This window comes from Amycolatopsis sp. NPDC104587 (genome assembly GCF_055583645.1).
In genome coordinates, this window is the sequence record NZ_JBVJNO010000004.1 from 197,555 (window position 1) to 301,652 (window position 104,098).

The 104,098-nt window shown below is 72.1% G+C and carries 98 protein-coding genes and 1 pseudogene (1 of these 99 only partly in view); 44 read left to right on the forward strand and 55 right to left on the reverse strand.

What is annotated here, in order from left to right:
* Positions 1–609, reverse strand: the 5' portion of a protein-coding gene (locus tag ACZ61C_RS12810) for an ABC transporter permease (RefSeq protein ID WP_465306031.1). The gene continues 315 nt to the left of window position 1, outside the view; 609 of the gene's 924 nt are visible here — the first part of the coding sequence; its start codon is at positions 607–609; its stop codon lies beyond the left edge, outside the window.
* A 269-nt stretch (positions 610–878) separates the two neighbouring features.
* Between ACZ61C_RS12810 and ACZ61C_RS12815 the strand changes: the two genes are divergently transcribed.
* The 3 genes from ACZ61C_RS12815 to ACZ61C_RS12825 are packed head-to-tail and all read left to right on the forward strand — an operon-like array spanning position 879 to position 4,185.
* Positions 879–2,084 carry an LLM class flavin-dependent oxidoreductase gene (locus tag ACZ61C_RS12815; RefSeq protein ID WP_465306033.1) on the forward strand — a complete coding sequence of 402 codons (1,206 nt, stop codon included), beginning with the start codon at positions 879–881 and terminating at the stop codon, positions 2,082–2,084.
* An 11-nt stretch (positions 2,085–2,095) separates the two neighbouring features.
* Entirely contained in the window at positions 2,096–3,442 is a 1,347-nt protein-coding gene (locus ACZ61C_RS12820; protein ID WP_465306035.1) for an NtaA/DmoA family FMN-dependent monooxygenase, read from the forward strand.
* Between the two features lie 26 nt (positions 3,443–3,468).
* Complete coding sequence (locus ACZ61C_RS12825; RefSeq protein ID WP_465306037.1) at positions 3,469–4,185, forward strand: DUF2238 domain-containing protein; 717 nt, start codon at positions 3,469–3,471, stop codon at positions 4,183–4,185.
* Here ACZ61C_RS12825 and ACZ61C_RS12830 read toward each other — a convergent pair whose 3' ends face one another.
* Positions 4,186–7,497 carry a glycosylhydrolase-like jelly roll fold domain-containing protein gene (locus ACZ61C_RS12830; protein ID WP_465306039.1) on the reverse strand — a complete coding sequence of 1,104 codons (3,312 nt, stop codon included), beginning with the start codon at positions 7,495–7,497 and terminating at the stop codon, positions 4,186–4,188. It lies immediately after the preceding gene.
* Between the two features lie 154 nt (positions 7,498–7,651).
* Here ACZ61C_RS12830 and ACZ61C_RS12835 point away from each other — a divergent pair, with 154 nt between their 5' ends.
* From ACZ61C_RS12835 to ACZ61C_RS12855, 5 genes are all read left to right on the forward strand, one after another.
* Positions 7,652–8,134, forward strand: coding sequence for a sigma factor-like helix-turn-helix DNA-binding protein (locus ACZ61C_RS12835; RefSeq protein WP_465306041.1), 483 nt, complete (start codon positions 7,652–7,654; stop codon positions 8,132–8,134).
* Between the two features lie 5 nt (positions 8,135–8,139).
* On the forward strand, positions 8,140–8,793 hold the full coding sequence (locus ACZ61C_RS12840; protein WP_465306043.1) for a zf-HC2 domain-containing protein: 654 nt from the start codon (positions 8,140–8,142) through the stop codon (positions 8,791–8,793).
* Between the two features lie 10 nt (positions 8,794–8,803).
* A complete protein-coding gene (locus ACZ61C_RS12845; RefSeq protein WP_465306045.1) occupies positions 8,804–9,238 on the forward strand; it encodes a VOC family protein in 435 nt (144 codons plus the stop codon).
* Positions 9,239–9,289: 51 nt separating this feature from the next.
* On the forward strand, positions 9,290–9,679 hold the full coding sequence (locus tag ACZ61C_RS12850; RefSeq protein WP_465306047.1) for a hypothetical protein: 390 nt from the start codon (positions 9,290–9,292) through the stop codon (positions 9,677–9,679).
* An 82-nt stretch (positions 9,680–9,761) separates the two neighbouring features.
* Positions 9,762–11,114: an alginate lyase family protein gene (locus ACZ61C_RS12855; RefSeq protein WP_465306049.1), complete on the forward strand. Its 1,353-nt coding sequence runs from the start codon at positions 9,762–9,764 to the stop codon at positions 11,112–11,114.
* A gap of 46 nt (positions 11,115–11,160) precedes the next feature.
* On the opposite strand, the gene ACZ61C_RS12860 is transcribed toward ACZ61C_RS12855, so the two are convergent.
* The 9 genes from ACZ61C_RS12860 to ACZ61C_RS12900 all read right to left on the reverse strand — a co-directional run bounded on the left by ACZ61C_RS12860 (position 11,161) and on the right by ACZ61C_RS12900 (position 19,641).
* Positions 11,161–12,003 carry a hypothetical protein gene (locus tag ACZ61C_RS12860; RefSeq protein ID WP_465306051.1) on the reverse strand — a complete coding sequence of 281 codons (843 nt, stop codon included), beginning with the start codon at positions 12,001–12,003 and terminating at the stop codon, positions 11,161–11,163.
* Between the two features lie 59 nt (positions 12,004–12,062).
* Entirely contained in the window at positions 12,063–12,452 is a 390-nt protein-coding gene (locus ACZ61C_RS12865) for a hypothetical protein (RefSeq protein ID WP_465306053.1), read from the reverse strand.
* Positions 12,453–12,524: 72 nt separating this feature from the next.
* Positions 12,525–13,130 carry a TetR/AcrR family transcriptional regulator gene (locus tag ACZ61C_RS12870; protein WP_465306055.1) on the reverse strand — a complete coding sequence of 202 codons (606 nt, stop codon included), beginning with the start codon at positions 13,128–13,130 and terminating at the stop codon, positions 12,525–12,527.
* Between the two features lie 25 nt (positions 13,131–13,155).
* Complete coding sequence (locus tag ACZ61C_RS12875; RefSeq protein ID WP_465306057.1) at positions 13,156–14,244, reverse strand: hypothetical protein; 1,089 nt, start codon at positions 14,242–14,244, stop codon at positions 13,156–13,158.
* A complete protein-coding gene (locus ACZ61C_RS12880) occupies positions 14,241–15,683 on the reverse strand; it encodes an NAD(P)/FAD-dependent oxidoreductase (protein ID WP_465307000.1) in 1,443 nt (480 codons plus the stop codon). The genes ACZ61C_RS12875 and ACZ61C_RS12880 overlap by 4 nt, the downstream gene beginning before the upstream one ends.
* A 62-nt stretch (positions 15,684–15,745) precedes the next feature.
* Entirely contained in the window at positions 15,746–16,057 is a 312-nt protein-coding gene (locus ACZ61C_RS12885) for a DUF4387 domain-containing protein (RefSeq protein WP_465306059.1), read from the reverse strand.
* A complete protein-coding gene (locus ACZ61C_RS12890) occupies positions 16,050–17,423 on the reverse strand; it encodes an acyclic terpene utilization AtuA family protein (protein ID WP_465306061.1) in 1,374 nt (457 codons plus the stop codon). The genes ACZ61C_RS12885 and ACZ61C_RS12890 overlap by 8 nt, the downstream gene beginning before the upstream one ends.
* Entirely contained in the window at positions 17,420–18,373 is a 954-nt protein-coding gene (locus tag ACZ61C_RS12895; protein WP_465306063.1) for a phosphoglycerate dehydrogenase, read from the reverse strand. Before ACZ61C_RS12895 ends, ACZ61C_RS12890 begins: the two co-directional genes overlap by 4 nt.
* Entirely contained in the window at positions 18,370–19,641 is a 1,272-nt protein-coding gene (locus ACZ61C_RS12900; RefSeq protein WP_465306065.1) for an MFS transporter, read from the reverse strand. The genes ACZ61C_RS12895 and ACZ61C_RS12900 overlap by 4 nt, the downstream gene beginning before the upstream one ends.
* Positions 19,642–19,757: 116 nt before the next feature.
* Between ACZ61C_RS12900 and ACZ61C_RS12905 the strand changes: the two genes are divergently transcribed.
* A complete protein-coding gene (locus tag ACZ61C_RS12905; RefSeq protein WP_465306067.1) occupies positions 19,758–20,471 on the forward strand; it encodes a GntR family transcriptional regulator in 714 nt (237 codons plus the stop codon).
* On the opposite strand, the gene ACZ61C_RS12910 is transcribed toward ACZ61C_RS12905, so the two are convergent.
* Positions 20,468–21,397, reverse strand: coding sequence for a hypothetical protein (locus ACZ61C_RS12910; protein WP_465306069.1), 930 nt, complete (start codon positions 21,395–21,397; stop codon positions 20,468–20,470). The genes ACZ61C_RS12905 and ACZ61C_RS12910 overlap by 4 nt on opposite strands.
* 258 nt (positions 21,398–21,655) lie before the next feature.
* Between ACZ61C_RS12910 and ACZ61C_RS12915 the strand changes: the two genes are divergently transcribed.
* Entirely contained in the window at positions 21,656–22,423 is a 768-nt protein-coding gene (locus ACZ61C_RS12915) for a S1 family peptidase (RefSeq protein ID WP_465306071.1), read from the forward strand.
* A 38-nt stretch (positions 22,424–22,461) separates the two neighbouring features.
* Here the strand turns inward: ACZ61C_RS12915 and ACZ61C_RS12920 are convergent, their stop codons facing one another.
* Both ACZ61C_RS12920 and ACZ61C_RS12925 read right to left on the reverse strand, forming a co-directional pair.
* Entirely contained in the window at positions 22,462–23,637 is a 1,176-nt protein-coding gene (locus ACZ61C_RS12920) for a CaiB/BaiF CoA transferase family protein (protein ID WP_465306073.1), read from the reverse strand.
* Positions 23,634–24,812, reverse strand: a complete 1,179-nt coding sequence (locus tag ACZ61C_RS12925; RefSeq protein WP_465306075.1) for an acyl-CoA dehydrogenase family protein — start codon at positions 24,810–24,812, stop codon at positions 23,634–23,636. Before ACZ61C_RS12925 ends, ACZ61C_RS12920 begins: the two co-directional genes overlap by 4 nt.
* 560 nt (positions 24,813–25,372) lie before the next feature.
* Between ACZ61C_RS12925 and ACZ61C_RS12930 the strand changes: the two genes are divergently transcribed.
* A complete protein-coding gene (locus ACZ61C_RS12930; RefSeq protein ID WP_465307002.1) occupies positions 25,373–25,642 on the forward strand; it encodes a DddA-like double-stranded DNA deaminase toxin in 270 nt (89 codons plus the stop codon).
* Positions 25,630–26,034, forward strand: a complete 405-nt coding sequence (locus ACZ61C_RS12935; protein ID WP_465306077.1) for an Imm1 family immunity protein — start codon at positions 25,630–25,632, stop codon at positions 26,032–26,034. Before ACZ61C_RS12930 ends, ACZ61C_RS12935 begins: the two co-directional genes overlap by 13 nt.
* A 91-nt stretch (positions 26,035–26,125) precedes the next feature.
* Here the strand turns inward: ACZ61C_RS12935 and ACZ61C_RS12940 are convergent, their stop codons facing one another.
* A complete protein-coding gene (locus ACZ61C_RS12940) occupies positions 26,126–27,043 on the reverse strand; it encodes a cupin domain-containing protein (protein WP_465306079.1) in 918 nt (305 codons plus the stop codon).
* A 70-nt stretch (positions 27,044–27,113) separates the two neighbouring features.
* Between ACZ61C_RS12940 and ACZ61C_RS12945 the strand changes: the two genes are divergently transcribed.
* Positions 27,114–28,496 (forward strand): FAD-dependent oxidoreductase, encoded by a 1,383-nt coding sequence (locus ACZ61C_RS12945; RefSeq protein WP_465306081.1) that lies wholly within the window; start codon positions 27,114–27,116, stop codon positions 28,494–28,496.
* Between the two features lie 14 nt (positions 28,497–28,510).
* On the opposite strand, the gene ACZ61C_RS12950 is transcribed toward ACZ61C_RS12945, so the two are convergent.
* The gene (locus ACZ61C_RS12950) at positions 28,511–28,705 is read right to left on the reverse strand and encodes a hypothetical protein (protein WP_465306083.1); all 195 of its coding nucleotides are present in this window, start codon (positions 28,703–28,705) and stop codon (positions 28,511–28,513) included.
* A gap of 355 nt (positions 28,706–29,060) precedes the next feature.
* Here ACZ61C_RS12950 and ACZ61C_RS12955 point away from each other — a divergent pair, with 355 nt between their 5' ends.
* Positions 29,061–29,954, forward strand: a complete 894-nt coding sequence (locus ACZ61C_RS12955) for a TIGR03619 family F420-dependent LLM class oxidoreductase (RefSeq protein ID WP_465306085.1) — start codon at positions 29,061–29,063, stop codon at positions 29,952–29,954.
* 36 nt (positions 29,955–29,990) lie between these two features.
* Here the strand turns inward: ACZ61C_RS12955 and ACZ61C_RS12960 are convergent, their stop codons facing one another.
* Entirely contained in the window at positions 29,991–30,314 is a 324-nt protein-coding gene (locus ACZ61C_RS12960) for a DUF3253 domain-containing protein (protein ID WP_465306087.1), read from the reverse strand.
* Positions 30,223–31,443, reverse strand: a complete 1,221-nt coding sequence (locus tag ACZ61C_RS12965) for an MFS transporter (RefSeq protein ID WP_465306089.1) — start codon at positions 31,441–31,443, stop codon at positions 30,223–30,225. Before ACZ61C_RS12965 ends, ACZ61C_RS12960 begins: the two co-directional genes overlap by 92 nt.
* Before the next feature lie 81 nt (positions 31,444–31,524).
* On the opposite strand from ACZ61C_RS12965, the gene ACZ61C_RS12970 reads away from it, so the two are divergent.
* The 3 genes from ACZ61C_RS12970 to ACZ61C_RS12980 all read left to right on the forward strand — a co-directional run bounded on the left by ACZ61C_RS12970 (position 31,525) and on the right by ACZ61C_RS12980 (position 33,619).
* Positions 31,525–31,953: a winged helix-turn-helix transcriptional regulator gene (locus ACZ61C_RS12970; RefSeq protein ID WP_465306091.1), complete on the forward strand. Its 429-nt coding sequence runs from the start codon at positions 31,525–31,527 to the stop codon at positions 31,951–31,953.
* A 47-nt stretch (positions 31,954–32,000) separates the two neighbouring features.
* A complete protein-coding gene (locus ACZ61C_RS12975; RefSeq protein ID WP_465306093.1) occupies positions 32,001–32,765 on the forward strand; it encodes a DUF1206 domain-containing protein in 765 nt (254 codons plus the stop codon).
* Between the two features lie 65 nt (positions 32,766–32,830).
* Positions 32,831–33,619 (forward strand): adenylate/guanylate cyclase domain-containing protein, encoded by a 789-nt coding sequence (locus ACZ61C_RS12980; protein ID WP_465306095.1) that lies wholly within the window; start codon positions 32,831–32,833, stop codon positions 33,617–33,619.
* Here ACZ61C_RS12980 and ACZ61C_RS12985 read toward each other — a convergent pair.
* Entirely contained in the window at positions 33,534–34,448 is a 915-nt protein-coding gene (locus tag ACZ61C_RS12985; RefSeq protein WP_465306097.1) for a helix-turn-helix domain-containing protein, read from the reverse strand. The genes ACZ61C_RS12980 and ACZ61C_RS12985 overlap by 86 nt on opposite strands.
* 128 nt (positions 34,449–34,576) lie before the next feature.
* Here ACZ61C_RS12985 and ACZ61C_RS12990 point away from each other — a divergent pair, with 128 nt between their 5' ends.
* Both ACZ61C_RS12990 and ACZ61C_RS12995 read left to right on the forward strand, forming a co-directional pair.
* A complete protein-coding gene (locus ACZ61C_RS12990) occupies positions 34,577–35,476 on the forward strand; it encodes an alpha/beta hydrolase (protein WP_465306099.1) in 900 nt (299 codons plus the stop codon).
* 322 nt (positions 35,477–35,798) lie between these two features.
* Positions 35,799–36,917: an LLM class flavin-dependent oxidoreductase gene (locus ACZ61C_RS12995; protein ID WP_465306101.1), complete on the forward strand. Its 1,119-nt coding sequence runs from the start codon at positions 35,799–35,801 to the stop codon at positions 36,915–36,917.
* 10 nt (positions 36,918–36,927) lie between these two features.
* On the opposite strand, the gene ACZ61C_RS13000 is transcribed toward ACZ61C_RS12995, so the two are convergent.
* Together ACZ61C_RS13000 and ACZ61C_RS13005 are read right to left on the reverse strand one after the other, a co-directional pair.
* Positions 36,928–38,070 (reverse strand): FAD-dependent oxidoreductase, encoded by a 1,143-nt coding sequence (locus ACZ61C_RS13000; protein ID WP_465306103.1) that lies wholly within the window; start codon positions 38,068–38,070, stop codon positions 36,928–36,930.
* 98 nt (positions 38,071–38,168) lie between these two features.
* Complete coding sequence (locus ACZ61C_RS13005; protein ID WP_465306105.1) at positions 38,169–38,723, reverse strand: TetR/AcrR family transcriptional regulator; 555 nt, start codon at positions 38,721–38,723, stop codon at positions 38,169–38,171.
* Between the two features lie 90 nt (positions 38,724–38,813).
* On the opposite strand from ACZ61C_RS13005, the gene ACZ61C_RS13010 reads away from it, so the two are divergent.
* Positions 38,814–39,947, forward strand: coding sequence for an MFS transporter (locus ACZ61C_RS13010; RefSeq protein ID WP_465306107.1), 1,134 nt, complete (start codon positions 38,814–38,816; stop codon positions 39,945–39,947).
* On the opposite strand, the gene ACZ61C_RS13015 is transcribed toward ACZ61C_RS13010, so the two are convergent.
* On the reverse strand, positions 39,944–40,510 hold the full coding sequence (locus ACZ61C_RS13015; RefSeq protein ID WP_465306109.1) for a TetR family transcriptional regulator: 567 nt from the start codon (positions 40,508–40,510) through the stop codon (positions 39,944–39,946). The genes ACZ61C_RS13010 and ACZ61C_RS13015 overlap by 4 nt on opposite strands.
* 110 nt (positions 40,511–40,620) lie before the next feature.
* On the opposite strand from ACZ61C_RS13015, the gene ACZ61C_RS13020 reads away from it, so the two are divergent.
* Complete coding sequence (locus ACZ61C_RS13020; protein WP_465306111.1) at positions 40,621–41,520, forward strand: SDR family oxidoreductase; 900 nt, start codon at positions 40,621–40,623, stop codon at positions 41,518–41,520.
* A gap of 3 nt (positions 41,521–41,523) precedes the next feature.
* Here ACZ61C_RS13020 and ACZ61C_RS13025 read toward each other — a convergent pair whose 3' ends face one another.
* The 5 genes from ACZ61C_RS13025 to ACZ61C_RS13045 form a co-directional block, all read right to left on the reverse strand.
* Positions 41,524–42,717 carry an RNA polymerase sigma factor gene (locus ACZ61C_RS13025; protein ID WP_465306113.1) on the reverse strand — a complete coding sequence of 398 codons (1,194 nt, stop codon included), beginning with the start codon at positions 42,715–42,717 and terminating at the stop codon, positions 41,524–41,526.
* Between the two features lie 4 nt (positions 42,718–42,721).
* Positions 42,722–43,075 (reverse strand): YciI family protein, encoded by a 354-nt coding sequence (locus tag ACZ61C_RS13030; RefSeq protein WP_465306115.1) that lies wholly within the window; start codon positions 43,073–43,075, stop codon positions 42,722–42,724.
* A 19-nt stretch (positions 43,076–43,094) separates the two neighbouring features.
* On the reverse strand, positions 43,095–43,490 hold the full coding sequence (locus ACZ61C_RS13035) for a DUF6069 family protein (protein WP_465306117.1): 396 nt from the start codon (positions 43,488–43,490) through the stop codon (positions 43,095–43,097).
* Between the two features lie 127 nt (positions 43,491–43,617).
* Positions 43,618–44,415, reverse strand: coding sequence for an SGNH/GDSL hydrolase family protein (locus ACZ61C_RS13040; protein WP_465306119.1), 798 nt, complete (start codon positions 44,413–44,415; stop codon positions 43,618–43,620).
* Positions 44,412–45,737 carry an MFS transporter gene (locus ACZ61C_RS13045; protein WP_465306121.1) on the reverse strand — a complete coding sequence of 442 codons (1,326 nt, stop codon included), beginning with the start codon at positions 45,735–45,737 and terminating at the stop codon, positions 44,412–44,414. Before ACZ61C_RS13045 ends, ACZ61C_RS13040 begins: the two co-directional genes overlap by 4 nt.
* Before the next feature lie 137 nt (positions 45,738–45,874).
* On the opposite strand from ACZ61C_RS13045, the gene ACZ61C_RS13050 reads away from it, so the two are divergent.
* From ACZ61C_RS13050 to ACZ61C_RS13060, 3 genes are all read left to right on the forward strand, one after another.
* The gene (locus ACZ61C_RS13050) at positions 45,875–46,504 is read left to right on the forward strand and encodes a TetR family transcriptional regulator (RefSeq protein ID WP_465306123.1); all 630 of its coding nucleotides are present in this window, start codon (positions 45,875–45,877) and stop codon (positions 46,502–46,504) included.
* Between the two features lie 85 nt (positions 46,505–46,589).
* Positions 46,590–47,462 (forward strand): SdrD B-like domain-containing protein, encoded by an 873-nt coding sequence (locus ACZ61C_RS13055; protein WP_465306125.1) that lies wholly within the window; start codon positions 46,590–46,592, stop codon positions 47,460–47,462.
* A 76-nt stretch (positions 47,463–47,538) separates the two neighbouring features.
* Complete coding sequence (locus ACZ61C_RS13060) at positions 47,539–48,108, forward strand: dihydrofolate reductase family protein (protein WP_465306127.1); 570 nt, start codon at positions 47,539–47,541, stop codon at positions 48,106–48,108.
* Here the strand turns inward: ACZ61C_RS13060 and ACZ61C_RS13065 are convergent, their stop codons facing one another.
* Positions 48,109–49,083 carry a glycine betaine ABC transporter substrate-binding protein gene (locus ACZ61C_RS13065; RefSeq protein WP_465306129.1) on the reverse strand — a complete coding sequence of 325 codons (975 nt, stop codon included), beginning with the start codon at positions 49,081–49,083 and terminating at the stop codon, positions 48,109–48,111. It lies immediately after the preceding gene.
* Positions 49,084–49,110: 27 nt separating this feature from the next.
* On the reverse strand, positions 49,111–51,540 hold the full coding sequence (locus tag ACZ61C_RS13070; protein ID WP_465306131.1) for an ABC transporter permease subunit: 2,430 nt from the start codon (positions 51,538–51,540) through the stop codon (positions 49,111–49,113).
* Between the two features lie 129 nt (positions 51,541–51,669).
* Between ACZ61C_RS13070 and ACZ61C_RS13075 the strand changes: the two genes are divergently transcribed.
* The 3 genes and pseudogenes from ACZ61C_RS13075 (at position 51,670) to ACZ61C_RS13085 (ending at position 53,981) form a co-directional block, all read left to right on the forward strand.
* A complete protein-coding gene (locus ACZ61C_RS13075) occupies positions 51,670–52,368 on the forward strand; it encodes a DUF4386 domain-containing protein (protein WP_465306133.1) in 699 nt (232 codons plus the stop codon).
* Between the two features lie 22 nt (positions 52,369–52,390).
* Positions 52,391–52,957, forward strand: a pseudogene (locus tag ACZ61C_RS13080) (AMP-binding protein); the annotation flags it as partial.
* Between the two features lie 79 nt (positions 52,958–53,036).
* Positions 53,037–53,981: an AMP-binding protein gene (locus tag ACZ61C_RS13085; protein ID WP_465306135.1), complete on the forward strand. Its 945-nt coding sequence runs from the start codon at positions 53,037–53,039 to the stop codon at positions 53,979–53,981.
* 1 nt (position 53,982) lies between these two features.
* Here the strand turns inward: ACZ61C_RS13085 and ACZ61C_RS13090 are convergent, their stop codons facing one another.
* Positions 53,983–54,690, reverse strand: a complete 708-nt coding sequence (locus tag ACZ61C_RS13090; RefSeq protein ID WP_465306137.1) for an MBL fold metallo-hydrolase — start codon at positions 54,688–54,690, stop codon at positions 53,983–53,985.
* Between the two features lie 84 nt (positions 54,691–54,774).
* On the opposite strand from ACZ61C_RS13090, the gene ACZ61C_RS13095 reads away from it, so the two are divergent.
* Both ACZ61C_RS13095 and ACZ61C_RS13100 read left to right on the forward strand, forming a co-directional pair.
* Positions 54,775–56,748, forward strand: a complete 1,974-nt coding sequence (locus ACZ61C_RS13095) for a hypothetical protein (RefSeq protein WP_465306139.1) — start codon at positions 54,775–54,777, stop codon at positions 56,746–56,748.
* Positions 56,749–56,750: 2 nt separating this feature from the next.
* Positions 56,751–58,319, forward strand: coding sequence for a hypothetical protein (locus tag ACZ61C_RS13100; protein ID WP_465306141.1), 1,569 nt, complete (start codon positions 56,751–56,753; stop codon positions 58,317–58,319).
* On the opposite strand, the gene ACZ61C_RS13105 is transcribed toward ACZ61C_RS13100, so the two are convergent.
* From ACZ61C_RS13105 to ACZ61C_RS13115, 3 genes are all read right to left on the reverse strand, one after another.
* Entirely contained in the window at positions 58,310–59,416 is a 1,107-nt protein-coding gene (locus tag ACZ61C_RS13105; protein WP_465306143.1) for an FAD-dependent oxidoreductase, read from the reverse strand. The genes ACZ61C_RS13100 and ACZ61C_RS13105 overlap by 10 nt on opposite strands.
* Positions 59,417–59,531: 115 nt before the next feature.
* Positions 59,532–60,188 (reverse strand): FG-GAP repeat domain-containing protein, encoded by a 657-nt coding sequence (locus ACZ61C_RS13110; protein ID WP_465306145.1) that lies wholly within the window; start codon positions 60,186–60,188, stop codon positions 59,532–59,534.
* A gap of 124 nt (positions 60,189–60,312) precedes the next feature.
* A complete protein-coding gene (locus ACZ61C_RS13115) occupies positions 60,313–61,308 on the reverse strand; it encodes a helix-turn-helix transcriptional regulator (RefSeq protein WP_465306147.1) in 996 nt (331 codons plus the stop codon).
* Positions 61,309–61,418: 110 nt separating this feature from the next.
* Here ACZ61C_RS13115 and ACZ61C_RS13120 point away from each other — a divergent pair, with 110 nt between their 5' ends.
* On the forward strand, positions 61,419–61,877 hold the full coding sequence (locus tag ACZ61C_RS13120; protein WP_465306149.1) for a VOC family protein: 459 nt from the start codon (positions 61,419–61,421) through the stop codon (positions 61,875–61,877).
* A 255-nt stretch (positions 61,878–62,132) separates the two neighbouring features.
* Here the strand turns inward: ACZ61C_RS13120 and ACZ61C_RS13125 are convergent, their stop codons facing one another.
* Both ACZ61C_RS13125 and ACZ61C_RS13130 read right to left on the reverse strand, forming a co-directional pair.
* The gene (locus ACZ61C_RS13125; RefSeq protein WP_465306151.1) at positions 62,133–62,951 is read right to left on the reverse strand and encodes a hypothetical protein; all 819 of its coding nucleotides are present in this window, start codon (positions 62,949–62,951) and stop codon (positions 62,133–62,135) included.
* A 41-nt stretch (positions 62,952–62,992) separates the two neighbouring features.
* Positions 62,993–67,021 carry an AAA domain-containing protein gene (locus ACZ61C_RS13130; RefSeq protein WP_465306153.1) on the reverse strand — a complete coding sequence of 1,343 codons (4,029 nt, stop codon included), beginning with the start codon at positions 67,019–67,021 and terminating at the stop codon, positions 62,993–62,995.
* Between the two features lie 256 nt (positions 67,022–67,277).
* Here ACZ61C_RS13130 and ACZ61C_RS13135 point away from each other — a divergent pair, with 256 nt between their 5' ends.
* On the forward strand, positions 67,278–69,557 hold the full coding sequence (locus ACZ61C_RS13135; RefSeq protein WP_465306155.1) for a helicase-associated domain-containing protein: 2,280 nt from the start codon (positions 67,278–67,280) through the stop codon (positions 69,555–69,557).
* Here ACZ61C_RS13135 and ACZ61C_RS13140 read toward each other — a convergent pair.
* On the reverse strand, positions 69,527–70,156 hold the full coding sequence (locus ACZ61C_RS13140) for a class F sortase (RefSeq protein ID WP_465306157.1): 630 nt from the start codon (positions 70,154–70,156) through the stop codon (positions 69,527–69,529). The two genes, ACZ61C_RS13135 and ACZ61C_RS13140, sit on opposite strands and share 31 nt — an antisense overlap.
* Positions 70,153–70,629, reverse strand: a complete 477-nt coding sequence (locus ACZ61C_RS13145) for an excalibur calcium-binding domain-containing protein (RefSeq protein WP_465306159.1) — start codon at positions 70,627–70,629, stop codon at positions 70,153–70,155. Before ACZ61C_RS13145 ends, ACZ61C_RS13140 begins: the two co-directional genes overlap by 4 nt.
* Positions 70,630–70,889: 260 nt before the next feature.
* On the opposite strand from ACZ61C_RS13145, the gene ACZ61C_RS13150 reads away from it, so the two are divergent.
* Positions 70,890–71,516, forward strand: a complete 627-nt coding sequence (locus tag ACZ61C_RS13150) for a response regulator (protein WP_465306161.1) — start codon at positions 70,890–70,892, stop codon at positions 71,514–71,516.
* 199 nt (positions 71,517–71,715) lie between these two features.
* On the opposite strand, the gene ACZ61C_RS13155 is transcribed toward ACZ61C_RS13150, so the two are convergent.
* From ACZ61C_RS13155 to ACZ61C_RS13175, 5 genes are all read right to left on the reverse strand, one after another.
* Positions 71,716–72,954, reverse strand: a complete 1,239-nt coding sequence (locus tag ACZ61C_RS13155) for a GAF domain-containing sensor histidine kinase (RefSeq protein ID WP_465307004.1) — start codon at positions 72,952–72,954, stop codon at positions 71,716–71,718.
* Between the two features lie 311 nt (positions 72,955–73,265).
* Positions 73,266–76,487, reverse strand: a complete 3,222-nt coding sequence (gene cydD, locus ACZ61C_RS13160; RefSeq protein ID WP_465306163.1) for a thiol reductant ABC exporter subunit CydD — start codon at positions 76,485–76,487, stop codon at positions 73,266–73,268.
* The gene (gene cydB, locus ACZ61C_RS13165) at positions 76,484–77,491 is read right to left on the reverse strand and encodes a cytochrome d ubiquinol oxidase subunit II (protein WP_465306165.1); all 1,008 of its coding nucleotides are present in this window, start codon (positions 77,489–77,491) and stop codon (positions 76,484–76,486) included. Before cydB ends, cydD begins: the two co-directional genes overlap by 4 nt.
* Before the next feature lie 201 nt (positions 77,492–77,692).
* On the reverse strand, positions 77,693–79,165 hold the full coding sequence (locus tag ACZ61C_RS13170) for a cytochrome ubiquinol oxidase subunit I (protein WP_465306167.1): 1,473 nt from the start codon (positions 79,163–79,165) through the stop codon (positions 77,693–77,695).
* Between the two features lie 80 nt (positions 79,166–79,245).
* Entirely contained in the window at positions 79,246–80,205 is a 960-nt protein-coding gene (locus ACZ61C_RS13175; RefSeq protein ID WP_465306169.1) for a S41 family peptidase, read from the reverse strand.
* Positions 80,206–80,390: 185 nt separating this feature from the next.
* Here ACZ61C_RS13175 and ACZ61C_RS13180 point away from each other — a divergent pair, with 185 nt between their 5' ends.
* Together ACZ61C_RS13180 and ACZ61C_RS13185 are read left to right on the forward strand one after the other, a co-directional pair.
* Positions 80,391–80,978, forward strand: a complete 588-nt coding sequence (locus ACZ61C_RS13180) for a TMEM165/GDT1 family protein (RefSeq protein ID WP_465307006.1) — start codon at positions 80,391–80,393, stop codon at positions 80,976–80,978.
* Positions 80,979–81,099: 121 nt separating this feature from the next.
* The gene (locus ACZ61C_RS13185) at positions 81,100–81,771 is read left to right on the forward strand and encodes a DUF998 domain-containing protein (protein WP_465306171.1); all 672 of its coding nucleotides are present in this window, start codon (positions 81,100–81,102) and stop codon (positions 81,769–81,771) included.
* Here the strand turns inward: ACZ61C_RS13185 and ACZ61C_RS13190 are convergent.
* Complete coding sequence (locus tag ACZ61C_RS13190) at positions 81,768–82,403, reverse strand: IclR family transcriptional regulator (protein ID WP_465306173.1); 636 nt, start codon at positions 82,401–82,403, stop codon at positions 81,768–81,770. The two genes, ACZ61C_RS13185 and ACZ61C_RS13190, sit on opposite strands and share 4 nt — an antisense overlap.
* Positions 82,400–83,254: a hypothetical protein gene (locus ACZ61C_RS13195; protein WP_465307008.1), complete on the reverse strand. Its 855-nt coding sequence runs from the start codon at positions 83,252–83,254 to the stop codon at positions 82,400–82,402. The genes ACZ61C_RS13190 and ACZ61C_RS13195 overlap by 4 nt, the downstream gene beginning before the upstream one ends.
* A gap of 85 nt (positions 83,255–83,339) precedes the next feature.
* On the opposite strand from ACZ61C_RS13195, the gene ACZ61C_RS13200 reads away from it, so the two are divergent.
* The 3 genes from ACZ61C_RS13200 (at position 83,340) to ACZ61C_RS13210 (ending at position 87,138) form a co-directional block, all read left to right on the forward strand.
* A complete protein-coding gene (locus ACZ61C_RS13200) occupies positions 83,340–84,512 on the forward strand; it encodes a homogentisate 1,2-dioxygenase domain-containing protein (RefSeq protein WP_465306175.1) in 1,173 nt (390 codons plus the stop codon).
* Between the two features lie 78 nt (positions 84,513–84,590).
* Positions 84,591–86,399 carry a substrate-binding and vWA domain-containing protein gene (locus ACZ61C_RS13205; RefSeq protein ID WP_465306177.1) on the forward strand — a complete coding sequence of 603 codons (1,809 nt, stop codon included), beginning with the start codon at positions 84,591–84,593 and terminating at the stop codon, positions 86,397–86,399.
* 1 nt (position 86,400) lies between these two features.
* On the forward strand, positions 86,401–87,138 hold the full coding sequence (locus ACZ61C_RS13210; RefSeq protein ID WP_465306179.1) for a hypothetical protein: 738 nt from the start codon (positions 86,401–86,403) through the stop codon (positions 87,136–87,138).
* On the opposite strand, the gene ACZ61C_RS13215 is transcribed toward ACZ61C_RS13210, so the two are convergent.
* Positions 87,135–88,031 carry a LysR family transcriptional regulator gene (locus ACZ61C_RS13215; protein WP_465306181.1) on the reverse strand — a complete coding sequence of 299 codons (897 nt, stop codon included), beginning with the start codon at positions 88,029–88,031 and terminating at the stop codon, positions 87,135–87,137. The genes ACZ61C_RS13210 and ACZ61C_RS13215 overlap by 4 nt on opposite strands.
* 297 nt (positions 88,032–88,328) lie before the next feature.
* Between ACZ61C_RS13215 and ACZ61C_RS13220 the strand changes: the two genes are divergently transcribed.
* Positions 88,329–89,564: an MFS transporter gene (locus ACZ61C_RS13220; protein ID WP_465306183.1), complete on the forward strand. Its 1,236-nt coding sequence runs from the start codon at positions 88,329–88,331 to the stop codon at positions 89,562–89,564.
* Here the strand turns inward: ACZ61C_RS13220 and ACZ61C_RS13225 are convergent.
* Positions 89,531–90,559, reverse strand: coding sequence for a hypothetical protein (locus tag ACZ61C_RS13225; RefSeq protein WP_465306185.1), 1,029 nt, complete (start codon positions 90,557–90,559; stop codon positions 89,531–89,533). The genes ACZ61C_RS13220 and ACZ61C_RS13225 overlap by 34 nt on opposite strands.
* 167 nt (positions 90,560–90,726) lie before the next feature.
* On the opposite strand from ACZ61C_RS13225, the gene ACZ61C_RS13230 reads away from it, so the two are divergent.
* Positions 90,727–91,521 carry a DUF2470 domain-containing protein gene (locus tag ACZ61C_RS13230; RefSeq protein WP_465306187.1) on the forward strand — a complete coding sequence of 265 codons (795 nt, stop codon included), beginning with the start codon at positions 90,727–90,729 and terminating at the stop codon, positions 91,519–91,521.
* On the opposite strand, the gene ACZ61C_RS13235 is transcribed toward ACZ61C_RS13230, so the two are convergent.
* The gene (locus ACZ61C_RS13235) at positions 91,513–91,974 is read right to left on the reverse strand and encodes a PPOX class F420-dependent oxidoreductase (protein ID WP_465306189.1); all 462 of its coding nucleotides are present in this window, start codon (positions 91,972–91,974) and stop codon (positions 91,513–91,515) included. The genes ACZ61C_RS13230 and ACZ61C_RS13235 overlap by 9 nt on opposite strands.
* Before the next feature lie 22 nt (positions 91,975–91,996).
* On the opposite strand from ACZ61C_RS13235, the gene ACZ61C_RS13240 reads away from it, so the two are divergent.
* From ACZ61C_RS13240 to ACZ61C_RS13250, 3 genes are all read left to right on the forward strand, one after another.
* Complete coding sequence (locus ACZ61C_RS13240) at positions 91,997–92,809, forward strand: CPBP family intramembrane glutamic endopeptidase (protein WP_465306191.1); 813 nt, start codon at positions 91,997–91,999, stop codon at positions 92,807–92,809.
* Positions 92,810–92,849: 40 nt separating this feature from the next.
* Positions 92,850–94,037, forward strand: a complete 1,188-nt coding sequence (locus ACZ61C_RS13245; RefSeq protein WP_465307010.1) for an arginine deiminase — start codon at positions 92,850–92,852, stop codon at positions 94,035–94,037.
* A gap of 148 nt (positions 94,038–94,185) precedes the next feature.
* On the forward strand, positions 94,186–94,740 hold the full coding sequence (locus tag ACZ61C_RS13250; RefSeq protein WP_465306193.1) for a ferritin: 555 nt from the start codon (positions 94,186–94,188) through the stop codon (positions 94,738–94,740).
* A gap of 76 nt (positions 94,741–94,816) precedes the next feature.
* Here ACZ61C_RS13250 and ACZ61C_RS13255 read toward each other — a convergent pair whose 3' ends face one another.
* From ACZ61C_RS13255 to ACZ61C_RS13270, 4 genes are all read right to left on the reverse strand, one after another.
* Positions 94,817–95,641 (reverse strand): hypothetical protein, encoded by an 825-nt coding sequence (locus ACZ61C_RS13255; protein ID WP_465306195.1) that lies wholly within the window; start codon positions 95,639–95,641, stop codon positions 94,817–94,819.
* Positions 95,638–96,150, reverse strand: a complete 513-nt coding sequence (locus tag ACZ61C_RS13260) for a SigE family RNA polymerase sigma factor (protein ID WP_465307012.1) — start codon at positions 96,148–96,150, stop codon at positions 95,638–95,640. Before ACZ61C_RS13260 ends, ACZ61C_RS13255 begins: the two co-directional genes overlap by 4 nt.
* 210 nt (positions 96,151–96,360) lie before the next feature.
* A complete protein-coding gene (locus ACZ61C_RS13265) occupies positions 96,361–96,714 on the reverse strand; it encodes a DUF952 domain-containing protein (protein WP_465306197.1) in 354 nt (117 codons plus the stop codon).
* A 263-nt stretch (positions 96,715–96,977) separates the two neighbouring features.
* Entirely contained in the window at positions 96,978–97,859 is an 882-nt protein-coding gene (locus ACZ61C_RS13270; protein ID WP_465306199.1) for a DUF5926 family protein, read from the reverse strand.
* A gap of 53 nt (positions 97,860–97,912) precedes the next feature.
* On the opposite strand from ACZ61C_RS13270, the gene ACZ61C_RS13275 reads away from it, so the two are divergent.
* Positions 97,913–99,079 (forward strand): cytochrome P450, encoded by a 1,167-nt coding sequence (locus ACZ61C_RS13275; RefSeq protein WP_465306201.1) that lies wholly within the window; start codon positions 97,913–97,915, stop codon positions 99,077–99,079.
* Between the two features lie 515 nt (positions 99,080–99,594).
* Here the strand turns inward: ACZ61C_RS13275 and mca are convergent.
* Positions 99,595–100,440 (reverse strand): mycothiol conjugate amidase Mca, encoded by an 846-nt coding sequence (gene mca, locus ACZ61C_RS13280; RefSeq protein ID WP_465306203.1) that lies wholly within the window; start codon positions 100,438–100,440, stop codon positions 99,595–99,597.
* 21 nt (positions 100,441–100,461) lie between these two features.
* Positions 100,462–101,811 carry a DHA2 family efflux MFS transporter permease subunit gene (locus tag ACZ61C_RS13285; RefSeq protein ID WP_465306205.1) on the reverse strand — a complete coding sequence of 450 codons (1,350 nt, stop codon included), beginning with the start codon at positions 101,809–101,811 and terminating at the stop codon, positions 100,462–100,464.
* Between the two features lie 94 nt (positions 101,812–101,905).
* On the opposite strand from ACZ61C_RS13285, the gene ACZ61C_RS13290 reads away from it, so the two are divergent.
* Complete coding sequence (locus tag ACZ61C_RS13290) at positions 101,906–102,496, forward strand: TetR/AcrR family transcriptional regulator (protein WP_465306206.1); 591 nt, start codon at positions 101,906–101,908, stop codon at positions 102,494–102,496.
* Here the strand turns inward: ACZ61C_RS13290 and ACZ61C_RS13295 are convergent.
* A complete protein-coding gene (locus ACZ61C_RS13295; protein ID WP_465306208.1) occupies positions 102,493–103,521 on the reverse strand; it encodes a DUF4328 domain-containing protein in 1,029 nt (342 codons plus the stop codon). The two genes, ACZ61C_RS13290 and ACZ61C_RS13295, sit on opposite strands and share 4 nt — an antisense overlap.
* A 2-nt stretch (positions 103,522–103,523) precedes the next feature.
* Entirely contained in the window at positions 103,524–103,883 is a 360-nt protein-coding gene (locus ACZ61C_RS13300) for a rhodanese-like domain-containing protein (protein WP_465306210.1), read from the reverse strand.
* Positions 103,884–104,098: the final 215 nt, after the last annotated feature.

The window sequence follows — 104,098 nt, forward strand, 5'->3', positions numbered from 1 at the left end:
CACCCGCGCCGCGGCGACGAAGTCGCGCTTGGCGAGCGTCAGGGCCTGCGCACGCACGATCCGCGCCACGCGGGGCCAGCCGAACAGCCCGAGGACGACGACCAGCGTGAACTGCCGCGGGAAGTCGACCGGCAGCACCGCGCCGAGCGCGATCATGAAGATCAGGTAGGGGAAGCCGAGGATGACGTCGGCGGTCCAGGTGACCAGCCGGTCCCACCAGCCGCCGAGGTACCCGGCGCTGACGCCGACGACCACGCCGAGCGCGGTGGCCAGCACGGTCGCGCCCAGGCCGACCAGCAACGACGTCCGGGCGCCGTGGGCCACGAGCGCGAAGAGGTCGACGCCGGTCAGCGGTTCGACGCCGAACCAGTGCGCCGCGCTCACTCCGCCGAGCGACCCGGCGGGCAGGCCGGTCGGGCCCAGTGTCGAGATGTCCGGGACCAGGCTCTGCCCTTCGGCCAGCACGAACAGGTCGGCCCCGGCGGCCAGCAGCACGATGACGACGACGAGGAGCGCGCAGACGGACGTCCACCACCCCGAGCGGACGGCACGCCACACCGCGGCGGGCAGGGAACGCGCCGCGAGCGGCGGGAGGGCGGGGGCGGACAAAGGCACCTTCAAGGTTCAGCCGATCGAGTGACGTCCCGGACCTTAAGCAGTTCAGCGGGTCAAGAACGGGCCGTCCCACGATGTGGACGGATACTTCCCTTCCTTGCCCGTAGCGTGGAACTCAGGCACCACGACCCGTCACCGGGAATCGCGGACCGGGGCCCGGGTTATTCCCGGGACGGCGAACCGTCCCAGCAGTTGGCCGTCCCGGCCCGGCACCCGCGATCGGGCGCAGACTGCAGGCACCTGCCGAGGAAGGGAACGCCGGGATGGCCTCAGGAAACGGACCACGGATCGCCGTCGCGCTGGACGGCGCCGGCTGGCACCCCGCCGCGTGGCGCGAGCCCGGGGCGCGGCCGGCCGAGCTGCTCACCGCCGGCTTCTGGGCCGACCAGGTCCGGGAGGCCGAAGCGGCCAAGCTGGACTTCGTCACCTTCGAGGACTCACTGGCGCTGCAGACGGCGCAGGCCCTCGACCGGCCCGGCGAGCGCACCGACGTCGTCCAGGGCCGGCTCGACGCAGTCCTGATCGCCGCCCGGGTGGCGCCGCTGACCTCGCACATCGGGCTGGTGCCGACCGCCGTGGTCACCCACACCGAGCCGTTCCACCTGTCGAAGGCGATCGCCACGCTCGACTACGTCAGCGCCGGCCGCGCCGGTGTCCGGGTCCAGGTCGCCGGGCGCGCCGAAGACAACCGGCACTTCGGCCGCCGCGAGTTCGGCGAGTTCCGGCTCGAGGACTCCACCACGCCGGACGTGCCGAGCCCGCTCGCGGACCTGTTCGACGAGGCCGCGGACTACGTCGAGGTGCTGCGCCGGCTCTGGGACTCCTGGGAGGACGACGCCGAGATCCGCGACGTCGCCACCGGCCGGTTCGTCGACCGGGAGAAGCTGCACTACATCGACTTCGAAGGCCGCTGGTTCAAGGTCAAGGGCCCGTCGATCACCCCGCGCCCGCCGCAGGGCCAGCCGCCGGTCAGCGTGCTCGCGCACGCGCCCGTCCCCTACCGGCTCGCCGGGCGCTCGGCCGACGTCGTGTACGTGACGCCGTTCGACCGCGAGCAGGCCGCCACGATCGTCGGCGCGGTGCGCGACGAGCAGGACCTGGCCGGCCGCGGTGGGGAGACACTGCACGTCTTCGGCGACGTCGTGGTGTTCCTCGACGAGACCGACCGAGCCGCCGCCGACCGCAAGAAGCGGCTCGACGAGCTGTCCGGCGCGGAATACTCCTCCGACGCGTTCGTCTTCACCGGCACCCCGGCCGGGCTCGCCGACCTGCTGCTCGACTGGCAGGGCGCCGGGCTCTCCGGCTTCCGGCTGCGCCCCGCCGCGGTGCCGCACGACCTGACCGCGATCACCCGGGGGCTGGTCCCCGCACTGCGGGCCCGCGGGGCCTTCCGCACCGAGTACGAGGCCGGCACCCTGCGCGGGCTGCTCGGCCTCGCCCGCCCCGCCAACCGCTACGCGACCGCCTGAGGAGGCCCGAGATGTCCCAGCCCCGCAAGCAGATCCACCTCGCGGCGCACTTCCCCGGTGTGAACAACACGACCGTGTGGAGCGACCCCGAGGCCGGCAGCCACATCGAGTTCAGCTCCTTCGTCAAGCTCGCGCAGACCGCCGAGCGCGCGAAGTTCGACTTCTTCTTCCTGGCCGAAGGCCTGCGGCTGCGCGAGCAGAACGGCGAGATCTACGACCTCGACGTCGTCGGGCGGCCGGACACCTTCACCGTGCTGTCGGCGCTGGCCGCGGTCACCGAGCGGCTCGGCCTGGCCGGCACGATCAACTCGACGTTCAACGAGCCGTTCGAGGTGGCCCGCCAGTTCGCCTCGCTCGACCACCTCTCCGCCGGGCGCGCGGCCTGGAACGTCGTCACGTCGTGGGACGCCTTCACCGGCGAGAACTTCCGCCGCGCCGGGTTCCTCCCGCAGGACCAGCGCTACGAGCGCGCCGAGACGTTCCTGCGGACCGCGTGGGAGCTGTTCGACTCCTGGCGCGGAGACGAGATCATCGCCGACGCGAAGACCGGCGAGTTCCTCCGAGACCCCGCCGCCGGCGCGTTTTCCCACCACGACAACCACTTCGCCATCGAGGGCCGGTTCCCGGTGCCGCGCAGCCCCCAGGGCCGGCCGGTGGTCATCCAGGCCGGCGACTCCGACGAAGGCCGCGACTTCGCGGCGGCCACCGCCGACGCGATCTTCAGCCGGTACGGGACCTTGGAGGCCGGGCAGGCGTTCTACTCCGACGTCAAGGGCCGGCTGGCCAAGTACGGCCGGACGCCGGAGCAGCTGGTGATCCTCCCGGCGGCGACGTTCGTGCTGGGCGACACCGACAGCGACGCCCAGGAGCGCGCCCACGTCGTACGGCTGCAGCAGGTCAGCGGGCAGACCGCGATCAAGTTCCTCGAACAGCTGTGGAACACCGACCTGAGCGACCACGACCCGGACGGCCCGCTGCCCGCGATCGACCCGGTAGCCGGTGAGAACACGATCGCCCGCGGCCGCGCGAGCGTCCGCATGTACCGCGACCCGCTGGCCACGGCCCGCGAGTGGCGGCAGCTCGCCGAGGCGAAGAACCTGTCGTCGCGGGAGCTGATCATCGAGGTCACCGGGCGGCAGACGTTCATCGGCTCGCCGTCGACCGTCGCCGCCAAGATCGACGAGCTGGTCCAGGCCGACGCGAGTGACGGCTTCATCCTGGTCCCGCACGTCACCCCCGGCGGGCTCGACGAGTTCGCCGACCGGGTGGTGCCGCTGCTGCAGGAGCGCGGCTCGTTCCGCACCGAGTACACCGGCACGACCCTGCGGGAGCACCTCGGCCTCGATCCGCTGCCGTGAGACGCCGCCGGCGGTAGGTTGGCCCGATGGTGCGCGGAGCCGGCCGGGCCGAGGGGATCCTGCTGACCGGCGTGGTGCTCGTCGCGCTGGTCGTGACGGGAGTCCAGGCCCGCGCGCCCGGCACGTGGTTCCTCGAGGTCGTCTGGGCGCTGATCGGCCTGCCGCTGGTTCTGCTGCTGCGCAAGCGGTTCCCGTTGACCCGGCTGCTGTGCTGGCTGCTGGTGCTGCACGCGCTCGTGCTGTGTTACGGAGGGCAGTACACCTACGCGGAAACCCCGCTCGGTGAATGGGTGCAAGCTCGGCTGCACACCCCGCGCAACGACTACGACCGGCTCGGGCACTTCGTCCAGGGGTTCGTGCCCGCGATCGCGGTGCGTGAGGTGCTGCTGCGCCGGACACCGCTGCGGGCCGGCCGCTGGGTGGCCTTCCTGACGGTGAGCGTGTGCCTGGCGATCAGCGCGTGCTTCGAGTTCGTGGAGTGGTTCAGCGCGCTCGCGGCCGGCTCGGGCGCGGACGACTCCTCGCCACACAAGGGGATGTCTGGGACACGCAGTGGGACATGTTCCTCTGCCTCTGCGGCGCCGTGGTCTCCCTGCTCGGGTGGCGGCGGCTGCACGACCGGCAGCTACAACTTGATCACGACGCTACGCGGAGCGGGTGACGCACTGTCCCCATGCCGCCCGTGCCGGCGGCCCCGCAGCGCAAGAACGGGCCGCCCTGTGCACCTTCCATCCCTGAGCTGATCACCGGTCCGGGGTGACCTCGACCAGCCGGTACGGCCGCAGGGCCACCGGTCCCGGCAGCCCGGACGCGACCACCTGCCCGCGGGTGTTCGCGCCGGTGTTGGTGACCCGGACCCGCAAGCGGTTCACGCCTGGACGCAGCGCCGCCGTCACGTCCAGGCGGTACGGCGGCCACAGCCGCGAGCCGACGACGACGCCGTTGAGCTCGACCTCGGCCACGTCGTGGACCTCGCCGAGGTCGAGGCCCCACCGCCGGCCGGGCGACGCCGGTGCGGTGAACTCCTTGGTGTACCAAGCAGAACCGGAGTACGCCGGGTCCAGGTCGGTCCAGGAACCCAGCGGCCGGGTGCACACCGGGGAACCCTCGAAGTTGAACGCCCAGTCGCCGTCGAGCGGGATCGCCGTCAGCGGGTCGGTCACCCGGGCGCGCCCGGTGAACGAGCGGCGGCCGTCGGTCGTGGTGACCGTGATCTCGCCCGGGGAAGTCACCCGCAGAGTCGCGGCCCGGCCGTCGGCACGGACGCGTTCCACCGGCGCCGACGCGGCCACCGCGTGGGCGGGCTCCGGTCCGGCCCGGAACACCACCAGCAGGGTCGCCTTCGGTTCGAGCCGCAGGACGGTCGCCGTGCCGGCGGGCGAACACCGCCAGACTCCCGCCGGTGTCACGGTTCCCGTGTCGGGGTCCCACACCTCGGGCACGCCGGTCGCCGGGAACGTCGCGGTCAGGTCGACGGCTTCCGCGCGCTCGTTGAGCACCACGAAGGTCGCGCGGCCGTCCCCTTCGAGCCGCAGGACCCGGACGTCGGCGTGCGGCGGGTCCAGCACCGCGGCCGCCCTCCCCGACGCGGCCTTGGCCGCCGCGGCGGAGCCGGCCGCGCGGACCACCGAGCGGACGGCGAACAGCTCGGCCAGGGCGGCCCGCAGGCCCGCGTGGTCACCGCCCGCCTCGCGCGCCGGCTCGCCCACGACGATCACCTGGCCGCCGCCGCGGGCGAACCGGAGCAACGTCCGCACGGTGCCGAGCGCGAGGATCGGCGTCCGCGGCACGACCACGGTCAGGTAGGCCTGCTGCCCCACGACGAGCCGCGGCCCGTTCGGCCGGGCGTGGGTCACCAGGGCGGGGTCGGCGTCGAGCGCGCCTTCGTCGAGGAAGTCGAAGTCGACCTGGACGTCTTCCAGCGCGTGCGCGGCGCCCAGGAACTCGGTGTCCAGAGTGGACATCTCCGGAGTGTCCTGAGTGGACTCGGCGGCGCGTTGCGGCTGCAGGAGCGCGGTGCGGGCCTTGGCCGGCAGCCGGCACGCCTCCATCAGCCGCCCGATCCAGTCGTTGAGCGGCGCGGACACCGCCCACCACGGGTTGGCCGGCTGGAACGGCGGCGGGTAGACGATCTGGCTCTCGTCGCTGAACCGGGCGTGCAGCAGCGTGTGGTTCACCCCGCGCACGGCGAACGCCCCGACGACTTCGCGGACCAGCGCCGGCGTGACCGCCCAGCCGGTGCCGCCCATCGCCTCGAGGTAGACCCGCTCCAGCCCGAGCTGGTGGGCGGTGCTGGCCGGCCATCGGGACAGCGTGCGGTGGTACCCGCGCTGGTAGTGGTCGAAGATCAGGTCGGTGCCCGGCACCTGCGCCCACTGGTTGGTCGTGTTCAGGTTGCCGGAGCTGCGCAGCTGCTCCCCCGGCCCGTACTCGTCCCACAGCGGGTTCGAGATCAGCCGCAGGCCGTGCGCGGCCATCCACTGCCCCTGCGTCCGGTAGTACGCGGCCGCGAACCGGTTGCTCACCGCGCGCCAGAAGACCCCGCGCAGCCGCAGGCCGTCCGGACCGAGGTCGGTGTGCACGGCGGCCAGCGCGATCCCCGGCGCCACCCCGAGCCGCTTCAGCTCCGCGTCCAAAGTGGACGACCAGGGCACGGTGTCGAACGGGCCGTCGGCCGAGGCGAGATAGGGCTCGTCGTCGGCGAAGCCGCGCAGGACCGAGCCGACCGCCCACGGGAACCGCCGCAGGTACTCCCCCGGCACGGCGTCGACGAACAGCCGCACCGCTTCGTCGTCGAGCAGGTCCAGGTAGGCACGGCCGGTGCCGGTGGGGGTGCTCAGCGGGCGGAGGGTGAACAGGTCCAGCCGCCAGCTCCCGGCGGGCGGGGTCCACGTGCCACCGGCCCGGGCCTGCTCGGTCAGGTCGACGAGCGAGCCGGGATCGGCCGAGGAGTCCGGCCGCGCGGCCGCGGCGACCAGCGGCACCCCGGTGGCGGGCAGGTCGAAGGCGTCGAGCGCGGCCGAGCTGTCGAACGTCTCCGCGTACAGCACACCGCCGGCCGGGTCCCGCACAGTGAGGCCGGCCCACGACGACTGCTGGCTCGCGACCGCGCGCACGCCGACCCGGCCGGTGGCGTGGGTGATCTCGGCCGGCGCCTGCGCGACGCCGTCCAGCGCCACCGTCAGCGTCGTCCCGCGGACCCGCACGAGCAGCTCGTGGTCCGCGGCGGGGTCGAACCCCGCGACCGGTGAACCGCTCCGGACCAGGGCGAACGCGCCGCCGGTCTGCTGCCAGACGTCGACGGCGCCGTCGGCGCGCAGGTCGGCGAGGACCCCGTCGGCCGCACCGGCGCTGCGGACCATGAGCCCGGCCGTGGCGCGCTCGATCCGGACCACCGCGACGACGTCGTAGTCCTGCCAAAGGGCGCCGTCGCGCAACAGCGTCACGCCGTCCCGCGCGCCCGCGTCGACCAGCAGCCGGCCGCCCGACACCGAGAGCCCGCGGCTCACCAGCGGCACCGGCTCGCCGCCGGCGACGGTCAGCGTCTGGTGCCCGACGCCCTTGAGCCGCAGGTCCGGGCGCGGCTGGTAGACCCGGGTGCCGACCCGGCCGCCGTCGACGACGAGCCCGCCGGCGCGGCCGCTCGGGAAGTAGTCGTCGTTGAACAGCCAGAGGTGCATGCCGTGGCGCTGGGCCTCGCGCAGGGTGAACTCGATGAGCGTGAACCAGTCCTCGGTGAAGAACGCGGGCCGCAGCGCCGCCGTGTCGAACGGGAACACCAGCACCTCGTGGACACCCCGGGCTCGCAGGTCCGCCAGCCCGTCGGCAACGAGGGCCGGGGTGACGGCGCCGTTCCAGAACCAGAGCACGGTGGGCCGCGAGTCGGGCCGTGGGTCCGCGAACCGCTTGGCCGCGTCACCGCTGCCGTCCGGCGCGGCGTAGGCGATCGGGAAGCCGCCCGCCGTCCCGGCGACGGCCGCGGCCGACACGAGCGCGAGTACGCGCCGCCGGGACAGCCGGAAGCCGCCGTCGGTCGCCGGATGGTGCTCGGTCATCGTGGCCCCCCGGTGGAGTTGAAACGATTCAAGGCACGCGGAAAGCTACGTGACCCAGGTCATAACCGTCAAGGATTTGGCCGGTAAGCTGTCCGGTGGTTTTCTCCCCAAGATCATTTTCAACCGGCGGGGCCCGGGACACGTAGTAGCCGGTGTGAGGCCTCGAACCGCCGACGACGGCGAAACCACGCAGTGGGCCCGGCTCGCCGGGCGCGGTGACCAGGTGGCGCTGGAGCGTTTCCTGCGCGCGACCCAGCCCCAGGTCTGGCGGTTCGCCGCCGGGACGAGCGGTCCGCGGCTCGCCGACGACCTCACCGAGGAGACGTACTCGCGCGCGCTCGCCGAGCTGCGCCGCTTCCGCGGCGAACGGCCGGCCGAGACGTGGCTGCTGTCGATCGCCCGGCAGGTGGTGGCCGACGGCGACCGGGAAAGCGCTCCCGCGCGCGGCGAGCCGATCCGCACCCTCGAACCGGATCGCCGGGACGCGTTCGTGCTCACCCAGACCCTCGGACTGTCCTATGCGGACGCCGCCGAGGTGTGCGGGTGCCCGGTCGAGGCCATCCGGACCCGGGTGGCCGAAGCCCGTGAAGACCTCCTTGCGGCCGAGGTCTCCGCCCGGCGCCCCGCGGCCGGCTGATCCCCGTGAGCTGCACGGAACTGCGTGAATCACTCTCGGCCCGCATGGACGGCGAGTCCACTTCGGACGACGGCTTCCTCGACGGCCACGTCGCGTCCTGCGCCGGCTGCCGGACCTGGGAGGAGCGAGCCGTCGCGCTGCGGCGGACGATGCTGCTGCGCAAGGCACCCCCCGTGCCGGACCTGACCGGCCGGATCCTCACGAACGTCCCGGCGCCGCGCGCCGAGCAGTGGGGAGTCCGCGTCGCACTCGCCCTCGTCGCGCTCGTCCAATGTGGACTCGGCTTCGGCGACCTGCTCATCCACAGTGTCCAGAACGCCGGTCACGCCGGGATGGCGGACATGGCCGGGATGTCGATGCCGGGGATGGCGGGAATGGACGGCACGACCACGGCGGCGCACCTGAGCAACGAGAGCGCGGCGTGGAACCTCGCCCTCGGCGCCGGCCTGCTGTGGGCGGCGCTGCGGCCCCGGGTCGCGGGTGGGCTGCTGCCGGTGTTCGCCGGGTTCGTCCTGGTGCTCGGGATCGTGTCGGCGGTCGACGGCTCCGGCGGCCTGGTCGCGGCCGGGCGGTTGTCGGCGCACGTGCTCGTCCTGGCCGGTGTCGGGTTGCTGTTCGCTCTTTACCGGCAGCTGCGGCGGTCGCCGAAGCACCGCTAGGGTGGGCCCCATGGGGACGATCAGGCAGGTCCAAATCACCTTCGACTGCGCGGAACCCGAGCGGGTCGCCCGGTTCTGGTGCGAGGTGCTGGGATACGTCGTCCCGCCGCCGCCGAAGGGGTTCGGCTCCTGGGCGGAGTTCGACCGCTCACTGCCGGCCGACCGCCAGGGCGCGGCGTTCGCCTGCGTCGACCCGACAGGCGCGGGCCCGCGGCTGTTCTTCCAGCGGGTCCCCGAAGGCAAGGTCGTCAAGAACCGGGTGCACCTCGACGTGCGAGCCGGAACCGGCCTCGTCGGCGACGAGCGTCTCGCGACGCTCGAGGCCGAATGCGCCCGTCTGGTCGCGCTGGGCGCGGTCCACGAGCGGACGCTGTACGCCGACGGCGTCGAAGAGTCGTGCATCGTGATGCAGGACGTCGAGGGCAACGAGTTCTGCCTGGACTGAGCTCCGGGCCGCCGGGGACCGGTCCCGAGCCGGGCCCGCCACGCTGGGTACATGATGGAACCGGCTCCGCGACGCCCGCCGGCCCTGGTCGCCGCTCTGGTTGTGCTGCCGCTGGCCGCTTTCCTGTTCGGGATGACCGAGACAGCCGTCGAGGGGACGGCGGCGGGCCCCTGGTCGGTGGCTTTGCTGAGCTCGCTGCTGGCGGTTCGCTTCAACTGGGCTCGGGTGACATCGCTCGTCGCGCTGGCCTTGTTGACTCTCTCGTGGCTGCCAGGTGCCCTCAAGCACGCCGAAGATGAAGCGACGAGCCGGGCGGTGTCCTACGCCCTGATCGGCACAGCCCTCTTCGCGGCGGGTGCCGTGCTGGCTTGCCTGCCCGAGTCGACCCAGTACTACCGGCTGGCCGCGCAGTGGCGAACACGTGCGAAGAAAGCACCCTGAGCAAGTCCACTTCAGGAGGCTTGACGCTGCCCACGTTCAGGTATCTACTTCGTTGTCACATATATGCAAACAGTTCATGTATATGAACGGAGTAGCAGTGTTGCCGCTCAGAACTCTCCGGCGTTTCGGCGTCCTGGCGACGGCGACGGCCGTGCTCAGCCTCCCGCTGACCGGACTCGCCTCAGCCGACACCGAACCCGCGTCCACCTCCGCCTCCGCCGGGCCGTGCTCCCTGCCCGTGCTCTCGCGCCTCTGCCCGCCGAAGACCGTCGTGCTCGACGGGAACCGGTTGCTGCTGAACAAGCTCGCGCTGCTCGTCGGCGACCGGACCACCAAGACCGCGCTCGGCAACCTGCTCAAGCAGGCTGACGTCGCCGTCAAGGCCGGGCCGTGGACCGTGGCCGACAAGGAGCGGGTGCCGCCCAGCGGGGACAAGCACGACTACCTCAGCCTCGCCCCCTACTGGTGGCCCAGCCAACCGAAGACCCCGCAGAACCCGCTCGGCTGCCCGTACGTGCAGCGCGACGGCGTCCTGAACCCCGAAACCACGGCCGTCCCGGACAAGGCCGAGCGGCTCAAGGCGTTCAGCTCGATCTACCAGCTCTCCCTCGCCTGGTACTACACCGGCAAGGCCGACTACGCGAAGCGCGCGGCGCTCGACCTGCGCACCTGGTTCCTCGACGCCGCCACGAAGATGAACCCGAACCTGAACTTCGCCCAGGGCATCCCCTGCAAGAACGACGGCCGCGGGATCGGCATCATCGAGTTCTCCTACACCTTCACCCAGGTCCTCGACGCCGCCGCGATCCTCAGCACCGGCGCGCCCGGCTGGTCGAAGGGGGACGAAAGCGCGTTCAAGAGCTGGTCGGGTGACTTCCTGACTTGGCTGCGCACCAGCCAGTACGGCAAGGACGAAGCCGCGGCCCAGAACAACCACGGCACCTTCATGGACATGCTGACCGCCGGGATCGCGCTCTACACGGGACAGCCCGGCGTCACGAAGGACATCCTCGAGAAGGCCAAGGCGGGCCGGATCGACCACCAGATCGCCGCCGACGGCAGCCAGCCCGAAGAGGTGGCGCGGACCCGCACCTACCACTACTCGACGTTCAACCTGGTCGCGCTGACCCGGCTCGCGCAGATCGGCCGGCACGCCGGCGTCGACCTGTGGGGTTACCGCAACCCGCAGGGCGGCAGCATCTTCAAGGCCGTCGACTTCCTGCTCCCCGCGGCCACCGGCGGCGCGTCCCAGTGGCACTACCCGGATCTCAACTTCCTCCAGTACGCGGCCCTGGACAGCGTTCACGCGGCGGCGGACGCCGGTGACCGTGACGCGCGGGCGGCGTTGCCGAAGGTCCCGGCCCCGCCGGGCGGCGACCTCTACCCCGTCCGCCCGGCCGCCGAGCAGCTGGACGACATCTCCACGACCGGCTGAGGCGCTCCCGTGGTGCCGGTCTCCCCCGCGACCGGCACCACGGGACTCACACCGCTTCCGGCGCGGGCGCCCGGTGGGCGGCCGCGTAGTGCGCGGTCCCGATCGCGCCCGCCACGGCGAGGACGAACCCCGCGACCGCCGCGGCGGTGAAGCCCGCGCGGACGCGGTCGTCCAGCACCACCACCCCGATCAGCGACGACACCGCCGTGTTGGTGGTGAACATGATCGCGGTGACCGCGGTCGCGCGGCCGCGTTGCAGGGCCATCGCGAACGCGATGGCCGCGGCGAGCCCGTTGGTGATCATCGCCCAGATCGCCGGCTCCAGCGCGAGGCGCCAGACCGGGCCCGAGGCGTCCAGCGTCCGCGCCGAGATCCCGACGGCGCTGAACCCCAGCCCGGTGCAGAACCCCAGCACGATCGGCGTCCAGCGCCCATCGACACGCTGGGCGGTGAACGCGGTCGCCGCGATCAGGACCGCCACCCCCACCAGCGCGAGCTTCCAGCCGGTCGACAGCGGCTCGGCCGGCCCGGGGTCCGCGGACAGCCCGAGCAGGACCAGGCCGGTCGCGCCGACGCCCAGCGCGGCCCAGCCGGCGCTCGCCAGCCGGACCCCGAGGATCGCGGAGATCGTCGCGGTGACGCCGACGCTGAAGGCGAGCACCGACTGGACCAGGAACAACGGCAGCCGGTGCAGCGCGGCGGCGGCGAAGACGAACCCGAGCAGGTCCACCCCGACCCCGAGGAAGTACAGCGGCTGCCGCCGCAGCGCGACGAGGTCCTGCGGCGAGCCGCCGTAGGCGCCGGCCTTCCGGACCCCGGCGGACTCCAGGATGGAGCCACTGCCCGAGGCGACGGCGGCCAGCACGGCGAGGACGTATCCGAGGATCACGGCCTGAGTGTCTCAGCCCGGCTCCGGACGCTCTCACCTCGGACCGTCGAGCACGGTTTTCAGGAGTCGGTCGTCTTGGCGCAGGACACCGGCCGGCCGGGGCCGGGGGCCGTCGCCCTGGCCAGTTCCTGCTCGCCGTCCAGCAGAATGCGGCAGCTCAGCGTGAGATCACCCGTCGGGGTGGCCGTGAGCTCCGCCTGCTGGCCCGCGGTCACGATGGCCTCCTGCTTCCACGGCACGCCGACCGGGCCGGCGACCGTGTGCTGCTTGACCTCGTCGTTGTAGCGGTTCGGGGAGTTCGCGTAACCGACCTTCGCCAGCGTCCCGCCACTGGGGCCGGTCACCTCGTAGGTGATCGCCCACGACTTGCCGGTGGGGTTGGCACACGCCGTGACACCCGCCAGCGCGCCACCGAGGACCACCGTCGCGAGGACTGCCTTGATCATCATGGTCAAAACCGTAGGGCCCCCGGACCGCGGCGGCATCGGACCGAAGACCGATCATCCGATAGTGCGATGGTCCTAGTCCGGCACGCGCAGCGCCGGGCCGACCCAGCGGCCGACGAGCGCGCGCAGCTCGTCGTCGGTGAGCTCCGGGGTGGTCGGGAACTGCAGGAACGAGATGAACAGCCGCATCAGGACCTCGGCCAGGCCGCGCAGGTCGTCGTCGGTCTCGACGCCCGCGGCCGCCCAGTCGACCGGCACGGTGCGCAGGATCCGCGCGCCGAACGTGAACGCCTCCGGGGCGAGCACCCCGACCGTGAAGAAGTCGGCTTCGCCCGCCTCCAGCAGCAGGCCGAGGTGGGGCTCGTCGGGGACGGTCCGGAGGGCGAACACCACCGACTCGACCGCGGCTTCGGCGGGGCTGCCGAACGCGGCCAGGTGCCGCTCCATCCGCCCGGCGAACTCCTCGACCCCGGCGAGCGCGACCGCGCGCAGGATGTCCTTCAAGCCCGGGAAGTAGCGGTAGACGGTCTGCCGGGTCACCCCGGCCTCGGCGGCGACGTCGGAGAGGCTGGTCTTGGCGAGCCCGGCGCGGTCGAGGCACGCCGTCGCCGCCTCGACGATCCGGCGGCGTGCCTCGTCTTCGGTGCCGGGCGGGTTGCCCTGCCAGCCGTGGAACCCCATGCGCCCCATCTTCCCCGAGCCGGGCTCAGACGGCGGCAGGGGCAGTCCGCCGCGCGGCGTACAGCGCGGCCAGCAGCAGACCCGCCCCGAGGAAGCAGGCGAGCGCGTACGGGCCGCTCCCGACCGGGGTGCCGTCGTCGGTGACGCCGTCGTGCGCGCCGAGGTACGCGGGCAGCGCGGCGAGCCAGCACACCGCCAGCCCGCCCAGGTAGACCGCGGGGTAGATCCGGGCGAACGCGGTCAGCGGCACGTCCGGCCCACGGTCCGGCGACCGCAGGTGCGCGACGACGATCCCGGCGCCGACGACCCAGAGCAGGGCCAGCTCGACACCGAGCACCCACGCCTGCGCGGGTGTGTTCCCGGCGAAGAGGCTCGACGGCAGCCCGGCGACCGCCATCGTCAGCGGGGTGAGGGCTCCGGCCACGAGCGTGCGCCAGACCAGCGGCCACCCGCGTCGCGGGCCGCCGGTCAGACGCACGACGAGGTAGGTCAGGCCGCCCATCGAGACGGAGGCGAACAGCAGCATGCTGGTCATCGGCACCGCGGCCAGCGCCGGGTGGTTCACGATGCGGTTGCCCGGGTTCCACGCCCACCACCTCAGCTGCGGGCCGAGCTGGTCGAAGACCTCGTAGAACACCTGGCAGACGAAGGCGACGGCCACCGAACCGGCCAGTGGGCCCCGGCTCCGGAAAAGCCCGAGCGACCGCACGAGCTCGTAGGCGAGCTGGCTGATCACCGGGTAGAACGCGACGATGTAGAGCGGCAGCCGGTCCGCCATGAACTGCACGGTGAACTCGTTGTGGGCGAAGATGAACCCGTACTGCCGGTCGAGCCCGAACCACTCCGGGAAGTACAACGGCGGTTCGGTGACGAAGAGGTAGACCAGCGAAGCCCACCACAGCGCCAGGTTCACCGGGTCACCCGCGCGGTACCGGCGGAGCGCGTGCACCAGCGCGAAGACCGCGCCGCCGACGACCAGCACCTCGAGCAGCGGCATCGTCCAGTGCGCGAGTGTCCACGGTGGACGGACCGAGACCACCGGAGCGACGGCGTGGCAGTCGAAGCCGAGACCGCGCGTGACGGCTTCGGCCTCCGGTCCGCACGCGGTGCTCACGCCGCGGCCGGTGAGTGGTCCGTCGCCGGCGGCTCGGCCTGGGGGTCGAACCCGAAGGGCACCCGGTGCCGGCCGAGCGCCGCGCGGACGCGGTAGCGCACGAGCGCGGCGAGCACCCGCGGGTTACGCAGCATCTCCCCCAGCGACTCGTCCATGTTGAACACCTTGGCGAAGTGCTCGTCGACCACTTCGTACTCCCGCGCGGCGCCGACGATGAGACTGAAGGCCGGCCCGGACACCGCGTCGAGGACACGGCGCTTCCATTCGGGCGCCTTTTCGGTGCCCTCGGCGCAGGCGTACCCCTGGTCCCGCGCCATCGCCAGGCGCCACGGCACCCCGAGCAGCTTGCGCTGCGCGCGGAGGAACCGCGGGACGAACGCAGCGTCGAGCCGCCCGGCACGGGCCAGGTGCTCCCGCAGCAGCAGCGCCGACCCGGCCGCGGAGCTGATGCCCTGCGCGTAGAACGGGTTGAACGCGCAGATCGAGTCGCCGACGAACACCAGGCCGGCCGGCGGGGTGCGCAGCCGGTCGTAGCGCCGCCACTTGTTGCCGGTCGAGCGGGTCAGGTGCACCTCCGACGTCGGGGCGCACCGGTCCATGGCGGCGGCGAACAACGGCGTCCGCACCCGGCGGGCCGTCTCGACGAACGCGTCCGCCGTGCGGGGCATGGCCAGGCCCCACGAGCCCATGCACGCGATGACGCGGTTGCCTTCGATCGGGAAGAAGTTGACCAGGAACTCGTGCTCGGCGGGGTGGGCGCCCTTGTCCGGCGTCGGCATGATCACCAGGTGCCGCCACCACCACGACGCCGGGCGCGCCGCGGGCTCGGGCAGGTCGTACCAGCGTGAGGTGTAGGTGACCTTGGCGTCGAGGGTCCGCACCTCGGGCTCGGGCCAGCCGGCCGCCGCCAGCCAGCCGCCGGCCGGGGAGCCGCGGCCCATCGCGTCCACGACGAAGTCGGCGTCGACGTGCTCGCCCGCGAACTCGACCCCGGTGACCGCCCCGGCTCGCACGGTCAAGCCGCTGACCGCGGCTCCTTCGCGGATGACGACGTTGGCCAGCTCCCGCACCTGCTCGCGCAGCACGCGTTCGATGAGGATCCGCGAGCTGTAGATCATCGTCATGGCGCTGCGCTTGCGCGCCGACCAGCCCGGGCCGTCGAGGTAGGCGGCGTCCAGGGACGGCATCAGGTGCAGCCCGCCCGCGGCGATCAGAGCGGCTTCGAAGCCCGGGAACAGCACCCCGATCGCGCGGCGCCCCGAGTTCAGCAGGAAGTGCGGGTGCTTGCTCTGCGGCACGCCGCGGCGGTGCTCCGCCCCGGCCGGCAGCTCGTCGCGTTCGAGCACCAGCACCCGGTCGAAGTGCGGGGCGAGCGCGCCGGCCGCGCACAGACCGGCGGCGCTGCCCCCGAGGACGACGGCGGTGTTCCCGAGCCGCATGCGGACCCCTTCCGTCATTCATACAAATGGACACCAAATGTATGAATGACGGAAGGGCGCTGTCAAGGCAGCTCCAGCAGCGCCAGCGGCACGTGGTGCTGGCCCGCGTGGATGTCCCGGTCCCGCAGGCCGCCCTGGGGAACCGGCCGGGGGAAGGAGATCTTGACGACGTTCAACGCCGGGATCCGGAAGATCCGCACCCCGCCGGTCGGGACGCCGTACAGCCGCGCGACGACGTCCTCGTTGAGGAAGGTTTCGTCCGCCGCGACGCGGTAACCCGCTTCGTCACGCATGAACAGCTCCATGGTGACCCAGAACGGGCCCGCGTTCTTCGACCGGACTTCGAGGGCGCGGTCCTGCAGGGTTTCAGGCATCGGCACGGGCCTTCCGGAGCTCGGTGCGGAACAGCGCGGTCGGCGTCTCGGCGTCGACGACGTGGTTGAGGACGAACTCGTAGGCCGGGCCGCGCTCGGTCTCCGCCGGCGACGTCGGGAAGGCGAGGCTCGGCAGGTACGGCATGTCCGGGGTCGGCAGGTGCAGCATCAGCGGGTTGGCGATCTTCGCGACGGCAGTGGCGGTCGCCTGGTCGGCCGCGCGCACCAGCAGCATCACGCCCACCTCGCGCGCGGGGGTCGTCGCGGGGTCGAGGTCTTCGAGGATCGCGTTGTGGCCATAGAGCCGGATGTCGAGCTCGTAGCCGTCCTCGCCCAGCGCGAGCGTCTGGTGCACCCGCTCGACGAGCACCTTCCGCAGCAGCGCGGCCCAGTCCTCGATGCCGGCCAGGATGTGCGGGTCGCGGATGGCGGTGAACGACATCGTCTCGTAGCCGGTGAGCCGGGCGCCTTCGAGCTTGATCGTGTGCTGCGCGGCGGGTTCGAACGCCGAGCCCTCGACGCGCACGATCCGCTCGTCGACGGCCCGGTAGGTCGCGGCGGAGACGTCGAGCGTCCCGGCGGGCTCGCGCATCCGGAACGGGTCGGCGGTCTCGTACAGCATGTGCGCGGCCACCGACGTCGGGGTGCAGGCCGCCGCCGGGTCCAGCGGTTCGATCGTGAAGCCGGTGCGGTCGATCCGCGCGAACACCCCGCCCGAGCGCGGGTTGGTCGTGCACTGGCCACCGCATTCGACGATCTTCGACGCGTGCCAGACCGGACCGGCCGGCATCCCCCGCATCAGCGCGAAAGCGGCCGCTACCGCCGTGTCGGTGGCGCGCCCGGCCAGCACGACGTCGGCGCCCGCGCGCAGCGCCGCCTCGATGGGCTCGTGGCCCATCATCCCGACCACGCGCACGCAGCTGTCGAGGGTCGCGGCCGCGAGCGGGCCGAGCGGCGGCAGCGGGTGGATGGCGCCCTCGGCCAGCCGGCGCCGGAGGTAGGCGGGATCCTGCTCGCTGTAGATGGTGGCGACGGTCAGGTCGAGTCCGTCCGCCGCCAGGATTTCCGCGGTGATCGCGGCGAGCCAGTCGACCCCGCTGTCGGCCCCGCTCGTGCCGCAGGACCCGACGACGAGCGGGATCCGGGCCTTCGCCGCGGCGCGCAGCAGCACGCGCATGTCCCGGGCCACGGCCGCGGTCGACGTCTTCGGGGTGCCGGAACCGAGGTAATGGGGACCGGAGTCGGTCGAACCCCCGTCCACGGCGATCACGTCGGCGCCGAGGGCGAGGCCGCGCTCGACCGTCTCCTCGGCGAACCCCGCGCCGATCATGCCCGCGGGCACCAGGACGCCCACTGAGTCGTTCACTCGTTTCTCCTTCGTGTGACGGGAAAAACCGGGCTGCGCGGCGCACCGCGCAGCGAGGCCAGCAGCTCGTGGGCGGCGCCGGCCACGGTGGCCCGGCGGGCTTCGGTGGTCTGGCCGCCCAGGTGCGAACAGACGGTGATCCCGTCGACTCCGCGCAGCGGGCTGTCCGGCGGCAGCGGCTCGGTCGCCGCGACGTCGAGCGCCGCGCCCGCGAGCCGGCCCGAGCGGACGGCCTCGGCCAGCGCGGCTTCGTCGACGAGAGCGCCCCGCGCGGTGTTGACCAGGATCGCCGTGGGTTTCATCAGGGCGAGCGCGGCCGCGTCGACGAGGTTCCGCGTCCGCGGGGTCAGCGCGGTGTGCAGGGACACGAAGTCCGCTTCGCGCAACAACTTCGGCAGCTCGACGAAATCGACGTCCGGGTCGCCTCCGTCCGGGTGGGCGGTGGCGCAGAGGATCCGCAGGCCGAACGCCCGGGCGAGCGGGAAGACGGCGCGGGCGGGGGGGCCGTGCCCGACGAGCCCGAGGGTGGCGCCGCGCAGTTCGCGCCCGCCTCGCCGTGGCCAGTCGCCCGCCCGCACCCCGGCGACCGATTCGACGAGCCGCCGGGACGCGGCGATCAGCAGCCCCATCGTGTACTCGGCGACGGCGTTGCTGTTGATCCCCGGCAGGTTGCTGACCCGGATGCCCAGCCGGGCGGCGGCTTCGACGTCGACCGAGTCGTACCCGACCCCCGACCGCACGATCGCGCGCAGGAGCGGTGCGCGTTCGAGGACTTCGGCGGTCAGCGGGTCGTTGCCGATGATCGCGCCGGTCGTGTCCGCCAGCGCCGCGACCAGCTCCGCACCGCGCGGCCGGACGACGTAACGGAGGTCGTGGCCGGCCGCGGTGAGCAGCGCGTGGGCCTCGTCGCCGGGGCGGGCGTAGTCGGTGGTGACCAGGATGACGCTCACAGCGCGACCTCGGTCCCGGTCGGGCGGCGCCGCAGCACCCGCACGACGGCGGCGACCGCGAAGACCGCGAGCAGGGCCGCGTCGACCGGCATCAGGTCCCAGCCGCTGACGTCGACCATCCCGCCGACCACGGCGGGCCCGAGGAAACCTCCGCCCGCCCAGCCGACGGTGTAGAGCGCGGTGTAGGTCCCGAGCACCCGGCTGGACGGCGCGAGGTTCCACAGCACCACCGCGGCGTTGATGACGAACCCGGCGGCACCGACCGCGGCCACGCACAACGCGACGATCGTCGCGGTGGCGGTGTGCAAGAGCGTGCCGATGGTCAGCGCCAGAACGAAGACCGTCATGCCCAGCGCCATCACGCGCAGCCGGCCGATCCGTTCGGACAGCAGCGCCAAGGGGTACGCGGCGAGCAGGAACGCCACGCCGCTGGGCAGCGTGAGCCCGCCGGCCTTGCCGCGCGACAGGCCGAGGGCTTCGATCCCGTAGTTGGTGACGAGCGAGCGGGACGCCGCCCAGGCCGCGCCGAACAGCAGGATCGCCAGCAGCACCAGCAGCCGGGTGCGGTCGGGGTCACCGGCGAGCTCACGCAGGATGTCGCGCATACGCGGTTTCGGGACGTCTTGCTGCTCCGGCTTTTCGTCCTCCGCCACCGCCGCCCGGTAGGCGGGCGACGCGCTGTCGCGGACCCGCAGCACGAGCACGGCCGCGGAGACCAGCATCAGGGCGGCGGGCACCGAGAAGGCCAGCACCGGGTGCGAGTCGACGAGGAAGGTGCTGATCAGCGCCGAGACGATGATGGTCAGGCTGGACGCGATCTTCACCGCGGCGTTCGCCCGGCTGCGGCGCTCGGGCCGGATGAAGTCGGGCAGCAGCGCCTCCCCCAGCGGCTTGAAGCTGTTCGCCACCAGCGCGTAGGCGAACATCAGCCCGATGAGCGCCGGCAGCGACGACGCGAGCGGGATGGTGGCGAACAGCAGGGCGGCGACCGGCATGCCGGCGGCCAGGTACGGGATCCGGCGGCCCCAGCGGGTGCGGGTGTTGTCCGAGCGGTTGCCGATCCAGGGCTGGATGACCACGCCGAGGATGTTGTCCATGCCCATCAGCAGCCCGATCACGGCGGCGCTCCCGACGTGCTCGCGCAGCAGCGGCGGCACCTGCGCGTCGTAGAAGTTCCACGTCGACTCCTGGGCGAAGACGGCGAGGGCGACGAAGAACGTGATGTGCCGGCCGATCTTCCGCCCGCTCGGGGCGTCCACTGTGGTCATCAGGAGTCCTCCGGGTCGCCGCGGCCGCGTCGCCGCTGCGGTCACCGTAGAGATGCTATAGCAAAATTGTCAACGGTGGCATATCCGGTTGCCATGGCCGGCGCTAGGATGGGTGCATGGAGACGCCCGTCGCTACCGAGACCCTCGCCGACCGCACGTACCGCGCGGTGCAGGCCGCGATCGCGGCGGGTGAGCTGAGCCCGGGTGAGAAGGTCACCGAGCGCGGCCTGGCCGAGCGCTTCTCGGTGAGCCCCACGCCGGTCCGCGAAGCCATCCGGCGGCTGGAGCAGGACGGCCTCATCGAGCGCGCGGGCCCGCGCACGGTGGTCGTGGCGGCGATCGGCGACTCGGCGATCCAGGACCTGGCCGAGGTCGAGGTCGCGCTGCGCGGGCTGATCGCGCGCTTCGCCGCCCGTCACGCGACGCCGGCCCAGCTCGACCGGCTCGACACGATCCTCGACGAGGCCGACGACCTGGTGATCGTCATGCGCCAGCGGCACGCCGGCGGCCAGCCGGTCGACCGGTACGTCGGCACGCTGCTGGACACGATCCAGCGCTTCAACGACGCGGTGAGTGCGTGCGCGGGCAACCCGGTCCTGGTGCGGCTGCTGGAACAGAGCCGCGTGTTTTCCCGCGACGAGCGCCGCAGCCGCCTGACCGACCACGTGCTGGCCGACGACCGCTTCGGCGCCGAGCGTTATTCGAGCCACCGGGCGCTCGTTCACGCCTTGCGCGCCGGCGACGCGGCGAAGGCCGAGGAGATCGTCATGAAGGACGCCCGAGGTGGGCTCGACGACCTGCTGAAGAAACCGGCAGCCGGGGCGAACTAGCCCCAGCACCACCGCATTCCGCGGATCCCGGGCGCCACCCCGGTGCCGAAGACGTGCGCCGGGGACACCGCCGACAACGCCACCTCGGTGACGTCGCGTTCCGGCCCGCCCGGGGAGTCCCGCCGGTACGCGTGACAGCTCGACGGCAGCGCCTCCGGGGCGAAGTGGACCTCCAGCAGGTGCTCGGGCACCGGGTGCCGGAACCGCCGGTCGTAGCTGGCGTCGGGGACGTCGTCGGTGTACTCGAACTCGTACTCCAGGATCGCCGTCTCGCCCAGCGCCAGCGGCCGGCTCGGCACCAGCTCGCTGAGCACGAACCCCGGCTCGGGCAGGACTTCCGTGCGCGCGGGCTCGCAGTAGCGCGTCGACACCAGCCGTGGCGGGCGGCCCGGGGTGCAGCCGCGCAGCGCGACCAGCTTGGCCTGCACCGGTTCGTCGACCGCGCGCACCACTTCGCGCACCCGCAGCCGGGTCAGCGCCCCGTCCGCGGCGACGTGCAGGGTTTCGTGGAGGCTGAGCACCACCAGGGACGTCTCGTCCGCCGCGTCGAACGAGTGCAGCACCGACAGCACGCGGTTGCGCGGGCCCCAAAGCCGTTCCCAGCCCACGACTCCCGGCGCCGCCACGTGGTCGGGCCGGGCGAGCAGGCCGGTCAGCGAACTCGCGGGCAGGCCGAGGATCCCTTCCAGCACCGCGACCGCGCGCAGCGACTCGGGGCGTTCGGGCCGGGTCCGGCCGGTTCGCCAGTAGCTCAGCGTCGTGGTGCTGACCGGGACGCCGGCCGCGGCCAAGCGGCCCTTGAGCCGCGCCAGGCCCAGCCCGCTGCGGTTGATGGCCAGCGAAAGCGCCCGGCTGAACGGGCCGGCGGCGAGCGCGTGCGCCAGGTCCCGCCCGGGCTCCGGGGCGGGGGCCGCGAACAACTGCATCCAGGTCCTCGGTGATCCGGACGGAAACGGCCTGCCCGGCGGATCGCGCCGGTCCGCGTTCGGTCTAACAGCCGTGGACGGCGGCTGTCATCCGACGAACGTCGGCCGTGCCCGGGGAGCGGACGCCCCGGGAAAGCGCAACCCGCCGAAGGAACCGTCCTGTTCCGTTGATCGGCTCGGGCCTTCCAGCGGATTACCCGGAGCGCACCACCCGCTTACGTTCGGTGAGTCCCCACCGGTCCCCCAAGGAGTCCCGAAATGCGTGAAAACCCCGGACGGCTCACCCGCGCCGCCGCCGTGCTCGCCGGTTCCTGCGCCGTGTTCGCGACGCTCGCCGCCGCCCCCGCGTCGGCGAGCACCCCGGTCACCCCGCTCTCCCCCGCCGCCCAGCCGTCGATCATCGGCGGCAGCACGGCGCAGAACCCCGGTTACATCACCCGCTTCAACGGGCACGCCAACGGCTACACGTTCTTCTGCACCAGCACCCTGATCGGCGCGCGCTGGGTGCTGACCGCCAAGCACTGCATGTACGACAACAACGGGCAGCGGCTGACCGACATCGACCTCTACGTCGGCTCGAACAGCGCTTCCGGTGGGGTGCACGCCAAAGCGGCGTCCACCTACCTGTACTCGGGCGGCGACCTCGCCCTGATCAAGCTGAACACCACTGGTGGCAGCACTTTCGCGCGCCTCGCGAGCAGCTCTTCCGACGCCGAAGAGGGTGACGCCGCCCGCGTGTACGGCTGGGGCGCGACCCAGTCCTCCGACGAGGGCAACCACCAGTCGAGCGTGCTGAAGCAGGCGTCGGTCCGGATCTCCGACACGAGCGACACCGACTACTTCGGCGGCCCGGCGATCTCGGCCGACACCCCGAACGGCGCGGTCGCCGGCGGGGACTCCGGCGGCCCGATGCTCGACGGCGGTGTGCAGGTGGGGGTGTGCTCGACCAGCGACCGGTCCAGCACCACCACCTACGGCAGTGTCGCCGCGGGCCGCTCCTGGATCCGCCAGACCAGCGGCGTCTGACCGGTCGCGGGGCCGCCGCCGGCCGGCGGCCCCGCGGCTCACCCGCTCTGGGCGGCGATCCCGCGGCCGATGAGGTCGTCGGCGTCCACACCGGACTCGACGAGCAGCGCGCGCGTGTGCTGCCCCAGCGCCGGAACGTCACCCATCACCGCTTCGACGTCGGCGAAGGTCACCGGCGGCAGCAACGCGTCGACCCGGGCGTGCTCGGTGCCGATCTTCCGCCAGCGGTCCCGGGCCCGCAGCTGCGGGTGGTCGACGACCTGGCCGACCTCCTTCAGCTGGGCGGCCGGCACCCCGGCCGCGGCGAGGCGGGCGTCCAGTTCGGCATTGGTCCACTGCGCCGTCCGGGCCGCGACCGCGGCGTCACACTCGCCGCGATGGGCCACCCGGGAAACGTTGGTGGCGAAGCGCGGGTCGCCGGCCAGCTCGGGCGCGTCGAGCACGTCGGTGACCAGGGTGCGCCAGCCGGTGTCGTTCTGGACGCCGATCAGCAGCCGGCCGTCGCGGGTCGGGAAGGCGTCGTACGGCGCGATCGAGCTGTGGCTCAGCCCCATCCGCGCGGGCTGCGTCCCGCCGTACATCTGCGTGTACAGCGCATATCCCATCCACTCGACCGTCGCCTCGAGCATCGAGACCTCGATCGTCGCGCCTTCACCCGTTCGCCAGCGCCGCAGCAATGCCGCCAGGACCGCCTGCGAGCAGTACATCCCGGACGCGATGTCGGCGGTCGGGATCCCGGTCTTCGCGGGAGCTTCCGGCGTGCCGGTGATCGCGATCAGCCCGGCTTCGGCCTGCACCAGCATGTCGTAGGCCTTGCGCTGCGCCATCGGCCCGCCCACGCCGAACCCGGACAGGTTCACCACGACCAGCTCCGGCTGCCGCGCGCGAAGGTCGCCGAAACCCAGCCGGTCCGCGGCGCCGGGCGCGAGGTTCTGCAGGAAGACGTCCGCCTTCGCGACGAGCCGCCGCACGACGTCGCGCCCCTCCGGCGTCTTCAGGTCGACGGCGAGCGACTCCTTGCCGCGGTTGAGCCACACGAAGTGCGCGCCGCTGCCGTGCACGACGTGGTCGTAGGCCCGGGCGAAGTCACCGCCGTCGACCCGCTCGACCTTGATCACCCGCGCGCCGAGGTCGGCGAGGGTGCGGCTCGCCAGCGGCGCGGCGACGGCCTGCTCGAGGGCGACGACGGTGACCCCGTCGAGCGGGCGCGTCACGACTGCTTCTTCTTCTCGGCCCGCACCAGCCCGCCGCCGATGATCAGCCGCTGGATCTCGCTCGTGCCTTCGTAAAGCCGCATCAACCGGACGTCGCGGTAGATCCGCTCGACCGGGACCTCCCGCAGGTAACCGGACCCGCCGTGGACCTGCACCGCCAGGTCGGCGACCTTGCCCGCCATCTCCGTGCAGTACAGCTTCGCCGCCGACGGCGCGATCCGCCGGTCCTCCCCCGTGACGTACAGCCGCGCCGCCTCACGGGCCAGCGCGCGCCCGGCCAGCACCCCGGTCTGCTGGTCGGCGAGCATCGCCTGCACCAGCTGGAAGTCCCCGACCGGTGTGCCGCCCTGGGTGGCGGTCGCGGCGTAGGCGACCGACTCGTCCAGCGCCCGCTGACCGGCGCCGACGGCGAGACCCGCCATGTGGATGCGGCCGCGCGCCAGCGACGTCATCGCCGCCTTGTAGCCGACCTCGCCGTCCCCGCCGACCAGCGCTTCCGGGCCGACGCGGACCTCCGAGAAGGTGACGTCGGCGGTGCGGGAGCCTTCCTGGCCCATCTTGGCGTCCTTGGGGCCGACGGTGATGCCGGGCGTGTCGGCCGGGACGAGGAACACCGCGATGCCGGTGCCGGCCTCCGACGCGGGCCGGGTGCGGGCGAACACCACGAACAGCCCGGCCTCGGTGGCGTTGGTGATGAACTGCTTGCCGCCGTTGATGACCCAGCCCTCGCCGTCCGGCTCGGCGGTGGTCCGCAGGCCCGCCGGGTTCGAGCCCGCGCCGGGCTCGGTGAGCGCGAACGACGCGACGACGTCACCCGAAGCGATCTTCTCCAGCCACCGCGCCTTCTGGTCGTCGGTGCCGAAGCCGACCAGGACCTGCCCGGCGATGCCGTTGTTGGTGCCGAACATCGAGCGCAGCGCCAGCGACGTGTACCCCAGCGCCATCGCGACCTCGACGTCCTGCACGAGGTCGAGGCCCAGACCGCCCCACTCCTGCGGGATCGCGTACCCGAACAGCCCCATTTCGGCCGCCTGCGCGCGCAGGTCGGCGGGGATGGCGTCCGTCGACATGATCTCCAGCTCGCGGGGCATGACACGGGTGCGCACGAAGTCGTCGATCTGGCCGAGGACGTCCGCGAAGACGTCGTCGGGGACGTCGGGGTTGCCGGTGTACATGACTTTCACTATCGCAGATCCACGCATGACAGTTTGCCTCTCACCAGCCAAGATGGGCAAAGGGGCGATCATGGCGGGAGTACGGGAGCTGACGGCAGCCGTGCGGACAGCGCTCGGCAAGCTGCCCACCGCCAAGCTCAACGAAGCTGCCGACCTGCTCAGTGAGGCCGCGGGGGCCCTCACCCGGACCGGCTCACAGCAGCAAGAGATACAGGATTCCGTCTCCCGGCTCGGTGAGGCCGAGCAGGGCCTCGGCAACCTCGTGGGCGTCGTCGGCCAGGTGGACTACATACTTTCCGGCTACCTTGATCGCATCGGGGCGAGCACTCCTCCGGAGGGTCCCGACACCTCGGCCGAGGTGTCGGCACAGCCGACTGTCACTTCCGTGCCGGCTGCCGCCGCACCGGACGGCCGGCGCCTCACCCGAGACCAAGCCGAGGCACTGCGAGCCTCGCTGCCACCACCCGTGGTGCGGGGTACCGGGCAGAAGACGCACGGCCGCTGGGTCGACGAGCACGGCCGGGCCCACGAGATCGTCAGCGGGACAGATGCCGACTCGCATGCAGCCTGGGCGCTCTTACAGCAGCGAGGCATTCCCCCTGAAGGCCGCGCCGGTCACGGTCAGCCACGCCGAACAGAAGTTGGCCGCGCGCATGGTTGGCGATGGACGAAAGCACGTGGACGTGGTACTCAACAACCGGCCGTGTCGCAGCGCGTTCGGCTGCGACAGCTTGCTGCCCGTTATGCTCCCATCCGGCTACTCGGTGACGGTCCACGCGCCGAACTACCGCAAAACATTCACCGGAGGAATGAACCCGTGGTCACGCTAGAGGTCTGGTACGACCACGAGCCGGAAAACGACCACACCGACGGCGAACCGGCCATTCTGGTACGCACGGCAGGCGACCTCGACGAGCTGATCGCGCGCGTGCAGGCCGACGCCAAGGACGCCGCCGTTCCCTCAATGGTGGAGTGCTCCGTCTCCGGCTCCCCTGGCAAGGGCACCTTCTACTTCGGTATCGGGCAAGAGACCGGCTTCGTAATGTTCCTGGCACCGGAAGCCGTGCACACCGAGGGTGACTCATCGCTCAGTGAGAACGTCATCTACGACTTCCAGGCCAACACCCAGGAAATCCCGAGCCGGTACGAGGTGCCATTGGCCGAGGCGCGGCGAGTGGCAGTGGCGTTCTTGGAGCAGGGAGCATTGCCGCAGAGCGCGTAGTCATGGCAAAGGTATTGCGTGACCGAGCGAGTCGACGAGGCCTTGTATCCGGCCGAGCGGACATCCATGGGTCCGCATTGCCTGCGCCGGCCTACTCGTCCATGGTAGAGCCCGGCGCCCGGAGCGCCCGCTTCCGGAACCGGGCGGGCGTGCTGCCGAGCGACGCGCGGAACGCCTGCCCGAACGCCGACTCCGACCGGTAGCCGACCTCGCTCGCCACCCGGCCCACCGAGTGGTCCGACCGCGTCAGCAGGTCGGTCGCCACCATCATCCGGATCGCCGTCACGAGCGTCGCGACCGTGGTGCCGGTGCGGGCGGTGAAGTGCCGCACGAACGTGGCCCGGGACATCGACGCGGCGGCGGCCAGCCGGTCGATCGTCCACGCCTCCCCCGGCCGGTCGACGATGCCGGCGATCACGCGGCCCAGCGCGTCGTCACCCATCGCCGTCCACAGGGCCGGCGCGCCGAGGCGCGGCTCGGGGCGGCCGCGCAGGGCCATGGCGAGCAGCGCGTCGCACAGGGCGGCGACCACGGCGGCGGTGCCGGGGCCGTCGACGCGGGCTTCGCCGCGCAGGACCTCCGCGAGCGTGCACGCCGGGGCGTCCAGCGAGACGTGCACCAGCGGCGGCAGCAGGCGGAACAGCAACGAGCCGGCGCCCGGCTCGAAGCGGTAGCGGCCGCAGAAGAGGTCCAGCTCGGGCTCGGCGCCGACCGTCCGGCGGGTCGGGAACGCCGCTCCCGGCTCCTCCGCGAACCGCCGCCGCCGTCCCGAAGCGGCCGAGACGGTGTGCGCGCCGCCGTGGGCGAGCAGCACCAGGTCCCCCGGGCCGAGCTCGGCGGTGTGCGGCCCCGAGGTCACCGTGCAGCGGCCGTCGAGCACCAGGTGGAAGGGCACCTCGCCCGGGCCGGCCGCCGGGTGGTCCAGCGCGAAGCGCCCGGCGAGCAGGCACCGCACGTCCACCCCGCCCTCCGGCCGGGCCAGCCGGACCAGGCGGCTCACGCCGTCCATGAGCCGGTTCCGACAAGGATTGAGCTGTTCACGCGTGGTCGTCTCTCCTCGCCCGGCCGATGATGGACACATGGAGCACAAGCACTTCGACCTGCTGGTGATCGGGTTCGGCAAGGGCGGCAAGACGCTGGCCGCCACGATGGGGCGGCTCGGCAAGCGCGTGGCCATGATCGAGCAGTCCGCGCAGATGTACGGCGGCACGTGCATCAACATCGGCTGCGTCCCGACGAAGGCGCTCGTCCACCACGCCGAACACCCCGGCGCCGGCAGCCCGGCGGAGCGCCACCACCAGGCGGTCGAAGACACGCGCGCGCTCACGACCACGTTGCGCGGCAAGAACTTCGCGATGCTCGACACGCTCGACTCGGTCACGGTGATCACCGGCCGGGCGGAGTTCCTCGACGCCAAGACGGTGCGCGTCACCGCCGGCGCGGACGTCGTCGACCTGAGCGCCGACACGATCGTGGTCAACACCGGCGCGGTGCCGACGGTGCCGCCGATCCCCGGCCTGCGCGAGAGCGGGCACCTGCTCACGAGCACGGACCTGATCGACCTCGACCACCTCCCGAAGCACCTGGCGATCCTCGGCGGCGGCTACGTCGGGGTGGAGTTCGCGTCGATCTACGCCCAGTTCGGCAGCGCGGTCACGGTGCTCGACACGGGCCCGCGGATCATGCCGCGCGAAGACGAGGACATCGCGAGCACGGCCACGGAGATCCTGCGCGGCGCGGGTGTCGAGTTCATCCCGGGCGCCCAGGTGACGGCGGTGCGCGACATCGACAACGGCGTCGAGCTGACGTACGAGGTGAACGGCCGGACCCACACCCTGGCGGCCGACGAGGTCCTGGCGGCCACGGGCCGCACCCCGGCGACGGAGGGCCTCGGCCTCGACCGCGCGGGAGTCCGCACCCGGGCGTCGGGCGCGATCGAGGTGGACGAGCACCTGCGCACGAGCGTCCCCCACATCTACGCGGTGGGCGACGTCAACGGCGGCCCACAGTTCACGTATATTTCTTTGGACGACAGCCGAATCGTGACGGACCAGCTCACCGGCGCCGGTTCGCTGTCCACTGTGGACCGGAAGTTCGTGCCGTACACGGTGTTCATGACGCCGGCTTTGTCCCGGGTGGGTCTCACGGAGCGGGAGGCGGTCGACCGGGGGCTGCGGGTGAAGGTGGTTTCGAAGGCTGTCGCGGACATCGCGGGGATGCCGCGGGCGAAGATCGTCGGCGAGACTCGTGGGGTGATGAAGTTCGTCGTCGACGCCGACACGGACCAGGTGCTGGGAGCGGCGCTGCTGAGTGTGGATTCGCAGGAGCTGATCAATGTGGTGACCCTGGCGATGCGGCAGGGCACGACGGCCGGGGTGCTGCGAGACGCGATTTACACGCATCCTTCGTCCACGGAGGCTTTCAACGAGGTTCTGGCGACCCCGCCGGTGCAGACGACCTGAGCCGCTGGACCGCGTCAGGCGCCAAAGAGGTCGCTGATCGCGGTCAAGAGAGCGGCGTCGCCGCGATGCACCGCAAGCAACGCCAGGAAAAGAAGTCCGATGACCATCACCAGCCGAAGCAGTTTTTCCTTGCGATAAACCGCCATCGCGACGGCCATAAGCAGCAGGAGAGCCAGAGCGGCACCAAAGATGACCTCGATGACACCCACGGCCCTCACTTCCCGACGTGTCCTCCTCGGAGCTCCACGCGGAGTCCGTCGCCGTGGTCAGCATGGCCGGAGCCGACAGGCAGGGCTCCCGCCGCGGCCGAGCCCGCAAGCAGGCGGATTGGACCGCGACGGCAGCCTCGCCACGGCGCAACTGGTCTGGTCCAGTTCGCCGAGCCCTCGAGCCGGCGCGCTTGTCCGGCGAAGCCCCCTCCCCGACTCACCCCTCCGCGTCCTGGCTACGCTCAAGACGATCACCTCCAGCCCCCGATGCGCCAAGATACTTGAACGAGCAACTAGACGCGAGTACTAGTGGTAGCAGGACCGGCACGGTCCGTTCGCTCTTCAGGGGAGAATCATGCGCATTGGGTTCAGCCTTCCGGTTTTCGGCAAGGCCGCGGCCACGCCGGGCGGGATTGCGCGGTATGCGCGCGAGGCCGAGCAGGCCGGCGCCGCCAGTCTTTGGGTTGGCGACCGGCTCCTGTCGCCCGTCAAGCCCGTTGTGCCCTATCCGGGTTACGACACCATGCCGGAGGAGTTCCACACCGCCCACGACCCGTTCACCGCGCTGGCCGTCGCCGCCGCGGTGACCGAAACCGCGATCCTCGGCTCCAGCACGATCAACGCCACCCAGTACCAGCCCGCCAACTTCGCCCGGCTGCTGACCAGCCTCGACGTCGCCAGCAACGGACGGCTGCTGCCCGGCCTCGGCATCGGCTGGTCGCCGGACGAGTACGCCGCCGTCGGGATTCCGATGGGTGAGCGCGGGAAGCGGCTCGACGACCTGCTCGACCTGCTCGACACCTGGTGGGCCAAGGACGTCGTCTCGCACGAGGGCGTCGGCTACTCGATCGCGGAGAGCCACGTCGACCTCAAGCCGGTGCGCAAGCCGCCGGTGCACCTTGCCGGGTTCGGGGAGAAGTCGCTGCGGCGGGTCGCCCAGCGGGCCGACGGCTGGCTGCCCGTCTGGTCGGTGCCCGAAGCCTTCCCCGCGGACGTGCTCACCTCGACGCTGGCCAAGCTCCGCGCCGACGCCGAGCAGGCCGGCCGTGACCCGCAGGCGCTCGGTGTCGCCCTGCGCGTGAATGCCGCTCCGGGCACGAAGGCGGAGGACATCGCCGAGTCGGTGACGAAGATCGTCACGACGCTCGAGCCCGACCACACCTTCGTGGACCTCACCTACCTGACCGGCAGCGTCGAGGAGCACCTCGACCTCACCGGCCGGCTGCTCGACCTGACCGCCCAGGGCTGAGCCACCCCCGGGCGGGCCCACCGGAGCCCGCCCGGGTCAGGCCGTCCGGATCCTGATCGGGCCCCGCCATTCGCCGTCGGGGTCGAGGAGCTCGCCGCCCTGGGTCACCCGGACCTGGCCGTCCCGCGCTAACTCCCGGGCCAGTTCGCGGGCCTCGGGCAGCAGGGGACGCCAGTCGTCGGCCACCGCCCGGGCCGCGTCCGACGGGCACGTGCTGCTCTCCGCCCCTCGCGCCGCGGCCAGGGCGAGAATCGCCGCCCGCAGCCGGTCAGGCGCGGTGGTCAACGCGATCCGGGCCTGCTCCGCGCCGGGACCGCCGCCGTCCCGGATGCGCTCCAGCTCCCGCCGTGGATCGCTCATCCCGCCAGGATCGCACCGCGCAGGCCAGCGCGCAGACCGCGAACCCGGCGCCGAGCAGACTCGAGCCCATCCAGCCGGAGGACGTGAAGACGGCGGTCGTCGACGCCGCGCCGAGGGCGGACCCGAGTGCGTAGAAGACCATGTAACCGCCGATGACACCGCTCGGCCGGTCGGGGAACGCCGCGGTGAGCCCGTGCTGGTTGCCCACGTGCACCACCTGGACGGCGAAGTCGAGCACCACGATCCCGACAGTGAGCAGCCAGAGCGACCACGGCAGCTGTGCGATCGCCGCCCACGACACCACGAGCAGGGTGAGCGCGAGCCCGGTGACCGGCGCCGCCCGGCCGGCGTCCGCCCACCGTCCCGCCCGGGCGGCGCCGAGCGCGCCGGCGAGCCCGGCGAGGCCGAACAGCCCGATCCGGCTTTCGCTCAAGGAACCCGCCAGCGCCGGCGACAGGCCGCTCCACAGGGTCCCGAACGACGCGAACAGGAAGAACGCGACGAGCCCGCGAGCCAGGAAGGTCCGCTGCCGGAACAGCCCGCCGAGGGAGACCAGAGCCCGCCGGTACCCTGAAGAAGCGCGCTCGTCCGGCGGCAGCACGACCAGGACCAGGACCGCCAGCCCGAGCGACAACACCGCGAGCACCGCGTAGACGCTCCGCCAGCCCCACGCGTCGGCAAGCAGGCCGGTGACCACCCGCGCACCCAGGATTCCCACCACGACGCCCGAAGTCACGACGCCGATGGTCCGCCCGCGTTCGGCGGGCGCGGAAACCGAAGCGGCGTAAGCCACCGTCGTCTGCACCACCACCGCGAACGCCCCGGCCACGGCGAGCCCGGTGAACGCCATCCCCGCGCCCGGAGCCGACGCCGTCAGCGCCAGGCCCACCGCGGTCAGCGCCAGGTGCCCGGCGATGAGCCGGCGCCGGTCGGCCACGTCACCCAGCGGCACCAGCAGCACCAGCCCGGCGAGATAACCGAGCTGGCCGGCCGCGACGAGCCACCCGGACAGCCGCGCCGGCACCCCGAGGTCGTGCCCCATCGGGCCCAGAACCGGTTGCGCCGCATAGATTCCCGCCACCGAGACCCCGCACACCACCGCGAGCAGCAGCCGCCGTCGCCCGTCCATCACTCCCCCGATCAGTAGCAGTTTGCAACCAAACTGACGGTACGGCAGAATGGTTTCGATCCGCAACTCTTCGGAGGTGTCATGCCCTGGACCGACCCCCAGTGCCCGGTCGCCCGCACGCTCGACCTCGTCGGCGACCGCTGGAGCCTCCTGGTCGTCCGTGACGCGATGGACGGCGCGCGCTCGTTCACCCAGTTCCAGCGCCGCACCGGGATCGCGCGCAACATCCTGACCGACCGCCTCCGCAAGCTCGTCGAACACGGGCTCCTCGCCCAGCGCACGGCAGCCTCGGGACGACGGCAGGAGTACGTGCTCACCGACGCCGGCCGTGACCTCTTCCCGGTGGTCCTCACGTTGCGGCAGTGGGGAGAACGCCATGCCTTCGCCCCGGACGAGCCGTACTCCACGCTCGTCGACGGCCGGGGTGTCCCGGTGCCGGAACTGGTCCCGTCGGGAACCGACGGCGAGGTCGTCGACGCGGACACCACGCACGTGCGGAAGATCGGCTGACCCGGGTGCGCCTGGTCAAACGGGCCGCGGTGAGCAAGGATCCGCAGATGCCCGACATCAGAGGATTCAGCCTCTTCGCCCGGATCGGGCTGACCTGCTACGCCGTGGTGCACCTGGTCGTCGCCTGGCTGGCGGCCCAGGTCGCGCTCGGCGACAACGAGAAAGCCGACAAGGCCGGGGCGCTGCAGCTGGTCGCTTCCGGCGGCGGCGCGTGGCTGCTGTGGCTGATCACCGCCGGGACCGGCCTGCTCGCCGTCTGGCAGCTCACCGAAGCGATCACCGGCCACCGCCACGTTCCCGCGCGACGGCGGCGGATCCGCCGGATCACCAGCGGGCTCGAGGTCGTCCTGTACGGCCTGGTCGCCTACAGCGCGGGCAAGACCGCGGCCGGCGGCTCCGGCAAGGCGGGCTCGATCGTGGCCGCGGCGCTCGGCCAGCCGTGGGGCGCCGCGGCGGTGATCACGGCCGGCGCCGCGGTCATCGTCGCCGCCGCCTTCCTCGCCTACCGGGGTGTCCGCAAGAAGTTCGTGCAGGACCTGGACTTCGGCGGCGCGTCCCGCGGCCTGCGCCGGTCGACCGAGCAGCTCGGCCAGGTCGGCTGGTGCGCGATGGCGGTCGCCTACGGGACGGTGGGCGCCATGTTCGTGCTCGCCGCGCTCACCTACGACCCGGCGAAGGCCGGCGGCCTGGACCCCGCGCTCAAGACCCTCGCCGCCCAGCCGTACGGGCAGGTCCTGCTGCTGACGCTGGCCGCGGGCATCGCGGTCTTCGGGGTGTTCGCGCTCCTCGAGTCCCGGTTCCGCAAGATCTGACCGCTCGGGTGAGCTTCGCCCCGATCACCGCTCGGCGAACCCGACTCGCCAGTAGGCTCCACCTCGTGAACGGCCCCGAGCCCTGGCACGCCCGCACCCGGCGGTTCCTCCGCACGACCGACGAGCGCGACCGGCTGGTGCGCGCCGCCCGGCTGGTGCGGCGGCTCGTGCCCGGTGACGACCGACCCGACGACCCGCTCAGCCCGTCCGGCGTCCGGTCGTCCGACCGGATCGCGCGGCTGCTCACCGACGCGGGCGCGGACCGGCCCAGCGCGTCCCGTGAGCTCGGGCTGGCCGCCGTCCAGGCCTGGCAGGCGGCGACCCGCCGCACCACGCACCCCGACACCGCCGCCGGGATCACCGTCCTGTTCACCGACCTGGTCGGCTTCTCCTCGTGGGCGCTGCACGCCGGCGACGACCGGGTGCTGGCCCTGCTGCGCTCGGTCGCCGACGTCAGCAAGTCGGTGATCACCGGGCACGGTGGCTCGGTGGTGAAGGGCCTGGGGGACGGCGTGATGGCGGTCTTCACCGACACCGCCCGGTCGGTGGTCGCCGCCCACGAGACCTGCTCTGCCGTCGCCACGGTGGCGGCCGAGGGTTACCACCCCCGCCTGCGCGCGGGACTGCACCGCGGGCACCCGCAGCGGGTCGGCGCGGACTACTTCGGCGTGGACGTGAACATCGCGGCCCGCGTGATGGCCGCGGCCGGCGGGGACGAGGTCCTCGCGAGCGCGGCGGTGCTCGACGCGCTCGACCCGGACACGGTCATCACCCGCCGGCGGCGGGGGTTCCGCGCGAAGGGTGTGCCGGCCGATCTGCAGGTGTACTCGGTGGTGCCGACGTACCGCTCGTGACCCGCCCGTCGCCGTGCCAGCGCAGCAGGAAGCGCAAGGCCTCTTCCGACGGTGAGCCGGGCTCGGCGGTGTAGGCGACCAGCAGCTGGTCGGGGTGGGTGTCGACGGTGAACTGCTGGACGTCCAGCTCGACCCGGCCCGCGACCGGGTGCGCGTAGGTCTTGACCAGCTGCCGCGGCCCGCGGACCTGGTGGCTCGCCCACCAGGCACGGAAGTCCGGGTCGCGCACGCTCAGCTCGCCGACCAGCGCGCTCAGGGCGCGGTCGTGCGGGTCGCGGCCGGCCTCCATCCGCAGCACCGCCACGCACTCGCGGGCCGACCGCGGCCAGTCCGCGTACACCGTGCGGAACTTCTCGTCGAGGAACGTCAGCCGGATCAGGTTGCGCTCCGCCGCGGGCAGGGCGCCGAAGTCGGTCAGCAGCGCCTCGGCGCCGCGGTTCCACGCCAGCACGTCCATCCGGCGGTGCAGGACCAGCGCGGGGACGTCCGCCATCGTGTCCAGCAGCTGCCGCAGCCGCGGCGCGACCTCCGGCCGGGCGGGCCGCCGCGCCGGGGCGGTGACGTCGGCGACGGTGAACAGGTAGTCGCGTTCGTCGGCGGTCAGCCGCAGCGCGTCGGCGAGCGCGTCGAGGACCGGGCGCGAGACCCGGCGGGTCCGGCCCTGCTCCAGCCGCACGATGTAGTCGACGCTCACGTGCGCCAGCTGCGCCAGCTCTTCCCGGCGCAGACCGGGCACCCGGCGCAGCCGGCCGTCGTCGGGCATTCCCGCGTCGCGCGGGTCGAGCGCGGCGCGGCGGACCCGCAGGAACTCGCCCAGTTCGGTGCTCACGCCCCCAGTCTTCCGGAGCGGGCCGACGCCGTGCCTGGTACCAGGTTGCCCAGGCAGCTCCTTCCCTGGCACCCGCCCGTCCGCCGGACCGAACCTGGAGGTCCACACCGGACCGGATCGGAGCACCCGTGAACGTCACCTTTCCCAGCGCCGGCCTGAAGATCGCGGGTCACCTCCACCTGCCGGAGACGGCCACGCCGGGCCCGGCGATCGTCGTCGGGCACCCCGGCACCGGCGTCAAGGAGCAGACGGCGGGCCTCTACGCGCGGCGCCTCGCCGAGCAGGGGTTCGTCACGCTCGCCTTCGACGCCGCCTACCAGGGTGAAAGCGAAGGCTTCCCGCGCGGCCTCGAGGATCCCGCCCAGCGCGTCGAGGACCTCAAGGCCGCGGTCTCCTTCCTCACCACCCGCGACGAGGTCGACCCCGCGCGGATCGGCGTGCTGGGCATCTGCGCCTCCGGCGGGTACGGGCTGACGGCGGCCGCGACCGACCACCGCGTCCGGGCGCTCGGCACGGTCAGCGCGGCCGACATCGGCCGCCAGTTCCGCCTCGGCGCCGACGGGACCCAGGACCCGGCCGTGTTCGGGCAGCTCCTCGACGCGGCCGCGGAAGCGAGGACCGCCGAAGCGCGCGGCGAGGAGGTCCGGACCTTCGCGCTGTTCCCGGAAACCGCGGACCAGGCCCGCGCGGGCGGCCCTCACGGCTACGACGGCTGGGAGTACTACTGCACCCCGCGTGGCGAACACCCGCGGTCGGCGAAGCTGCTGCCCTGGTCGAGCGTCGACCGCATCGCCGGCTACGACGCCTTTTCCGCGCTCGGCCTGCTCGCGCCGCGCCCGCTGCTGATGATCGCCGGCCGCGGCGCGGTGACGTCCTGGATGAGCGTCGAAGCGATCCAGCGCACGACCGGCCCGCGCGAGCTGCACTGGATCGAAGGCGCGTCCCACGTCGATCTCTACGACAAGGACGAGTACGTCACGCCCGCGGTCGCGAAACTGGCCGGGTTCTTCAAGGAGCACCTGGGCTGAAGGTCCGGCCGTGCACGGCGGGGCGGCCGCCGTACGGGTCGTTCTCCGTCCACAGCGTCGTGGGCGCCGCCTCGCGGACGACCGGGACGACCTCGCCGTCGGCGAAGGCGAGACTCGGGTCGTGGGCGTGCTCGGCGTACTGCTTGCGCTAGTGCTCGATCAGGACGGTGTAGAAGCGATGTCCAGGACCTGGAATCTCATTTTGTGCTCCGTTCTCACGCTGGTCGATCGGATCATGACCTGCGCTTTTGCCGCCGTGGCAGCGGTTCCGCATCCTGAGCGGCCGTGCGCTCGCCGCGGCTTGCGGGGATAACTGGGAACCATGCCCGACGTCCCCCTCGCGGTGCTCGACCTCGTCCCGATCAGCTCCGGGTCCGACGTCACGCAGGCCGTGCGCAACACCGTCGACCTCGCGCGGCGAGCCGAAGAGTTCGGCTACCACCGCTACTGGTTCGCCGAGCACCACCTCAGCCCGGGGATCGCCGGAGCGTCGCCGCCGGTGCTGATCGCGCTGGTCGCCGGGGCCACCACGCGGATCCGGCTCGGTTCCGCCGGGGTCCAGCTCGCGCACCGGACCCCGCTGGCCGTCGTCGAGGAGTTCGGCCTTCTCGAAGCGCTCCACCCGGGCCGGCTCGACCTCGGGCTCGGCCGCAGCGGCAAGCAGCTCGTCCGTGAATACACCGCCGCGGCCCAGCGGCCGCCCGCGCCCGAGCGGGTCGCCGACGGCGTGCTGATCCCGCGCAAACCCGACTTCAGCAGGCTGGTCGCGTCCCCGCTCGTCGGGCTCACCTTTGCGCTCCTGCAGCAGCCCGGCGCCGAGTCCCCCGACTACGGCGAGCAGGTCGACGACATCCTCGCCCTGCTCGGCGGCACCTACCGCTCCGCCGAAGGGCACGAAGCCCACGCCGTGCCCGGAGAAGGCGCCCGGCCGGAGATCTGGATCCTCGGCAGCAGCGGCGGGCAGAGCGCCGCGGTGGCGGGCGCGAACTCCCTGCGGTTCGCGGCGAACTACCACGTCAGCCCCTCGGGGGTGCTCGACGCCGTGGCGGCCTACCGGCAGGCGTTCCGCCCGTCCGACGCGCTGCCCCGGCCCCACGTCGCGGTGTCGGCCGACGTCGTCGTCGCCGAGGACGACGCCACCGCGCGGGAGCTCGCCACCGGGTACGCCCTGTGGGTCCGCAGCGTCCGCCGGGCCGAGGGCGCGATCCGCTTCCCGAGCCCGGCCGAAGCCGCGGCCCACCAGTGGACCGACGAAGACCGTGCCCTCGTCGCCGACCGTGTCGACACCCAGTTCACCGGCTCGCCCGCGACCGTGGCCGCGAAGCTGCGGCAGCTGCGTGACGCGACCGGCGCCGACGAGCTCGTGATCACGACCATCACCCACGAGCACGCCGACCGCGTCCGGTCCTACGAGCTGCTCGCCGAGCACTGGCACGGCTGAGCCGCCCACCTCAGCCCGGGAGGGAGTCCTCGCCGCCGGTGAACATGGCGGCCAGCGCCTCCGGGACCTCGTCGCCGAACAGGCTCTCCAGCAGGAAGGCCTCGTCGAGCGGGGTCGCGCTGCGGGTGAACATCGCCTGCTCGTACTCGGTGAGGGCGGCTTCGACGTCGCCGGGGTGCGCGGCGAGGGCCTGGCCCAGCTCGGCGCCGTCCAGCATGGCCAGGTTGGCGCCTTCGCCGTTCGGCGCGGTGAGGTGGGCCGCGTCGCCGACGAGGGTCGCGCCCGGCACGCGGTCCCACCGGTGCCCGAACGGCAGGGTGTGGTGCGGCCGCAGGACCGGAGCGGTGTCGGCGTCGGTGATCAGGGCGGTGAGCTCCGGCGCCCAGCCGTCGAACTCCCGCGCGATCCGCGCCCGCGCCGCGGCCGGGTCGCCGAAGTCGATCGAGTCGAACCACGCCAAGGACTCGGTGAACGCGATGTAGGCGTGCAGGGTGTCCCCGCTTTCGCGGTGGGCGTTGATCGCCCGGCTCTCGGTGGGGCCGTTCGCGACCATCGTCCCGCCGCCGACCGCCTTCGCCGTCGCGGGGTGGCGCGTGTCGGCGTTGAAGAGGTAGGTCTCGACGAACGCCGTGCCGACGTACTCGGGGGTGGCATCGGTGAGCAGCGGCCGGATCCGCGACCACGCGCCGTCCGCGCCGACCAGCAGGTCCGTGACGACGCTGCTGCCGTCGGCGAAGGTCACCTCGTGGCGGCCGTCGCCGAGGGTGCGGCTGCCGGTGACCTTGTGGCCCCACTTGACGGCGCCGGCCGGGAGCGCGTCGAGCAGCAGCTGCCGCAGCTCCCCGCGCTGCACCTCGGGGCGGCCGCCGGTGCCGTCGTCGACCTTCTCGAACAGGACTTCGCCGGTCTGGTCGAGGATCCGCATCGCCTCGCGGCCCTCCAGGACCAGGCCGCGGAACTCGGCCGTCAGTCCCGCGGCCGCGACGGCGAGCTGCCCGTTGTAGTCGTGGATGTCGAGCATCCCGCCCTGCATGCGTGCCATCGGGGACGGCTCCGCTTCGTAGACGGTGGCCGGAATGCCGTGGACGTGCAGGACGCGGGCGAGCGTGAGGCCACCGAGCCCGGCGCCGATGATCGTGACTGGGGTGTTCATGCGAGCTCCTTCGCCGTGTCTGGAATTACGTTCCAGACTCTGGCGCGGGCGGCTGGCACCGGACGCACACGGCGCTGGCACCGGCCTGGCACCCGGTGTCAGCGGCCGGCGAGCAGCGTCTCCGCGAGCCGCTTCGCGACGCGGAACGGTTGTGCGTCCTGGGAAACCACCGACCGGACGGTCGCGCCTTCGAGCAGGAGCATCAGCTCGTCCGCCAGGTCGGACCCGGTCCGCTCGAGCTGGGCCCGCAGGTAGCCGTGCAAAGCGGTTTTGTGGTGACGGACGACTTCGCGGACCGGGTCCGCGGGATCGGGGAACTCCGAAGTGGCGTTGAGGAACGCGCAGCCGCGGTAGCCGTCGCGGGAGAGCCAGGCCTCGTAGGCGTCGAACACCGCCAGCACCCGCTCGTGCGGGTCGTCGTGCTCGGCCGTGATCGTGTCGATCTGCTCCTGCCACCGCCGGTCGCGCTCGCGCAGGTAGGCGACGACCAGCCGGCTCTTCGACCCGAAGTTGCCGTAGAGGGCCGCCTTCGTGACGCCCGCCTCGGCCGCCACCGTGTCGACCCCGACGGCGTGGATGCCTTCGCGGTAGAAGAGCGTCGACGCGGCTTTGAGCACCTTGGCTCCCGCGTCGCCGGGACGAGTCTTGCCCACGCTTCCTCCGAACCGTTCGGTCTGCACTCTCGCCTGCAATGATCCTGCATCTGGTTGACATCATACAGACCTGTCTGTTCAGTGGAGGACATGGCGACCAGGACAGCGGAACGGACGGCGCGGTGGTGGCCCACCGCCGCGCTCGGCGCGGGCGTGATCGCCCTCTGCTACGGGTTCGCGCGGTACGCCTACGGGCTGTTCGTCCCGCGGTTCAGCGAGACGTTCGGCCTCACGACGGTCGCCGTCGGGGTGCTCGGCGGCCTGTCCACCGCCGGGTACGGCCTGGGCCTGCTGCTGGCTCCCCTGACGTCGGCACGGTCCCCGCGCGGCACCGTGCTCCTGGCCGGGGCGGCCGCCACGACGGGACTCGCTGTGATGGCGCTGACGCCGGACGTCGTGCTGTTCGGGGCCGGGATCGTCGTCGCGGGCGCCAGTGCGGGGCTCGTGTCTCCCGGGGTCGCGCAGCTCATCGGCGAGACGGTCGGCGTGGCGGTACGGGCTCGGGCGCAGACCTGGGCGAACACCGGCACCGGCCTCGGGCTCGCGGCTTCGGCGTTCACTCCCCTGCTGACCTTCGGCTGGCCGGCGATCTGGGTGACGTTCGCGGTGCTCGGCGCGGCGATGACCTTGCTCGCGTGGCGGACGCTGCCCCGTGCGGAACCCGCCGAAGCGGCCACGGGTTCCGCGCACGGCGTGGGGCCGCTGGTGCTCAACTCCGTCATCATCGGAGTGACCAGCGCTCCTTATTGGACGTTCTCGAGCACCCGGCTCACCGAGGCCGGGCTGAGCCCGGTGGCGGCGACCTGGTGCTGGTTCACCATCGGGGCCGCCGGTCTTCTCGGTGGTGTGGCGGGCCGCGCCGCGGAACGGCTCGGGCTGCGCGCGGTCAACCTCACGACGTGGACGCTCGCGGCGATCGGCATCGCTTTGCTCGCCCTGCCCGGCCTTCCGGCGGCACTGCTTTCCAGCGCCCTCTTCGGAATCACCTACATGGCACTGACCGGGCTGTGCATCCTTTGGGCGGCGCGGGTGTTCCCGACGCGGCCCGCCCGCGGGGTCACGTGGTCGTTCGCCGGGCTCGGGATCGGCCAGACCGCGGCGTCTCCTTTGGCCGGCGCGCTGGCGGCCGGCGTCGGGCTGCCCACGGTCTTCGGGCTGACCGGGTTGGTCGCCCTGCTCGCCTGGAGCCAGCTCCACCCGCGGCTCGCCCCGCGGGCGAGCTAACCCGCGGTCAGGCTGATCAGCTCGCCGAGGACATCGGCGAGGATGTCGGCCAAGGAACGCTCCTCGCCATCGCGGATCCACTGCGTGAACGCGATCCCGAACACCGTGGTGCCCGACTGCGCGGTCAAGGTCGCCGCCGGTTCCTCGATCCCCCGCGCGCGGAAGGCCTCGGCGAGCGAGGTCGCGAGCCCGGCCAGTTTGTGCAGCTCGCGTTCCTGCAACGCCGGGTTCCGCTCGATCACGGACTGGCGGACCCGCGAATGCGGCCGGCGCTCGTCCGGGAACAGCACCGCCGCCGACCGCAGTGCGGCGGCGAGGACCTCGATCGGTGGCGCGTCCGCCGGGGCCGCGTCGACGCCGTCGAGGAACGCCTGGACGAACACCTGCTGGCCGTGGAAGAGGACTTCGCGCTTGTCGCTGAAGTGGCGGAAGAAGGTGCGTTCGGTGAGGCCGACCGACTGCGCAATCTCCGCGGCGGTCGTCTCCTCGAAGCCGCGGTCGGCGTACAGCTCGAGCGCGGCCCGCTGCAGCCGCTCCGGGGTTCCCGGTTCCCAACGCACCATGCCGCCGAGTCTAGTGATTCCGAGCCGGTGATGACAGCGGCTGACTTCAGAGCGTAGGGTCTATGTCAGTCACCGACATCAGTCACTGACATCACTGAGGAGTGCACGTCATGCGTGTTTTTGTCACCGGAGCCTCCGGCTGGATCGGCTCCGCCGTGGTCGACGACCTGCTCGCGGCCGGCCACGAGGTCACCGGGCTCGCCCGGTCGGACGCCTCCGCCGCGGCCGTTGAGGCCAAGGGCGCCCAGGTCCGCCGCGGTGACCTCGACGACCTCGACGGGATCCGCGCCGGCGCCACGGCCGCCGACGCCGTCATCCACCTGGCGAACAAGCACGACTTCGCGAACCCGGCCGTCTCGAACGCGGCCGAGCGCGGCGCCGTCCAGACGATCGGCGACGCGCTGGCGGGCACGGGCCGGCCGTTCCTGCTGGCCTCGGGCATCGCCGGGCTCGCCCAGGACCGGCCGGCCACCGAAGCCGACGCGTCCCCGTTCCACGGCCCGGACGCCCCGCGCGGCGGCAGCGAGAACCTCGCGCTCGAGTTCGCCGAGCGTGAGGTGCACCCGGTCAGCCTGCGGTTCTCCCCGACCGTCCACGGCACCGGCGACCACGGGTTCGTCGCCGTGCTCGCCGCGGTCGCCCGCGAGAAGGGCGTCTCCGGTTACCCCGGGGACGGCGCCAACCGCTGGGCCGCCGTGCACGTGGCCGACGCCGCCCGGCTCGTCACCCTCGGCCTCGAGAAGGCCCCCGCCGGCAGCCGCCTGCACGCCGTCGCCGAGGAGGGCGTGCCGACCCGCGAGATCGCGGAGGCCATCGGCCGCGCGTTCGACCTGCCCGTCGCGTCCGTCCCGGTCGACGACGTCGTGGACCACTTCGGCTGGATCGGCCGCTTCTTCGGCATGAACGGCGCCGCGAGCAGCGCCCGGACGCGCGAGCTGCTCGGCTGGACCCCGGCCGGCCCGACACTCATCGAGGACCTCGACGCCGGCGCGTACGGGACGTCCCGGTAGGCCTCAGGCCCCCTCGGCCAGCCGCGCCCGCCGCTTCTCGAGGAAGGTCCGTTCGGTGGTGTTGCCGGCCAGGCCGATCGCGTCGTCGTACGCGGCGAGGGCGGCCGCGGTGCGGCCGAGCCGGGTGAGCAGGTCCGCGCGGGTGGCGGGCAGCAGGTGGTAGCCCGGCAGGTCGAGCTCGTCGACGATGGCCAGCGCCGCCGCCGGGCCGTGCACCTCGGCGACGGCGACCGCGCGGTTGAGCGCCACGATCGGGGTCGGGGTCTGCCGCAGCAGCTGGTCGTAGAGCGCCAGCACCTGCGTCCAGTCGGTCGCCGGGCCGTCGGTGTGCACGGCGTTGATCGCGGCCTGCAGCTGGTAGGGCCCGGGCTGGTTGCGGCGCAGGCACCGCCGCACCAGCTCGTGGCCTTCGGCGATCAGCTCCCGGTTCCACAACGACCGGTCCTGCTCCGTGAGCACCACCAGCTCACCGGCCGGCCCGACGCGCGCCGGCCGGCGGGCTTCGGTGAGCAGGAGCAGGGCCAGGAGCCCGATCACCTCGGGCTCGTCGGGCATCAGGTCGGCGAGCGCCCGCGCCAGCCGGAGGGCTTCGAGGCACAGGTCCGTCCGCACCAGCTCCCCCGACGTCGAGGTGTAGCCCTCGTTGAACACGAGGTAGAGCACGGTGAGCACCGGGCTCAGCCGGTCCGGCAGCTCCGCGGCGGCCGGCACCCGGTACGGGATGCCGGCGTCGCGGATCTTCTTCTTCGCGCGGACGATCCGCTGCGAGATGGTCGCCTCCGGGACCAGGTAGGCGCGGGCGATCTCGGGGACCTCCAGCCCGCCGAGCAGGCGGAGGGTCAGGGCGGTCTGCGCCGGCGCCGACAGCGCCGGGTGGCAGCAGGTGAAGATCAGGCGGAGCTGGTCGTCGCGCACCGGTCCCACCTCCTCCGGCTCGTCGGGTTGGTTCAGCAGCAACGCCTGCGCGTGCCGGGCTTCCCGGGTGGACTCCCGGCGCAGGCGGTCGATCGCCCGGTTGCGGGCGGTGGTCACGATCCACGCGCCGGGGTTGGGCGGCAGCGCGTCCGCCCACTTCTGCACGGCCACCGCGAAGGCGTCCTGCACGGCCTCCTCGGCGAGCCCGATGTCACCGAGGAGGCGCGTCAGCGTGGCCACGCACCGGCCGTACTCCGCGCGGTAGACGCTGTCCAGGTCCATCCGCTCAGACCCCGGACGCGCCGTCGAACGGGCGCACCTCGATCGGGCGCCCGCAGGCCAGCGCGCACTTCTCACCCCAGGCCAGCGCCTGGTCGAGGTCGTCGCACCGGATGACCCAGAACCCGGCGAGCTGTTCCTTCGTCTCGGCGAACGGGCCGTCGGTCATCGTGGTCGCGCCGTTGGCCGGGCGGATGACGGTGGTGGCGTGCGAGGGCAGCAGGCCCCCGACGAACACCCACGCGCCGGCCGCCCGCATCTCGTCGGTGACCTGGCCGGTCCGGGCCATCTGCGCCCGGGTTTCCGCTTCGGTTTCCGGAACGCTTTCGTCGAACTGGACGGCGAGCAGGTACTGCTTCACGGTGAGCCCCTTCCCCGGTTCAGGCGGCCAGCCGGCGCGCGACGGCCGGGATCACGATCGCGGCGGCGGCGAGGTGCGTCAACATCAGCAGCACCTTCGTGGCCGAGGAAGCGTCCGCGAGCACGTCCGGAACCAGGGACAGCGCGGTGAGCACGAGCGTCGTCCGGACGAAGACCGGGCGCGGGTGGCGGGCCAGGCGAGCCGGCACGAGGGCCAGCACCAGACCCACGACGGAGAAGACAGCGGTCAGCACGGCGAACCCGGAAACCGGGATCGGCGCCCCGCCGACCTCGACGGGAATCCCGGCGAACCGCCCGGCGGCAGCGATGGCCGAAGTCGCCACGGTGGCGACGGCGGCCGCGGTCAGACCGCCGGTGACCAGGGGTTTCGCGGGAGCGGTGGTGGTGACGGACATCGTGACCTCCGAACAACGGCGGCCGGCCCGGTGCCGGCCTCTCACCTTGGCTACGAACGGCCGCGACCCCGTTCGACATCGCCGTGGAAAAAGTTCTGCCGGATCTTCCGGCACCGGGTCCGCCGCCTCAGCCGGGCCGCACGGCGGTGGCGAGAATCCTGGCCACCGCCGCCATGCCCGCCGCGTTCGGGTGGTACGGGTACGCCGGGGACGCCGGTGTCGCGCCCTCCAGCCAGCGGGTCGCCGGTTCGGCGCACAGGCCGTGGCGGGCGCTGGGCACCCTGATGTCCACATAGGACGCACGATGGCGCGCGGCTTCCCGCGCCAGCGTCACCGCCAGCCGGTCGAGCGCCGACTGGATGAAGGCCGCGTCCGCCGGGGTGTACGGGTCCGCCGGGTGGCAGCCGCCCGGGCGCCAGTACGTCAGGTACCCCGTCACCACCACGCGGGCGGCGGGTGACCGGCGGTGGATCTCCGCCAGCGCGGCCGCCACCTTCGGCGCGGTGGCCTCGATCCGCCGGGTGAACTCGTCGCCGTACTGCTCGCGACACGACGGCCGGACCGGCTCGGCCGGGCTCGCGCACGACACGAACGCCGAGCTCAGCCGGATGTCGTTGGCGCCGATCGCGACCGTGACCAGGCCGGTGTCCGGGCGCAGCGCGTCGAACTGCGGCGCGAGGACCCCCGCTTGGCGGCCGGTGAAGTCGGCGGTCGTCGCCCCGGAGCAGGTCACGTCGGTGAGCTCGGCGCCGAGCCGCGCGGCCAGCAGGTGCGGCCAGTCGTGGTCCGAACGCAGGCACACCGGGTCGATCTGCGCGGGGATGCCCGGCCCGGCGGCCGAGGAGTCGCCCAGCGCGACGTACCGCAGCGGTGCCGGGGTCACGACCAGCCCCGCCACGAGCGCCGCCACCAGTGCGAGCTTCACCGGACCGGCTCGGGCGTCACTACGCGGTTCTTCGCCGCGTCACGCCGGATCGCGATCGCCAGGGCGGGCACCAGCGCGACGGCGATCGCGGCCGCCGCGGCGAACACGTAGTACGGCGCCACCAGGCTGTGGGCCGAGCTTTCGATGAGGCCGTAGACGTACGGGCCGATGAACCCGCCGGTGATGCCGAGCATGTTGATGAACGCCAGCCCGGCCGCCGCCATCAGGCCGGACAGCCGGGACATCGCGACCGACCAGAACAGCGGCAGCGTGCCGAAGGCGAAGAAGTTCGACACGAACAGCAGGCTGATGCTCCACACCGGGTTCCGCGAGACGAGGAAGCCGACGAGCACCAGCAGGACGGCGCTCGCGCAGATCCCGATCAGCACGACCTCGTGCCCGTGCCGGCGCTTGAACCAGGGAAAGAACAGCACCCCGGCCAGCGCCGAGATGCCGCCGCTGCCCGCCACCAGCCCGATCAGGAACGGGCTCGAGAGGCCCAGTGACTGGATGTAGGCCGGGAAGTTGAAGCCGATGCCGCCGCCGATCGACTGGTTGATCAGGTAGATCGCGCCGAGCAGCAGCACCGTAGGGCGGCCGAACGCGAGCCTGAGGTTGCCGCGGACCCGCGTCGGCGAAGGGGCGTCCTGTCCGGACGCGCCGGCGGTCAGCGCGGCGGCTTCCTCGGCGGTGAGCCACTTCGCGTCCTCCGGACGGCTGGGCAGCGCGAACCAGACCACCACGCCGACGAGGACGGTCACCAGCCCTTCGACCAGGAACATCCACTGCCAGCCGCGCAGCCCGCCGACGCCGTGCAGCTCCATCAGCGCCCCGCCGAGCGGCGACCCGATGATCACCGCGACGCACGGCGCGGTGTAGATCAGCCCGACGATCGTGACGCGGTGCTTCTGCGAAAACCATTGCGTGACCATGTACATCATCGCCGGGAACAGACCCGCCTCCGCGGCGCCGAGCAGCAGCCTCAGGACGTAGAAGGACAGGTCGTTCGAGACGAACATCATCGCGGCGGAGACCAGGCCCCAGGTCACCGCGATGCGCGTGATCCACAGCCGGGCGCCGACCCGGTAGAGGACGAGGTTGCTCGGCACTTCGAGCAGCGCGTAGCTGACGAAGAACAGGCCGGCGCCGAGACCGTAGGCCGCGGCGCTGATCCCGACATCGGCCGCCAGCGCGGTCTTCGCGAGCGCCACGTTGGTCCGGTCGACGTAGGACATGAAGTAGGCGATGCCGAGCACGGGCAGCAGCCGCGTGACGGCCTTCTTGGTGGCGAGTTCGTGCACGAGGTCTTTTGCGTTCGTCATTGGACGCCTTCCCGGACTTCCAAGCCGTCTGACCTGCAATACTACGGAGTATCACGGTAGAATCGACCGCGTGGCGGTGTCAACCGCCGGACGTCGCCCGTGCGACGATGGGCGGCGGCGAGGAGGAGGACGGACAGGTGAGCGCGAGCCCCGATCTCGAGCCGGACGCGCGGCGCAGGATCCTCGACGCCGCGGCGGAGGCGTTCATGGCGCACGGGTTCGCCAACGCCACGATCGACGACATCGCCCGCGAGGTGGGCGCGACCAAAGGGCTGGTGTACTACCACTTCCGCTCGAAGTTCGACATCTTCCTCGCCGTCTACGAAGAGGCGATGGGCCGCGTCCGCGACCGGGTCGAGCTGCACACCCGCGGCCCCGGCACCGGCCGCGACCGGCTCGAGGCCATGGCGGTGGCGCACCTGGTGAACCTGATGACCGACCTGGCCTACCACCACGTGGTGCACCAGGCGGTGCGCGGCCAGGTCGCGGTCGCGCTCAAGACCCGCCAGCGCGACACGCTGCAAGAGCTGAACAAGCTGCGTGCCGACTACGAGCAGCTGTTCCGCGGGGTGGTGGCCGACGGCGTCGCCGACGGCTCGCTGCGCGCCCTCGACCCGTCCCTGACGACGCGGACCCTGCTCAGCAACCTCAACGCCGTGGACACGTGGTACCACCGGGTCGGCGGCCAGACCGCCGCCGAGCTCGAGGACCTCGCCCGCCGGATCGTCGACCTCCTGATCGGCGGCCTCGGCGCCCCGGCGAGTTGATCGTCGGCCGCAACCTTCCGCCCCCTTCGCGCGTGTTCACCTCGACGGCCCGGGCAGTCCGGGCCGCCGAGCACAGGGGGTTTCCTTGACCATCCGGAAAAGATCGGCGCACCGCCGGGTTTTCACCGCGGCCGCGCTCACGCTCGGGCTCCTGACCGCCGGGGCCGGGGTCGCCTCGGCCGACCCCGGTCCCGCCCCGCAGGCCGACGTCGCGCTCAGCGTGTCCGCGCCGCGCCACATCCTGCCGGCGGGCGGCTGGACCTCGGTGTCGGCCGAAGTCCGCAACGCCGGCGACGCGCCGGCGTCCGACGTCACGGTCAGCATGGCGCTGTCGAACGGCCTGCAGATCACCGGCACCTCGACGAGCAGCGAGTGGGACTGCACCCTGGAGGGGCAGGTCATCCGCTGCTCGCACGTCGGCGACCTCGCCCCGGGCGCGACGGCCTACCCGGTCTTCGTCACCGCGGGGGTCACCGGCGTGGACCCGGGTGACACGCAGTCCGCGACGGCGTGGGCGACCACCACCTCGCAGGAAAGCCAGGCGGGGAACAACAACGCCTACCAGGCGATCACGATCGTCGGCAAGGGCACGGTCCAGGGCCTCTTCTGGAACGACCGCAACGCCGACGGCGTCCGCCAGGACGACGAGCCGGCCGTCAACGCGGGCAGCATCACGATCCGCGCGCTCGACGACGAAGACAGCTACGGCTGGGCGAACACCTCCGACGGGACGTTCTCGTTCCCGGTCCCGGCGAAGCGCTACCGCGCCGAGGTCCGCGTCTGGCCGGACGAGTGGACCTTCACCACGCCGAACGTCGGTGACGACGCCACCGACTCGGACTTCACCGAGATCCCCGACAACGGCTGGCAGCGCACCGCCGTGACGGACGCCTTCACCGTGGCGCCGGGCGGGACGATCACCGTCAACGTCGGTCTGGTCGCGGTTCCGCGGAGCTGATGTCGAATCGGGGCGGGCCCGTTCGTAGCCACCGTGAGAGCCGGCTACGGACCGGCCCGCACCCGAGGAGGACACCATGACCGCGACCTACACCTTCGACGTCTTCTCCAGCCTCGACGGCTTCGGCTCCCACCACGGCGACTGGGGCGGTTACTGGGGCAAGCAGGGCCCCGAGCTGCTCGAACGCCGGCTGTCGCTGTACGAGAACGACCAGCGCATGGTCTTCGGGGCGGCCACGCACCGGACGAACGTCGAGCTGCTGGGCGCGTTCACCGGCCGGCTCGACCCCTGGGTCGAGCGGATGCGGAGCCTGCCCGCGACGGTCGTGTCGAGCACCCTGCGCGAACCGCTGGACTGGCCGGACGCGACCGTCGTGAGCGGGGACGCCGTCGACGTCGTCGCCCGGCTGAAGGCGGAGTCCGACGTCCCGCTGCGCTCCCACGGCAGCTTGTCGCTGAACCGGGCGCTGCTGGCCGCCGGCCTGGTGGACCGCATCCAGGTGACGCTCTTCCCCGTGATCACCGGGCAGACCGGAGAGGGCCCGATCTTCCGGGACGCGGCCGACTTCGACCTCGAGCTGCTCGAGAGCCGGACCCTCGACGGCCACGTCCAGGAGCTCGTCTACCGGCCCACCCGGCACGCCTGATCAGCTGACGAAACCCGCCGACTTGAGCCAGTCCCGCGCCACGGCGGCGGGCTTCTGGCCGTCGACGCTGACCTTCTTGTTGAGGTCGGTGAGCGTCGCCGTGTCGAGCTTCGCGGCGATCGGCGTGAAGACCTGCTCCAGCTGCGGGTACTTCTGCGCGACGGCGCCGGCGATCGAGATGGCCGGGTTGTAGGTCGGGAAGAAGTGCTTGTCGTCGTCGAGGACGGTCAGCTTCTGCCCGGCCACGCGCCCGTCGGTGGAGGCCACCGACCCGAAAGCGCAGGTGTCCCCCTTGCCGATGCTCGGATAAACCACGGCGTCGTTGAGGACGTGCACCTGCGCTTCGGGGAGGGTGAACCCGTAGGTCTTCTCGACCCCGGGGAACCCGTCGTCGCGGCTCTTGAACTCCGGGCCGATGCACGTCGAGGCCGCCGCCGGGTCCCGCTTCGCCAGCGCCGCGTAGTCGGAGATCGTCTTGACGCCGGTGCGGGCGATCGCCTCGGCGTTGCCGGCGATGGCGTAGGTGTCGTTCGCCGGTGAGCGGGCCCACCAGGTGACACCGTGGGCCGCGTCGGCCTGCTTGACGGCGTCGTACTGCGCCTGCGGGTCGGCGATCGGCTTGGTCTGGTTGAGGTAGCTGATCCACGCGGTGCCGGTGTACTCCCAGTACAGGTCGACCGCGCCGCTGGTGAGCGCTTGGCGGACGTTGCTCGACCCGGTGATGTTCGTCTTGTCCTGCGGGCTCGCCCCGGCCGCCTGCAGCGCGACGAGCGCGATCTGGCCGAGCAGCAGCTGCTCGTCGAACTCCTTGGAGCTGACCCGGATCTGCGCGCCGGCCAGCGCGTCGATCTTCTTGATGGAGCCCGCCCCCACCTGGGCCCCGGTCTCGTCCTTGCCGATCGTGCAGCCGGCCGCGAGCGCCGCCGCCGTGGTGAGGGCGAGCGCGGCGGCCGCCGTGCGCTGGAACATCCGCATGGGTTGGTCCTCCTTGGTTCGGTCGGGCTACAGGCCGCGGGGGTGCAGAACCTCCTCCGCGACCAGCCCCAGCCAGTCCGCGAAGAGCGCCAGCGCGGCGACGATGATGCCGAAGGTCAAGCTCAGGAACGGGCGGTACAGCCCGATCCCGGCGACGAGCCCGCCGCCGAGACCACCGCCGTCGATGAACGTCGCCAACGTCGCGCTGGCCACGGTGAGCACGAGCGCCGTCCGGATCCCGGCGAGGATCACCGGGACGGCCAGCGGCAGCTCGATCCGCCAGAGGATCGCCGTCCGGGTCATGCCCATGCCGCGTGCGGCGTCGACGAGCGTCGGGTCGACGCCGTCGAGCCCGACCATCGTGTTGCGCAGCACCGGCAAGGTCGCGTAGACGACCAGCGCCGTCACCGCGGTCGCGGTGCCCGTGCCGGCCCAGAGCGCGAGCAGCACCACCAGCCCGATCGACGGGATCGCCTGGCCGAGGTTGCCCAGCCCGAGGCCGATCGGCCGGGCCCACCGGGTGCCGGCGCGGGTGAGCAGGATGCCGAGCGGGAGCGCGATGACGATGGTGCACACGGTCGAGATCAGCGTGAGACGCAGGTGTGCGCCGAGTTCGGTGAAGATCTCGCCGCTGGTGAGATAACGCTGCTCGATCGAGTCGGCCGGGTGCGCGCGCACGATCAGGAACAGCGCCAGCAGCCCGAGGGCCAGCAGGACCGGGCGCACCAGCAGCCCGAGCCGGCGCCGGCGCGGCCGGGTGGCCGACGCCGGGGCGAGGGTGTCCTCGGCGGCCGCGACCACCGGCGGGGCCGGCTCGCCGTCGGGCCGGAGCGCGGCGAAGATCGCGGGCCCGTCGCACACCGTGCCGTCCTCGGGCACCACTACCGCCGTGCTTCCGGTGCGCACCATGGTGTCCAGCGCGTCCCGCAGGGTCGCTTCGCGCGAGACCGGCGGCAGCCCGTCCGGCCCGTCCGCCGGCCGGAGGTCCAGCTCGCCCACGCGGATCAGCGCGAGCCGCTTCAGGTTCCGCTTCGAGCCGGCGAAGCTCGCAACGTAGTCGTCGGCCGGCGCGGCGAGGATCGCCTGGGGCGTGTCGTACTGCGCGAGCACCGACCGCGGCCGCAGCACCGCGATCCGGTCGCCGACCTTCAGCGCCTCGTCGAAGTCGTGCGTGACGAACACGATCGTCTTGCGCACTTCCCGTTGCAGGCGCAGGAACTCGTCCTGCAGCCGGGCGCGCGTGATCGGGTCGGTGGAGCCGAAGGGCTCGTCCATCAGCAGCACCGGCGGGTCGGCGGCCATCGCCCGCGCGACACCGACCCGCTGCTGCTGGCCGCCGGAAAGCTCACGCGGGTACCGGGTGCCGTGCTCGCGCGTCAGGCCGACGACGTCGAGCAGCTCTCGCACGCGGCCGGCGACGCGCTGCCGCGTCCAGCCGAGGACCCGGGGCACCACCCCGATGTTGGCGTCCACCCGCAGGTGCGGGAAGAGCCCGACCTGCTGGATGACGTAGCCGGTGTGGCGCCGGTGCTCGTCGAGGTCGAGGGCGGCGACGTCGGCGCCGCCGACCGTGACCACGCCCGAGGTGGGCTCGACGAGCCGGTTGATCATCCGCATGGTCGTCGTCTTGCCGCACCCGGACGGCCCGGTCAGCACGACGATCTCCCCCGCGGGGATCCGCATCGTCAGGCGGTCGACCGCGGGCGCCGCCTGGCCGGGGTACTGCTTGCTGAGCTCCCGCAGCTCGATCGTCTCGCCCGCGGTGCCGACCACCTGCGCCGGGGCCGCGGTTTCGCGGGTGCGCGGACGGCGCCCCGCCGTCAGCTTGCCGACCAGCACGAACGCCAGGTCGAACAGCAGTGCCAGCACCACGATCCCGAGCGTCCCGGTCAGCACCTGGTTCAGCGAGTTGACCGAGCCGAACCGGCCGAGACCGTCGAAGATCTCGTTGCCCAGCCCCGGTCCCTTGACGTACGCGCCGATGGCCGCGATGCCGATCGTGATCTGCGTCGACACGCGGATGCCGGAGAGGATCACCGGCCAGGCCAGCGGCAGCCGCACCCGCCACAGCAGCCGCATCCGGCCGAGCCCCATGCCGCGCGCCGCGTCCACCACGGCCGGGTCGACCCCGCGCAGGCCGACGATCGTGTTGCGCGTGATCGGCAGGAGAGCGTAGAGCACCAGCGCGCACAGGACGTTCGTCAGCCCCAGCCCGAACGGGCCGATCAGGATGCCCAGCAGCGCGATCGACGGGATGGTCAGGAACGCCGCGGTCGTCGTGGTCGCGATCGACCCGAGCCACGGCCGCCGGTAGGTGAGCAGGCCGAGGGTCATCCCGATCAGCACGGCCAGCGCCATCGCCGCGAGCGTGAGGTCGACGTGCAGGATCGCGTCGTTGACCACGTCGATCCAGTTCTCACGGAGGTAGTCCGAAAGGCTCAGGGCCGCGCTCCTCACTCCTCGCCGGGCGGAAAATGACCGCCCGTCCCCTCCGGGGCGGGTTCAGCCCAACACGTCCGCGGTCTCCTGTCCACCGGCGTACCGTGACAGCTCCGGATCCTGCTCACTCCCCCGCCGGAGCGGCACATGGACGCACCGAGGAAGACCGCGCTCGTCGCGGGCGCGCTCTACCTGCTCACCTTCGTCTCGATCCCGACCCTCGCGCTCTACGGCCCGGTGCGCGAGCGCGGCTACGTCACCGGGCCCGGCCCGGACACCGGCGCCGTCGTCGGCGGGATCCTCGAGGTGGTCGTCGCCTTCGCCTGCGTCGGGACCGCGATCGTGCTGTTCCCGGTCGTGCGGCGGCAGAACGAAGCGGCGGCGCTGGGCTTCGTCGGCTCACGGCTGCTGGAGGCCGCCGTGATCATCGCCGGCGTCGCGTGCCTGCTGACGGTCGTGACGCTGCGGCGGTCCGGCGCCGGTGACGGCGCGCTGGTGACGGGCCAGGCGCTCGTCGCGCTGTACGACCGGCTGTTCCTGCTGGGGCAGAGCCTGATGCCGGTGGTGAACGCGCTGCTGCTCGGTTCGCTGCTGTACCGGGCGCGCCTGGTGCCGCGAGCCTTGCCGGTGCTCGGGTTTGCCGGCGCACCGCTGCTCGCCGCGGCGACGCTCGCGACGATGGCCGGGGCAGTCGAGCGGGACGCGCCGTGGGTGGCCGCGGCCGCGCTGCCGATCGCGCTGTGGGAGCTGTCGCTGGGACTGTGGCTCGTCTTCAAGGGGTTCAAGCCGTCGCCGGTGCTCTCGGCGGACTCTCCGCTGCCCGAAGGTCTTCCGCAGGCGCGGTGACCGATCCGAAAAGGAGGCAGCGATGGCGGAACCGGCCTACGTGCCCGCGGCGGAAGCGGACCTCGTCAGCGAGCTGACCGTCGGCGAGCTGCTCCGCGAGGCGGCCGGACGAGCACCGTCCGCGCTCGCGCTCGTCGAGGGTGTTCCCGAACCGGCGGCCCGGCGTCGCTGGACGTACTCGGATCTCCTCACGGAAGCCGAGGCGGCGGCCCGGGCGCTGCTCGGCCGGTTCCGGCCCGGCGAGCGGGTGGCCGTGTGGGCGAACAACATTCCCGAGTGGGTCCTGCTGGAGCCGGCGGCCGCGCTCGCCGGGATGACGCTCGTGACGGTCAACCCCGCTCTGCGCGAGGGCGAGCTGCGGCACGTCCTGAGCCAGTCGCGGGCCGCCGGGATCTTCCTCGTCGCGGAGTACCGCGACAGCCCGATGGCGGACCTGCTCGACCGGGTGCGGCCGGGGCTCCCGCACCTGCGTGAGACGGTCCTGTTCCAGGACTGGCCGGCGTTCCGCGCTTCGGGCTCCCCCACCGAGACGCTGCCGGTGGTGCACCCCGGCGACCCCGCCCAGATCCAGTACACCTCCGGCACGACCGGCACCCCCAGGGGAGCGGTCCTGCACCACCGCGGCATCACCGGCAACGCGCGGCTGTCCTACGTGCCGGACGCTGGAAATGCGGCCCGGGGAAGCCTTCGTCGACCCGATGCCGCTGTTCCACACCGCCGGTTGCGTGCTGGCCACCCTGGCGCCGATCGCGTCGCTGGGCACCCAGGTCCTGCTGCCGTGGTTCGACCCCGGGTTGCAGCTGGAGCTGATCGAAGCCGAACGCGGGGTGGTGTTCGGCGGTGTCCCCACCATGCTGCTGGCCCTGCTGGGCCACCCGCGGTTCGCCGGGACGGACCTTTCTTCCGTGCGCTACGCCCTTTCCGGCGGCGCGACGGTCCCGCCCGAGCTGGTCCGGCGCGTCGAGGCCGCGGTGGGGGTCCCGATGAGCATCGTCTACGCGCAGACCGAGGCCTCCCCCGGCATCACGATGACCCGGCTCGACGACGGTCCCGAAGACCGGGCCGGCACGCTCGGCCGGCCGCTGCCCGGCTGCGCCGTCAAGATCACCGACCCCGCCACCGGCGAGGTGCGCGCCCGCGGCGAGGTCGGGGAAGTGTGCACCCGCGGCTACCACGTCATGACCGGCTACTTCGACCGGCCCGACCGGACGGCCGAGGCGATCGACCCGGCGGGCTGGCTGCACACCGGCGACCTCGCCGCCATGGACGACCGCGGGTACCTGCGCATCGAGGGCCGGGTCAAGGAGATGATCGTCCGCGGCGGCGAGAACATCTACCCGCGGGAGATCGAACAGGTCCTGCTCGACCACAAGGCCGTCCACGACGTCGCGGTCGTCGGCGTCCCCGATCCCGGATGGGGTGAACAGGTCGCCGCGTTCGTCCGGCTCGCGCCGGGTGAGACCGCCGGCGAAGCGGAGCTGTCCGCCCACGTGCGCGAGAACCTCGCGCCCCACAAGACACCCCGGGTCTGGCGTTTTGTCGACGAGTTCCCGTTGACCGGTTCAGGGAAGATCAAGAAGCACGTGCTCCGCGACTCGCTCGCCGCCTCCTGAGCTACTTGCGCTTTCCCCACCGCTCGTCGGCCGGCTCCTCGCCCCGGCGCAGCGCGTCGAGGTAGGCGCGGTCGACGGCGAAGCGGGCCGCCACCTCGGGGCCGGTGGCCACGGCTCCGTGGCCCGGAATCACGACATCGACGTCCTTGGCGGCCTCGGCCAGCCGGTCGAGGGCCGCCGGGTAGGCGTCCTCCTGGCCGGTGCGGCGGGGGTCGAGGAGCGGGATCAGGACGTCGGAGAGCATGTCGCCGGCGAGCAGGACACCGCGGTCCGCGAGGAGGACGGCGGCGTGGCCGACGGCGTGCGCGTCGTGCTCGATCACCTCGCCCGGCACGGGTCCGCCGTCCGCGGGCAGCGGCGTGACGAGCGCGACCAGGTCGAGCGGAACACCGGACGTGCTTTCCGCCGCCATCGCCTGCGCCCGCTCGCGAGCTTCGGCGGCGACCGCGGCCGCGGCGGCGGTGGCGTACCGCGGCACGTCGCCGAAGCGGGAATGCCAGAGCAGGTGGTCCCAGTGCGGGTGCGTGCAGAACCCGGCGACCACCGGGAACCCGAGCCGGTCCAGGTCGTCGGCGAGCTCGTCCAGCTCGGCGCCGCTGATGCCGGGGTCGACGAGGACCACCCCGTCCTCGCCGCGGACGACGGTGGTGTTGCTCCAGACCCATTCGCTTTGGCGGACCCACACGCCTTCGGCCACCTGATTCAGCATCGGCACACCGTGTCAGGCATCCCCGCCGGGCGCAATATCGCCGTTTCCTCGTATCGGAGCGTGACACCTCCTACTCTCACTTGAGTGGACGGCATCGACAGTCTCCGGCACGCCATCGAAACGATCCCCATTCCCGGCGCCCCGCCCCGGCTGTCGCGGCAGGGCGCCGCCGTCGGGCTGGCGCTCCTGGACACCTCCTTGCGGCTCAACCACGTGCGCCGGCTGACCGAGCGGCTGACCGTCGTCGAGCACGGGACGGCGCGGCGCAGCACCGAGGTCGACGTCAGCCTCAAGCTCCTCGACGAGGGCCAGCGCCAGGCCACCGCGCAGCTGCAGGACCTCATCGGCCAGGAGCACGGCGAGCGGGCCGCCTCCCGGCCGGCGCGGCAGCGGTCCCTGTGGGTGCCGCTGGCCCGGCTGCCCCGCCGCGACGTCTCCCCCGTCGACGTCTTCGACAGCGCCGGCCAGAAGCTGCCGCGGCTCACCCAGCACGAGGCGTCCCGGCTGGTCGCCGCCGGGCTCTACCGGCTGCTGCGCGGAATCCTCGCCGGCGACGAGAACGCGCAGACCGCGAAGCACGAGCTGAACACCTTCCTGTTCCAGGTGCACGAACCGCGCTGGCTCATCCAGCAGGCGCTGCTGACCCTGCTCACCGAACGGAACCACCCGGACGCGGAGTTCACGATGGCCCCGGCCGAGGGCACGGTCTCCGGGTACGGGCGGCAGTGCCGCGAGCTGGCGCTGGACATCCTCGCCGGCTGTTCGGAGCTGCTGGTCGAGTACGCGTACCTGCTGAACGTCGCGGTCCGCGACTACATGCTGGTGGTGGCGCTGGACGACTCGGTCGAGGAACACCGGCTCAGCTACGAAACCCCGCTGCACGTCGACGCGCGCCAGCCGGCCGCGAAGGAGCAGTGGCGGCGGCTGGCCTCCAGCCAACGCGGGTACGTCGTGAGCTACGAGACCATGATCCCGGCGACGCTGAAGTCCTACCACCTGGTGGCCAGCACGGCGCCGGAGGCCGAGATCGCCCGGATGTACCTGTCCACCGACGCCGACCAGCACCAGGTGGACGGCCTGGCCGAGGACCTGGTCTCGCTCGCCGAACGGCAGGACGCCGCGCCGCTGCAGGAGGCCGACGGCGCCCGGCACAAGATCCTCGAGCTGCAGGCGCAGACCGTGCTGCGCCGGCTGGCGGACCTGCTGCGCCGCCGCAAGTGGGAGGCCGGCCAGTCCGGGGTGGAGCTCTCGCCGCGCAGCCTGCCCGCCTGCCACCGGCTCGCTGCCGCGGCCACGACCGGCGAAGCCGTGCGGACGGACTCCGGCGAGCTGGACAACTCGCTGCGGCGGCACCCGGTGTTCACCGCGGCGAACCTGCGCAAGGCCGCGCAGGAGCTGACCGACCGGGAGTTCGGGCAGGACCTGGTCCTGGTCAACGGCATCGCCGACAACGAGGCCCGCGCGTACTGGCGCCGGTCCGGCGGCCGCGACTCGCGCGGTGACCACGTCCGGGTGCGCGCGACGCTGGTGCTCAAGGACTCCACGAAGTCCGGCCCGCTCAACGTGACGTTCTACGCGCTGGCCGTCGCGACGGTCTCGTTCGTGCTCGGCTGGATGCTGGTGGGCAGCCCGTGGCCGTACGGGCGCGCCGCCACCGAAGCGCTCGGCCACATCGGTGACGGCCAGTCCGTGATCACGATGTTGCTGCTGCTGCCGGGTTTCCTCTACAGCCGCCTGTCGCTGCCCCCGCGCCGCACCGTGCTCGGATACCTCGGCACCCTGCCGCAGGCGCTCGTCCAGCTGAGCATCGCGGCCGTCGCCGGGTTCGCCGCGGCCGTCGCGACGCAGAGCCCGGGCGAGGTCGTGCAGGTCACGCTCACGATCGCCGTCGGCTTCCCGGTGCTCGCCGCGCTGGTGCTGCTCGGCCAGGCGTCGTGGCGCGGCTCGGCGATCCCGTTGTCCCGCATCGGGGCGCCACGCTGGGCCGGCGCGGGCGCCTGGGACCGGCACCAGACGCTCGACGCCGACGTGCGGTTCGACTCGTCCGGCGGGTGGTGACCGTGCGCAGCCGGCGGATCTCCGTGCGGAACGTGGCCGACCTGGCGCGGGCCGGGTTCGAGATAGCCCGGCAGCCGGTGACCAAAGTGGACTTCGAGGTGCACCACGCGATGGCGCGCCACGGCTACCTGCGTGAGCTCGTCTCCGCCGACCCCGACAGCGCGATCTTCCTGGAGACGCTCTGCTCGGCGACGAACGGCGCCGGCGTCGTGATCGGCACCCGCACCCGGAAACCCCTGGACGGCACCGAAGTCGTCGAGCGGGTCGACGGCCACCAGCCGGCGGAACGCCCGCAGCAGAGCCCGGGCGCCTGGACCTTCCACCAGACGACCTCGCCCAACCCGACGTTCATCTACGAGTCCGCGCAGACCTTCGAGGGCCTGATCGCGATCGACCCGGGCGCGCGCGAGGTGTGCGAGTGGCACGGCCTGGCCATCCGCGACCTGGTGCGCGAGATCTCCGACGCCGCGTCCGCGCTCCTCGGCGCGCCGCTGCTGTCGCTGCAGTGCCCGGCGCAGCTCCCGACGATCGTCAAGACCCGCAACCACGACCTGCGCACCCGCAAGGAGGTCGCGCCGCCGTGCGCGTCGCTGGCGGTGCGCTTCGCGATCGCGCTGCGGGACGTGTCCGCGGCCGCGCGGTTCGAGCTGGCCGACCGGTTCCGGGAGCTGTGCGAGAAGCACGGCTACAGCTTCTGGCTCGCCGACACGCGCCCGGGGCACCGGCAGGGGAACTGGTTCGAGGTCTACCACGCCGACGGCGAGTTCTCCCCGCTGTACAAAGGTGATCTCCGGTCCCGGCAGCGGATCGGCGCCTGCCTGCCGGTGACGTTCGTCGGGCCGGCCCGGATCGGCTCGACGCACGCGACCGCCTCCTTCCTGCAGCGTTATCCCCAGGTGGGGGTGGTCGGCTGCGCCGGCACCACGCTGTCCGACGTCGCGTTCGTCCACCTGCAGCTGGCGATCCACGGGGTCGCCGCCGACCGGCTGAACCGCATCCTGGGCAAGCTGCTCGGCGAGTCCTCGACCCCGGCCCGGCCGCAGAAGCTGCTGCGCGAGCTGTTCAAGCGCCTCGGCCTGCCGCCCGACCCCGACGGGCCGAACCCGCCCCCGGCCGATCCGACCAGCGACTACCAGACCTTCGCCGGACCCGCGTTCGCCTACCGGCCGTTCCAGATGCCCGACTGCATGGCCGTGTGGGTGTCCTGGGAGATCGCCCGCCAGCACCAGGGGCTCGCCGCGCCGCTGGACTGCCTGTACCGCGCGCTGGCCCAGGTCGCGCCCACGGCGTCCCCGGACACGCCGGGCTCGGCGGGCGACCTGGCCACCGTCGAGTACCTCATCTGCCGGGCGACCGAGCAGTCGGTGGTGCGGGGCAAGGCGAAGCTGGCGGTGCCGAAGACGGTCCTGCGCCAGTTCTCCTCGGGCGGGGTCGAGCTGCCCGCGTCCAAGCTGTGCGCGGCGCTGGAGGAGGCGTGGAAGGCGCACGTCGATCAGTCCGATGTGGACGGTGTGAGCGAGCTGACGGTGGCCTGGCGCGAATCCTGGCTCGGCCACTGGACCTACTCCTGATCCTCCGGGAACACTTCGTCCAGGTCACCGAAGGCGCGCTCGAAGAACCCCGTGCCGCCGGTGTGCCCGGCGGTGCGGGCGAACATCGCCCGCTCGAACTCCGCCAGTGCCGCTTCGACGTCTTCGGGGCGCGCGGCCAGGGCTTTCCCGAGCTCGGCGCCGTCCGTCATCGCGTTGTTGGCGCCTTCGCCGTCCGGCACCGCGAGGTGGGCGGCGTCGCCGATCGCGGTCACCCCGGGGACGCGGTCCCACCGGTGCCCGGCCGGCAGCGTGAAGAAGGGCCGCGGCACGGGCGGGACGTCGCCTTCGGTGATCAGCGCGGTCAGCTCCGGCGCCCAGCCGTCGAACTCCCGCGCGATCCGGGCGGGCGTTCGAGCGTCGGCGAGGTCGAGCGAGGCGAACCAGTCCTGCGACCGGGTGAGGATCGCGTAGGCGTGCAGGGTCCCGCCGCGCTCCCGGTGGGCGATGATCGCCCGGTCCGCGCCGGGCACGACCAGCGACCCGCCGCCGACCGCCTTCGCGGCGGCCGGATGACGCTCGTCGGCGTTGTACAGGTAGGTCTCGACGGCTGCTTCGCCGGTGTAGGCGGGCACAGCGCCGGACAGCAGCGGCCGGACGCGGGACCAGGCGCCGTCGGCGCCGACCAGGAGGCTCGTGACGACGCTCTCGCCGTCGGCGAAGGTCACCTCGTGGCGGCCGTCGCCGAGGCCGCGGACGGCCGCGGCTTTCCGTCCCCAGTGGACGGTCCCGGGCGCGAGCGAGTCGAGCAGCAGCCGGCGCAGCTCGCCCCGCTGGACCTCCGGGCGGCCACCGGTGCCGTCGTCGGGGTGGTCGACCAGGACGGTCCCGGTCCGGTCGAGGATCCGTGTCGCCTGCCGGCCGTCGAGGACGAGGCGGCGGAACCCGTCCAGCAGACCGGCCGCGGCCAGGGCGTGCTGCCCGTTGTGGGCGTGGATGTCGAGCAGGCCGCCCTGCGCGCGGGCGGCCGGGGACGGCTCGGCCTCGTGGACCGTGACCGGGAAACCATGGACCTGCAGGACCCGGGCCAGGGTGAGGCCGGCCAGGCCGGCGCCGAGGATCGTGACGGGAGTGGGCATCGGGCGCTCTTTCCGGGTTCGGGGACCGCCCGGTGGTCCCAGGCGGTCCCCGAACCATCACCGGAGCCGCTGCCACGGCGCGCACGCGCGGCTGGCACCGGCCTGGCAGCGGCCGTCACGCGCAGCTGGCGGCGTCCTCGGTGAGCACCGGGTCCGTCACGGGACGCCCGCTGAACGGCGTCGACTCCTGGACGCTCAGCGCGCCGTCGCGCAGCGTGTACACGGTGCGGGTGCCCGAGTAGGTGAGCTGGTCGACCGGACGGCTGATGTCGTCGGTCTCGGCGGCGACCGTCGCGAACGCCCGGCCCCCTTCGAACGGCGTGCACTGGTAGCCGAGGTGGGCGGCGATCCCGCCGCCTTCGGCGACCGAGAACGGCTGGTCGTCGGCGCCGACGACCTGGCTGAGGTTGCGGCCGTCGTAGTGCAGCACGGAGAAGAACGTCGTGTTCGCGCCCACGGACTGCGTGACGACGAGCTCGGCCCGGCCGTCGCCGTTGAGGTCGGTCACCCGCGGCGACTGGATGCCGAACTGGCTGTCGGCCGGCAGGTGGATCGAGGTGTAGGTCCCGTTCACCGTGGCCGAGACGAGCTGGTCGCTCTCACCGGTCAGCTGGGTGGTCACGGTTTCGAGCTCCCCGTCACCGTTGAGGTCGGCGACCGTGGTGACCGGGTCGGCGGCGGGCGCGGCCAGGGCCGGCACGGCGGCGGCCAGCCCCAGCGCGGCGGCCAGGCCGGCGACGGTGGTGGTGCGGACGAGTCCGATGCGGTTCATGAGATCTCCCTCCGTCTTCCGGTGATCTTTTCACCGAAAATGCTCTCACGAAGAAAGACGGTCACTGGCCGCCTGCGTGCAGCGCGAGTGTGATGTGCCACACGGGCGCAACCCGCGTCGACGGTCAGCCCGGCCGGGTCTCCGCGGCGCGGGCGGCCCGCCCGGCCAGCTCGGCGAAGGCGTCGCGCAGCTCCGGCGGCCCGACGACGTCGATCTCGCTCCCGAACCGGGCCAACCCCGCGGCGAGCGCGGCCCAGGACCAGGACCCGGTCGTCAGCCGGGTCCGGGCGGGGCCCAGCTCCTCGACCACCCCGTCCCCGGCGAACGGCGCCACCTCGGCGGCGGGCAGCCCGAGGACGACCTCACCTCGGCACGGCCACGCGTTGACGGTGTCGGACCCCTTGAACCGCGCGGAAAGGAACGTCGCGACGTCGCCGCCCGGCACCTCCCGGGGCGCGAACCGCGGACCGTTGGGGACGCGCAGGGTCATCCGGTCGGCGCGGTACGTCCGCCAGTCCGCGCGCTCGGGATCCCAGCCGACGACGTACCAGCGGCCGCCGCGGACCGCGAGGTGGTGCGGCTGGACCCGGCGGGGCGGGCGCGAACCGTCGTCCGCCGGCCGTCCGGGCGAGCGGTAGTCGAACCGCAGCTCCTCCCCCGCCCGCACGGCGGCGCTCAGCGCGAGCAGGACGTCGGTGCCGACCTGCGGCTCGGCGCGGTGCCCGGCGGTGCTCATCTCGAGCGTGTCGACCCGCTGCCGCAGCCGCGACGGCAGCACTTGGCGCACGGTCGCCAGCGCCCGGGCGGCCGCCTCTTCGATGCCCGCGCCCGTCCCGACGGCCATCCGCAACGCCACGGCGAGCGCGACCGCCTGCTCTTCGTCGAACAGCAGCGGAGGCACCTGGCTGCCCGCTTCGAGCCGGTAGCCGCCGTCGGGCCCCTTGACCGCCTGGATGGGATAACCGAGCTCGCGCAACCGGTCGACGTCGCGGCGCACCGTGCGTTCGCTGACCCCCAGCCGCTCGGCCAGCAGCACCCCCGGCCAGTCGCGCCGGGCCTGCAGCATCGACAACAGCGACAGCAGGCGGCTCGACGTCGTGGTCGAAGAGGCGATCGGCATGGTTTCAGGATGCCACGAGAAGCGGACGTTCCCTGACCGCTACCCCTGACACAGTGGCCTCACTGCCGGAGACCTCCGGCGGAGAACCCCTGGTCGAAGGATCGGAAACCATGTCGCTCAACGCTGTCGCCCACCTGAACTTCCGCGGTCAGGCCCGTGAGGCCCTGGAGTTCTACCGGTCGGTGTTCGACGGGCAGCTCACCGTCGTCACCTACGGCGACTTCGGGATGCCCGCCGAGCTGCCCGGCGCCGCCGACGTCGTGTTCGGCCAGGTCGTCGCCGGCAACGGCTTCCGGGTGATGGCCTACGACGTGCCCGGCGAGCACCGGCCGGTCGCCGCCGGCGCGCCGACCACGCGCCGCGAGAACGGCACCACGCTCACCGAAGAGCCGTTCTTCCTCTCCGTCCGCGGCGAGACCGTCGACGAGGTCACCCCGGTGTGGGAGCGCCTCGCCGACGGCGCGACGGTCATCGAGGCGTTCGGCCCGGCCCAGTGGGCGCCCGCCTTCGGGATGCTGGCCGACCGCTTCGGCGTCACCTGGATCGTCGACGTCGCGGCCGCGTACTGACCCGCGGGGGGGGGGGGGGGGGGGGGGGGGAGCCACCCCCCCCCCCCCCCACCCCCCCCCCCCCCCCCCCCCCCCCGCCCCCCCCCCCCCCCCCCCCCCCCCCCCCCCCCTCCCCCCCCCCCCCCCCCCCCCCCCCCCCCCCCCCCCCCTCCCCCCCCCCCCCCCCCCCCCCCCCCCCCCCCCCCCCCCCCCCCCCCCCCCCCCTACCCCCCCCCCCCCCCCCCCCCCCCCCCCCCCCCCCCCCCCGGGACCGTTTCACCGGCCGGAAGCCGGCCCCAGCTTCTGCTCCAGATCGTTCAGAATGGCGTGCACGGGGGCCCAGCAGAGCATCACACTGTCCGCGTCGAACCGCGGTTGCTCCGACATTTCCTTGTTGGGGTGGATGAAGTTGCGGAAATCGCGCACCCGGTGCGCGAAGGTTTTCGCGTCCAGCTGAATCCAGTCCTTGGCGTGCGCCGTGTCGATGAGCAGCTCCAAGGTCGCACGATTGGGCTTGACTCGCTGCTGGTCTCGCCGGGGGTCCGGAAAGCCGAGAGTGCCGATCTCGGCGTCCCGTTCGGTCAGCACGGTGAGAAGCAGACCCTCGACAAAACTGCCGATACCGATGATCGCCATCGTGTAGGCGCCGCCCGACTCGCAGACCTGGGTTTCTTCCACCCGCCGGCTCAGCATCTCCACCGCACCGGCGTCGTCGATCAAGGCGTCCAGCCGCTTCCGGAGATCGGGGGGCACGCTGTACCTCGGCTGGTCACCGTCCGCGGTGAGCTCCCCGAGCACCGGCCGGCCGCCGACCGAGGTGACCACAAGTCCCTCGGGGGCCAGCTTCTCGTTGACCACCGCACGGAATTCGCCGGCGGTCACCGCGCCGTCGTCGTACTCGATCGGATCACAGACCCGGCAGATCAACCGCTCGATCGCCGGGCGGTCGTCCTGGCGCTCCGTGAGCTGCTCACGCAGCCACGGCACCCGCGGCGACCCGTCGTACTCGGGCGGTTCCGGCCAGCCGGACCCTCGCAGCAGCTCCTCGAGCTGGTATCCCTTCCGCTCGTAGGGCCCTCCCATGTCGACGATCACGTCGGCCAGCCGGTCGACGGTCCGCGGGTCCAGCGGGAACATCAGTTCTCCTCTTTGTCGGCGAGGTGCTGCGCGATCTCGATGGCCCGGCTCAGTGCCGCGACGATGCGCGGTCCACGGCGTTGGAAGCCCAGCTCGGCCATCACCTGCCGGAGCCGTTCATCGCGGTCGAGCAGCAGTCCGTCGCTCATGTGCCAGCGGCAGATCTCGATGAGCTGCCGCTCGCTGTACTCCTGGATCTGCAGTCCGGCCGGGACCCGGGGTCGTGGTCCTCGCACGGCGGCAGGCGGCGGGGCCGCGGGAAGGGGTCGTGGCGCCGGTTCCGGCACGGCAGCCGGTGCCGCGTCGGCCGCTGCCATCGCCTGGTGCCAGGCCACGACGATGTTGTCGGCCTCCTGCGCCGGGTTCGCGAACCACGCCGAAGACCAGACGCGGTGGAACCGCCAGCCGAGGTTCTCCAGGTGCGCCTGGCGGAGCCGGTCTCGATCGCGGGCGCTGTGAGACTGGTGATAACGGTGTCCATCGGCCTCCACAGCGAGCACCATCCGCCCCGGGTGGTCCCGGTGCTCGAGAGCGAAGTCGATGCGATAACCCGAGAATCCCCACTGCGGGTGAACCGGGACACCCCGTTCGACGAGTGCGTCGCGAATCGAACTCTCGAACCCGTTCAAAGGCAGGTCGTCGGGCCGGCCGACGTGGTCTATCTGGAGGTGGGTCGCGAAATCCAGGTAACGGCGAAGCAGCTCGGTCCCGGTGACTTCGTCCGACGGCGTGAGGTCTGCGTGGCTGAACGAAGCCACCACGGTCATCCGCCGTTTCGCACGGGTCACGGCGACGTTGACACGCCGCTCGCTGTCCTTGCGGTTCAGGATGCCGAACGCCGTGCGGTTGATCTTGCCCGCCGCTGTCCGGGCGACACCGACGGTGAGGATGATCGCGTCCCGCTCGTCACCCTGGACGCTCTCCAGGTTCTTGACGAAGAAGCGGCGACCCAGCTCCTGCTCGTCGGAGAAGAATTCGTCGAGGTCGGGTTGCTCCCGGCGCGCCTGCGTCAGGCGCTGTTCGACCCGGGCCTGGTGCTTGACGCCGGGGGTGATGACACCGAGGCTCTCGTGGGGCCGGTTCCGGGCGTGCTCCATGATCAGCTCGACAACACGATCGACTTCCGCCGGAGCGGAGCCGTTCTGCCCGGGTGATGCCTCGCCGTCGACGGTGACGAGCGTGACCGGGGTATCCCGCTGTGCGCCGGGAAACGTCACGAGGTTGTCGCGGTAGATCTCCCGGTTCGAGAACGCGATCAGCCGTTCGTCCGTACTCCGGTAGTGCCAGCGCAGCATCTCGGTGGCCGGCATGATCGGCCGCAAAGCGGTCAGGATCGATTCGTAGTCCGAGAGGTCGCCTTCGTCTTCGTCGTCCTCTTCGTCGATCGAGATGGCGCGGTCGAAGAAGTTCGACGGCGGCAGCTGCTTCTCGTCCCCGGCAACCACGAGCCGGTCACCACGCATGATCGACGTGATGGCGTCGTGGGGCCGGATCTGGCTCGCCTCGTCGAAGATCACCAGGTCGAAGAGCCGCTCGGCGGGCAGCATCCGGCTCACCACCAACGGCGACATCGCCCAGCACGGCCGCAGCGAAAGCAGCACGTCCGGGGCCTTCTCGACGAGCTTCCGAGTCGGCATGTGCCGGGTCTTCAGGCTCGCCTGCTTCTTCAGGATCTGCGCCTGGTCCGGGTAGGTGTCCTGGGCTTCGCGAGCGCGCCTGGCCACCTGCCTGCGGACCCGCCGCGCCGCGGTCGCGAAGTGCTCACGATCCGCCGCGCGGAAGTCGGCCGCGGCGCGGCTCTGCCGCTCGGCAACAAACTGGCCCAGCGCCGGGATCCGAAGCTTGAAGTCGTCTTCGATCGACGTGAGCCAGATGCGTTCGAAAGCCCGCCAGGCGTCGTCGGGCCGCAGGTTCCGGCTCGCGATCTCGGTGAGCAGCGGCTCGAGACCGAGCCGGCGGAACCGATCGAGCAGCTCGTTGAGCCGCGGCATCAGGAACAGCATGTCCTTGTCGTCGGCCAGCGCCTTGAGCCGCTGTTCCACTTCGGGCGCGGGTCCGGAGTCCAGCTCCGGCCACTGGGCCGACATCGCCACCGCCGCGAGCTGCCGGCGGAGCTCGACGTAGTCCCGCACCACGTGGTCCAACCCGATGATCTCGGCGGGAGCGACGTCCTGGCCACCGAGTTCCCGCCATCGCTGCCGTTGCCCGGTCACAGCCGCGAGAGCCGCGTGCAAGGCGGCTTTCTTGACCAGCCCGGCGCGAGACATCGTCCGAAGCTCCTTGACGAGTGCCCGGCGCCTTCCCCACGACAGTTTCTCCGGATACCGCGCTCGCGCCGACCGGTCTCCGGTCGCCTGGACGAAGTCGTCCAGCCGGGTTCCGAAGATTTCCGGTCCGAATGCCTGGACACTCTGGGAGACGCCGTCCAGCAGGTGAAGCACCTGATCCCAGGCGACGAAATCCTGCGGTTGCCGCAGCCCTACCCGCGCCACGAGCCGGTGCATGCCGTGCTGGCTCCGCTTCAGGGTCTGCCCGGCGACCTGATCGAGCTGGACCAGCACCGCTTCAGCCTCGTCCGCGGTCCTGACCTGCGTGTTGCACCAGGGCGTCTCACGACGAAGAATCCGCAGCCCACCGGCTTCCACGAACTCCTGGAGCGACTCCTCGAGGTCGGCGACAACGGCTGCATCGAGTGCACGCAGGTGATTGCCGCGGAAGGCGCCGCGAATGTCCGTGCCCGGCGGCAGGTCGAGCAACCGGCTCCGGACTTCGTACGCGCTCAGGCCCCACGGCTGCCGGCGAGTGTGCAGCTCGTGTGCGTGTTCGAGCAGCCGGTGCCGGGCGCCGAGCAGGCGGCCGTGCAACGCTTCGACGTCGACCGGCGGCTCCTTGGCCACCCGATCCAGGCTGCTGGCCAGCTGCTGGGCGACCTCTCGTTTGTTGATCTTCCGCTGGTGCAGGTCGAACATGAGGCCGTCCAGCTCCACGGCGGCCAGCCGGTTGAGGACGGCCTCGATCGCCGCTCGCTTCTCGGCGACGAACAGCACCTTCTTGCCCGTCGCCGCGGCTCCGGCGATGATGTTCGCGATCGTCTGGCTCTTCCCGGTTCCGGGCGGCCCCTCGATGAAGACGTGCCGGCCGGACAGAGCGGTCATGATCGCCCGGTGCTGCGAGGAGTCTGCGTCCTGGACCAGGAACTCGTCGGCGGGCCGCACCGAGTCGACCGCGGGCGGGGTGTACTCGCCCGCTCCGGCGAGGGACTCGTGTGCCGGTGCGAACCCGGCCATGGCCGCGACCAGGTCGTGTGAGGCCAGCAGTTCGGTCGCGCTGGCCAGATCTTCCACCATCGGCAGCTTCTCGTAGTTGAAGGTGCCGACCACTACGGCCGGCTCCAGCTGCAGCTCGATCCCGTGCACCGCCGCGACCTCGGCGAGCCGGGCGTGCGCCAGCTCCACCTGGGTCGTGTGGTCCGGCGTCCCGTCGATCACCTGCGTCAGCCGGTCGGCCAGTCCCTCGCTGTCGACTCCGTGCTGCTCGTTGAGCGCGTGCAGCAGGACGGGGTTGAGCTCCGGTTCGTCGGTGAGCTCGAGCGTGTAGTCGCTTTCCGAAGTCGTCCTCGTCTTGAGCACGACCGGCCGGAGCAGGAGAGGCGCCCGCAACGCCTGCACCGGCACCGCGCCACGCCGCTGGCCGGGAGTGGTGCGAACCAGCCCGAACGCGACGTGGCCGACGTCGACACCCTGCTCTTCTTCGAAGAGCTGGATCCGCCTGCCGAGGCTCTTCGCCCGGCTGCAGGCGTCCTTGAGCTTCTCGGCCTCTGGTACCAGCTTGCTCAGCCGGACCTTGCCGCCCGCTATGAGCTCCGCCAAGGCCGCGGGCTCGGCCGTCGTCAGATCGAGGCAGCCCTGCTTGGTGTTCTTGAAAAAGAGAAGAGTGTTGCGGTAGCTCAGATCGATGAGGTTGCGTCGCCATTCGGCCGCTTTCGCGGCCACGGCGTCAACGCGGCCGGTGTCCAGCTGCGCGGTCATCCTGCGTCCCCTCGCCAGAACGGTGTGCTCGACCAGACGTGACCAGCACGTGAGGGCCCGCCGTTCTGAGACGAGCCCTCCAGCATGCCAGAAGATCTTTCCGAACGGAATTCACTCGATCGGTGGATGTCACGCATGCTCGCCCCTCGCTCCTTTTCCGGCTCCCGGGCAGAGATCGTTTACCGGGACACGCCTGTCACGACTTGGCGGCCAAACCACCCGGATGGCCGCACGAGACGTGATCTAGCCTGGTCCGATGACCACCGCCGACGAACTGCTCGGCAGGCTCGCGGGCCTCGACCGGGCCGGGCTGGCGAAAGTGCTGGCCCACCGGCCGGACGTGCTCCAGGAGCCGTGGCCGCGCCGGCTCGACGTCGTCGCGGCGCGGCTGGCCGAGCCCGAGTCCGTGGACGAAGCCGTGCTCGGGTTGCCGCTGCCACACGTCCAGGTTCTGCGAGCCTTCCAGGTCTGCCACGCGATCGGGCCGGCGTCCGTCGCCGACGTCGCGCGGCTGCTCGGCACCGGTCCCGGCACCGTCGAGTCCTTTGTGGACGATCTGGCCGAGCGGGCGCTGGTGTGGCGCGACGACTCCGGCGACGTGGTCCTGCCGGACCTGCTGCAGCGCACCAGCTTCCAGGCCGAAGGGCTCGGCCCGCCGCTGGCCGACCTGCTCGAGGAGCTCGGCCGGGCCCGGATCGGGCAGCTGTCACGGGCCCTCGGTCTGCCGGACGGCCGCCCGGAGCTCCTCCGGTTCTTCCGCGACGGCGACCGCGTCTGCGAGCTGTTCGCCACGGCGCCGGAGCCGACGCGGAAACTGTTGCGGGACATGGCCGGCGGCGTCCCCGAGGTCGAGGGGATGACGCCGTTCGACGGCACCGGGACCTGGGCGTTCGACCACGGTTTCCTCTTCGGCACCTACTACGGCAGCACGGCGATGCCGCTCGAGGTGGCGCTGGCGCTGCGCGGCCCGGACCACCAGCTGCCGTTCACGCCCGACGAGCCGCAGTGTCCCGTCACGCAAAGCGGCGCCGACGCGGTCGAAGCCCTCTCGTCGGCCGCCGCGCTGCGGTTCCTCGACCGCGTCTCGGCGATCCTCGACCTGGCCGCCGCGGAGCCGTTGCCGCTGCTCAAGGACGGCACGATCGGGACCCGGCTGGTCAAGAAGCTCGCCAAGGACACCGGGGGCACGCCGGGCGAGATCGAGCTGGCCGTCGACCTCGCCGCGCAGGCCGGGCTGCTGGTGGCCGACGAGCCGCCGATCCTGCGTCGCGGCCAGAAGGCGCCGCCGCCCACGCTCGCGCCGAGTCCCGGCCTCGCCCGGCCCGCGCCCGCACTGCTCTACCGGTTGCTGCTGAGCACCTGGTGGGAGCTGCCCACCTACGAGACCGACGTCGCGACGCTGGTGCGCCACGCCGTCGTGCGGCTGCTGGCGCGGCTCGAACCGGGCGGCGCGATCACCGACACCGGCGAGCTCACCCGGCTCGCCCGGTGGCACGCGCCGATGCTGCCGACCGAAGACTTCGCCGGGCACATCGAGGACGCCGTGGCCGACGCCGAGCTCCTGGGGGTCGTCGCGCACGGCGCCGTCACCGCCGCCGGACGCGCCCTGCTCTCGGAAGAGCGGTTCGTCGAGGTCACCGACGAGCTGGTGGCCCGCGCGCGGACGACTGCGTTGTTCGGCACCGACCTGACCGCGATCGTCCCCGGCTCCCCCGACGCGCGGCTCGCGGCGCTGCTGGACCGCGTCGCCGACCGCGAGGCCCAGGGCGCCGCGACCAGCTGGCGGTTCGCGCCGTCGACGGTCCGGCGCGCGTTCGACCAGGGCGCGACGGCCGCCGAGCTGCTCGACGAGCTGGCCGCGATCGCCACCGGCGAGCTGCCGCAACCGCTGGTGTACCTGGTCAACGACGTCGCGCGGCGGCACGGTGAGGCGCAGGTGCTCGACGTCGCGAGTGTCGTGGTCGGTGAACCCGCGGTGCTCGCCGAGCTGGCCGCGCACCGCAAGCTCGGCAAACTCGGTTTGCGCTCGGTGGCGCCGACTGTTCTGACGTCCACTGTGGACGCGTCCGGCACGCTCGAGGCGTTGCGCGAAGCCGGTTATGCGCCGACGCGGCACGCGGCCGACGGCAGCATCGTGCTCCCCGCGCGGGAGCAGGCCGAGCCCGAGGTCGTCGTCCGCGACGCCGAGCCCGCCGACGGGCCGCCCGATCCCCTCGACCACGCCGACCGGCTGCTGGCGGCCCCGGCGATCGGCCCGGGCCTGCTGCGCGGGCAGCTCGCGCGGGTGTTGAGCGACCGGTACGCGGGCCGGCTCACCCCCGCCCAGCAGCAGCTGTGCCGGCAGCTCGAAGCCGGGCTCCCGGCGGAAGTCGGCTACCGCGCGGACGGCGGCGAGCCCACGCGGCTGGTGATCGCGCACCCGGAGCTCGACGGCGACGTCCTGGACGTCTGGTCGCTCGGCGACCGCGCGTACCGCCGGCTGGCGGTGGCGCGGATCGACCTCACTCAGGCTTCGACGGCGGTGAGCCGCGCGTAGACCACGACGTTGTCGAGGTAGTTGCCGCTCGACCGGTCGAACTCCCCGCCGCAGGTGATGAGCCGCAGCTCGGGATCGGCTGTGTCGCCGTACACCTGCTCCGTCGGGAAGCCGGCCTTCGCGTAGCGGTCGACGCGGTAGACGGTGAAGACCGTCGTCCGGCCGTCCGCGAGGCCGACGCGCACCTCTTCGCCGTCGTGCAGCTCCTTCAGCCGGGAGAAAGCGCCGGGCACGTGTTTGTAGTCGACGTGCGCGGCCAGCACCGCCGGGCCGACCTCGCCGGGCGACGGCGCGCCGGTGAACCAGCCGACCGTCTTGGCGTCGCCGGGGACTTCGAGCTCCCCTTGCGGGGTCAGGCCGAGGTCCTTGAGGCCCTGGGCCGCGACGCCGATCGCCGGGATGGTCAAGGACGCGGGTTTCGCGGCCGGCAGCCCGGTTTGCGTCGTGACCGCCGACGTCTGCGATGGGACGGTGACCGGTACGGGCTCCGGCAGCCGCGCCGGCGGCGTCGAGAACGCGAAGATGAGGGCGACGACCACAACCGCGCCGAACGCGGCGACGACCGCCGCGACCGCGGGCCACAGGCGCGGATGCCTCAACTCGGCCGCCGGCGCAGGTAGAGCACCATCCCGCCGGACGCCGCCGCGGCGAGCAGGGTGCCGCTGAGCACGAGGAAGGCCGGCGCGCCGTCGTCGGGCTCACCGCCGCCGGTGGCGACGCCGCCGACCGGCTTGACCTTGACCTGGCCGCCGGTGGTGGCGGGCTTCTTGGTGGCGGTCGACTTCGGGACCGTGTGGGTCTTCGTGGTGGTCGACGGCTTTTCGGAGGTCGCGGTGGTGCTCTGCTGGCCGCGGTGCGGGAGCTTCTCGCAGGCGATGCCGTCTTTGTCGTCGTCCAGGTGGTTGGGGTCGCCCGGCGTTGCGTCGAGGACGGCCTGGGCCTCCTCCTGGTAGGTGAAGTCCGAGCAGTTCTTGTCCCCGGCCGGGGCGGCGGAGGCGAAGGGGACGGGGCCGAGGAGAGCGAGCCCGGCAACGGCGGCAGCCGTCGTCAGGGCGCGACGAAACAAGGACACCGGAAGTCCTTTCGAGGGAAGAATCGGGGATGAACGCGGCGGTTGGTGCCGCGATTGCGTGGTTACTATCGTGACGCCGTCGAGGCTGTTACGGACTATTCCGGAATTTCGGAAATGCCAGCACCCAACGAAAAACGAGCCGTTTCGTGATTCTTCCCCAGTGGCCCTTGACCTGCGGAATCAGCGCCGGAAATACGTACCGGTGAGAATGTTACGGGTCCGCGGTCACACGTTGGGGTAGTACCCCGTAACCTCGGGGTATGCCGATCCAGGTGCTGCTCGTCGACGACCACGAGGTGGTCCGCCGCGGACTTCGCGACCTTCTCGGCGACGAGCCGGACATCGAGGTCGTCGCCGAAGCCAGCAGCGTCGAAGAGGCGCTCGCGGTGGCGATGCACGTCGAGCCGGAGGTCGCGGTGGTCGACGTCCGCCTCGGCGACGGTGACGGCGTCACGCTCTGCCGCGAGCTGCGGTCCAAGCCGAACCCGCCGGCCTGCCTGATGCTCACCGCGTTCGACGACGAGGAGGCGATGGTCGGCGCGATCATGGCCGGCGCCGCGGGTTACCTGCTGAAACAGGTGCGCGGGCAGGACGTCGTGAACGCGGTCCGCGAGGTCGCGGCCGGCCGGTCGCTGCTCGACCCGGTGAGCACCGCGCGGGTGCTGGACAAGATGCGGCACCCGCCGACGGACGAGCTGGCGACGTTGACCGAGCGCGAGCGGGACGTGCTGGAGCTGATCGGCCAGGGCCTGTCGAACCGCGAGATCGCCGAGCGGCTGTTCCTCGCCGAGAAGACGGTCAAGAACTACGTCACGTCGGTGCTGGCGAAGCTCGGCATGCAGCGTCGCACGCAGGCCGCCGCGTGGATCGCGCGCCGGGAGAAGTGACTCCGCGCGACGATCACGTCCGCAAGCCGCCGTTCGCTGCGTCCTTTTCAGCCGTCGTCACGGACCGCCATCTCGATCATCGGTAAACCGAGGCTAGATTCACTCGAACGTGAGTCGAATATATGTTCGACAATTCGGTAAGATCCTTCCCGAGGGCGAGGAAGGGAGGCTTGGATGACCCGAGAAGGGTGAGGCCGAGTCAGTCGAGAGGCAGGTCGAACGCGACGAGCGTGCCGAGACTGGGCGAGGAGTTCAGGAAGAACTTCCCGCCCGCGGCGTCCGCGCGTTCGGCGAGATGACGCAGGCCACGGGTGGCGACGCCTTGGGGGACACCGGAACCGTTGTCGCGGACACGGAGTTTCACGCCGCCGGAGTCCCTGGTCAGTGTCACGCGGGTTTCGCTGGCCCCGGAGTGTCTGACCACATTGGACAGTGCTTCGCGCAGAGCGGCCCGGATGTGGTCGGCCCGTTCCGCGGGGACGTCGGCGAATTCGCCGGACAGTTCCAAGGTCGGTGGGTAACCGAGAAGCTCACCGGCGATCCGGACCTCGCCGCGCGCCGACTCGGCGAGGTCGGTGGGCGTGCCGGTGTCGTGGCGAGGCTCCGGCGACCGCAGTGCGCGCACGGTGCCCCGGATCTCCTCGATGGTCTGGTCCAGCTGGTCGATCGCGTCGGACAGCCGCGCGCCATCGGCCTGGGCGAACCGCTTGCGCATGTTGCGCCGAACCCGGTCCAGCTGCATCCCGGCGCCGTAGAGCCGCTGCACGATGACGTCGTGGAGCTCGCGGGCAATGCGTTCGCGCTCTTCGTAGAGAGCGACGCGGTGACGAGCATTGGCGCCTTCGGCGAGGGCCAGGACGACCCCGGCTTGAGCGGCGAAGGCGACGAGCATCTCGACGGTCCCGGCGGAGAAGGGCTCACGGCCTTGCTTCCGGTAGACGGTCAGCGCCCCGAGAACCCGACCCCCCGACCCGAAGGGCGCGGCGGCGAAGGGGCCGTAGCCGTGGAGTTCGACGGGGACGAAGGGCGCGGTCCGGGGGTCGACGGTGAAGTCGGCACTGGCCACGGGTTCCCCACCCCGAGCAACCCGGCCGGCGGCGGAGTCGGCGGGGAGTGAGAGGCCTCGGAGAGACTCCCCGGCGGCCACGCCCGGCTGGGTGGGCTGCGGCCCGGGAGGCGCACTCGCATCGCCGGGTGTTGGGCTGCCTGCGGCGGATCCGGCGTTCGCGCCCAGCTTGGTGGGCAGCGACCCGGAATCCGGGCTCCCGGTCGCGGCCGCACGCGCGTCGCCGGTTGCCGCGATGCCCGCCGCGGATTCGGCGCTCGCGCCCGGCTTGACGGCCGAGCTCGCGGTCGCACTCGCGTCCCCGGTTGCGGCGCTGCCCGCAGTCTCCCCAGCCTTTGCGGCCGGCTCGCCGCTAGGTGCGGCCGGTTCGATGCCCGGCTGTGCCGCCGAGGTCTCGGCTGGCCGGGTCTCCGCGGACGGATGCGGCGTGGCGTAATACGCGGCCTCGACCACCACCCGGCCGTCGTCGGCGCTCACCATTGCCAAGCCCAGGTCCGCGTCCGCGAGCTCGGCCGCCCTGGCGACGACCGTGTCCAGCACCGCGCCCGGGTCGTCGCCGGACAGGGCGGTGCTCGTGATCTCGGTGGCGGCGGACAGCGCCCGCGCGGCAAGCGTCGGATCCATGAGTTCCGTCATTATCGCGCGGCGGGCGGGCGGCCCGGCAAGCACACGGCGGGAATCGATCACGGCACCGGCACCCGCGCCACCACCCGGCCGTCGCGGACCTCGAGCACCACGTCCGCGTTGTCCGCTTCGTCGGCTCGGTGCGTCACGTGCACCACCGTCCGGCCCGCCAGCGCCTCCCGCAGCTGCGCGCGCACCACCCTCGCCGTCGGCTCGTCGAGGTGCGCGGTGGGCTCGTCGAGCAGCACGAGTCCCGCCGACGGCGCCCCGAGCAACGCCCGCGCCAGCGCGACCCGCTGGGCCTGCCCGCCGGACAGGCCGCTGCCGCCGCTGCCCAGCAGCGTCGCCGGGTCGAGGTTGTCGAGTGCGGCCTGGCGCAACGCCTGCCGCAGCTCGGCTTCGGACGCGGCCGGGCGCGCGAGCCGGAGGTTCTCGGCGACCGTCGTGGCGGCGAGCATCGGCTCCTGCGGCGCCCACGCCACCCCCTCCGGCACGGCAACCGCGCCGCGCCGAGGTGCCAGAAACCCGAGAAGCGCCGCGACGAGCGTCGACTTGCCCGCGCCGCTCGGGCCCACCACCGCGGCATACGTGCCCGGCGCCAGGTCGAGATCAACCTCGCGCAGCACCACCGGACCGTCCGGCCAGCCGAGATCCGCTCCCCGCAGCACCACCCCGGCGCCGCACTCGACCTCGGCCGCGTCAGACGCCGGTGTGTCGGCCAGCCGCTGACGAGCGCGTCGCAAGGTGTCCCAGTGCTGCGCCACCGGCGGGAGCAGCGCCAGCACGTCCGCCACCGCGAGCGGCACCAACGCCAGCACCGGCGCCAAGACCGGGTCGAGCCGTCCGCTCGAGACCGCTTGGGCGGCCAGCGCCGTGCTCACGACCGTCGCCGCGCCGCAGACCAGCGTCACCAGCGCTTCCGCCGCGCCCACGCCGAACGCCTGGCGACGCGCCTGGGTCACCAGCCGGGTGTCGGCGTCCGTCAACGCGCGGCGATGCTCCCTAGCCGTGCCGAAGGCGAGCAGCTCGGCCGCCGCCTCGAACAGCACCAAAACCCTCGACGCCACTTCGCGACGGCCGACCGCCAACACCGAAGTCGCCCGGCGTTCGGCGCGCAAAGCGACCCACGGTGCGCACAACCCCAGCGCCACCGCCGCCGCGAGGGTCAGCCCCGCCGCGGGCAGCACCCACGTCTGGACGGCGATCGCCCCGGCCGCGACCAGCGCGACCACCAGCGGCGGCGACACGACGCGCGGCAGCAGGTCGCGCACGGTGTCGACGTCGGCGACCAGCCGGCGCTGCCCCTCCCCCGCGCGCAGGCTCCGCGCGGGCCCGAGCCGCACCAGCGAGTTCCACAACCGCACTCGCAGCCGGCCGGCGATGCGGAACGCGGCGTCGTGCGTGACCAGCCGTTCGACGTACCTGAGCCCGGCGCGGCCGAGCCCGAACGCGCGCACGCCGACCACGGCGACCGTCAGGGTCAGGATCGGCGGCTGTTGCGACGCCTTGGCGATGAGCCAGCCCGACGTCGCGGTCAGCGCCACCCCGGCCAGCAACGCCACCGCACCCAGCACGGCGCCGCCGAAAAGCCGTCCGTCAAGGAGCGCGCGCCACTTCAGCGGCGCACTCGAAACGTCCTCTGTGGACACCTCAGCGGTGACCGCGTCGGAAGTCGACATATCGACCGCAGTCGTGCGTTCGTGGGCCGCGATGACCGCCGCGGCGCCGTTGTCGACGGCGCGCTGCACCGCGTCGAGCACCAGGCGCGCGCTCGTTTCGTCGAGGTGTGCCGTCGGCTCGTCGAGCAGCAGCAGCCAGGCGCCGTCGTGCACCCGCTGCAACGCGCGAGCGACGGCGACGCGCTGACGTTGTCCCAGCGAAAGCTTCGCCACCGGCCGGTCCGCGAGCCCGGCCAGGCCGAGTTCGGCGAGCACCGTGTCCGAACCGGCTTCTTCGCGGACCGTGCCGCCGGCGAACACCGGCGACTGCGGCACCCACGCGACCTGGTCGCGCCAGCGCGCGAGGTCGGCGTCGGCGAGGTCGGTCGAGCCGACCGTGATGACGCCGTCGTGCGCCGGGACAAAACCGAGCAGCGCCGAGAGCGTGGTCGACTTGCCGCCGCCGCTCGGCGCGCGGAGCCAGACCGTCTCGCCGGGACGGACCGCGAACGTCTCGCCGTCCGGCGCGAAACCGCCACGCCGGGCGACACGCAGGGAAGACACTCGCAGTTCGCCGCGCGAAGGAACCGCGGTGCCGGACGCGGGCGCCGGCGCGGCCAGCAGGTCGGCGACGCGCCGGACCGCTTCGACGCCGTCCTCGCTGGCGTGGAACGCGGCGCCCACCGCGCGCAGCGGCTGGTAGCACTCCGGCGCGAGGATCAGCACGCCCAGCCCGATGGCCAGCGGCAGGTGGCCGCCGACGAGCCGGACGCCGATCACCACGGCGACGAGCGCGACCGACAGCGTCGCGATCAGTTCGAGCACGAACGCCGAGGAGAACGCGACCTTCAACGTCTTGAGCGTCGCGCGGCGGTGGCGTTCGGACAGCCCGCGGACGGTTTCGGCCTGCGCGGCCGCGCGGCGGAACGCGGTCAGCACCGGGAGCACCCGGACGAGCTCCAGCAGCCGGCCGGACATGCGGTGGGTCGCGTCGGTCGCGCCCGCGACGCGCCCGGCCGTGTACTTGCCGACGAGGATCGCGAACATCGGGAGCAGTGGCACCGTCAGCGCCACGATCACCCCCGACGGCCAGTCGGCGAACAGGATCGCCGCGCCGGCGCCGAGCGGCACGACCGCCGCCGTCACCAGGGCGGGGAGGTATTCGCGGAAGTAGGCGTCGAGCGCGTCGAGGCCGCGGGTGGTGAGCGCGGTCAGCTCGCCGTGGCCACGCTGGGCGATCCACTCGGGGCCGAGGCGCAGCGCGTGGTCGACGGCTTTCGCGCGGAGCTCGCGTTGCGCCGTCGCGGCCGCGCGGGCGGAGACCGTGCGCACCGCCCAGCCGGTCAGCGCGCGCGTCGCGACGAGCGCGAGCAGCGCGGCCAGCTGGGCGGTGCGTCCCCCGGAGCCTGCTCCGACGATCGCCGCGAGGACGTCGGTGAGCAGGAACGCCTGGGCCACCAGCGCGGCGGCGTTGAGGAAGGCGAGGAATCCCACCAGGGCCAGCGCTCGGCGCACGGCCGGCACGAGGGCCGGCAATGCGCCGAGCGGGCCCTTTCCCGGCCGCACCGAGTCCGTTGTGGACTCCGAGGCGGGAAGAGGAGCGCGGCCGGGAAGTTCGGTCATGGCGCGTGGACCGCCGGGATGTGCTGGGTGCCGATGCGCTTGCGGAACACCCAGTAGGTCCAGCCCTGGTAGACCAGCACGGCCGGCGCGCCGAAGACGGCGACCCAGGTCATCACGGTCAGCGTGTACGGGCTCGACGCGGCGCCTTCGATCGTGAGCGTGTTGGCGGCGTCGAGCGTCGAGGGCAGGACGTTCGGGAAGAGCGCGCCGAACATCAGCACCGCGGCCCCGGCGATGACCACGCCGAGCGCGGCGAAGGCCTGCCCGTCGCGGTCGGCCCGCAGCCGCAGCCAGGCGACGACCGCAGCGAGAGCACTGATCCCAAACGCGAGCAGTGTCCACAGATTGCCCGCGCGCCACTGCACGACCGACAGGAACGCGACGATCGGCACCATCGCCGCCGGCAGCAGCTTGAGCGCCAGACCGCGAGCGCGTTCCCGCAGTTCACCGCTGGTTTTCAGGGCGAGGAACGCGGCGCCATGGGTGAGCGAGAAGGCGGTGATGGCCACGGCGCCGAGCAGGGTGTCCCACCGGAAGGCGGCGAACGCGGAGCCGACGCGGTTGCCTTCGGCGTCGAGCGGCAGGCCGAGGACGGTGGTCGCGAGGATGAGCCCGACGGCGAGCGGCGGGATCCACGAGCCGGCCATGATCACGCGGTCCCAGGTGCGGCGCCAGCGGTCGGAGTCGACCTTGCCGCGGTATTCGAAGGCGACCCCGCGGCCGATGAGGGCGAGCAGCAGGACGAGAAGCGGCAGGTAGGCGGCCGAAAAGAGGCTCGCGTACCAGGCGGGGAAGGCTGCGAACATGGCACCGCCGGCGACGATGAGCCAGACCTCGTTGCCGTCCCAGACGGGCCCGATGGTGTTGACCATGACGCGGCGTTCGGTGTTGTCGCGCCCGAGGATCGGCAGCAGCATGCCGACGCCGAAGTCGAAGCCTTCGAGGAAGAGGTAGCCGAGCCAGAAGAAGGCGATGACGACGAACCAGACGGTGGCGAGGGTCATCGGGACCCGCCTTTCGCAGAGTGGCCGTGAGTTATCCACATCCGGGCGAGTTGTCCACAGATTTGCTGTGGGTAACCCGCGAGAGTGACCAAGCCGATACGCTGGGTTCGGGGACGCCCCCCGGGAAGGGTGGGGGCTGGTCTGGGGGAGTCTGGGGCTGCTGCACAGCCCCTGATCTGCAGGTTTGGCATTCTGTCCCCCTCAGTACGCGAAGGCGAGTGTGTCGCCGTCGGTCTGGTTGGAGTCCTTTTTCTCCGGGGGCATCACCGCTTCGACGCCGCCGCGGATGTACTTGCGCATCAGGTACAGCTCCACCACTCCCAGCGCTGCGTACACCGTGGTCAGGGCGATCAAGGACGTCCAGACCTCGCCGGTCGTCAGCCGGGACACCGCCTGGGCCGTGAACATCCAGACTCCGTCCACACCGCTCGGGTTGGGGACCACCACGAACGGCTGACGGCCCATCTCCGTGAAGATCCAGCCCGCGCTGTTGCCCAGGAACGGGGTGGCCACGCCGAGCAGCACCAGCAGCGGGAACCAGCGGCCGGTCGGAATCCGGTCTCGGCGCGTCAGCCAAAGGGCCAGGAGACCGATGCCCGCCGAGATCGCGCCGAAGCCGATCATCATGCGGAAGCCCCAGTACGTCACCGGGAGGTTCGGGACGTAGTCGATCGGCTTTCCCGCGAGCGAGCCCAGCGCGGGGTCGTCCGGGTAGTTCGTGCCGTACTTCGCCTGGTACTCCGTGATCAGGTCCTCGACGCCCTTGACCTCGGTCTTGAAGTCGTTGTGCGCCAGGAAGGACAGCAGCGCCGGGACGTTGAACGTCTTGACGTCCTCGCAGTTCGACCCCGTGACGTCGCCGATCGCGATGATCGAGAAGCTCGCCGGCTGTTCGGTGTGGCACAGCGCTTCCGCCGACGCCATCTTCATCGGCTGCTGCTCGAACATCAGCTTGCCCTGCGTGTCCCCGGTGATCGCCAGCACCGCGAACGCCGCGATGCCGACCCAGCCGCCGAGGCGCAGCGACGACCGCCAGACGTCCTGGTTGGTCCGACGCCGCCACAGGTGCCAGCCCGCGATGCCGACCAGGAACGCCGCCGCCACCGAGAACGCGCCGGCCAGGGTGTGCGGGATCGCCGCCAGGGCCGTGTTGTTCGTCAGCACCGCCCAGATCGAGTTCATCGTCGGCTTGCCGTTCTCGAACGTGACGCCGACCGGGTGCTGCATCCACGAGTTCGCGGCCAGGATGAAGTACGCCGACGCCATCGTGGCCAGCGAAAACGCCCACGCGCACGCCAGGTGCACCTTCTTCGGCAGGCGGTCCCAGCCGAAGATCCACAGGCCGAGGAAGGTCGACTCGACGAAGAACGCGACGAGCCCTTCCATCGCGAGCGGCGCGCCGAAGACGTCGCCGACGAAGCGCGAGTACGCGCTCCAGTTCATCCCGAACTGGAACTCCTGCACGATGCCGGTCACCACGCCCATGGCGAAGTTGACCAGCAGCAGCTTGCCCCAGAACTTGGTCATCTTCAGGTGCCGCGGATCGCCGGTGCGGACCCAGCGGGTCTGCATCGCCGCGACCAGGATCGACAGCCCGATGGTCAGCGGGACCATCAGGAAGTGGTAGACGGTGGTGATGCCGAACTGCCACCGCGCTAGCTCAAGGACCTCCACGTGGTCCAGCGTGCTCCGGCGGCCGGGACCCGACCAGTTCAAGTGGTCCCGTTCCGCCCAGGACCAACGTCCTGGGTGAGCTACGAACGGGTGAGTGCGAGCCGCGCCTCGTCGGCGACCGCCCGGCGCGGGCCTTCGTCACCCAGCTCGAGCACGTGCGCGAGCGCCAGCTCGTACGCCGTGTCGAACGCCTGGTCCGCGGCCACCGGGAGGTCCGGGCGGACGCCGACGCCTTCCCAGTTCTCCCCCGTCTCCGGGTGGAGCGACCGCGCGATCGACACGGTCACGTCGAGGTAGGTGTCCACTTTGTACTGCTCACGCGGGTGGGCGCCACCGCGCGTGGCCTCCCCCACCGTCTTCGCGCGGCCCTGCTGCTGCAGGGAGAACGCGAGGTCCTCGCCGCCGGAGAACGTCTTCGGGCCGGTCAGCACCCAGACCGGCTTCGTGCCGCCGAACCGCAGGCCCGGGACGTAGGGCAGGGTCCACATCTGCGTCGTGCGGTGGCCTTCGCGCTCGTAGATGTCGAGGTAGTGGGTCTGCTCGTCGACGAGGTAGGTCTGGAGCAACGCGCTCGTCCCGGGGGTGCCGCCGCGGTTGCGGCGCACGTCCAGCAGCAGCGCGTCAGTGGGCGCGAGCAGGGTCATCGCCGCCGCGATCGCGGGCCCGGCCAGCTCGGGCGGGTAGAGCAGCGTCGTGTCGAGGTATCCGACGTTGCCCGGCAGCCGCCGCACCTCCGCGATGCCGAAACCCTCGAGCTCGGCTTCGATCCGGAACCCCTCGGAGTTCATCGCCTCGTCGCCGTCTTCGGCCACCGGCTCGAGGTGGTGGCGGAGCCGCAGGTGCTGGTCGCCGTTCACCGACTGCAGGTCGGCTGTGACGAGCGTCGCGAATTCGGCGTCACCCAGACCGGCGTACGCGCCATCGCCGAGACGCTGGCGAAGCACCTCCGACAGCTTCGCCGCGACGTCGGGGAACACGTAGTGCTCCTCCAACCGGCGGATGACCTCGTTGACCTGCGCGACACGCGCCTCTGACCCCATGCCCGTCAACCTACCGCAGGGCACAAACCAAAATTCGGCGCACCGAAAAAAATTGTGCGCCCCGGCTGGATGACAAATTCATGACCGCCGATCGGCCGAATTCGCGGAAGCCATCAGCTTGCGATGTTCCGAATCGCCCCTTTATCGTTGCAGTGAAAGGGGCGAAATTACTCATGACTGCCGCGATGGTGGCGTTGATCAGCGCGTTTGGCCTGGTCCTCGCCGTGGAACTGCCGGACAAGACGCTGGTGGCCACCCTGGTGCTGACCACCCGTTTCCGCGGCTGGCCGGTTTTCGCCGGGGTGTGCGCGGCGTTCGCCGTGCAATGTGTCATCGCCGTCGCGTTCGGCAGTGTGCTGACACTGTTGCCGGACCTGGTCCTTTCCCTGGTCGTCGCCGCGATGTTCGGGCTCGGCTCTTTCATGCTCCTTCGCGAGGGATTCCGCGAAGGGGACGAAGCCGGTGACGACGCTTCGCGCGTCGGCCCCACCCCGCTGTCCTTCATGCGCTCCGCGATGACGTCCTTCGGGGTGCTCTTCGCCGCCGAGTGGGGCGACGCCTCCCAGCTCGCGACGGCCAGTCTCGCCGCCCGGATCGGCAACCCCGTCGCGGTCGGCGTTGGCGCCTTCGCCGCGCTCGTCGTGGTCGCCGGTCTGGCCGTCTTCATCGGCGCGAAGATCCGCGACCGGATCCGCCCGAAGCTGATCCAGCGCTGCGCCGGGTTCCTGTTTGCCGGGTTCGCGGCCTTCGCGCTGCTGCAGCTCGCATTCTGAGCACGGAGGCGTACAGCTCCTTCACAGGGTCACGCGGTAACCTTTCGGGAACAAAAGGGTGAGGGCAAGGTGAACACCACCTTGCCCTCAGCCGTGTCCCCGACAGGCCAGGAGAACGCAGGTGACCGCAGTGAAGCCCCGGTCCGCCGCAGTCTCGCCGGTGCACGGCCGGCTGGCGCTCGGCGGGATCGGCCTCGCCGTGGCCATCTCGATCGACCTGCACCTGCGGCTGTCGGGCCAGGTCAGCCCGGTCTGGCAGACGCTGTCGGAGTACGTCTACGGCCGGCTCGGGCACGGCTCGGCCGCGCCGCTGTTCAGCGTGATGTGCCTGGCGCTCTCCCTCGGCTCGGTCGCCCTGCTCGCCGGCATCGCCAAGGCGCACCGGCCGGGCACCACCGCCGTCTGCGTGCTGCTCGGCGTCTGGTCGGCCGGGCTGCTCGTGTGCGGGCTCGTGCCCGTCGACCCGGACGGGCAGGCGCGCACGCTGTCCGGGCAGGTGCACAACATCGCCGCGCTCACGGCGTTCGTCGCGCTGCCCGCCGCCGCGTTCGTGCTGACCAAACGCGGCCGTGAGCGCTGCCCGTGGGAGCCGCGGCGGACGACGATCCGGCGGCTCGCGACAGCGAGCTTCGCCAGCATCGCCGTGGTGCTCGGCGGGTTCGTCATCACGCTCGTCGTCGGGCCCACGCAGCAGGACGTCACGCTGGGCCTGTTCGAGCGCCTGCTGTTCACCATCGACGTCGCCCTGCTGCTGACCATGGTCCGGCCGCTGCTGGCGGTCTCACGCCGCTAAGCGCGCAGGATGTCCGCCAGCCGGACGGCGGCCGCGAGCACCTGCGGGCCCACCTCGGCCGCCTTGAGCGGCTCCATCGAGACGACTCCCACGCTGGCCTTCAGCCCCGGCACCCCGCGCACGGGCGCCGCGACGCCGGACGCGCCCGCTTCGAGCTCGCCGCTCGAGGTCACCCAGCCGTCACCGCCGGGCCGCAGGGTCATCGCCTTGCCGGCCGCGCCCGCACTCAGCGTGTGCCGGCTGCCGACGCGGTAGGCGACGTGGAAGCTCGTCCAGGAGGGCTCGACGACGGCCACCGCAAGCGCTTGCTCCCCCTGCGCGACCGACAGGTGCGCCGTCGCGCCGACCTTCTCGGCCAGCTCGCGCAGCACCGGGCCGGCCGCGTCCCGCAGCTGCGGCAGCACCTGCCCGGCCAGGCGGAGCAGGCCGACGCCGAGCCGCACCTTGGTGCCGTCGCGCCAGACCAGCCCGCGCTCCGACAGCGGCACGAGCAGCCGGTAGACGGCGGCGCGGCTGGCCCCGATGGCCACGGCCAGCTCGGAGATGGTCGCCGCGTCTCCGCCGGCGTCGGCGACCGCCTGCAGCAGCGCCAAGCCCCGGTCGAGCGTCAGCGACCCCTCCCGGCTGGTCACAGCAAGCCGAGTTCGCCCATGTCGGCGACCGGCTGCTCGAACGACGCGGCCGCGTACGACGCGAAGAGCGCCCGGACGGCCTTCGCGGCCTGCTCGGACAACCCGCGAGCCTCGTCGGCCAGCGCTTCGGCGTCGGTCGACTCCAGCGCGCCCCGGACGTCGCCGCCGGAGAGGCTGCGCCCGGAGGCCACCAGCAGGTTGAGGAAGCCGTGGTGCACGAACCCGGTGTCCGGGTCCGTGTGCCGCACCGCGCGGTGCAGGCTGTTCGTCGCCTTGAACGACGCACCGCTGGAGCCGGAGACGACGGCGAGGAAGTCCGCGACCTCGTCGACGTTGGGGAAGTTCTCCCCCGCCTTGCCGCCGCAGCGGATCTTCGGCCAGCTGCCGTGCTCGATCACCTTGCGGACGCCGTCCAGCCAGCCGACGCCGCGGCGCGGCTCGACGACGCGGATGACGTCCTCGGGGACGAACTCCGAGACCCGCTCCAGCCAGACCTCGTCGACGTCCGACGGCGCGGGCATCTCGACCATCCGCAGTGCGAGCAGCTCACTGCGCGACTCGACGATCGAGATCGCCTTCGGCACCCCTCCGAGACCGGTGTCGATGATCAGCGACAGCGGCAGCGGCTGCTTCGGCTTGATCTTGATCAGCTCGGTGATCAGCTCGGGCAGCCGCGAGGCCTGACAGAGAAAAACCCCCAGTACACCCGCGTGTTCGGACTCCCGGCTCGCGAAGTGCGCGCGCAGGGCTTCGGGCATGGCCGCATCGCCGGGAGGGAACAGCGCCGAGTCGTCGACGAGCCTCGCGAACAGGGGAGGAATCCCACGGGGGCCGGGGGGCGTGAGTTCCACAGCGCTTGACACGAATGACACGCTAGTAGCGTACGACATGAGGACAAAATCGTTCGCACAGCGGACGCTTCAGAAGGGGTTGTCGATGCCTTACTACCGGCGGGTAGGCGAGATCCCGCACAAGCGGCACACCGCGTTCCGGAAGCCGGACGGCGGCCTCTACGCCGAGGAGCTGATGGGCGTCGAGGGCTTCTCCGCCGACTCCGCGCTGCTTTACCACCGCGGCCTGCCGACGGCGATCGTCGACGCGGTCGCCGTCGAGGAGGATCGCGGCTCGCTCACGCCGAACCACCCGCTCAAGCCGCGCGCGTTCAAGACCCAGGACCTCAAGTTCGGCGGCGACACCGACGCCGTGACCGACCGGCGGCGGCTGTTCGCCAACAACGACGTCACCATCGGGTTCGTCACGGCGACCGCGCCCAGCCCGCTCTACCGCAACGCGGCCGGCGACGAGCTCTTCTACGTCCACGGCGGCTCCGCGACGGTCGAGACGATCTACGGCAGCCTCGAGGTCGGCGACGGCGACTACCTGGTGATCCCGACGTCGTGCACCTACCGCGTCCTGCCCCACGGCGAGGTCAGCCTCTTCACGCTCGAAGCGCGCGGGCACATCGGGCCGCCGAAGCGGTACCTGTCCGCGAAGGGCCAGTTCCTGGAGCACTCGCCGTACTGCGAGCGCGACGTCCGGGGCCCGTCCGAGCCGCTGCTGGCCGACGGCGAGGACGTCGAGGTGCTCGTGCGCCACCGCGCCGGCCTGACGCGCTACACGTACGCGACGCACCCGTTCGACGTCGTCGGCTGGGACGGCTGCCTCTACCCCTGGGTGTTCAACATCGACGACTTCGAGCCGATCACCGGGCGCGTGCACCAGCCGCCGCCCGTGCACCAGACGTTCGAGGGCCCGAACTTCGTCGTGTGTTCCTTCTGCCCGCGGAAGGTCGACTACCACGAGGACTCGATCCCGGTGCCGTACAACCACGCGAACGTCGACTCCGACGAGCTGATGTTCTACGTGCGCGGCAACTACGAGGCCCGGAAGGGCTCGGGGATCGGCGTCGGCTCGCTCTCGCTGCACCCGTCCGGGTTCACGCACGGCCCGCAGCCGGGCGCGGCGGAGGCGTCGATCGGCGCCGAGTTCTTCGACGAGACCGCGGTCATGGTCGACACCTTCGCGCCGCTGGAGCTCGGTGAGGCCGCCGACGCGTCCGAAGACCCCGGTTACGCGTGGACGTGGTCGCGCCGCGGACCTAAGGGATAGTCAAGTTTCGGAATTACCGTCCCCTTTCCGTTCCGCTGCCGGATAATGGTATTCCGGCGGCGGAACGGGGAGGGTTCGATGATCAATTCCCAACCAGCACGGCGAAAGAGAAAGATTCTCCCGTTCCTGGCCGCGATCGTGGTCGCCGCCGGGCTGATCATCGGAATCCGGGCCTGGACCAGCGGCTCGGGCGACGAGGCGGACGCGCCGAAATGCACCGGCTCGGACGCCATCGCGCTCAACGTCACGTCGTCCCCGGAAAAGGTCGGAATAGTCCAAGAGGCCGCGAAGGCCTACTCCGGACGGAGCGTCGCCGGGCACTGCGTCGACGTCGTCGTGAAGTCGAAGTCGTCGGGCATCGCCATGCAGGCGCTCGCCAACGGCTGGAACGAGGCCACCGACGGGCCGCGCCCCGACGTCTGGACGCCCGCCGCGAGCGGCTGGGTCAACCTGCTGCGCGTCAACGCGAAGGGCGACACCGGGACGATCGTGCCCGACGGTGACCCGCAGTCAATCGCGAACTCGCCGCTGACCGTCGCCATGCCGAAACCGATGGCCGAGGCCCTCGGCTGGCCGGCGAAGCCGATCGGCTGGAAGGACCTCGCCACGCTCGCGACCGACCCGGCGGGCTGGGCCAAGTACGGCCACCCGGAGTGGGGCAAGTTCCGGCTGGGCAAGACGAACCCGAACATCTCGACCGCCGGGCTGAACGCCACCATCGGCGCGTACTACGCGGCCACCGGCACATCGTCCGACCTCACCGCCGCCGCGCTCGAGAAGCCCGAGGCCAAGCAGTTCGTCACGAACATCGAGCAGGCGATCGTGCACTACGGCGACAACACGCTGACGTTCCTGACGAACCTGCAGAAGGCCGACGACCGCGGCGCGGCGCTGTCCTACATCTCGGCGGTGACCGTCGAGGAGAGCTCGCTGATCGGCTACGACCAGGGCAACCCGACGAACGACCCCGCGAAGGTCGGCCAGCACGCGCCGCCGAAGGTGCCGCTCGTCGCGATCTACCCGGCGGACGGCACGCTCAACTCCGACCACCCGTTCGTCACGCTGAACTGGGCCGACCCGACCCGCAAGCAGATCGCCGCGGACTTCCTGAACTACCTGCGCGGGCCGGACGCGCAGCCGAAGTTCCTCAACCTCGGCTTCCGCACCTTCGACGGCAAGCCCGGCCCGCAGGCGACGACGGCCAACGGCGTCCAGGCGGACGCGAAGATCACCTTCCTCCGGCCGCCGGGGCCGTCGGTGCTGTCGAAGCTGCTGACGACGTGGACGGACCTGCGCAAAAAGGCGAACGTGCTGCTCGTCGTCGACGTCTCCGGCTCGATGGGGGAAGAGGCGAAGGGCACCGGCAAGAGCAAGATCGACCTGGCCAAGCAGGCCGCGATCGACGCGCTCGGCCAGTTCGTGCCGCGTGACCAGGTCGGGCTCTGGCAGTTCTCGACCCGCCTCGACGGCGACAAGGACTACCAGGAGCTGGTGCCGGTCCAGGCGCTCGGGACCAGCGGCAAGGAGACCCTCGCGATGCGGCTGAGCGGGCTGACCCCGCAGTCCGGCACGGGGTTGTACGACTCGTCGCTGGCCGCGTACGAGTACATGAAGACGCACGTCGACCCGTCGGCGATCAACGCGGTGGTCGTGCTGACCGACGGCCGCAACGAGGACTCCGGCGGCGTGGACATCGAGCACCTGCTGCCGCAGCTGCGCCCGGAGGGCAACTCGGAGACCGTCCGGCTGTTCACGATCGCCTACGGCGCGGACGCCGACCAGGACGTGCTGAAGCAGATCGCGGAAGCGACCGAAGGATCGGAGTACGACTCGTCCAAACCGGACTCGATCAACCAGGTGTTCACGTCCGTGATCTCCAACTTCTGACATGAAGTTCGCCCGTGAGCTCGCCGAACCGTGGGGACTGCTGTTCGCCGCCACCTCGGCGGGGGTGGCGTGGGCCGTGCAGCTGCCGGTGGTCGCCGCCGTCGGCATCGGCGTGGCGGTGCTCGCGGCTCGCGCGGGGGTGGCTTCGCTGGGTCGTGAGCCGGAGCCGGAACGGCGTGAAGCGCGGGTGCTCGACGTCGTGCCCGGCTCGTCCGAAGCGAACTGGCTGCGCCGAGCCGAGGGCGCGGCCGACGGGTTCGGCTCGCTCAGCGCGTCGCTGGACCCCGGCCCGCTCGCCGACCGCGTCGCGGACATGGAACCGGTGGTCGAGGAAACGCTGACAACGCTCCGGCGGCTGGCCGGCCGCGCCTCGGCCACCGGCAACGCCCTCGCGCGCGTCGACCTCGAGGCTGTGACGCGGGAACGGCGACGGCTGGAGAAGTCGCTGCCATCGGCTCCCGAGGCGGTCCGCGGCGACCTCGAGCAGGCACTGTCGGCGGTCCAGGCCCAGGCCGACGTCCACGCACGACTGTCCGGCGCGCGGGACAAGCTGCTGGCCCAGCTGCAGTCGGGGGCCCTCGGACTGGACAGCCTGGTGGCGAGGGTCGCCGAACTGACGGCGGCGACCACGGACGTCGCGGTGGACACCGGCGCGGTGCGCGAGCTGAGCGACCAGCTGGAGGGCATCCGGCAGGGTGTCCTCGAGACGGAACAGGCGACGCGGAAGTCCCTGGGCTAGTGCGCCCAGCCGGGCCGCCACGCGTCGGCCGCGCGCTCGCCCTTTCCGAGGTGTCTGCACAGGGCCGCCAGCGCGGGGTGTGCGTTGCCTCGGCGCCAAACCAGCGAATGTGGGTACACGGGCGTCGGACGCCCGATCGGGACACGCCGCAGGTCGTGCTCCGCCGGCCAGAGGACTCGGCTTTCGGCCCCGACCAGGGTGGCCACCTTCGCCGACTCCGCGACCGTGTCGAGCACGACCTCGGTGCCGAAGTTCGGCCCGGCGGCATCGATCGACAGCCCGAACGCGGCGGTGAACTCGGCGTAGTAGGCGCCCCATTCGGTTCCGGGCACAACGCCGGGCATCCAGATCCGGTGGCCGGCCAGCTCCGCCAGAGTCACCGAAGTCGCTCCGGCAAGCGGGTGCGCGGGTCCACACAACAGCTGGAGCGGCTCGTCGAACACCCACTGCGCGTCGAGGTCGTCGGGGAGCTCGGCGACAGCGCGGAAAGACGCGTCGATCGAGCCGTCCTGGATCGCGGTGATCGCGGTGTCGAACAGCGTGACGACCTCCAGCGCGACGTCCGGATGAGCCTCGTGGAACCCGCGCAGGAGCGCCGCCGGGCACAGCCGCCGGCCGATGACGTCGACCCGGAGCGGTCCGGTGCGGACTGAGGCGAGTGCTCGCGCCTCGGCGGAGAGCAGCTCGCGGGCGTGCGGCAAGAAGGCCGCACCCTCACGAGTGAGCACGGCTCCGCGCGCGGTGCGCGTGAACAACCGCGCCCCAAGCGACTTCTCCAACGCGGCGATGCGCTTCGACACGGCTTGCTGCGTGATCGAGAGGTCAGCCGCGGCGTCCTGGAACCGCCCTGCCTCCACAGCGGTGACGAAGGTGCGCACGGCAACGAGGTCCACAGCGGACGACTCTAGGGCGTGTCCGACGAAGGTTTCAGTTGCTCTCAGACGATCAATGGGCGTTGATCGAGGACCTGCTCCCGGTCCGCACCGGCGAACAGGCTGCCGGTTCTCCGCTGCCCGGGCGGGGGTCGAAGGGGTTGGTCGGTGCCAGCCGACTCGACGATCGCCCTAGGTGCGCCGCCCCGAGTGTTGCCTCTCCCGGGCGAGCCGGACCGGGCCGCACAACGCGGGGTTGTGGCGCGCCGACGGCACGGTTGTTTGATCCTCGTGGCCTCGCTTCGCTTTGATCCTCCGGTGATGCGCAGGCGGCTCGGGCGGCGGTTCAGGTGGTTGTGGACGGCTTATGCCGTGAGCGCGTTCGGGACCTGGCTCGGCTTCGGGGCCTTTCCCATGCTCGCGATCCTCGTGCTGCACGTCGGGCCCGCGGCCGTCTCCGCGCTCGCTGCCGTCGGGCCCGCTGTCGGGGCTTTGGTGGCCGTGCCGATGGGGCCCTGGGTCGATCGGCGGCGGAAGCGGCCGGTGCTCGTGGCCATGGACCTCGTCCGGTTCGCCGCGTTGATCAGCGTGCCCGCCTGTTATGCCCTCGGGTCGCTGAGCTTCGGACAGCTCCTCGTCGTCTCGGTGGTCGTCGCCGCGGCGGACATCACCTTCACCTCGGCCAGTGGCGCCTTCCTGAAGGGCCTGGTGCCGCCCGAAGATCTGCTGGTCGCGAACGGGCGGTTCGAGTCGACGAACTGGACGGCCACCGCGCTCGGGCCGCCGCTCGGTGGGGCCGCCTTCGCGCTCTTCGGGCCGGTGACGTCGGTGGCCGCCAACGCCGTCAGCTTTCTGCTTTCCGCGCTCGGGATCCGGGCGATCGGCGGCGGCGAACCACGGCCTCGGCAGACCAGCCGGCTGCGTGCGCGGGACCTCGCCGAGGGGTGGCGCACGATCCTGACGCACCCCGGGCTGCGGCCGCTGTACTTCAACGTCCTGCTGTTCAACGGCCTGATCATGGGCACCGAACCGCTGCTCGCGGTGCTGATGCTGAACCAGCTCGGGTTCACGCCGTGGCAGTACGGGCTCGCCTTCGCGGTGCCGTGCCTCGGCGGGCTCGCCGGTTCACGGCTGACGCCGCGGCTCGTCCAGCGGTTCGGCAAGCACCCGATCCTGCTGGTGTCCGGCGCCGTCCGGGCGTGCTGGCTGCTCGCGCTGGCCTTCCTTCCGGCCGGCGCCGGCGGGCTCGCCTTCGTCATGGTCGTCGAGCTCGGTTTGATCGTGTCCTGCAGTGTGTTCAACCCGGTGCTCGCGACCTACCGGCTCGAGCAGCTGCCGGCGGACCGCGTCGCGAGCACGCTCTCGGCGTGGTCGGTCAGCACCAAGGCGTCGATCGCCGCGCTGACGGCGCTGTGGGGTGTCCTCGCGAGCTTCACCGGTCCGCGCGTCGCCATCGGTGTCGCCGGGGTGCTGGTGCTGGTGACGCCGCTGTTGCTGCCGCGCCGGGACCGGACGCCCGCTCAGCCGAGCCAGACCGTGCCGAGCACCGGGTAGCCGGGCACGCCCGTCTTCGCCGCGCCCGGCCTCGGGACTCCCGCGATCCACAGCCGGCCCGTCGCCGCGATGTTGGCCGCCATCGACGGGTCCGCCTTGTGCAGGCGGAAGCCGACCACGGTTCCGTCGGCCAGCATCGTCAGGCCGCTCAGCCGGGCCGCGCCGTGGCGGCCCATGCGGACCGGGCCGTCCAGGACCGCGCGCAGCTCCGTCCAGTGGTCCGCCGGCAGCGGACGGCGGTGGGCGACCGCTCGCAACGCCGTCACGAGCGCGCCCAGCAGCGCGCTCGCCGTGACGGTCAGCGCGGCCCACTTCGTCACCGGGAAGTCGTACCGGACCCACATCGCGAACCCGGCCAGGACCAGCAGGAACGCGGCCGTCGCGCGTAGTTCGCGGGCCATCCGGCGGCGGTGCGCGGCCAGCACGGGGTCGAGCCGCGGCGAGCCGGACGCCACCACCGGCGGCACGGCGACCGCACCCGACGGCGGCGCGTCGAAGATCCGGGCGCGGCGCACCCGGACCACGCCGGAGAGGCCGACGAACACCTTCGGGCCGCGGCCCAGCAGCCACACCCGCCGGTGCCCGGCCAGCAGCAGCCGGTCCGCCTCGTCGAGCCGGACACGCAGCCAGCGGCCGTCCGGCAGGCGGACGCCGACCGTCCGCCCGGCGGCAACCAGCCCGTCGGGCGCGATCTCCACCTGGCGGAACGGCTCCCGCTTCAGCCGCGCTTCCGGCACCCAGAGGTGCGCGCGGTAGAGCCACCACGTCACGACCGAGCCGGCCAGCGCGATCGTGCCCAGCGTCAGCGCGAGCCCGGCGCCGGTGAAGAACGGGGCGATCCCGACCAGCGGGAGGACCCAGGTCAGCAGGCGGCCGTTCGCCGCGCTGCGGCCGATCCGGTCCAGGTACTCGCCGAAGATCGGCACGGCGCCGGACGGCATGGCGGGGTCGAACTCGAACGCGCGCACGCGTTCGGGAACCGGGACGATCTGCACGCTGGGCCCCCACCGTGTCGGCACTGGTCACCGGCCTTTTCGGGAAAGCGGTCATCGGCGTTACCCGATGCTCCGTTCAGCGGAGCGCCGACGTGACCGTCACCGCAACCGGGTGACTATCCAGACCATCGGATTCAGGTTAGGCTCACCTAAGTAGGAGGTGAGCCGTGACCGAGGCACCGACATCCATCCGCCGCCCGCCGGCACCGAACCCCGCCGAGCGCGCCAAGACGATCGCCACCCGCAACGGGCCGGCGTCGCTCATGCCGACGTGCGAACGCGCCGGTCTCGACGGCGAGCGCGTCGTCCCGGTCCTGCACCACGTGCACCACAGCGGGAGCGTCAGCGTGCTGCTGCCCGACGACCACCCGATGGTCGCCGCGGCCAAGCAGACCCAGCGCGGCGAGCTGGCCGTGATGGTCGAGCTCGCCGACCAGGCGCCGGTCGAGCTGCGGGAGCCGATCCGCGGACTGCTGTGGATCACCGGCTGGCTGCGCCCGCTTTCGCCCGTTTCGGCTCGCGCGCGGGCGGTGGCGATCGCCGAGTCCCGGCCGGACGAGCGGCTCCTCGACGTCGGCCACGGCGTGACGCTGCTGCGGCTCACGCCGGCGTCCCTCGTGCTCGCCGACGCCGAAGGCACGCACTCGCTGCGCCCGCACATGTTCAGCGCGGCGCCGCCGGACCCGTTCCACGACTACGAGGCCCACTGGCTGCGGCACCTGGAGAGCGACCACTCCGACGTCGTCGAGCAGCTGGCCAAGCACCTGCCGGCGGACCTGCGCGGCGGCCGGATCCGCCCGCTCGGACTGGACCGCTTCGGGCTGCGGCTGCGCGTCGAGTCCGACGCGGGTGACCACGACGTCCGGCTGGCGTTTTCGAAGTCCGTCGAGAGCCCGCCGCAGCTCGCGATGGAGCTGCGGCGGCTGGTCGGCTGCCCGTTCCTGCGGGGGACGTCAGGCTAGTTCGGCGGGGAAGCCGCCCTTGGCGAGCGGGCCCCAGCTCTCGATCGTCACGCGGATGATGCTCTTGCCCTGCTTGACCATGGCCTCGCGGTATTCGTCCCAGTCCGGGTGTTCACCCGAAATGGCGCGGAAGTACTCCACGAGCGGCTCGACCGAGTCCGGGATGTCCAGCACCTCGGCGGTGCCGTTGAGCTGGACCCACTGGTCGTTCCACTCGTCGGACAGGATGCAGGCCGACACCTGCGGGTTGCGCTTGATGTTCACGACCTTGGCGCGCTTGGGGTAGGTCGAGATGACCAGCCGGCCTTCGGCGTCGACCCCGCACGTGACCGGCGAGAGCTGGGGGCTCCCGTCGGCCTTCGTGGCCAGCAGGATCGCGCGGTGGCGGGTGGACAGGAACTCGACGAGCGCGGCGCGGTCGACGGTTTCGTTGGTGGCGATAGTCCTGGGCATACCCCGAAGGTAGCGTGCGGACATGACCTTCACCGCGCGATCGTGGCTGGCCCCGGCCCGGCCGGACTTCCCCGTCACGATCGAGGACCCGCGGGAGCGCAAGGCAGTCAAGCTCGAGCTGCTGATCGTCTTCGGGATCACGCTCGGCCTGTCCGGCGTGAGCAGCCTGCTGTCCCTTGTGGACTCACTGCTGAAGCCGATCCCGCTGGCCCAGCAGCCGGCGAAGCTCAACGTCCCCCAGGCCACGCTGGGCCTAATCGACCTGCTCAAGCAGCTGCTGTCGGCGGCGCAGCTGATCGGCTGGGGCGCGCTCGGGCTCTACCTGCTGTGGCGCGCGGGCGTCAAGATCACGCAGGTGGGGCTGGACCGCACCGCGCCCCGCCGCGACACGCTCCTGACCGTGGTGCTCGCCGCGCTGATCGGGATCCCCGGCCTGGGGCTGTACTTCCTCTCCTACCACCTCGGGTTCAGCCTGGCGGTGCAACCGTCCAATTTGGGCAACACGTGGTGGCGGCCGATCACGTTGACGCTCTCGGCGTTCGGCAACGCCTTCGCCGAGGAGGTGCTCGTGATCGGGTACCTGCTGACCCGGTTGCGCCAGCTGGGCGTCCGCGAGAACAACGCGGTGTTCGGCGCCGCCGTGCTGCGCGGGTCGTACCACCTGTACCAGGGCTTCGGCGGGTTCGTCGGCAACTTCATCATGGGGCTCGTCTTCGGGCGGCTCTGGCAGAAGACGAACCGGCTGTGGCCGCTGGTGGCCGCCCACACGCTCTTCGACTTCGTCTCTTTCGTCGGGTACTCGCTGCTCAAGGGGCACATTTCCTGGCTCCCCTGACTAAGCTCGGGTGGTGATCGACGAAACGACACCTCCCCGGGTGGACAGCGAAGTCGGACCCCTGCGCGCGGTGCTGCTGCACCGGCCCGGCAACGAGCTCAAAAGGCTGACGCCCCGCAACAACGACCAGCTCCTCTTCGACTCGATCCCGTGGGTCGACCGGGCGCAAGCCGAGCACGACGCGTTCGCCGACGTGCTGCGCGGCCGCGGCGTCGAGGTGCTGCTGCTGGCCGACGCGCTCCGGACGGCGCTGGAGGACGACCGCGCCCACACGGCGGGGGTGCACGCGGCGGTCGACGACCGGCGGCTCGGCGGCGACCTCGGCGACTCGCTGCGCTCCCACCTTTCCGGCGTCGACGCGGCCGGCCTCGCCGAGGTGCTGATGGCCGGGATGACGTTCGAGGAGCTGCCGTCCGCCGAGGGCGCGTCGCTGGTGCGGATGATGAACCACCCGCACGACTTCGCCGTCGACCCGCTGCCGAACCTGCTGTTCACGCGCGACTCGTCGGCGTGGATCGCCGACCGCGTCGCGATCTCGTCGCTGACCATGCCCGCGCGCCGCCGCGAGACCGCGGTGCTGGACCTGATCTACGCCTACCACCCGTACTTCCGGCACGCGGCCCGCGCGTACGGCGCGCATTCGGCGCCGATCGAGGGCGGCGACGTGATGCTGCTGGCGCCGGGCGTGCTCGCCATCGGCGTCGGCGAGCGCACCACGGCCGCCGGAGCCGAGTCGCTCGCGCGGTCGGTGTTCGCCGACGGCATCGCGCACACCGTGCTGGCGGTGCCGATCGAGCAGTCCCGCGCGACGATGCACCTGGACACCGTGTGCACGATGGTCGACGCCGACGCCGTGGTGATGTACCCGCTGGCGCGCGACTCGCTCACGGCGTTCACGCTGCGCCCGACCGGCGACGGCGGGGTCAAGGTCGCCGGCCCGGCGCCGTTCCTCGTGGCCGCCGCCGAAGCGATGGAGATCGACCGCCTGCGCGTCATCGACACCGGCCTCGACCCGGTGACCGCCGAACGCGAGCAGTGGGACGACGGCAACAACACGCTCGCGCTGGCCCCGGGCGTCGTCGTCGGTTACGAGCGGAACGTCGAGACGAACGAGCGGCTGGAGGCGGCCGGCATCGAGGTGCTGCCGATCACCGGTTCGGAGCTCGGTTCCGGCCGGGGCGGGCCGCGGTGCATGTCCTGCCCGGTCCGCCGCGACCCCCTCAAGTAATAGAGGTAAGCCTTCCCTTAATGCACAATGCATTAAGGGAAGGCTTACTTAAATAAGGGTTGTCTTCTCTAGGAATGGTAACCCTAATAGGGGGTAGATCACCAGTCCGAAGTGGCTTTACCGCCAATCTTGACCTATTCTGGTTTGCATGGCCCTCACCAAGAAGAAAGAACCGCGCTCGAAGTTCTACGAACTGCTGCAGGCGCAGATCCACAACGAGTTCAACGCGTCCCAGCAGTACATCTCGCTCGCGGTCTGGTTCGACGCCGAGGACCTCCCGCAGCTGGCGAAGCACTTCTACAAGCAGTCGGTCGAAGAGCGCAACCACGCGATGGCGCTCGTGCAGTATATGCTCGACCGCGACCACCACGTCGAGATCCCCGGCACCGGCGAGGTGCGCAACGAGTTTTCCGGCGTCACCGAGGTCATCGAGCTCGCGCTCGAGCAGGAGAAGGAAGTCGCCACCGACATCTCCGCGATGGCGAAGGCGGCTCGCGCCGAAGAGGACTACATCAGCGAGCAGTTCACGCAGTGGTTCCTCAAGGAGCAGGTCGAAGAGATCTCCCAGATGAGCACGCTGCTGAACGTGGTCAAGCGCGCGAACGGCAACCTGTTCGAGGTCGAGAACCACCTGCACCGCGAGTCCGTCGGCGACGGCGGCTCCGACTCGCAGATGCCGCCGGTGGCCGGCGGCAAGCTCTAGGTTTCCGCTCCCACCACAAGGGAAAACCCGGGCTCTCCCCCTGTGGACAGCCCGGGTTTTCGCATGCGGCCGGCGCTCAGCCGGCGCAGTCCTGGTTGACGCTCATGAGACTGGTCTCGACGACCCCGCTCTCCCCGAGCCGGAAGTGGTAGTCGGCCGCGCCGCCGGCGGGAGCGGCGATTCCGCCGGGCTCCTCCTTCGCGGCCGGGTAGGTGGCGAGGACGTCCGCCTTGGTGGACCCGCCCCCGATGCCCTCCGCGGTGTGCGCGACCTGCGCCGGGGTGACCACGGTCAGCCCGACGGCCTTCGAAATCACGACGGTCGCCGGCGCGGGCACTCCGCTGCCGTCCACCGTGTAGACACTGCAGGCGGTCCCCACCTGGGTCTCGCTGAGCGTGACGGCCTGGGCGGTCACGTCGGCCTCGGACATGCCCAGCTTCAGCCGGCCGAAGCCGTCGGCGGCGAGCAGCGGGCCGCTCATCACGCCCGGCAGCGTCGACGGCTTCGGCGTCGACGGCGGCCGACCCGGCTTCGACGTCACCGCGGTCGGCGGCGGGGAGACCTGGATGTCGTGGGTGCTCGTGGGCCCGGGCGTCGACGGCTGAGGCTGCCGGCCGGGCGTGAGGTTCTCGGGTGGCTTGACGCTGATCACGGACCCGTCGGCGGACATCACCGCGGTGCCGTCTTCGGTGTGGAGGCGGACCATGGTCAGCCCGCCCGCCACGGCGACCACGGCCGCGGCGACCCCCGCCACGGCCTGCACGGCGTGACGACGACGGCGCCGCCGTCGCGCGCCGGCCACGATGACCGTGCCGGCGTCGGGTGGCGGCGGCAGGTCGAGCCGTTCGTCGGCGAACATCGCGCGCAGGCGCTGCTCCAGCTCGTCCTCGGAGATGTTCAACCCGCTGCACTCCCTTCGCCTTCGTCGTCGGCCGACTTCAACTTCATCCGCAGCGACGCGATCGCCTTGCTCGCCTGGCTCTTGACGGTCCCCTGCGTGATACCGAGGGCACCCGCGATCTCCGCTTCCGAGAGACCTTCGTAGTAACGCAGCACCATGACGGCGCGTTGCCGTGGCGGCAGCGTTCGTAACGCGCGCCACAGCGGCTCGTGTTCGAACGGGTCGGCCGGCACGTGCGGATCGGTGTCCGGCAGGTCGGCCACCAGGTTTTCGCGGCGCGTGCGACGCCACCGGCTCACGTGCGCGTTCGCCATCGAGCGGCGGACGTAGGCCAGCGGGTCGCCGGTCTTCTCGTGCACGTAGCTCCAGCGCGAGCCCATCTTTTCGAGCACGGTCTGGACCAGGTCCGCGGCGTCGTGCGGGTTGCCGGTGAGCGCGTGGCCGTACCGCAGCAACCCCGGCAGTGTCGCCTGCACGAAGTCGCCGAAGTCCACCAGCTCACCCGGCAACGTCGCGGCCCTCCCTCGGCCTGCGCTGGTCACCCAGGTATCTCCCCCGGTGAAGACGGGTGCCGCAGCGGTCACCGTATCGCCTCCCATCGGGGTCGGGTAGCCAGAAGCCGAGTCGCCTTCCTCCCCAACACGCATCACAGCCCCCTCAGGTTGCCTGCGTTCCCGCCTGGATTCGTAGCCGCCCAGGCGGGTGATGAGTTGCCCACGTCAACGGAGCGCGAGCGCGGCCGGCAGCGTGAAGCCGCCGGCCGCCGTCTCGCCGAATTCGTGCACGCCGACCACGGCGGCGTGCGGTATCGGGCCGTACACGTGGGGGAACCAGATCCCGGCCGGGTGCGGCGGCTCGCCGTCTTCCCAGCGGACCGGCGCCCCGACCTTCGCCGGGTCGATCTCGAGCAGGACCAGGTCGGTCCGCCCCCGGTAGAGCGCGTTGGCCGGCAGGTGCGCCGTGCCGAAGTCGGAACAGTGGATGAACCCGGCTTCCCCCAGCGACGGCGGCCGGTACTCGCCGTCTTCGCCCACTCCGGCCCAGTCGGCCGCCCCGCAGATGTGAAGTATCACGCGAAGAATGGTCCCACCGGCGCGAGCCGGTGGCGGTGTCTTGTGCGCCACAAAAGCCCTGGTTGAACGCTCATCGAGGCGGTCACCGACCACCGGTTCGGACCGGTAGTCCGGCGCTTGTTGACGCGGCGGTCGCACCACGCCGCCGGGCCGCCGGCCGGAGGCGCGGCGGCCTGGCGCGCGGACTCTTCACCCACGCAGGGACCCGGGACCCGCCGGCCTCGGAACCGGGGAAACCTCGGCGTGGCTGCTGCTCGCCGGGGTCAGCGCAGGGTGAGCTGGCGGCCGATGAGACCGTCGCGAGCACGGCGCTCGGCGGCGTTCAGGGGCTCGGTGTCGAGGGACTTGAACGCCGTGTCGAGGCGGGCGCCGAGTGCGTCCTTCGCGTCGGCCCATTCGCGGGCGTGGGCCTCGGGGTCGAGGTCCCACACCGGCACCAGCAGGCCGTGCGCACGGAACGAGCCCGCGTAGCGCGAGCCTTCGCCGAGGCCCAGCTCGCCGGCCGCGGACAGCCGGGCCAAGGCCTGGAGCAGCAGGTTCTCCGGCTCCGGACGAACCCAGCGCAGGTGCGCCTTCTCCCCCGCGAGGACCCAGTAGGCGCCCGAGCCGAGACGTTCGGTCGGCATGATGGCGGCGTTCGCGCGCTCGAGGGAGACCGCGACGTCACCGGTGGCGTCCGCGTCCTCGGGCAGCCACCACGCGAAGTCGGTGTGCAGCGTGACGTCGAGCTCGGCGCCCGGGGTCAGCAGGTCCTGGAGGCGCGCGTGCTCGTCGGCGGCCGGCGGGGTCGTGGTGTCCGGCACGCCGAGGACGTCGCCCTCCTTGGCGTCCAGCAGCCACTTCAGCGAGCGGCCGAGGTCGCGGCTGATGTCGGAGGAGCGGGTCTGCACCTGCAGGCCGAGGTACCGCTCGCCGTCCGAGCGGACGAACGCGGCCGCCGCCATCGGCAGCACGGTGCCGAGGGTGACGTCACCGCCGTCGGCGAGGGTCAGCTTGGCCGTCGCGGACGGCACGAACTCGCGCAGCGCGATCAGCTCGGGCTCCGCCGCCAGTCCCTCGAACGGCTGGCCGACGAAGACGTCGCGCACCTTCGGCTTGCGGTCCGACGCCTGCTTGGGACCCTTCTTGCGCGCGCCCTTGCCCACTGCTGCCTCCTCTGGCTCGGCTTGAGACGCTATCGAAGGGTTAGTCTCGCGACGTGTTCGACCCCCGCGATCCCGAGTTCCTCGAAGACCCGTACCCGGCGTTCGCCGCCCTGCGCGCGCAAGGCGACGTCCATTTCCACGACAAGCTCGGCATGGCCGTGGCGGTTTCGCACGCCACGTCGTCCGCCGTGCTGCGCCACCGCGGGCTCGGCCGGATCTGGCAGGACGCCGAGCCGCTCGAACGCTTCGCCTCGTTCAACCTCCTTCACCGGAACTCCCTGCTGGAGAACGAGCCGCCGGCCCACACCCGCCTCCGACGCGTGATCGCGGGCGCGTTCGGCCGCGGCCACGTCCAGCGGCTGCGTCCGATGGTCGCGACGCTCGCCACCCGCATGGTCGACGACCTGGCCGCGGCCATCACCGCCGACGGCAGCGCGGACCTGCTGGAGCACCTCGCCCAGCCGCTGCCGGTCGCGGTGATCGCCGAACTGCTCGGCGTGCCGGGATCCGACGGGCCCCGCATGGTGGAGTTGTCAAACAGCATCGTGAAGATGTACGAGTTCGACCTGCCCGAGGACGGCCGCGACGCCGCCGAACGGGCCGCCGAGGAGTTCGTCGCCTACATCCGGACGGTGGCGGCTTCCCGCGCCGAGTCCCCCGGCGGCGACATCATCAGCGACCTCCTGCGCAGCGAGCTGACACCGGACGAGCTGGTGGCGACCGCGGTGCTGCTGCTGATGGCCGGCCACGAGGCGACCGTGAACGTGCTCGGCAACGGCATCACCGCGCTCCTCACGCACCGGGACCAGTGGGAGCGCCTGCTGGCGTCCCCCGAGCTGCTCGACTCATGCGTCGAAGAGCTCATCCGGTTCGACGCGCCCCTGCAGCTGTTCGAGCGGACGGCCACCGAGGACGTGACGATCGGCGACTACGTTGTCTCCCGCGGGCAGAAGATCGGCGCGCTGCTGGGCGCCGCGGCTCGCGACCCGAAGGTGTTCGACTCGCCCGACCGGCTCGACATCGGACGGACGCCGAACGCTCACTTGGGGTTCGGGCTCGGGATTCACTATTGCGTCGGTGCTCCTCTCGCTCGGGTGGAGATCGCCGCGGCGTTGAGCGCTTTGGCGGCGAAGCTGCCGGGGCTGCGTCTGGTGGAGACTCCGCGGCGACGGCCGGAGTTCGTGATCCGCGGGTTGCGGGAGCTCCGGGTCACCGTCTGACCCGCTGGGCGCCCTGGCTCAGCGTGATCCGGGGCGGATCTCGCGTGACTGGAAGCCGAACTCGCGTGATTGGGTGCCGATCTCGCGTGATTGAAGGCGGAACTCGTGGATTGCCGCCGGGGCCACGCCTGGCGGCCACGGCTGAAGTTCGTCATCCGCGAGTTGCGGGAACTCCGGGTCACCGTCTGACCCGCTGGACGCCCTCGCTTGGTGTGATCCGGGGCGGATCTCGCGTGACTGGAAGCCGAACTCGCGTGATTGAAGACGGAACTCGTGGATTGCCGCCGGGGCCACGCGTGGCGGCCACGACCGGAGTACGTGATCCGCGGGTTGCGGGAACCCCGGGTCACCGGCTGACCCGCTGGGCGCCCTGGCTCAGCGTGATCCGGGGCGGATCTCGCGTGACTGGAAGCCGAACTCGCGTGATTGAAGACGGAACTCGCGGGTTGGTGCGACGCGATGAACCTGGCGACGCTGAGGCAACTCCGTTTGCGTGACGGGGGAGGCGAAGCGGGTCATGGGGTTACTCCGGTGAACAGGTCGTCTTCTGGGGCGGGGCTGGGGGTGGGGTGGGCCAGGTGGTAGTCCTCGTAGGGCCAGACCTTGCGCTCGATTTCGCGCGAGTGGGTGAAGAACGGGCCGGTGGGGTCTATCTGGGTCGCGTGGGCCAGGAGGGCGCGGTCGCGGGTGCTGAAGTGGGCTTCGCAGCGGATCCTCGTGGTGACGGTGAGCTTGTCCTCCTTCGGGAGTTCGTCCAGGACCGCGCCCATCGATGACTTCAGGCCGGCTGCGAGCGTTGCGTTGTGGAGGGCCTGGAACCAGGCGCGACTCAGGACCGCTTGGTAGTACAGCTTTTGCGCCTGCCACGGCTCGCCGGCGCTCGGGTAGCGGGTGGGGTCCGCCGCCGCAGTGAAGGCTTCGCGGGTTACCTCGTGAGTGCGGATGTGGTCCGGGTGGGGATAACCGCCCGTCTCGTCGTACGTGATCACGACCTGCGGGCGGAACTCGCGGATCAGCGCGACCAGCGGCGCTGCCGCCTCTTCCAGCGGGATCGCCGCGAAGCATCCTTCGGGCAGTGGCTCGCCTTCGCCCGGCAGGCCGGAGTCGACCAGACCGAGGAAACGCTGGCGCACGCCGAGGATTTCGGCGGCGGCCGCCATCTCTCGACGGCGGACCGCCGGGAGGTCTTCACGGGTCTCGTCCGTGTCGAGGGCCGGGTTGAGGATGTCGCCGCGTTCACCACCGGTGCAGGTGGCGACGAGGACGTCGACCCCTTCGGCGGCGTAGCGGGCCAGGGTGGCCGCGCCCTTGCTGGACTCGTCGTCGGGGTGGGCGTGGACGCTCAGGAGGCGTCGGGTCATCGGGTTCTCCTTGGGGAAGGGCTAAGCGAGCCGGCTTCGGCGGGGAAACAGCGCCGCCGGGATCAGCGTCAGGGCGGACAGCGCCAGCGCCCACGTGAACGTGGTGCCGAAGGCCGTGGGTGCGGCCGACGCCGTCAGTTCGGTGTGGAGGATCGCGGCCAGCAGAGCCGTGCCGAGGGAGCCGCCGATCCGGTTGATCACGTTGAACGCGCTGGCCGCGCGCGGGATCCGTGAGCGCTCCAGCGAGCCGTACAGCGTGGTCATGCCCGGGGTGGTCGCCGCGCCCAGGCCGGCGCCGCGTATCAGCAACGACAGCGTCAGCCAGACGCCGCTGGGCGCCGAACCCAGCTGGGTGAAGGCCACCGTTCCCAGCAACGACAGGGTGATGCCGGCCAGCATCATGGCGCGGGGGCCGAAGCGGGCGAGCAGGCGGCCGCCCGCGAGGAGGACCGCTGCCGATCCCACCGCTTGGGGCGCCAGAAGAAGTCCGGCCTGCAGCGGGCTCGCGTGCTCGACCTGCTCGTAGTACAGCGGTAGCAGCAACATCGAGCTGTACAGGGACGCTCCCAGCAAGAACGTGCTCATGCTCGACACCGTGAATCCCTTGTCACGGAACAGCTTCAGGTCGAGCACCGGGAAACGCGCCCGGGAGGCGTGGACGCCGTATGCCAGCAGCAGTACCGCTCCAGCCACCCACGCCACGGTGAGGCCCTCGGCCAGGCCGTACACGAACACCGCCAGCCCCGGGGAGAGCAGCAGGATCCCGCGGACGTCCAGCGGCTCGCGGGTGCCGGACGGCGGCGGCGCCGGGAGGAGCCGCCGGGCGAAGACGAACGTCGCCACCCCCAGCGGGACGATCCCGAAGAACATCCAGCGCCAGCCGAAGTCCGCCACCAGCGCGCCGCCGAGCATCGGGCCCAGCACCGGGGCCACCGTGGCCGGGAGGGTGATCACGCCGATCTTCCGGCCCAGCGCCGGGCCCGCCGCCTGCGCGAACACCGCCTGGCCGACCGGCTGCATCAGCCCGCCGCCCAGGCCGTGGAGCACGCGGAACACGATCAACGCCGGCGCCGACCAGGCGAAACCGCACAGCAGCGTGCCCGCCGTGAAGATCGCCACCGCTGTCAGCCAGACCGCGCGGCCGCCGAACCGGTCGGCGAGCCAGCCGGACAACGGGATCGCCGCCGACGCCGCGAGCAGGTACGCGCTCGCCACCCACTGCACCGTCGGCAGCGTGCTGCCCAGGTCGCGGGCGATCGAGTCGATCCCGACGGTGACGATCGTCGCGTCGAGGATCGACAGCACCGCGCCCATGATCAGGACTCCGCCGAGCCGCCACAACGCCGCGTCCGGACGCACTGCCGTTGTCATCTCCACCCCCGTTGACTAGGTCGGACCTCAGATTAGGTCGAACCCATTCGATGGGTCAAGCACAAACTTGGGTCCGACCCAGTAGAGTGACCGCATGAGCGAGGGACTCCGGGCCCAGAAGAAGCACGAGACCAGGAGGAACATCTCCGACGTCGCGACGGGCCTCTTCATCAGGAACGGCTTCGAAGACGTGACGATCGCGGACATCGCCACCGAGGCGCGGGTGGCCAAGATGACCGTGACGAACCACTTCCCGCGCAAGGAGGACCTGGTCTTCGACATCCGCGCGGACTTCACGTCCTGGCCGGCCGCCCTGGTCCGCGACAGCGTCTTCCACGACACCCGCGAGCTCTACTTCGAAGCGCTGGGCGCCGAGCACGCGCTGGTCGGCTTCTCGGGTCCCGGCTTCGTGCGGATGATCAAGGAAAGCCCGGTCCTGACGAACGCCCTGCACGAGATGCATCGCGAGCGCGAGGCCGCCCTCACGCACCTGCTGATCCGGCGTCACCCCGAAGAGGGGCTCCCGCCGGTGCTCGCCGCCGCGCACCTCGCGACCGTGCTGCGCGTGCTCTTCGAGGAGGTCTTCGACCGGACCGTCGAGGATGAGAAGCAGATCTCCGACGCGGTGTGGCCCCTCGCGGAACTGGCCTTCGACCAGCTGGAACCGGTTTTCGGGAGGTACTAGCGGGCCGCGCCGGCCGGGCGCGCGGTGTGCAGCTCGGGCTCCGGCGCATCCGCGACCTTCAGCACGCGCATCGACCGCACGGCCCGCGCGTCCGAAGGCGCCAGCAGCGCCGAGAACCGCCGGACGACCAGCGCCGTCACCACGGCCAGCGCCGCTGCGGAGAGGTCGGTCAGGGCGACCAGGATGACGCTGTCGGCCATCGACTGGACGTCTCCGCGGAAGCGCCAGACGATCGTCGCGCCGAGCAGGACCCAGTTCAGCAGCCAGGCGCCCCACCACACGACGACCTGGCGGGACGGCTTCGGGCGCAGGTCACGCGGGCGGCCCAGCACCGCGTGCTCGAGCTCGCCGACGATCGACAGCGCCATCGGCAGGTTCGCCACCGGCACGAGAACGCCGACCAGCACCTGCCAGACCGGCCGCGGCGGGGCGTCACCCGAGAGGTCCGACGCCGCCTGCCGGGTGACCAGCAGCCACCAGACCGACAGCCCGGCGGGCAGCAGCGCGAGGATCGAGGCCAGCAGGCCGGCGGTGAGCACGAACCCGTCGGAGAACGCCACGACCGACCGGGTCAGCGCGGCTTCGCGACCCTGGACGAGCAGGACGTAACGCCAGATTTCCGCGCCGGCGGCGACCAGGGAGAGCACGGCGAACCCGAAGAGGACACCGATCAGGCTCCGGCTGAGCACCGGCACGCGGTCGATGGGGCGGATTTCGTCGGACGCCGTGCCGGGCACCGATGTCGGACGGCGCCAGACCAGGTTCGGGAACCCCCAGCGCGGGGGCACGGGGTACGACGGCGGCCCGAAGTACCGCTCGGGCGGCACGACCCGGCGGCGCGGCCAGGCGCCCGGGGGCGGGGTCGCCACCCAGCGCAGCTTCGCCCGGTGGGCCGGACGGCGGTGGTACGGGTACGACTCCGGCTGGGCGGCCAGCGTCCGGCCCTGCAGCTGCGGGGCGTTCGGCGGCGGCACCTGGCGCGGCCAGTACCCCGGGGGGTACTGCGGAGGCTGACCCGGCTGCAAGGCTAGATCACTTCGGGATCGATGCCGGGGTGCTCGCCGACCATCGGCCGGCCTTCGCGGTGCCACGCGCCCATGCCGCCGGCGACGTTCACCGCATCCCAGCCGCTCTGGTTGAGCCAGGCGGTCGCCCGCGCGGACCGGCCGCCGCTGCGGCAGATCACGTGGATCGGCTGGTCGTCGGGCAGGTCGGTCAGCTCGCCGACGCGGACGGGCAGCTCTCCCATGGGGATGTGCACCGCGCCGGGCGCGTGCCCGGCGGCCCACTCGTCGTCTTCACGGACGTCGAGCAGCACGAGGCCGTCCTTGGGCAGGTCGCGGACCTCGGCGGTCGGCAGTTCAGCAGGGCTCACCACGTTCTCCATGCTGCCATGCCGGGGCGTTGCCCGCGCGTGAGGTGGACGTGCGCGGGCGGAAAGAGGAATCACGCGTGATCCGGGAGGCATCACGCGTGATTGAGGGGGCATCACGGCGCGGGGGGGGGGGGGGGGGGGGGGGTGGGGGAGGGGGGGGGGGGGGGTGGGGGGGGGGGGGTGGGGGAGGGGGAGGCCGCCGAGGCAGGGCCGCTGAACATTGGGCA

Bases quoted from the DNA above. Each gene is read 5' to 3' on its own strand.
- ACZ61C_RS12815 (WP_465306033.1), top strand. From the start codon at position 879: ATGGCCTCAGGAAACGGACCACGGATCGCCGTCGCGCTGGACGGCGCC.
- ACZ61C_RS12820 (WP_465306035.1), top strand. From the start codon at position 2,096: ATGTCCCAGCCCCGCAAGCAGATCCACCTCGCGGCGCACTTCCCCGGT.
- ACZ61C_RS12825 (WP_465306037.1), top strand. From the start codon at position 3,469: ATGGTGCGCGGAGCCGGCCGGGCCGAGGGGATCCTGCTGACCGGCGTG.
- ACZ61C_RS12830 (WP_465306039.1), bottom strand. From the start codon at position 7,497: ATGACCGAGCACCATCCGGCGACCGACGGCGGCTTCCGGCTGTCCCGG.
- ACZ61C_RS12845 (WP_465306045.1), top strand. From the start codon at position 8,804: ATGGGGACGATCAGGCAGGTCCAAATCACCTTCGACTGCGCGGAACCC.
- ACZ61C_RS12850 (WP_465306047.1), top strand. From the start codon at position 9,290: ATGATGGAACCGGCTCCGCGACGCCCGCCGGCCCTGGTCGCCGCTCTG.
- ACZ61C_RS12855 (WP_465306049.1), top strand. From the start codon at position 9,762: ATGAACGGAGTAGCAGTGTTGCCGCTCAGAACTCTCCGGCGTTTCGGC.
- ACZ61C_RS12865 (WP_465306053.1), bottom strand. From the start codon at position 12,452: ATGATGATCAAGGCAGTCCTCGCGACGGTGGTCCTCGGTGGCGCGCTG.
- ACZ61C_RS12870 (WP_465306055.1), bottom strand. From the start codon at position 13,130: ATGGGGTTCCACGGCTGGCAGGGCAACCCGCCCGGCACCGAAGACGAG.
- ACZ61C_RS12880 (WP_465307000.1), bottom strand. From the start codon at position 15,683: ATGCGGCTCGGGAACACCGCCGTCGTCCTCGGGGGCAGCGCCGCCGGT.
- ACZ61C_RS12885 (WP_465306059.1), bottom strand. From the start codon at position 16,057: ATGCCTGAAACCCTGCAGGACCGCGCCCTCGAAGTCCGGTCGAAGAAC.
- ACZ61C_RS12900 (WP_465306065.1), bottom strand. From the start codon at position 19,641: ATGACCACAGTGGACGCCCCGAGCGGGCGGAAGATCGGCCGGCACATC.
- ACZ61C_RS12905 (WP_465306067.1), top strand. From the start codon at position 19,758: ATGGAGACGCCCGTCGCTACCGAGACCCTCGCCGACCGCACGTACCGC.
- ACZ61C_RS12910 (WP_465306069.1), bottom strand. From the start codon at position 21,397: ATGCAGTTGTTCGCGGCCCCCGCCCCGGAGCCCGGGCGGGACCTGGCG.
- ACZ61C_RS12915 (WP_465306071.1), top strand. From the start codon at position 21,656: ATGCGTGAAAACCCCGGACGGCTCACCCGCGCCGCCGCCGTGCTCGCC.
- ACZ61C_RS12925 (WP_465306075.1), bottom strand. From the start codon at position 24,812: ATGTACACCGGCAACCCCGACGTCCCCGACGACGTCTTCGCGGACGTC.
- ACZ61C_RS12930 (WP_465307002.1), top strand. From the start codon at position 25,373: ATGCAGCCTGGGCGCTCTTACAGCAGCGAGGCATTCCCCCTGAAGGCC.
- ACZ61C_RS12940 (WP_465306079.1), bottom strand. From the start codon at position 27,043: ATGGACGGCGTGAGCCGCCTGGTCCGGCTGGCCCGGCCGGAGGGCGGG.
- ACZ61C_RS12945 (WP_465306081.1), top strand. From the start codon at position 27,114: ATGGAGCACAAGCACTTCGACCTGCTGGTGATCGGGTTCGGCAAGGGC.
- ACZ61C_RS12955 (WP_465306085.1), top strand. From the start codon at position 29,061: ATGCGCATTGGGTTCAGCCTTCCGGTTTTCGGCAAGGCCGCGGCCACG.
- ACZ61C_RS12960 (WP_465306087.1), bottom strand. From the start codon at position 30,314: ATGAGCGATCCACGGCGGGAGCTGGAGCGCATCCGGGACGGCGGCGGT.
- ACZ61C_RS12965 (WP_465306089.1), bottom strand. From the start codon at position 31,443: ATGGACGGGCGACGGCGGCTGCTGCTCGCGGTGGTGTGCGGGGTCTCG.
- ACZ61C_RS12970 (WP_465306091.1), top strand. From the start codon at position 31,525: ATGCCCTGGACCGACCCCCAGTGCCCGGTCGCCCGCACGCTCGACCTC.
- ACZ61C_RS12975 (WP_465306093.1), top strand. From the start codon at position 32,001: ATGCCCGACATCAGAGGATTCAGCCTCTTCGCCCGGATCGGGCTGACC.
- ACZ61C_RS12995 (WP_465306101.1), top strand. From the start codon at position 35,799: ATGCCCGACGTCCCCCTCGCGGTGCTCGACCTCGTCCCGATCAGCTCC.
- ACZ61C_RS13000 (WP_465306103.1), bottom strand. From the start codon at position 38,070: ATGAACACCCCAGTCACGATCATCGGCGCCGGGCTCGGTGGCCTCACG.
- ACZ61C_RS13010 (WP_465306107.1), top strand. From the start codon at position 38,814: ATGGCGACCAGGACAGCGGAACGGACGGCGCGGTGGTGGCCCACCGCC.
- ACZ61C_RS13015 (WP_465306109.1), bottom strand. From the start codon at position 40,510: ATGGTGCGTTGGGAACCGGGAACCCCGGAGCGGCTGCAGCGGGCCGCG.
- ACZ61C_RS13020 (WP_465306111.1), top strand. From the start codon at position 40,621: ATGCGTGTTTTTGTCACCGGAGCCTCCGGCTGGATCGGCTCCGCCGTG.
- ACZ61C_RS13025 (WP_465306113.1), bottom strand. From the start codon at position 42,717: ATGGACCTGGACAGCGTCTACCGCGCGGAGTACGGCCGGTGCGTGGCC.
- ACZ61C_RS13035 (WP_465306117.1), bottom strand. From the start codon at position 43,490: ATGTCCGTCACCACCACCGCTCCCGCGAAACCCCTGGTCACCGGCGGT.
- ACZ61C_RS13045 (WP_465306121.1), bottom strand. From the start codon at position 45,737: ATGACGAACGCAAAAGACCTCGTGCACGAACTCGCCACCAAGAAGGCC.
- ACZ61C_RS13060 (WP_465306127.1), top strand. From the start codon at position 47,539: ATGACCGCGACCTACACCTTCGACGTCTTCTCCAGCCTCGACGGCTTC.
- ACZ61C_RS13065 (WP_465306129.1), bottom strand. From the start codon at position 49,083: ATGCGGATGTTCCAGCGCACGGCGGCCGCCGCGCTCGCCCTCACCACG.
- ACZ61C_RS13075 (WP_465306133.1), top strand. From the start codon at position 51,670: ATGGACGCACCGAGGAAGACCGCGCTCGTCGCGGGCGCGCTCTACCTG.
- ACZ61C_RS13085 (WP_465306135.1), top strand. From the start codon at position 53,037: ATGCGGCCCGGGGAAGCCTTCGTCGACCCGATGCCGCTGTTCCACACC.
- ACZ61C_RS13090 (WP_465306137.1), bottom strand. From the start codon at position 54,690: ATGCTGAATCAGGTGGCCGAAGGCGTGTGGGTCCGCCAAAGCGAATGG.
- ACZ61C_RS13105 (WP_465306143.1), bottom strand. From the start codon at position 59,416: ATGCCCACTCCCGTCACGATCCTCGGCGCCGGCCTGGCCGGCCTCACC.
- ACZ61C_RS13110 (WP_465306145.1), bottom strand. From the start codon at position 60,188: ATGAACCGCATCGGACTCGTCCGCACCACCACCGTCGCCGGCCTGGCC.
- ACZ61C_RS13115 (WP_465306147.1), bottom strand. From the start codon at position 61,308: ATGCCGATCGCCTCTTCGACCACGACGTCGAGCCGCCTGCTGTCGCTG.
- ACZ61C_RS13120 (WP_465306149.1), top strand. From the start codon at position 61,419: ATGTCGCTCAACGCTGTCGCCCACCTGAACTTCCGCGGTCAGGCCCGT.
- ACZ61C_RS13130 (WP_465306153.1), bottom strand. From the start codon at position 67,021: ATGACCGCGCAGCTGGACACCGGCCGCGTTGACGCCGTGGCCGCGAAA.
- ACZ61C_RS13135 (WP_465306155.1), top strand. From the start codon at position 67,278: ATGACCACCGCCGACGAACTGCTCGGCAGGCTCGCGGGCCTCGACCGG.
- ACZ61C_RS13150 (WP_465306161.1), top strand. From the start codon at position 70,890: ATGCCGATCCAGGTGCTGCTCGTCGACGACCACGAGGTGGTCCGCCGC.
- cydD (WP_465306163.1), bottom strand. From the start codon at position 76,487: ATGACCGAACTTCCCGGCCGCGCTCCTCTTCCCGCCTCGGAGTCCACA.
- cydB (WP_465306165.1), bottom strand. From the start codon at position 77,491: ATGACCCTCGCCACCGTCTGGTTCGTCGTCATCGCCTTCTTCTGGCTC.
- ACZ61C_RS13175 (WP_465306169.1), bottom strand. From the start codon at position 80,205: ATGGGGTCAGAGGCGCGTGTCGCGCAGGTCAACGAGGTCATCCGCCGG.
- ACZ61C_RS13180 (WP_465307006.1), top strand. From the start codon at position 80,391: ATGGTGGCGTTGATCAGCGCGTTTGGCCTGGTCCTCGCCGTGGAACTG.
- ACZ61C_RS13200 (WP_465306175.1), top strand. From the start codon at position 83,340: ATGCCTTACTACCGGCGGGTAGGCGAGATCCCGCACAAGCGGCACACC.
- ACZ61C_RS13205 (WP_465306177.1), top strand. From the start codon at position 84,591: ATGATCAATTCCCAACCAGCACGGCGAAAGAGAAAGATTCTCCCGTTC.
- ACZ61C_RS13210 (WP_465306179.1), top strand. From the start codon at position 86,401: ATGAAGTTCGCCCGTGAGCTCGCCGAACCGTGGGGACTGCTGTTCGCC.
- ACZ61C_RS13235 (WP_465306189.1), bottom strand. From the start codon at position 91,974: ATGCCCAGGACTATCGCCACCAACGAAACCGTCGACCGCGCCGCGCTC.
- ACZ61C_RS13240 (WP_465306191.1), top strand. From the start codon at position 91,997: ATGACCTTCACCGCGCGATCGTGGCTGGCCCCGGCCCGGCCGGACTTC.
- ACZ61C_RS13250 (WP_465306193.1), top strand. From the start codon at position 94,186: ATGGCCCTCACCAAGAAGAAAGAACCGCGCTCGAAGTTCTACGAACTG.
- mca (WP_465306203.1), bottom strand. From the start codon at position 100,440: ATGACCCGACGCCTCCTGAGCGTCCACGCCCACCCCGACGACGAGTCC.
- ACZ61C_RS13285 (WP_465306205.1), bottom strand. From the start codon at position 101,811: ATGACAACGGCAGTGCGTCCGGACGCGGCGTTGTGGCGGCTCGGCGGA.
- ACZ61C_RS13290 (WP_465306206.1), top strand. From the start codon at position 101,906: ATGAGCGAGGGACTCCGGGCCCAGAAGAAGCACGAGACCAGGAGGAAC.
- ACZ61C_RS13300 (WP_465306210.1), bottom strand. From the start codon at position 103,883: ATGGAGAACGTGGTGAGCCCTGCTGAACTGCCGACCGCCGAGGTCCGC.